At 65.6% G+C, this 115,343-nt stretch carries 98 protein-coding genes and 6 pseudogenes (2 of these 104 only partly in view); 47 read left to right on the forward strand and 57 right to left on the reverse strand.

The window, feature by feature from the left end; genetic code table 11:
- The 8 genes from AB3K92_RS02700 to AB3K92_RS02735 all read left to right on the forward strand — a co-directional run.
- Positions 1-237: the 3' portion of an Hsp20/alpha crystallin family protein gene (locus tag AB3K92_RS02700; protein ID WP_021158087.1), read on the forward strand. 204 nt of this gene lie to the left of the window's left edge; the window shows 237 of its 441 coding nt (coding positions 205-441); its start codon lies beyond the left edge, outside the window; its stop codon occupies positions 235-237.
- 15 nt (positions 238-252) lie between these two features.
- Positions 253-660, forward strand: a complete 408-nt coding sequence (locus tag AB3K92_RS02705; RefSeq protein ID WP_059587521.1) for an Hsp20/alpha crystallin family protein — start codon at positions 253-255, stop codon at positions 658-660.
- Between the two features lie 335 nt (positions 661-995).
- Positions 996-1,559 (forward strand): Hsp20/alpha crystallin family protein, encoded by a 564-nt coding sequence (locus AB3K92_RS02710; RefSeq protein WP_059587523.1) that lies wholly within the window; start codon positions 996-998, stop codon positions 1,557-1,559.
- Between the two features lie 67 nt (positions 1,560-1,626).
- A complete protein-coding gene (locus AB3K92_RS02715; RefSeq protein WP_059485720.1) occupies positions 1,627-1,869 on the forward strand; it encodes a hypothetical protein in 243 nt (80 codons plus the stop codon).
- 285 nt (positions 1,870-2,154) lie between these two features.
- On the forward strand, positions 2,155-2,373 hold the full coding sequence (locus AB3K92_RS02720; protein ID WP_081057244.1) for a hypothetical protein: 219 nt from the start codon (positions 2,155-2,157) through the stop codon (positions 2,371-2,373).
- A gap of 88 nt (positions 2,374-2,461) precedes the next feature.
- Positions 2,462-2,755: a transposase gene (locus tag AB3K92_RS02725; protein WP_196788215.1), complete on the forward strand. Its 294-nt coding sequence runs from the start codon at positions 2,462-2,464 to the stop codon at positions 2,753-2,755.
- A 193-nt stretch (positions 2,756-2,948) separates the two neighbouring features.
- Positions 2,949-3,977: a hypothetical protein gene (locus tag AB3K92_RS02730; protein WP_059587524.1), complete on the forward strand. Its 1,029-nt coding sequence runs from the start codon at positions 2,949-2,951 to the stop codon at positions 3,975-3,977.
- Between the two features lie 121 nt (positions 3,978-4,098).
- The gene (locus AB3K92_RS02735) at positions 4,099-4,284 is read left to right on the forward strand and encodes a hypothetical protein (protein WP_059587734.1); all 186 of its coding nucleotides are present in this window, start codon (positions 4,099-4,101) and stop codon (positions 4,282-4,284) included.
- Between the two features lie 188 nt (positions 4,285-4,472).
- Here the strand turns inward: AB3K92_RS02735 and AB3K92_RS02740 are convergent, their stop codons facing one another.
- Complete coding sequence (locus tag AB3K92_RS02740; protein WP_027792681.1) at positions 4,473-4,787, reverse strand: hypothetical protein; 315 nt, start codon at positions 4,785-4,787, stop codon at positions 4,473-4,475.
- Between the two features lie 235 nt (positions 4,788-5,022).
- On the opposite strand from AB3K92_RS02740, the gene AB3K92_RS02745 reads away from it, so the two are divergent.
- Positions 5,023-5,457, forward strand: coding sequence for a Fic family protein (locus AB3K92_RS02745; protein WP_330770774.1), 435 nt, complete (start codon positions 5,023-5,025; stop codon positions 5,455-5,457).
- Positions 5,458-5,607: 150 nt separating this feature from the next.
- Here the strand turns inward: AB3K92_RS02745 and AB3K92_RS02750 are convergent, their stop codons facing one another.
- Positions 5,608-6,546, reverse strand: a complete 939-nt coding sequence (locus AB3K92_RS02750) for a response regulator (protein ID WP_048027182.1) — start codon at positions 6,544-6,546, stop codon at positions 5,608-5,610.
- Between the two features lie 244 nt (positions 6,547-6,790).
- On the opposite strand from AB3K92_RS02750, the gene AB3K92_RS02755 reads away from it, so the two are divergent.
- The gene (locus AB3K92_RS02755) at positions 6,791-7,264 is read left to right on the forward strand and encodes a thioesterase family protein (RefSeq protein ID WP_059587526.1); all 474 of its coding nucleotides are present in this window, start codon (positions 6,791-6,793) and stop codon (positions 7,262-7,264) included.
- Between the two features lie 13 nt (positions 7,265-7,277).
- Here the strand turns inward: AB3K92_RS02755 and AB3K92_RS02760 are convergent, their stop codons facing one another.
- Entirely contained in the window at positions 7,278-8,720 is a 1,443-nt protein-coding gene (locus AB3K92_RS02760; protein ID WP_042973854.1) for a sensor histidine kinase, read from the reverse strand.
- Positions 8,721-8,904: 184 nt separating this feature from the next.
- Between AB3K92_RS02760 and AB3K92_RS02765 the strand changes: the two genes are divergently transcribed.
- The 3 genes and pseudogenes from AB3K92_RS02765 (at position 8,905) to AB3K92_RS02775 (ending at position 11,137) form a co-directional block, all read left to right on the forward strand.
- Positions 8,905-9,228: a hypothetical protein gene (locus AB3K92_RS02765; protein ID WP_155631441.1), complete on the forward strand. Its 324-nt coding sequence runs from the start codon at positions 8,905-8,907 to the stop codon at positions 9,226-9,228.
- A 502-nt stretch (positions 9,229-9,730) separates the two neighbouring features.
- Positions 9,731-10,511: pseudogene (locus tag AB3K92_RS02770) on the forward strand (RHS repeat-associated core domain-containing protein); the annotation flags it as partial.
- Positions 10,511-11,137: a hypothetical protein gene (locus AB3K92_RS02775; protein ID WP_369464410.1), complete on the forward strand. Its 627-nt coding sequence runs from the start codon at positions 10,511-10,513 to the stop codon at positions 11,135-11,137. The pseudogene AB3K92_RS02770 and the gene AB3K92_RS02775, both read left to right, overlap by 1 nt.
- A gap of 262 nt (positions 11,138-11,399) precedes the next feature.
- Here AB3K92_RS02775 and AB3K92_RS02780 read toward each other — a convergent pair whose 3' ends face one another.
- The 7 genes from AB3K92_RS02780 to AB3K92_RS02810 form a co-directional block, all read right to left on the reverse strand.
- On the reverse strand, positions 11,400-12,269 hold the full coding sequence (locus tag AB3K92_RS02780; protein WP_059492799.1) for a 4Fe-4S dicluster domain-containing protein: 870 nt from the start codon (positions 12,267-12,269) through the stop codon (positions 11,400-11,402).
- Between the two features lie 10 nt (positions 12,270-12,279).
- Positions 12,280-15,258 carry a molybdopterin-dependent oxidoreductase gene (locus AB3K92_RS02785; RefSeq protein ID WP_059587530.1) on the reverse strand — a complete coding sequence of 993 codons (2,979 nt, stop codon included), beginning with the start codon at positions 15,256-15,258 and terminating at the stop codon, positions 12,280-12,282.
- A 55-nt stretch (positions 15,259-15,313) separates the two neighbouring features.
- Entirely contained in the window at positions 15,314-16,051 is a 738-nt protein-coding gene (locus tag AB3K92_RS02790; RefSeq protein WP_059492797.1) for an OmpW family protein, read from the reverse strand.
- 115 nt (positions 16,052-16,166) lie between these two features.
- Positions 16,167-18,161: an acyl-CoA synthetase gene (locus AB3K92_RS02795; protein ID WP_059587532.1), complete on the reverse strand. Its 1,995-nt coding sequence runs from the start codon at positions 18,159-18,161 to the stop codon at positions 16,167-16,169.
- On the reverse strand, positions 18,158-19,114 hold the full coding sequence (locus tag AB3K92_RS02800) for a fumarylacetoacetate hydrolase family protein (protein ID WP_059492795.1): 957 nt from the start codon (positions 19,112-19,114) through the stop codon (positions 18,158-18,160). Before AB3K92_RS02800 ends, AB3K92_RS02795 begins: the two co-directional genes overlap by 4 nt.
- Before the next feature lie 36 nt (positions 19,115-19,150).
- On the reverse strand, positions 19,151-20,221 hold the full coding sequence (locus AB3K92_RS02805; RefSeq protein ID WP_059492794.1) for a VOC family protein: 1,071 nt from the start codon (positions 20,219-20,221) through the stop codon (positions 19,151-19,153).
- A 12-nt stretch (positions 20,222-20,233) separates the two neighbouring features.
- Positions 20,234-20,542 (reverse strand): hypothetical protein, encoded by a 309-nt coding sequence (locus tag AB3K92_RS02810; protein ID WP_059492793.1) that lies wholly within the window; start codon positions 20,540-20,542, stop codon positions 20,234-20,236.
- Positions 20,543-20,690: 148 nt separating this feature from the next.
- On the opposite strand from AB3K92_RS02810, the gene AB3K92_RS02815 reads away from it, so the two are divergent.
- Complete coding sequence (locus tag AB3K92_RS02815; RefSeq protein WP_059492792.1) at positions 20,691-21,440, forward strand: TetR/AcrR family transcriptional regulator; 750 nt, start codon at positions 20,691-20,693, stop codon at positions 21,438-21,440.
- Positions 21,441-21,586: 146 nt separating this feature from the next.
- Here the strand turns inward: AB3K92_RS02815 and AB3K92_RS02820 are convergent, their stop codons facing one another.
- The 7 genes from AB3K92_RS02820 to AB3K92_RS02850 all read right to left on the reverse strand — a co-directional run bounded on the left by AB3K92_RS02820 (position 21,587) and on the right by AB3K92_RS02850 (position 31,657).
- Complete coding sequence (locus AB3K92_RS02820; protein WP_369464411.1) at positions 21,587-22,081, reverse strand: TetR/AcrR family transcriptional regulator; 495 nt, start codon at positions 22,079-22,081, stop codon at positions 21,587-21,589.
- A gap of 81 nt (positions 22,082-22,162) precedes the next feature.
- Complete coding sequence (locus AB3K92_RS02825; RefSeq protein ID WP_059587534.1) at positions 22,163-22,864, reverse strand: membrane integrity-associated transporter subunit PqiC; 702 nt, start codon at positions 22,862-22,864, stop codon at positions 22,163-22,165.
- On the reverse strand, positions 22,861-24,456 hold the full coding sequence (locus tag AB3K92_RS02830) for an intermembrane transport protein PqiB (protein WP_059587535.1): 1,596 nt from the start codon (positions 24,454-24,456) through the stop codon (positions 22,861-22,863). The genes AB3K92_RS02825 and AB3K92_RS02830 overlap by 4 nt, the downstream gene beginning before the upstream one ends.
- A 39-nt stretch (positions 24,457-24,495) precedes the next feature.
- Positions 24,496-25,830 carry a paraquat-inducible protein A gene (locus AB3K92_RS02835; RefSeq protein WP_059587536.1) on the reverse strand — a complete coding sequence of 445 codons (1,335 nt, stop codon included), beginning with the start codon at positions 25,828-25,830 and terminating at the stop codon, positions 24,496-24,498.
- A gap of 129 nt (positions 25,831-25,959) precedes the next feature.
- Positions 25,960-27,426, reverse strand: coding sequence for an efflux transporter outer membrane subunit (locus AB3K92_RS02840; RefSeq protein WP_059587735.1), 1,467 nt, complete (start codon positions 27,424-27,426; stop codon positions 25,960-25,962).
- The gene (locus AB3K92_RS02845; protein ID WP_369464412.1) at positions 27,426-30,596 is read right to left on the reverse strand and encodes an efflux RND transporter permease subunit; all 3,171 of its coding nucleotides are present in this window, start codon (positions 30,594-30,596) and stop codon (positions 27,426-27,428) included. The genes AB3K92_RS02840 and AB3K92_RS02845 overlap by 1 nt, the downstream gene beginning before the upstream one ends.
- Positions 30,593-31,657 (reverse strand): efflux RND transporter periplasmic adaptor subunit, encoded by a 1,065-nt coding sequence (locus tag AB3K92_RS02850; RefSeq protein ID WP_330770807.1) that lies wholly within the window; start codon positions 31,655-31,657, stop codon positions 30,593-30,595. Before AB3K92_RS02850 ends, AB3K92_RS02845 begins: the two co-directional genes overlap by 4 nt.
- A 579-nt stretch (positions 31,658-32,236) precedes the next feature.
- Between AB3K92_RS02850 and AB3K92_RS02855 the strand changes: the two genes are divergently transcribed.
- Positions 32,237-32,866, forward strand: coding sequence for a TetR/AcrR family transcriptional regulator (locus AB3K92_RS02855; RefSeq protein ID WP_060125448.1), 630 nt, complete (start codon positions 32,237-32,239; stop codon positions 32,864-32,866).
- Between the two features lie 383 nt (positions 32,867-33,249).
- Positions 33,250-34,407 (forward strand): annotated as a pseudogene (locus tag AB3K92_RS02860) (DUF4158 domain-containing protein); the annotation flags it as partial.
- A 108-nt stretch (positions 34,408-34,515) separates the two neighbouring features.
- On the opposite strand, the gene AB3K92_RS02865 reads toward AB3K92_RS02860, so the two are convergent.
- From AB3K92_RS02865 to AB3K92_RS02910, 10 genes are all read right to left on the reverse strand, one after another.
- Positions 34,516-35,472, reverse strand: coding sequence for an NAD-dependent epimerase/dehydratase family protein (locus AB3K92_RS02865; RefSeq protein ID WP_059648796.1), 957 nt, complete (start codon positions 35,470-35,472; stop codon positions 34,516-34,518).
- On the reverse strand, positions 35,469-36,476 hold the full coding sequence (locus tag AB3K92_RS02870) for a fumarylacetoacetate hydrolase family protein (RefSeq protein WP_059485730.1): 1,008 nt from the start codon (positions 36,474-36,476) through the stop codon (positions 35,469-35,471). The genes AB3K92_RS02865 and AB3K92_RS02870 overlap by 4 nt, the downstream gene beginning before the upstream one ends.
- A complete protein-coding gene (locus AB3K92_RS02875) occupies positions 36,473-37,069 on the reverse strand; it encodes a cupin domain-containing protein (RefSeq protein WP_059587546.1) in 597 nt (198 codons plus the stop codon). The genes AB3K92_RS02870 and AB3K92_RS02875 overlap by 4 nt, the downstream gene beginning before the upstream one ends.
- On the reverse strand, positions 37,066-37,881 hold the full coding sequence (locus AB3K92_RS02880) for a cyclase family protein (RefSeq protein ID WP_369464413.1): 816 nt from the start codon (positions 37,879-37,881) through the stop codon (positions 37,066-37,068). Before AB3K92_RS02880 ends, AB3K92_RS02875 begins: the two co-directional genes overlap by 4 nt.
- Before the next feature lie 2 nt (positions 37,882-37,883).
- On the reverse strand, positions 37,884-39,086 hold the full coding sequence (locus tag AB3K92_RS02885) for an MFS transporter (RefSeq protein WP_369464414.1): 1,203 nt from the start codon (positions 39,084-39,086) through the stop codon (positions 37,884-37,886).
- Between the two features lie 15 nt (positions 39,087-39,101).
- Complete coding sequence (locus tag AB3K92_RS02890; RefSeq protein ID WP_369464415.1) at positions 39,102-40,232, reverse strand: FAD-dependent oxidoreductase; 1,131 nt, start codon at positions 40,230-40,232, stop codon at positions 39,102-39,104.
- Positions 40,233-40,267: 35 nt separating this feature from the next.
- Positions 40,268-40,627: a Rieske (2Fe-2S) protein gene (locus AB3K92_RS02895; RefSeq protein WP_021158325.1), complete on the reverse strand. Its 360-nt coding sequence runs from the start codon at positions 40,625-40,627 to the stop codon at positions 40,268-40,270.
- 19 nt (positions 40,628-40,646) lie between these two features.
- Positions 40,647-41,603 carry a VOC family protein gene (locus AB3K92_RS02900; RefSeq protein ID WP_021158324.1) on the reverse strand — a complete coding sequence of 319 codons (957 nt, stop codon included), beginning with the start codon at positions 41,601-41,603 and terminating at the stop codon, positions 40,647-40,649.
- 31 nt (positions 41,604-41,634) lie between these two features.
- Positions 41,635-42,795, reverse strand: a complete 1,161-nt coding sequence (locus tag AB3K92_RS02905; RefSeq protein WP_059648616.1) for a S9 family peptidase — start codon at positions 42,793-42,795, stop codon at positions 41,635-41,637.
- Between the two features lie 88 nt (positions 42,796-42,883).
- The gene (locus AB3K92_RS02910; protein WP_059587554.1) at positions 42,884-43,798 is read right to left on the reverse strand and encodes a transporter; all 915 of its coding nucleotides are present in this window, start codon (positions 43,796-43,798) and stop codon (positions 42,884-42,886) included.
- Positions 43,799-44,100: 302 nt separating this feature from the next.
- Between AB3K92_RS02910 and AB3K92_RS02915 the strand changes: the two genes are divergently transcribed.
- Complete coding sequence (locus AB3K92_RS02915) at positions 44,101-45,033, forward strand: LysR family transcriptional regulator (RefSeq protein ID WP_021158321.1); 933 nt, start codon at positions 44,101-44,103, stop codon at positions 45,031-45,033.
- Positions 45,034-45,217: 184 nt separating this feature from the next.
- Here AB3K92_RS02915 and AB3K92_RS02920 read toward each other — a convergent pair.
- A pseudogene (locus AB3K92_RS02920) lies at positions 45,218-45,359 on the reverse strand (IS6 family transposase); the annotation flags it as partial.
- 54 nt (positions 45,360-45,413) lie between these two features.
- Positions 45,414-47,063, reverse strand: coding sequence for a carboxylesterase family protein (locus AB3K92_RS02925; protein ID WP_081068537.1), 1,650 nt, complete (start codon positions 47,061-47,063; stop codon positions 45,414-45,416).
- 113 nt (positions 47,064-47,176) lie between these two features.
- On the opposite strand from AB3K92_RS02925, the gene AB3K92_RS02930 reads away from it, so the two are divergent.
- Complete coding sequence (locus AB3K92_RS02930; RefSeq protein WP_021158318.1) at positions 47,177-48,274, forward strand: porin; 1,098 nt, start codon at positions 47,177-47,179, stop codon at positions 48,272-48,274.
- A gap of 7 nt (positions 48,275-48,281) precedes the next feature.
- Positions 48,282-49,547 (forward strand): MFS transporter, encoded by a 1,266-nt coding sequence (locus AB3K92_RS02935; protein ID WP_301855810.1) that lies wholly within the window; start codon positions 48,282-48,284, stop codon positions 49,545-49,547.
- 21 nt (positions 49,548-49,568) lie between these two features.
- Here the strand turns inward: AB3K92_RS02935 and AB3K92_RS02940 are convergent, their stop codons facing one another.
- Complete coding sequence (locus AB3K92_RS02940; RefSeq protein WP_175925548.1) at positions 49,569-50,546, reverse strand: LysR family transcriptional regulator; 978 nt, start codon at positions 50,544-50,546, stop codon at positions 49,569-49,571.
- Positions 50,547-50,804: 258 nt separating this feature from the next.
- Here AB3K92_RS02940 and AB3K92_RS02945 point away from each other — a divergent pair.
- The 3 genes and pseudogenes from AB3K92_RS02945 to AB3K92_RS02955 form a co-directional block, all read left to right on the forward strand.
- Positions 50,805-51,449: pseudogene (locus tag AB3K92_RS02945) on the forward strand (IS5 family transposase); the annotation flags it as partial.
- A 161-nt stretch (positions 51,450-51,610) separates the two neighbouring features.
- Positions 51,611-52,249, forward strand: coding sequence for a TetR/AcrR family transcriptional regulator (locus AB3K92_RS02950; RefSeq protein ID WP_059463699.1), 639 nt, complete (start codon positions 51,611-51,613; stop codon positions 52,247-52,249).
- Positions 52,250-52,294: 45 nt separating this feature from the next.
- On the forward strand, positions 52,295-53,278 hold the full coding sequence (locus AB3K92_RS02955; RefSeq protein WP_301855813.1) for an MDR family oxidoreductase: 984 nt from the start codon (positions 52,295-52,297) through the stop codon (positions 53,276-53,278).
- Positions 53,279-53,530: 252 nt separating this feature from the next.
- Here the strand turns inward: AB3K92_RS02955 and AB3K92_RS02960 are convergent, their stop codons facing one another.
- From AB3K92_RS02960 to gcvA, 7 genes are all read right to left on the reverse strand, one after another.
- Positions 53,531-55,234 (reverse strand): GMC family oxidoreductase, encoded by a 1,704-nt coding sequence (locus AB3K92_RS02960; protein ID WP_301855815.1) that lies wholly within the window; start codon positions 55,232-55,234, stop codon positions 53,531-53,533.
- A gap of 93 nt (positions 55,235-55,327) precedes the next feature.
- Positions 55,328-56,167 (reverse strand): ABC transporter permease, encoded by an 840-nt coding sequence (locus tag AB3K92_RS02965; RefSeq protein WP_301855816.1) that lies wholly within the window; start codon positions 56,165-56,167, stop codon positions 55,328-55,330.
- Positions 56,168-56,171: 4 nt separating this feature from the next.
- Positions 56,172-57,434 carry an ABC transporter permease gene (locus AB3K92_RS02970; protein ID WP_369464416.1) on the reverse strand — a complete coding sequence of 421 codons (1,263 nt, stop codon included), beginning with the start codon at positions 57,432-57,434 and terminating at the stop codon, positions 56,172-56,174.
- 17 nt (positions 57,435-57,451) lie between these two features.
- Complete coding sequence (locus tag AB3K92_RS02975) at positions 57,452-58,489, reverse strand: polyamine ABC transporter substrate-binding protein (RefSeq protein WP_369464417.1); 1,038 nt, start codon at positions 58,487-58,489, stop codon at positions 57,452-57,454.
- Positions 58,490-58,523: 34 nt separating this feature from the next.
- Positions 58,524-59,618, reverse strand: a complete 1,095-nt coding sequence (locus tag AB3K92_RS02980; protein ID WP_021158305.1) for an ABC transporter ATP-binding protein — start codon at positions 59,616-59,618, stop codon at positions 58,524-58,526.
- Positions 59,619-59,797: 179 nt separating this feature from the next.
- The gene (locus AB3K92_RS02985) at positions 59,798-62,296 is read right to left on the reverse strand and encodes a CoA transferase (protein WP_369464418.1); all 2,499 of its coding nucleotides are present in this window, start codon (positions 62,294-62,296) and stop codon (positions 59,798-59,800) included.
- A gap of 264 nt (positions 62,297-62,560) precedes the next feature.
- Entirely contained in the window at positions 62,561-63,466 is a 906-nt protein-coding gene (gcvA, locus tag AB3K92_RS02990; protein ID WP_059648607.1) for a transcriptional regulator GcvA, read from the reverse strand.
- A gap of 165 nt (positions 63,467-63,631) precedes the next feature.
- Between gcvA and AB3K92_RS02995 the strand changes: the two are divergent.
- Both AB3K92_RS02995 and AB3K92_RS03000 read left to right on the forward strand, forming a co-directional pair.
- A pseudogene (locus tag AB3K92_RS02995) lies at positions 63,632-63,918 on the forward strand (hypothetical protein); the annotation flags it as partial.
- Between the two features lie 226 nt (positions 63,919-64,144).
- Positions 64,145-64,742, forward strand: a pseudogene (locus tag AB3K92_RS03000) (universal stress protein).
- A 12-nt stretch (positions 64,743-64,754) separates the two neighbouring features.
- Here the strand turns inward: AB3K92_RS03000 and AB3K92_RS03005 are convergent.
- On the reverse strand, positions 64,755-67,046 hold the full coding sequence (locus AB3K92_RS03005; RefSeq protein ID WP_369464419.1) for a heavy metal translocating P-type ATPase: 2,292 nt from the start codon (positions 67,044-67,046) through the stop codon (positions 64,755-64,757).
- 228 nt (positions 67,047-67,274) lie between these two features.
- Here AB3K92_RS03005 and AB3K92_RS03010 point away from each other — a divergent pair, with 228 nt between their 5' ends.
- Positions 67,275-67,892 carry a hypothetical protein gene (locus tag AB3K92_RS03010; RefSeq protein ID WP_021158299.1) on the forward strand — a complete coding sequence of 206 codons (618 nt, stop codon included), beginning with the start codon at positions 67,275-67,277 and terminating at the stop codon, positions 67,890-67,892.
- Positions 67,893-68,144: 252 nt separating this feature from the next.
- Here the strand turns inward: AB3K92_RS03010 and hutC are convergent, their stop codons facing one another.
- The 10 genes from hutC to AB3K92_RS03060 form a co-directional block, all read right to left on the reverse strand.
- Positions 68,145-68,900, reverse strand: a complete 756-nt coding sequence (gene hutC / locus AB3K92_RS03015; RefSeq protein WP_060232938.1) for a histidine utilization repressor — start codon at positions 68,898-68,900, stop codon at positions 68,145-68,147.
- Positions 68,901-68,964: 64 nt separating this feature from the next.
- A complete protein-coding gene (gene hutH / locus AB3K92_RS03020) occupies positions 68,965-70,458 on the reverse strand; it encodes a histidine ammonia-lyase (protein ID WP_059492776.1) in 1,494 nt (497 codons plus the stop codon).
- Between the two features lie 7 nt (positions 70,459-70,465).
- Positions 70,466-71,257 carry an ABC transporter ATP-binding protein gene (locus AB3K92_RS03025; protein WP_021158296.1) on the reverse strand — a complete coding sequence of 264 codons (792 nt, stop codon included), beginning with the start codon at positions 71,255-71,257 and terminating at the stop codon, positions 70,466-70,468.
- 27 nt (positions 71,258-71,284) lie between these two features.
- The gene (locus AB3K92_RS03030; RefSeq protein WP_369464420.1) at positions 71,285-72,031 is read right to left on the reverse strand and encodes an ABC transporter permease; all 747 of its coding nucleotides are present in this window, start codon (positions 72,029-72,031) and stop codon (positions 71,285-71,287) included.
- 12 nt (positions 72,032-72,043) lie between these two features.
- Positions 72,044-72,766 carry an ABC transporter permease gene (locus AB3K92_RS03035; protein ID WP_059648604.1) on the reverse strand — a complete coding sequence of 241 codons (723 nt, stop codon included), beginning with the start codon at positions 72,764-72,766 and terminating at the stop codon, positions 72,044-72,046.
- Between the two features lie 92 nt (positions 72,767-72,858).
- Positions 72,859-73,719 carry a transporter substrate-binding domain-containing protein gene (locus AB3K92_RS03040; protein WP_048027668.1) on the reverse strand — a complete coding sequence of 287 codons (861 nt, stop codon included), beginning with the start codon at positions 73,717-73,719 and terminating at the stop codon, positions 72,859-72,861.
- An 892-nt stretch (positions 73,720-74,611) separates the two neighbouring features.
- Positions 74,612-75,058, reverse strand: coding sequence for a DoxX family protein (locus tag AB3K92_RS03045; protein WP_249456166.1), 447 nt, complete (start codon positions 75,056-75,058; stop codon positions 74,612-74,614).
- Position 75,059: 1 nt separating this feature from the next.
- On the reverse strand, positions 75,060-76,952 hold the full coding sequence (locus tag AB3K92_RS03050; RefSeq protein ID WP_048027062.1) for an amidohydrolase: 1,893 nt from the start codon (positions 76,950-76,952) through the stop codon (positions 75,060-75,062).
- A gap of 19 nt (positions 76,953-76,971) precedes the next feature.
- Positions 76,972-77,139 carry a DUF1427 family protein gene (locus AB3K92_RS03055; RefSeq protein ID WP_009692709.1) on the reverse strand — a complete coding sequence of 56 codons (168 nt, stop codon included), beginning with the start codon at positions 77,137-77,139 and terminating at the stop codon, positions 76,972-76,974.
- A gap of 169 nt (positions 77,140-77,308) precedes the next feature.
- A complete protein-coding gene (locus AB3K92_RS03060) occupies positions 77,309-77,995 on the reverse strand; it encodes a hydrolase (protein ID WP_059486129.1) in 687 nt (228 codons plus the stop codon).
- Positions 77,996-78,305: 310 nt separating this feature from the next.
- Between AB3K92_RS03060 and AB3K92_RS03065 the strand changes: the two genes are divergently transcribed.
- Positions 78,306-78,587 carry a XapX domain-containing protein gene (locus tag AB3K92_RS03065; RefSeq protein ID WP_060326045.1) on the forward strand — a complete coding sequence of 94 codons (282 nt, stop codon included), beginning with the start codon at positions 78,306-78,308 and terminating at the stop codon, positions 78,585-78,587.
- A gap of 115 nt (positions 78,588-78,702) precedes the next feature.
- Positions 78,703-79,611, forward strand: coding sequence for a LysR family transcriptional regulator (locus tag AB3K92_RS03070; RefSeq protein ID WP_048027060.1), 909 nt, complete (start codon positions 78,703-78,705; stop codon positions 79,609-79,611).
- Between the two features lie 52 nt (positions 79,612-79,663).
- On the opposite strand, the gene AB3K92_RS03075 is transcribed toward AB3K92_RS03070, so the two are convergent.
- Positions 79,664-81,127: a mechanosensitive ion channel domain-containing protein gene (locus AB3K92_RS03075; protein WP_369464421.1), complete on the reverse strand. Its 1,464-nt coding sequence runs from the start codon at positions 81,125-81,127 to the stop codon at positions 79,664-79,666.
- Between the two features lie 360 nt (positions 81,128-81,487).
- Entirely contained in the window at positions 81,488-83,281 is a 1,794-nt protein-coding gene (locus AB3K92_RS03080; protein ID WP_048027056.1) for a winged helix-turn-helix domain-containing protein, read from the reverse strand.
- Between the two features lie 514 nt (positions 83,282-83,795).
- Here AB3K92_RS03080 and AB3K92_RS03085 point away from each other — a divergent pair.
- Complete coding sequence (locus tag AB3K92_RS03085) at positions 83,796-84,437, forward strand: phosphohydrolase (RefSeq protein WP_369464422.1); 642 nt, start codon at positions 83,796-83,798, stop codon at positions 84,435-84,437.
- A gap of 52 nt (positions 84,438-84,489) precedes the next feature.
- On the opposite strand, the gene AB3K92_RS03090 is transcribed toward AB3K92_RS03085, so the two are convergent.
- Both AB3K92_RS03090 and AB3K92_RS03095 read right to left on the reverse strand, forming a co-directional pair.
- On the reverse strand, positions 84,490-85,311 hold the full coding sequence (locus AB3K92_RS03090) for an alpha/beta fold hydrolase (protein WP_369464423.1): 822 nt from the start codon (positions 85,309-85,311) through the stop codon (positions 84,490-84,492).
- A gap of 70 nt (positions 85,312-85,381) precedes the next feature.
- The gene (locus tag AB3K92_RS03095; protein ID WP_021158281.1) at positions 85,382-85,807 is read right to left on the reverse strand and encodes a DUF3331 domain-containing protein; all 426 of its coding nucleotides are present in this window, start codon (positions 85,805-85,807) and stop codon (positions 85,382-85,384) included.
- A 558-nt stretch (positions 85,808-86,365) separates the two neighbouring features.
- On the opposite strand from AB3K92_RS03095, the gene AB3K92_RS03100 reads away from it, so the two are divergent.
- Positions 86,366-87,187 (forward strand): alpha/beta fold hydrolase, encoded by an 822-nt coding sequence (locus AB3K92_RS03100; protein ID WP_042973930.1) that lies wholly within the window; start codon positions 86,366-86,368, stop codon positions 87,185-87,187.
- A gap of 144 nt (positions 87,188-87,331) precedes the next feature.
- Here AB3K92_RS03100 and AB3K92_RS03105 read toward each other — a convergent pair whose 3' ends face one another.
- Positions 87,332-88,909 (reverse strand): MFS transporter, encoded by a 1,578-nt coding sequence (locus tag AB3K92_RS03105; protein WP_369464424.1) that lies wholly within the window; start codon positions 88,907-88,909, stop codon positions 87,332-87,334.
- 83 nt (positions 88,910-88,992) lie between these two features.
- On the opposite strand from AB3K92_RS03105, the gene AB3K92_RS03110 reads away from it, so the two are divergent.
- Positions 88,993-90,039, forward strand: coding sequence for an HlyD family secretion protein (locus tag AB3K92_RS03110; RefSeq protein WP_021158277.1), 1,047 nt, complete (start codon positions 88,993-88,995; stop codon positions 90,037-90,039).
- Entirely contained in the window at positions 90,036-91,460 is a 1,425-nt protein-coding gene (locus AB3K92_RS03115; RefSeq protein WP_369464425.1) for an efflux transporter outer membrane subunit, read from the forward strand. Before AB3K92_RS03110 ends, AB3K92_RS03115 begins: the two co-directional genes overlap by 4 nt.
- A 193-nt stretch (positions 91,461-91,653) precedes the next feature.
- Here AB3K92_RS03115 and AB3K92_RS03120 read toward each other — a convergent pair whose 3' ends face one another.
- Complete coding sequence (locus AB3K92_RS03120) at positions 91,654-92,925, reverse strand: NAD(P)/FAD-dependent oxidoreductase (protein ID WP_059555619.1); 1,272 nt, start codon at positions 92,923-92,925, stop codon at positions 91,654-91,656.
- Between the two features lie 214 nt (positions 92,926-93,139).
- On the opposite strand from AB3K92_RS03120, the gene AB3K92_RS03125 reads away from it, so the two are divergent.
- The 15 genes from AB3K92_RS03125 to AB3K92_RS03195 all read left to right on the forward strand — a co-directional run bounded on the left by AB3K92_RS03125 (position 93,140) and on the right by AB3K92_RS03195 (position 108,465).
- The gene (locus tag AB3K92_RS03125) at positions 93,140-93,412 is read left to right on the forward strand and encodes a ubiquitin carboxyl-terminal hydrolase 14 (RefSeq protein ID WP_021158273.1); all 273 of its coding nucleotides are present in this window, start codon (positions 93,140-93,142) and stop codon (positions 93,410-93,412) included.
- A 134-nt stretch (positions 93,413-93,546) separates the two neighbouring features.
- Entirely contained in the window at positions 93,547-94,032 is a 486-nt protein-coding gene (locus AB3K92_RS03130) for a VOC family protein (protein ID WP_059587568.1), read from the forward strand.
- 1 nt (position 94,033) lies between these two features.
- Positions 94,034-95,260 carry an FAD binding domain-containing protein gene (locus AB3K92_RS03135; protein WP_059587570.1) on the forward strand — a complete coding sequence of 409 codons (1,227 nt, stop codon included), beginning with the start codon at positions 94,034-94,036 and terminating at the stop codon, positions 95,258-95,260.
- Between the two features lie 86 nt (positions 95,261-95,346).
- Complete coding sequence (locus AB3K92_RS03140; RefSeq protein WP_021158270.1) at positions 95,347-95,706, forward strand: DUF485 domain-containing protein; 360 nt, start codon at positions 95,347-95,349, stop codon at positions 95,704-95,706.
- Positions 95,703-97,361, forward strand: a complete 1,659-nt coding sequence (gene actP / locus AB3K92_RS03145) for a cation/acetate symporter ActP (RefSeq protein ID WP_369464426.1) — start codon at positions 95,703-95,705, stop codon at positions 97,359-97,361. Before AB3K92_RS03140 ends, actP begins: the two co-directional genes overlap by 4 nt.
- Positions 97,362-97,401: 40 nt before the next feature.
- Positions 97,402-98,526 (forward strand): amidohydrolase family protein, encoded by a 1,125-nt coding sequence (locus tag AB3K92_RS03150; RefSeq protein WP_059555627.1) that lies wholly within the window; start codon positions 97,402-97,404, stop codon positions 98,524-98,526.
- Between the two features lie 168 nt (positions 98,527-98,694).
- The gene (locus AB3K92_RS03155) at positions 98,695-99,819 is read left to right on the forward strand and encodes an FAD-dependent monooxygenase (RefSeq protein ID WP_059587574.1); all 1,125 of its coding nucleotides are present in this window, start codon (positions 98,695-98,697) and stop codon (positions 99,817-99,819) included.
- A 169-nt stretch (positions 99,820-99,988) separates the two neighbouring features.
- Complete coding sequence (locus tag AB3K92_RS03160; RefSeq protein WP_021158266.1) at positions 99,989-100,234, forward strand: hypothetical protein; 246 nt, start codon at positions 99,989-99,991, stop codon at positions 100,232-100,234.
- A complete protein-coding gene (locus tag AB3K92_RS03165) occupies positions 100,231-101,511 on the forward strand; it encodes a cytochrome c (RefSeq protein WP_059587575.1) in 1,281 nt (426 codons plus the stop codon). Before AB3K92_RS03160 ends, AB3K92_RS03165 begins: the two co-directional genes overlap by 4 nt.
- Positions 101,508-102,008, forward strand: a complete 501-nt coding sequence (locus AB3K92_RS03170; protein ID WP_021158264.1) for a (2Fe-2S)-binding protein — start codon at positions 101,508-101,510, stop codon at positions 102,006-102,008. The genes AB3K92_RS03165 and AB3K92_RS03170 overlap by 4 nt, the downstream gene beginning before the upstream one ends.
- On the forward strand, positions 102,008-104,269 hold the full coding sequence (locus AB3K92_RS03175; protein WP_059587577.1) for a molybdopterin cofactor-binding domain-containing protein: 2,262 nt from the start codon (positions 102,008-102,010) through the stop codon (positions 104,267-104,269). The genes AB3K92_RS03170 and AB3K92_RS03175 overlap by 1 nt, the downstream gene beginning before the upstream one ends.
- A gap of 75 nt (positions 104,270-104,344) precedes the next feature.
- Positions 104,345-105,262: a LysR family transcriptional regulator gene (locus tag AB3K92_RS03180; protein ID WP_021158262.1), complete on the forward strand. Its 918-nt coding sequence runs from the start codon at positions 104,345-104,347 to the stop codon at positions 105,260-105,262.
- A gap of 175 nt (positions 105,263-105,437) precedes the next feature.
- A complete protein-coding gene (locus tag AB3K92_RS03185) occupies positions 105,438-105,755 on the forward strand; it encodes a hypothetical protein (protein ID WP_059587579.1) in 318 nt (105 codons plus the stop codon).
- Positions 105,756-105,963: 208 nt separating this feature from the next.
- Positions 105,964-107,181 (forward strand): MFS transporter, encoded by a 1,218-nt coding sequence (locus AB3K92_RS03190; RefSeq protein ID WP_059587580.1) that lies wholly within the window; start codon positions 105,964-105,966, stop codon positions 107,179-107,181.
- Between the two features lie 171 nt (positions 107,182-107,352).
- Entirely contained in the window at positions 107,353-108,465 is a 1,113-nt protein-coding gene (locus AB3K92_RS03195) for an alkene reductase (RefSeq protein ID WP_059587582.1), read from the forward strand.
- Between the two features lie 87 nt (positions 108,466-108,552).
- On the opposite strand, the gene AB3K92_RS03200 is transcribed toward AB3K92_RS03195, so the two are convergent.
- From AB3K92_RS03200 to AB3K92_RS03210, 3 genes are all read right to left on the reverse strand, one after another.
- On the reverse strand, positions 108,553-109,224 hold the full coding sequence (locus AB3K92_RS03200) for a hypothetical protein (RefSeq protein ID WP_021158258.1): 672 nt from the start codon (positions 109,222-109,224) through the stop codon (positions 108,553-108,555).
- Between the two features lie 106 nt (positions 109,225-109,330).
- Positions 109,331-111,232, reverse strand: a complete 1,902-nt coding sequence (locus AB3K92_RS03205) for an amidohydrolase (RefSeq protein WP_369464427.1) — start codon at positions 111,230-111,232, stop codon at positions 109,331-109,333.
- A 164-nt stretch (positions 111,233-111,396) separates the two neighbouring features.
- Positions 111,397-114,303 (reverse strand): winged helix-turn-helix domain-containing protein, encoded by a 2,907-nt coding sequence (locus AB3K92_RS03210; protein ID WP_369464428.1) that lies wholly within the window; start codon positions 114,301-114,303, stop codon positions 111,397-111,399.
- Between the two features lie 411 nt (positions 114,304-114,714).
- On the opposite strand from AB3K92_RS03210, the gene AB3K92_RS03215 reads away from it, so the two are divergent.
- On the forward strand, positions 114,715-115,343 hold the 5' portion of the coding sequence (locus AB3K92_RS03215) for an AraC family transcriptional regulator (protein WP_059492759.1). Its footprint extends 286 nt past the window's final position; only the first 629 of its 915 coding nucleotides appear in the window; its start codon is at positions 114,715-114,717; its stop codon lies off the right edge, out of view.

Here is a 115,343-nt window from a genome sequence, read left to right on the forward strand (position 1 = left end):
TCGATCGACAAGGGCTTGCTGACCATCAGCGGTGAACGCAAATCGACACAGCCCGACACGGGAAGCGCGACGCGTACGTATGCGCAGGAGCGCTTTGCCGGCGCCTTCAGGCGCGTCATCGAGCTGCCCGACACCGCCGATCCGGACAAGGTCCAGGCGCGCTACGAAAATGGCTGCCTGTCGATCAGTGTCGGCAGGCGCGAATCGTCCAGGCCGCGCGCCATCACTGTCCAGTAATCCGAGGAGCCGATCATGAATGACACGACCCAACTGGCCGAACGCGGCCCGTCCAACGTCGCACGTCGCGGCACCGAACAACCCAGGCGCCGGATCACGCTCGTCCCGGCCGTCGACATATACGAGGACAGCCAGGTCGTCACGCTATGGGCGGATCTGCCCGGTGTGACGAAGGACAAGCTGGACGTCAAGGTTCACGACAACAACCTCTCGATCGAGGCCGAGGCGGCGGTGCCGACGCCGGCAAATCTGCGGCTGCAGCATGCCGAGGTCCGCGAACCGCACTTCGCCCGGACGTTCACGCTGTCACCGGACTTCGATACGTCAAGGATCGAGGCGAGCCTCCAGGACGGGGTGCTGAAGCTGACAATCCCGCGCCGCGACGAGGCGCGCCCACGGCGCGTTGAAGTCAGGACCAGCTGACCCGTCGGCAACGGCAGGGTCGGCAACCAGGGCGGCAGCGATCGCGCTGCCGCCTGCGCGAACCGGGAGCAGGGCGGCGGCGGGTGTCTGATGTTATGCAGGAGTCCTGTAAAGGACACACGATCGATCTTCACGCGATTCCCGTGTGACGGATCGTGACCCGTCTGTCCGCCTGGACGGCTACGTCGCCGTCGTCCGGATAGTCCGGAACGATGAGGTGTTGACCGACCGGCATCTGCCGGGTTTCAGCGAACGCTGGACAAGCGCGACCGAAGCGCGGTGGGATGCGGTCGAGTACGCGGTGAAATCAGATTGAAGCTGAATCGGAGGACGCCATGAATACCGATTTGAAAAAGTGGAACCCCTTCAAGTTCCTTCGCGGAACTGCCCGCAAGTCCGATGCGGAAGGCACGGAAAGTCCGCCGACAGACGAACAGTGGCGGGCCTCGTGGCCTGACATCCCGCGACTGTTCTCACGCGACCCGTGGCGTGCAATGGAGGCGTTCTTTCACGACCCGTTTGCCGGCCGAGGCGTGCTCGAGCGCTGGTTTGGCGACTTCAGTTCGTCGCGCTTCCAGCCGCGTATCGACGTCGTCGATGAGGGGCTGGTGCTGCGCGTGACCGCCGAACTGCCCGGAATGGACCGCGAAGATCTGAAGCTGAGCGTCGAGGATGGGGCAATCGTGCTGCGCGGAGAGAAAAAGCAGGATGTGCGCGACGAGGAAAACGGCTGCTACCGGCTGGAGCGCGCCCATGGAAGCTTCATGCGCACGATCCCGATGCCTGAAAACGCCGACCCCGACCACACCCTGGCAAAGTTTGACAACGGTGTGCTCACGTTGACCGTGCCGAAATCGGAGCCGGTGCAGTCCGCCAGTCGCACGATCGATATCGGCTAGGGCAAGCACGCAAAGATCCCGCATCGCCGGGCTCGCTTCGGGCGCAACACGCTGCAGGAGGTGTCATATGCAAACGGACAACGTCATCGCGTATCACGGCTGCGAGGTCCGGCCGGTGGTAACCGCCACCGGAAACAGCCGCTACGCAGCGGCGGCCATGGTCACCGACCGGGACGGCGAAACACGCACGCTCGGCGTCGATGGCGATTTCGCCAATGCCCAGGAGGCACGCGATGAAGCGCTGGAGCTTGCCGTCGCATGGATCCAGCAACGCTCGGTCGTTTCGGAGCGGTATGTCCGGCGGATCTAGCGTGCCGGTCGAAAGCCGAGGGCCGGGCGCGAAGCAGGCACCTGCGGAATTGATGGTCGGTTCGTTCCCGGTTCCGATGGCTACGGCCGGTTAGCGACCGTGAATACAAGCAACGAGAAAGGGTAGGGCCCGATGCCGGGCCGATAACAAGAGATTTCCTGACGTCACGGCTTATGATAGGGAATTGCGCTTACCTTGCTCATGCCCCTGACAGGGCGCCTCAATGGATTGCGGGAGCAAAGAAGCGCGATCGTTTTTTGAACAAACAATGAGTCGAGTCGTCGATTGAGCACAAAGCCGCTAACCCTGGAAAACGGGAAATACTGGGCGACGTGTCGCGAGCGAACGGTTTTCGCTGCCACGGCAAATGGATATGGTGACGTCTTTCCCGGTGCAGAGGTGATCGTCAAGGACGGATGGGCTACCTTCACCCGCGACGGCGTCGAGGTGTGGAACTGCAGTGCACGTTATGCAGCTGCACACTTCGACGTTCAGGCTGCTTAGGGGCTGTCGACCAAAAGCAACGAGACGACGTCCGGCGCTGTCACCTTCAACGGCAATCTGTTTACATCCTGTCTTTTGCGAGGCGGGCATGGTGCGGAGGCTGTTGCGAGGTGACCAATACGAACACATTGCGCGGTTGCTGCCCGGCAAGGCGGGAGGCCGAGGCCGACCGGCAATCGACAACCGGGAATTTGTCGAGGCTGTTTCGTGGATTGCCCGCACTGGCAGCCCGTGGCGCGACCTCTCAGAAGAATTCGGGCGCTGGAACAGCATATACAAGCGATTCGCGCGCGGGTCCCAGGCCGGCATGCTCCCGCAATCTGGTCGAACGGTTCCTTGTTCGAATCAAACAGTTCCGTCGCATGGCTACCCGATACGATAAATTGTCCCGGCGCTACGCGTCCTTCTTGCTGCAGCCGCTTCGTTCATATGGCTTGTTTAAATCACTGTCGGATAACGCGCGACGCTGAGTAAGTGCCACCAGCGTTCGGAATATCAAGCGGGCTTCAGGAGGCGCTAAGATGTGGCCCGTTGCCATCTAATGACGTGGCCATTAACGAATAACGGGGGAGTGCATGCTGCAGGTAGACCGTGGCCGGATTACCGACCCGAAAACGCTTTCGCCGATCGAGATCGTGGAGGCGTGCGGGGAGCGCGGGCAGCTGGTTGTCCAGTTCAGCACGCCCGAAGCGTACAACCCGGTGATCCTGCAATCGCTGAACGAAGCTTGCCGGCTAGCCGGGGACCGCCTTCAGGTCCGGTTCTACGGGCACTACCGGGCGCCGTTCGATGCGGCCTCGCTGCGCGATTTGCCCGAAATACGCGACCTTGCAGTCGATTGCCTTTCCGAGATCGTCCATGAAGAAGAAGTCGGCCTGCTTCCAAAGCTGAAACGCCTGAGCTTCGGGGTTTTCAAGCTGAATCGGCCCGACTTCCTCGACACGATCGACGTTGGCCGACTTGAGCGGCTTGTGCTGGCTGAAAACCATAAGCGGAATATCGATCTGTCGCCTCTGGCGCGGTGTGGATCGCTGACCGAACTATTCATCCAAGGCCACTCAAAGGATATCGACGCGATCGCAGGTCTATCCCGCCTGCGCAAGCTGACGCTCAGTTCCTATGCAAAAAAGCATCCGCTCGGCTTCATCTCGGCCATCTCGAACTTGAGGGAAATGACGCTGATCCTGGGCGGTCGCGATGACATCGACGACCTGTCTAGTACAACCATCGAGATGCTGCAAATCCTGCGCGTGCGCGGGCTTTCCACGTTGGGCGACCTATCACGCTTGCCCTCGCTTTCTGCCCTGCGCATCGAGGACCAGTTGCAGCTTTCGAGGCTGGACCTGTGCGGCGCGAAGTTGGAACGGCTGTCGCTGTTCAATTGCCGGAACCTGGCCGAATTACCCGGACTAGACATGCAGGACCGGTTGCGGGAGTTTCGCGCTTCGGGCGTGGCGCTTGACCTGAATGCATTGCGTGACCGGGATTGGTCTCCGGCTACTCGTTCTGTCAGCCTGTTTTCGGGCAGCATGAAATGGAACGACGACGCCGAGGTCCGTCTGGCTGCGCGTGGGTTGGGCGAGAAGGGTAGCCTCTGGCCATGATTTACCGTTAGGGCCTGCCGCAACTCAAGGCGGCAGTAATGGATATCCGTAGCGCGCGTGCTTCCCCGATCCTTGATTTCGTTTGCTTGATATTGTCAACAGGCTCCAGGAGAATCCGCAGATGAGCCAGCTTGTTCAGATTGCGCCCGGCGTTGTGTTCTCATCTGATGTGCTTGGCGTCGATTGGGCGCGGAAATATCGACAGGGCGACGGCGATGCACAGCCCACGGACCGGCAGGACCTGGCGGTAAAGGAAAGCGATCAGACAGGTCGCACAAGCGTGCCGGCTCAGTTGTCGTTGTTGTAGAGAACCGCCGATCGCAGGCACCTTGCGCCTGTCGCGCCTGTCGCGCCTTCACGTTGCCGCCGACGTTCGCTCCTGCGCCGATGCCCGACGCAGGCACCGGTTTCTTCCGCGAGTGAGTGCCGGGCCTGACCAAACGTCAACGGGAAGCGCGCGCGAGCGCGAGGTCGCGCTTCCGTTCCGACCGCTTCTTACGCGTCTTTCAGCCAGGGCATTTCCACGGGTGACACGACCAGTTGCCGGAATTCGCGTTTCAGATCGAAGATGAACCCGACCAGGATCATGGATTCGGCGTAAGGAATCGGAAAGACATGCGGATTTTCCGGAGTTCGCAGGGGGCGCTCGGGCGTGTCAGCGGTCGCTGCGGCGTTCTCGCGAACGCTTTCCAGTTCTTCAGCCATGGCCGGGTCACCGACTTTCAACACACGGTTGCGCAGGTCGCTGAAGGGCTCGATGCGCGCAGCGTCTTCGTGGTATTCGGGTACTTCGTAAACGAACCAGGACATTTTCGTCTCCCATGAGAAGGGGCGCTATTCTAACGCTGCCCGAGGATCCATCGAAAATCGGCCATGTCGTGCGATGGCTGTGGGCGCTGTGAGGAAGAGGGCCTTCGAGGTGTGATCACCGATGCGTCTCCCTGAATCACCCGAAAACCGCGCGGCCCTGAACCGATACGTCGAATGGCGCTGGAAGCGCAGCAAAGCAACGACGCCCGACCGGAGCAGGTGGCGGGGACTATGGTTGAAGGCCATCGATGCTGAAGAAGCAGGCCGGTATCGTCGCGAAAACGTGGTGATCGCGGGTGCGAGTACAACCCCGCCGGATTTCATGCATCTGCCTGCTGAAATGGCCGCGCTGATCGACTGGTATGAAGCGGCTGGAGACGTGCATCCGGTCGAGCGGGCGGCGGAGCTGCACACGCGATTCGCGAAGATCCATCCGTTCATTGATGGTCGACCGCGATGGGCGCCGGATCCGGAAACGTGCCGCCGACCGATAGAGGTCGCGCGGGGATATCAGGGAGCCTTGATTTTGCTGCGTTTTATCGGCGTAGATCGAACCAGATCCGCCAAGGCTTGCCAAACGGCACCTGAAACAATACTCAGCGGTATCAGTCGCTTGCTGAATGGCCCTTTCGCGCCTCTGATACCTGCCCTGAATGAATGTGCCACCTGATTGGAATAGTGGGTGGCCCTCGGAATAGGGCGCTATTGAAACAAAAGTCGGCGCCGCCGATAACTGTCAACATTGACAGGGATTGCTTCAAATCGAGTGCTTGCCGACTCGACGACAGCACGACCTGACTGAAGACAGGCGGATGATCCGTCAAGCGTGACGCCATTTTGCCAACGTGGGCAGTTCGCGTTCGGTGGCCGTATCGTCCAGGCGGGTCCAGCTGTAAAACGTGCCGTTCCATCCCGGAACGGGCAGGGGCGCCGCGCATTTGACGTCGGCGAGGCCCGGTCGATAGGCCTGCGATGGCCAGAACAGCGGCATGATGCTGCGCGCCTCCATGCCTTGACGCAATTCGGCCGGACCGTTCGCGTCGGACACGATATCGCAGTGAAACGACCAGTCCTCCTCGTTCCAGGCGAGAAATACGCTTGGCGCGCCCGCGGCGTCGAACATCAGCACCGCGTCCTGATTGGGGCGCCAGTAGTATTCGACGATGCCTTCCCGCGCGGCCACCTCGTCGATCAGTTTGACGATCCTCGGATCCCGGTAGGTCGACCCTGCTTCATGCAGGCTGATGTGCCCGCGAGCCGCGCAGTGCTTGCGTTTCGCGTTGTCCAGCACGGTTGCCAGCTTGCGCGGCATCTCGACGTCGGTTTTCTTCAGAAAGCAATCGATCAGTCCCGCGTTGAACGCGTCCACCGCCTCGCGCTCGTCGGCAACGCCGGTGAGCAGGATTTTCATGCAATTTGCGTTGCGGATGGAGGAAAGAAGCTGGATGCCGTCGACCTCCGGCATCGAAAAGTCCACGACCACCGCGCCCACCGCCTCGAATCGGGCGGGATCGGTGAGCGCATCCTCGCCGATCGCATTGCCGCCTTTTTTCTCCGCACCGAAATAGTCCGCGGCCGTTGGCGGCATCTCCACGTCACGCGACGACACGAAGTCGAGCGCCACCCGGGGTTGCGTAAAAAAGCGGTTCAGGTGTTCATCCGGAAATGCGCCCCGCAGCGCCTGCAGGAAATCCGGGTTGTCGTCGACAAACACCACGGACACGGGATAAAGCACCGGCTGCCTGACGAAGGTTTGCATACGAGTGTCGATAAATCAGCAGAAAAAGATTCGATAACGGAGACGCGTTTCCAAAAATGACGGCCGCGTTGCATGACCGGGCCAATTATCCGGCGAAAGTGGAATTTGCATCAACCATTTGTCAACCACTAATTTGGCATGTATTGACCAAAGCGCTCAACAGAATTGCACGGCGAGAATCTGGCCATTCCTTCTCGTTGAAGGAATGCGCCGCTACCGCCAGTAGCGATTCAAGGAGTTATCCATGTTGACGCAAGACGCGATTCTTCACGTCCTTTCAAACGAAACGGTACATCAGTCCGAAAAAACCTTCCACCATGTGGTCGACATTTACCTCAAGGATTCCAATGCCTTCATGAATACCTATTTCGCACGCTACTTCGAATGGCAGGGCGTGTGCCGTGAACGCTGGTTTCACGAATGCATCCACAACAACCTGCTGGCGGCCGGCGGTTCGTTCGTGACGAAGCGCGCGCATCAGGAATACGTTCAGGAGACTTTTCCGTTCCAGCGGGTCGACTGCTTCCTCAATACGTTCGAGGTTCGGCAGTGTTCGGCGTATCTGCTGTTTCGCTTCTACGTCGACGGGCGACAGGTGTCGCTGGGGTACCAGCAGATCGTGTTCGCCGGTCCCGACAAGCGGATCAGCCGGTTTCCGGCTGGCATCATCGAGCGCGTCAAGGCGTATGAACTGATCCTGCCGTCCGCCGCGAACTGAAGGTGAGACTGCCTTACCCGATGCGATAGTGCCGGGTGGGCGCCGGCGGATCGCGCAATGCCTGGTCCGCCGGCGAGCCGGGCTCCGGCAGCCGAATCGTGAACGTGGTCCGGACGCCGGGGATGGATTCACACGCGATGGCGCCGCCGAGCGCTTCGCAGGCGCGGCGACAGAAGCTCAAGCCCATGCCCGCGCCGCACCCGTGCGACTTGGTCGAGAAGAAGGCGTCGAAGATCTGAGGGAGCACCTCGGGCGCGATGCCCGGGCCCGTGTCGCTGAAACGCACCACGCAATAACCGTTGCTGCGATGCGCGTCGATCTCGATCTGCCCACGGCCGCTTGCGTCGATCGCATACAGGGCGTTTTTCAGCAGGTTGAAGATGACGAAGATCACGAGCGAGTCGGTTCCGGAGAACCGGAGGTCCGGATCGATCGCGCCGACCGACACGCGGTCGCGTTCTCCCGGACGGAAGGGAAAGCGATCCACCGCGGCGTCGACACAGGCCCGTATCGGATAGGCCGCGAAGCCGTGGCGATCGAGGCGGTCCAGCGTAAAGGACGCCAGGGACATTTCGACAACGGTGCTCGTGGTATCGACCTGGCGCCGGATCGACGATGCGAGCGTCGGCAGCCGGTCCAGCTGCCCCGGATACAAGCTGTCGGCGCATAACCGGTGCTCCACCGCCAGCCGATACCCGCGCAGCAGCGCCGGCAGGACGTTGCGCAGCTCGTCCGCGTGCAGGCCGATCGCCGCCAGCGGCGTGGCCACTTCGTGCGCGACCGTCGCGGCCAGGAGATAGGGGCCCATCAGGCCATAGCGGACGATCGACGTCGCGAGAATCCCGAGACTCATCGCGATGAACAATACGCCCACCGGATAGAACTCGACGCCGTAGTTCACCGCGTAGTCGGTGGCCGCGAGCGAGTAGAGGCCCAGGCTGACGAGACATTGCGTGAGCAGTTGCCGGACATCCCGCGCGCGCGTCTGTCGTCGTGCCTCGATCAGGAGCCAGCCGCTGCGGCCGACCAGGAGGACGGTCTGCACGACGTGCAGCGGATGCAGGGGGCCCGCGTTGGGATACGGGCCGAAGAAATGCAGGCGGAATCCATCGACGACCCCATTGCCCGTGACCAGCAGCACGGCCAGCAGCACGCAAAGGCCGTAGGAGGCGAACATGAACGGCCGCTCGTCCCGACGCGATACGATCTCCGTCACGAAATGATAGAAGGTCGTCGGCAGGAACAGGATGAACAGATAGCCAGCCTTGACCAGCAAGTTGGCGACGTCCGCGTCGGTCGTCTGGAACAGGAAGGCCCACGTTCCCTGCCAGACGAAGGTTGCCGCGCACATCAAGGCGAACGGGACGGAGACCCGCGTGAGGCCCTTGGTGGCCAGCACGTAGAGGCCGAACCCGAGAAACAACGCAGAGACGAACGCGGGCAAGATCGAGTACATGATGCGTGAATCCACAATGTTCACTGGTCGCGCACCACTGTACTGTCCTGGCCGGTGCCGGTTGCGAGAGTAGCACGCAGCGGCAGGCGAGCGAGCGCGGGCGGGTTTGTCCACGAGGGTTTCGCGCATCTCGATTGCGGATCGTGCGCGTGGCGGATCCTGAATAGGATAATCGATCGCCGTCGTGATCAGGAACTGGCCATGGGCTAAAACTTTGCCGCATGCGAACCATGCATTCACGATTGCATTCGTTATTGCGATCGCGCGAACTATCGCCGTGACAAATGCCGGGAACCGCGCAGTAACAGATGCTGCGGCCGATCGGGTGAAGCGGGAATTCGAGCAATGCAACAATTTGCCGCAGTCAATTGCTCGATCAGCGGATGAACTGTTCTCGATTTTCAAGAGATTTTTCGAAGCAATCGCGCTGATCGAACACAAATCCAGAATAATCGACCGACCCGATGCATCTTTCCGGGGACCCGCGTTCCTTGTCACGGAAAAATGACGTCAGCCGGATAGCGGATGCACGCTTGCGGTAAACATCGCGGGCCATGCATTAACACCGATTTTCACGAATATGGTGCTCCGGAGTAAAACTGTGTATACGGATCTAGCTGGGGAGCGGCTTTTCGGGCGATAGGGCACTGGGGCCGCATAGAATTCCGACCGCACGGAATTTCCGTCTTCAGCACGTTTGACTTGGTGGAGGAAGCAAATCTATGCGGTTGGGATATGGCATGATTTTTGCCAAAATATATGTGTGTGGTTTGGATGTAAGTGCGCTTTGACGCAGAAAGTCTATGTGGTTGGAGTTTCGACGTGGCCCACATGGTCGCAGCTGCTACCTCGTGTGGAGCCAGTAAACCATCAGCAAAGCGCTCAACTTGTGATCGGATGCAAGGCAGTAGTAGTTGTCGAGGACGTTCTCTTCGAGTGTGTCGCCGATGGCCCACCCGGCCGCGCATCCTGCGGTACTACCCACGACGCCAGCGATGAATGAGGCGGTGACCGATACCACTTTCGACGTGCGTGGCGTGAAACTGCGCGGCGAGACGAAACGGTTCGTATGGGAAGGCTTGCGCCTCGCGCAGGACGTGCGCGAGACAGGCGTGAGCAGCTATGTGTACAGCCCTGATGATCCGTACTCACCGGCTGCCCGCGTCGATGCGGTGATCGCGGAGGCCCTGGCCGCGGCCGCGATCGATACGGCAAAGCGCGCGTCGCGGATTTATCACTTCCATACGGATCTGGCAGGGGCGCACGTTCCGGTTCTATGATCCGGACGTGGGACGGTTCATCAATCAGGATCCGATTGGGTTGGTGGGCGGCGACAATTTGTACCCGTACGCATCAAACCCATTGACCCGAGTCGATCCGATGGGGTGGTGTTCCACAAAGCTCGGGGAAAATATGGGGGCTCGCCCGCATGATGGTATGGCGAACCAACATCTGATTCCTGAAGAACTCATGAAGCACCCTGACTTTGCGGCTATGTTCAGCCGGTTGCGCGGGATGGGATTCGATGGCGATGGTGCGTCTAATGGCATATTCCTGCCCGGTAGCTCCAAGCTTGCTCAAACGCTGGAGCTCCCAGGGCATTGGTCGAACCACGGGCAATACACTGCGGCCATTGAAACTGAGCTAACGAAACTTAACCAACAATTCCTGGCGAGCCGTCTCAGTGATACGCAACTTGTGCTCGGTGTCGGGCGCATTCAAAATATGGCGAGAGAAGGATTGGAGTCCGGTAAATATTTGGTTGATGCAATAACGGGAAGGTTACTTTGATGAATGCACGTTTCTTTGTTGTTAAATACCGCGCTGGAGACCCAGGCTGCCCTCCATACCTGTCGGGAGAATTGAACCGTGCTGAATGGGAGTGGCCGATGTATGTGGCTGATCCGTTTGGCATCGATGTAAAGCATGAATATATTTTCACACTATCAGATCCATCGATTTCGATTGATTTCGATTTCTACGGAACGCAAACGAATTACGTGTCAAAAGAGTTTTTGGCTGCATGTGAAGAAGTGGGAGTTAGATATAGGGTGGTCCCCATTGGTATCGTTGCGGGTGGAAAGCCAGCGGGTAATAAGGCGTATTCAATTTTCTTGCCGGCAGATCATGAGTCTCTGCTTGATCGACAAAAGTCGGACTATTCCGAGGACCGGGATCTGGAAACAAAAGAGGTCGCCGATAATAAGTTGTTTCCAGGGACTCCAATGTATAGTTGGATCAAAACCTTCATTCCGCGCGACGACTGTGCTAGCAATCTTTTTAGATGTACCGAAACAATGGAGCTGGTATGTAGTCAGGGGTTTAAGTCGGAAGTGGAGCGATGCGCATTGAAAGGTATTGATTTTTCGCCGATCGATGAAAGCTATTCCTATGACCCTTGGGGTGAGGCACCGTAGGCCGCTACTTATCTGGGTGCTATGATTTGGATGTGAGGCAATGTGTGAGTGACGTTTACGGTTTGAGGCAGGATGAAGCATTTCAGCCTCTCGTTCAAGTCGATGATGACGGTGAAATCGCATATGACAAGAGCGTAGCTATACGAGCAACCGCTCACCGGAGACGGTAGCCGCCGGGCTGTGGTCGGCGAAGTTCTCATGAAACGAGAGGGCTGTGCTACGGAGATCGGTGCGATTGCCGCAGCGGCCAGCCTTGCTCGGATCACGAACACTCGATCGCCACGGCGTTTGTCGACTGACTGAGCCTGATCTCGCCCAGGTAGGCGCTGTCGCCCAATTTGCACTCGCGCCAGGCATTGCCGCGGGCATGCCGGATTTGGACTCTGTAGAGGCCGCTGCCCCTGGCCAGGCCGTCGAACCGGAAATCGCCGAAGCCGTCCGAGACGGTTTCGGCTACCTGCCGATTACCTGCATATAAGACGACGACCGCATCCGTGACACACTCGACCACGTCTCCTGCCTGGGCACTGACACTTCCGCCGACGAAGCACGTTTCCCACCGCTCGAGGCCGCTATACCACACGCGGGGTTTCGTGCTCAGGTTGGGTCGCAATACCTTGAGTCCCTCGCGCCTGGCCTTCTCGGCCATCGCCGTGTCGTCGAGCTTGACCGTCTCGAAGACATCGGTGGGGCACGACTGCTGACAACGCGGGCGGGACCAACCCTGGTCGAGCAAATGCGCATCGAAGATCCAGATCTGGGGCAGTTGCAGCTCTTCGTTCCAGACGATCGCCTTGTAAGGGCACGCCTTGACGATGTCCTTTCGGCCTCGCGCCTTGTCCGGATCGATGATGACGATGCCGTCGGCGCGCTTGCGAACGGCGCTGCCGCCCGCGCGCATGCAGGGCGCGTCGTCGCAGTGGTTGCACATGACCGGCAGATAAGTGGTCTCGATCATGTGCGACGCACCCTGTACACGACGCAGGATGCGGATGGGGCTCTCAGCACTGGCCGAGGCGGGCGCCGCGTAGCCGGGGAAGTCATTGCCGACGTGCTCGTCCCGCGCGGCGATCACACAGTTCTGGCAATTCTCGCAACGCCCGACTTTGATAATCAGGTTCCACTTGCTCATTTGAAATTCCTCACGCTGCGCGACCGAGCATGAATGCCTCGGCACCGCGCCATTTCTCGACCTGCACCAGGCAGGAATTCGGGCTCATGCTGCTGGTGCCGGCGGTCTGAGGCCGGTCGGGGGTCAGCATGTTCATGCAACCGCCGATCTCGACTTGCTCGCCATCGATTTCGATCAGCTGAAATTCAGCGCTCGCCTCGTAGGATTTCACCACTCCGGCGTTCACCAGGGGCGAGACATCGGCCGCACAGATCACGGCGCCGCGGTCGTTGTGTACTTTGACGAGATCGCGATGGGCGATGCATCGAACAGCGGCGTCTGCCGGATTGAGCCTCAGCAGCCAGAACCGGTGCCCCGCGATCAGCGCGCGATGATCGTCGATGCCGTTCACGGCGGAATTCTTTCCGTCACCGTGGGTATGAAAGCTGTAGCGGCTGTGGGTAGCGATCAACTGCAGCGGGTAGCGCCGGGCCTTGTCCGAGCGCAACCCCTCCCAGGAGGGGATATATCGGTTGAGCGGTGGTCGCTCCGGATTGTCCGCTGTGTGCCGCTTCAGCAACTCGGGCACGAACTCCAGCTTGCCGCTCGGCGTCTGCAGGCCCTTGCCGAACCGTTCCGAGAACTGCGACGGCAGGGGATGAGGTTCCGGCAGGTCCTTCTTCCTGTCTTCCGCATACCAACGCATGTCCACGGGATGGCGCAGCTCGGGCTTTTCGGGCGGCACGACGAAATAGCCCTTGCGGCAAAATTCGCGCCACGAAATGTGATCGGGCAGATCCGACGAGTCGAAGACGCGCTTGACCCAGTCGAGATCCCCGCAGCCTTCGGTGAAAATGCCACCGAGGCCCAACCGGGTCAGGATGGCAGTGAAAATGTCGTAGTCGGAGCGGGACTCGCCCAGGGGTTCAATGCACTTGTGCTGCAGCGTCAGCATGCGATGGTTGACCGTGCCATACCCGTGGTGGGCGTAGCCGCCCGAATTCGCCCATTCTCCGATGTCCCAACGCTCCAGCGAAGTGCACGCGGGCAGGATGACGTCGGCGAACTGGGCTTCGCCCTCCATCCAGATCGACTGATTGACGACGAATTCGATGCTCGAGTGCCGGTAGGCCTGCGTCCAGCGTCCGGAATTCGTCACGGTACTGAACGCGGATCCGCCGTAGCGATAGATCATGTGGATCGGCGAATAGCCGGGCATCGGGTAGGTGAACGGCGCAAACTGGGCTTCCTGGGACATGCCGTCCCAGAGATAACCGGTGGCGTGACCGTTGAGGATCGCATCGGGCATCTGCTGTCGCGGCACCATTTGCTTGACGGGATTCATGGTCAGGATGTGCGGCATGCGCTGGTAGTTGTCCACCGCATTGGCGGTCCACGCCAGGTCGCCTGAAATGCCGCCGTCCGCGTAGCCAGGGAAGTAGAACTGGAGGTCGTGCGGGACGCCGATTTCGAGGCAGCCGAAATTCACCCCCGGCTTGCCCCAGCCCTGCATGGACATCATCATGATCATGCAGCGCGCCCATTGCGCGCCGGTCGCCCCGCGGCCCGCGCCACCGAATCCCGCGCCGGTCATCCCGACGGCGAGATGCACCTTCTTCTTCCCCCACAGGCGCGCAAGCGCACGGGCGTCCTTGGCCGGCACGCCGGTCTCGCTTTCCTGCCACTCGGGTGTCTTGGGAGTACCGTCGGTTTCGCCCAGCAGGTAGGCTTTCCAATCGTCGAAACCGGTCGTGCGCGTCGCGACGTAATCCTTGTCGTAGAGGCCCTCCACGGTCCAGATGTACATGATGGCGGTCGCCAGCGCGGCATCGGTTTGCGGCCGGATCGGGATCCAGCGGCCGCCCAGCAGCTGTGCGGTGGGATTGCAGTGCGGGTCGATGTGAACGAACTCGATGCCGAGCTCCTTGGCCCACAGGCGGCGCGGGGTTCCCTCGAATCCTGCGTAGGCCCCGTTGGTACTTTCGGGGTCGCAGGACCAGAAGACGATCATTTCGGCCTCCTTGAGACCGTCCTCGAGGCCGCCGTAGCCGGCGGGCACGCCGACGCGCATCGAGTTGCCGAAATGATGCATCGCGCCCCAGTACCAGCCTTCCCAGCTGTCCGGATTCGCGGCCACCCGGGTGAAGCCGATCAGGTTGGCGAAGCGCGTCAGCGCGCTGAGGTAGTAGCCGACGTTGCCCCACTGGTGGTGGGACGACATCGGGAACGTGATGGAACCGGGGCCGTGAACCCGCTTCTGCCGGTTGATCTCCTTGGCGACGATGTCCAGGGCCTCGTCCCAGCTGATGCGCACATAGCCGGACTTGCCCCGGTTCTGCGGATTGCGCTCGCCGTCCGGGTCGAAGTCGACCCGTTTCATCGGGTGAAGGATGCGCTTGTCGGAGTAGACCAGCGACTTGAGGGTCAACGCGTGGGGCGCGACCAGTCCGCGCCGTGGCGGGCTGAAGCGGCGTCCACGTGCCTCGATCACCCAGCTTGACGCATCCGTATCGTCCAGCTCGATGGGCGTCACGCGGACGATGCGGCCATCCTTGACGTAGACGAACAAGGGCCCGCCATTGGTACAGGTGGTGTAGCGTCGGGTGCCGTCGCGCATGGGCGTGCCCATCGTCAGGCCGACCGTGCGCATCATGCTCAGGGTTTGCATGAGCCAAACCAGCAGTTCGTCCTCGCCCTCGGTGACCACCTTGAAGTTCTTGGCGGCGTGGACGATCTCGCCCTGGTCCGGGTTCGGGGAAAGGAACTTCAGGGCGGTGGCGACGTCCTTGAAGGCCATGCGTACATCAGGCCGCGGATGCTTGCCGGCGCGCGACCGAATGCGGCCATTCCTGAACTCGATGGCGCGACCGATGCTTTGATCCATGAGCCCGATCCACGCGACGAGATTGCGCTCCTTGAGGCGATCGCGATAGGCGGGGAAGCGGCGCGCCGTCAGGTCCAGAACCTTGGGCAATGCAAAAAGAATGGTCTTGAGAGCCTGTCGTTTCATCGTTCGATCCAAAGTGTTGCTTCCATGCGGGGGGGCTGGCATCGGGACGCACCCGCTAGAACGTATAAGCGACGTTCAAGAAAACGTTGACGGGGTTGAGTCGGAGCGTCGATGTGGAAACGATCTGCGTGCCGGTCGCGGTCTGTCCGTATAACGTGAGGTGGGTCTTCACCGGCATGTAGCCGACGGAAGCACCGACCGACCAATGTTTGGTCATCGCGTAACTCGCCCCGAGCTCGAACACCGGGTTCCATGATGAACTGAGTGTCGCGCGCGCCGAGCCGCCCGGCCCGAAGCTGTCGGTGACGAACTGGCGATTGGTCGCCCGAACCTGGGTGAACCACGTGTAGTTGACGCCAAGTCCTACGTACGGACGGAATTTCGATTCAGCTGAAAACAGGTGATATCGAAGTTCGATGGCGGGCGGCATCGGCCTTGTCGTGCCGAGGGTTCCGTACTTCTGCAACGTCCCATCACCGACCAGATTGACTGTCAGTGGCAGTCCGAACAGCATGGCGACACCGATGTTGTCGGTGACGTAGTACTCGGTGGTAATGCCCATCGTATCCGTCGAGCTGGCATGCGCCCCGGTACCAGCCATCTGCTGATTCACCGTTGCGCCGCCGACACTTTGCACGGTCAGGGGCGTCGCGTCGCCCTGGGGCGCGACGTGCAGCCATCCAACCGACGTAGTGATGCTTCCGGCCGTCTGCGCATCTGCGTTGTCGGCAAGTGCAGCCGTGCAGATGCAAACCATCGCACCTGCGAAACTCGTCGTCCGCCTCAATTTCATCTTGCGTCTCCTCTGTCTCGGACTGATTAAATAATTACAGTTAATTTGGATGCCTTATTGATCGTGACGAGCCGCTCTCGAAGTTTGTATTGTCGCGGCTAGTCGCGCGCCTCCGTCACCGCAGATCTGTCGCTGCCGGACCGGACGAGCGAATGGGTTCCGCTGCGAACGAGATCGAGAACGCAAACGGGAAACGCCCCAGCACGAAGCGCGCGGCAGTCTCGAGCCCGGGATTGCTCAGCTCGACCGAGACCGACATTCCGCCGGAATCACTGGTCGAGACGTCGACTGATGCGCCTGGCGCTCCGCCCTGGTCCAATGCCGCGCGGAGTGCGTCGCTCGTCTCGCGGCGCTTGAGTTCGGGTTTGAATATCTTGCCGACGCCGGTGAGCGGGATCGCCTCGACGATTCGGACGTGCTTGGGCAGGGCGGCGCGTTCAGCGATCTCCTGCTGCATGAACACTTCCAGATCGTGTTCGCTAGCCGTCATGCCCGGCTTGAGCTGAACATACGCGACCGGCAACTCGCCGGCATAGGCATCGGGGCGCCCGATCGCCGCTGCGATCTGGACTGCCGGGTGTCGATGCAGCGGTTCCTCGATCGTCGCCGGGTCGATATTGTGTCCGCCGCGGATGATCAACTCCTTCTTGCGGCCGGTCAGCCAGAAGTAACCGTCGATGTCGCAGCGGCCGAGGTCGCCCGTGTTGAGCCAGCGCTTGCCGTCGCCGAGATCGAGCCACAGGGCCTCGTTCTGGTCGGCACGCGTGTAGCCGGTGAACACGTTCGGCCCGGAGATCACGAGCAACCCCTCCTCGTTGGCTGCGCAGTCGCGCAGATACCGTCCCGCATCGTCCACGACGACCGCCTTCATCGCCTGGAAGGGGATGCGAAGCCCGATTGATCCCAGCCGACGCTCGCCGTTCGGCGGGTTGACGCTGCTCACGCAGGTTCCTTCGGTCAGGCCGTAACCTTCGAGAATCCGGATGCCCGTTTTTTCCTGGAAGGACCTGAAGACGCCGACCGGCATCGGCGCGGCACCGCACAGGCCGTATTCGAGCGAGTCGATGACATGATCGTCGGCAGGAATGTCGAGCAGCGAAGCATAAAGCGTCGGGACGCCGCTGAAGAAATTGATGCGATGATGTTCGACGATTTCCCAGAAGCGTTTGACGACGCCGTCGCCCCGGTAACCCTGCGACGTGCCGAGCACGACATGGGCACCGCGCGAGAATGGCAGGAGGCCGGTCACCATCGCGGCGTTGACGTGAAAGAGCGGCAAGCCGCAAAAAGTCGTCTTGCCGGGGCCGATACTATCGCCGAAGAACCGGCCGGCGCTCCAGGCATTCGCGACTTCGTTGCCGTGACTGCGCATCGCGATTTTCGGCAACCCGGTGGTTCCACCGGTACAGAAGTAAGAGGACATGTCGCCGGGTCGAATGCGGCGCGCATTGTCGAGCACCGTACCGGATTCGTGCGCGATTGCCGTACCGAAGTCGTGGATCTGGATGTGCGCAGGCACGGCGCTGCGCAAACCGCCATCGCCGTACAGCTGCGCACACGCGTCGTGCTGGAGTGTGCGTGCCGCCGACTGCGCCATGCCCCGCACGCGATCGGCCAGGTTGACCAGCACGAGATGCCGCAGCGGCTCGACCTCATGAAGGATGTCCGCGACTTTTTGCCAGAGATCGGTCCCGGGAAATGGCGCGAGCGTCACGAGCACGCTGGCCCCGGCAGCTTTGAGCAGCTGACCGATCGCTTCGCCTTCAAGCAGCGGATTGATCGCGCATACGATGCCGGTCGCCTGTCCGCCCCAGATCACGAAATGCGTTTCGGGCAGATTGGGCAGCACATAAGCGATCACCGACTGCGAATTCACACCGAGGCGCGCGAACATGTTGGCCGTGCGCGTGATGTCGCGAACCAGCTCGCGATAGGTCCAGCACTCGGCGTCGCGGTGCCCGTCGGCGGTCATGAAAAAGGAGAGGGCGGGGGCGGACGGATCGATGGCCGCACCGGCGCAGATCATCTCGTACGTGCTGGCCGGAAGGTCCGGCGGAAGGCCCGGCGCTTCGATCGCCAGCACGTCGTCTTGGGTCGCGATGCCGTTCATGCTGCTTCGTCCACGATCTCGTTACGTTGCACGCCCAGGTCGATCGTTCCGTCGCGGCTCGCGATCCGGGCTTCGACGATGTCTCCGGCCTTCAGATACTGTGCGCGCGCCGCCTGCACCTTCATGAACATCTTCCATTTGACGGATTCGGGGAAAAGCGCGACGGCTCGCTGCTTGAGCGGCGACGGGATGCTGAGTGCGCAGCCGGCCGGCGTGCCGGTCGCGAGCAGGTCGCCGGCGCGAAGGTCGTGCACGCCCGACAACTCGGTCAACGTTTCCGCCGGACCGTAGACGAGGTTCGATGTCGAGTCGTGCTGGCGCACCGCGCCGTTGACGGTCAACGTCAGGTCGAGCGCCTTCAGCTTCGGGAAGTCATGCCGCTCGAGCAGGCACAGATAGGGACCGACCGGGCCGAATGTCCGGAAGCTCTTGCCCTTGTAGAACTGCATCTGCGGGATCTGGACATCGCGCGCGGAATAGTCGTTGACGATCACGGTGCCGGCGACATAGTCGTGCAGGTTCGCGTCCGTGATCTGCTGATGAGACGTGATGTCGCGTTTGAGGATGAGGCCGAGCTCGATTTCGTAGTCGAGAAACCGGACGTGCCGGGGTTTCACGACTCGTGAGTCGGCGGCGACGATGCAACTCGTCGCCTTCGTGAAGATCATGTTGAACTTTTTCGCGTCCGGATCCATGCCGGATTCGATCATGTGCCGACGGTAATTCGCCCCCTGGCAAACGAACTGCTGGTTGGCGGTCACCGGTGACAGCCACTCCACGTCCGACTCCGGAATCGTCGGTCCGTCGAGCGAGACGAGTCGTTCAACCGGATTTGCCGCGAGAAAGCTCGCGGTTGTCTCGAAGTCGCCGGGAATCGGCGTGACGGCGCCGTTGGCGACCACGCCCCATTGGACGCGGCCATGGTGCCGGAAGTGCAGGACATGCAGTGACATGAATGATCTCTCGTGAGTCGAATGGGCGGTTTTGGATCAGGCGAACAGCTTCGCCAGGGTCAGCAGCTTGCTGACCGTCAGATCGGGACTGCGGCGCAGGTTGCGGAACAGCGCCGCGAGGCTCGACGGCGTGAGCCGGGGCTTCGTGAAGCTGCGCGGCATCGTCGGGCCCCACTGCGCCATCGCTTCGCGGCTGACCGCGTGCACGCCCGTCGGCTCGTCGGCCGTGAACAGGTCGCCGTCGCAATAGTGTTCGTGCTTGTCGCCCCACGGGTCCTGCCAATAGTCGAAGATCTGGCTGCCGAGAATGTGCCGGCCGATGCCCCACGCGTGTGCCCACCCGTTGTCCCGGAGCGTGCGCTGGCCCATGCCGACGGCATCGGCGTCGACCAGTTCATACGCGCTGTGGCTATAAGTCGGCGCGAACCCCTGGGCGAGCGCGAGCGTATGGTGGTCGGCCGGACGGTCGCCGAGATCGAGCCGCATGAAGGCAACCGCGGGTGAGCCGTCCGGCAGCACCTGGACATCGCTGGGGATGAACCCGAAATGCCGCGTGTACCACGCGCAGGTTTCCTGGTAGTCGGCGAGCTCGAGCACGACGTGTCCGAGCCGAATGACCTCGGGCGCGCTCGCCGGCGGCCGCTGCGTTTCGTTGATCCGCAACGGCGTGTCGACCGAGTTGAATGAAAGCGCGGCACGGTGCGGCAACGTGTCGGCCCGGGTCTGGCCGGCAATCGCGTCGACCCGAAAACCCGACGGATCGGCGAGCCGCACCCGGAGGCCGCCGCCTGGCCAATCCGATGCCTCGATTTCCGACGCGCCAGGGATTTTGGCGAGCGCCTCGAGATCGGCACGACTGTCGACCTGCAATCCGAAGCCTACGAAGCGTGCCTTCGGCGCGTGGCGAACGACATAACAGAAGTGTGCGGTGCCGGTTCCGCGCAGCAGCAATTGCGTCTCATCCCGCAGCACCGTTCGGAGACCGAAGTCGTTGAGAAAGTGCTCTGCTTCGTCGAGATCGGGGCGATCGAAGATCAGATAGGCGAGCGCCGATGCCTTCGTTGTGGGGTGCGGGTGGCGAGCCGGTTGTGGGGTGGTCAGTTTCATGGCGGATGACAATCAGGCAGGTCGAATGGCAATCGCGAGGGCAGGCGCCGTCGCATCGAGGGGCTTGCCGCGCAACGGCGGGCATGCAATCTCACCGTCGCAGGACATCACTGGCCGGACCACGAATGTCGCGAGGTCGATCGTCGATTTCGCATGGGAGCGGCGTGCCTCGCCGACGGTGCCGTGACTGGCCGAAAAATGGCCCGATGCGGCGCCGACCGGCGTGAATCCTGCGATCAATACGCCGAGCATCGAAGGCAGCCCGCACTTCTGCGACGCGTGCGAGCTGTTGTGAATGGACGCGCTGGCGCCCGTGTGCATGTGTGTCTCCACCGTATCTCCATTCGTCGTTCGATCGGTCTTGAGGCCGTGTTCTGCCGTCCTTGATGACATTAAAATCATAGATGATGATTTTGTCAATGTAGACGTTTGAATCTATACTTGGGCACGAACAAGGATCGAAAACGTCATGACGAATACACCGAGCCGCCGCACACCAAAGCGCTCCGCTCCGGAAGCATCCAGTCCCGCGGTCGCCGAAGAGCGCGAGCCGCGTGGCGCGCGCCGCAAGCGGGAGACCCGTGCCCGCCTGCTGGATGCCGCGCTCCGACTGATGGCGGAGAAGGGCATGGAAGGCGTCGCCATCAACGAAATCACCGAGGCCGCCGACGTCGGCTTCGGCTCGTTCTACAACCACTTCGAATCGAAGGAGGCGATCTACGCGACCCTCGTGGAATCGGTATTCGAGGAGTTCGCGGATTCGCTCGATCGGCTGGCCAGCGGCTTGTCCGACCCGGCGGAGATCATTTCCGTCGCGGTGCGACATACGCTGATGCGCGCGCGGCGCGAGCCGGTGTGGGGGCACTTCCTGATACGCGAGGGCTTTTCGGCGCGCGTGCTGACGCTTGGCCTGGGTCAACGCCTGCTGCGGGACATGGAGCGCGGTATCGCCGAGAAGCGCTTCGTGGTCGCCGACCCATTCGTCGGCTTCCTTTCGGTCGGCGGTACGGTGCTGACCGCGATTGCCGCCGAACTCAACTTCGTCGCTCCGGGCGCACCGGCAGCGGGTGTCCTGAAGGAACTCGGCTTCAGCGGAGAGCACTTTCCGGAACGCACGGCGGCGACGCTGCTGCATACGCTGGGGCTCAAGCGTGCGGAAGCCGAGAAGATCGCAAGCCGGCCGCTGCCCGTCGTGGATACGGCCGAGACGGCACAGTGACGCAACGGGGTGATGCAGGCGGCGGCCAAGCCACCGCGAGCGCTCGTGCGGTACCCGTCAGCTGACTCGGGCGCCGGGCTTGGCGTGCACCGTTCAGCCGGCGCACGCATCGCGGTGTCCCGGGTCAGCTCTTCGTGCGGTGAGTATTATTCACCGGCACGCAACAGCGCGACGCCGAGCACAGCCGCCCATTTCGCCGCCGATTGCATGCACTCCGACACGTCTGCCGTATCGCTCGCCGCAGCCGGCGGCGCCGGCTCGGCGTGCAGCCGGTCGACGATCTGCCGGATCCCGGCATCGCGCAGCGCGTACAGGTGAACCTCGACCCACAGCGGGAAACATTCCCAGCCGGTGGCGATGTCCGCGGAGCCGGCGGCGCGGGAGCCTTCGCGCTCATGCGCTGCCGGCCGCATTTTCGTCAGTAATTTCGGGCGGTCGCGGCGCAGGATCTCGATCAACAGCTCGCGCTTGTGCCCGAAGTTCGCATAGAACGCGCCGCGCGTATAGCCAGCGAGCTCGACGATGTGCTCGACGGTCGTATCGGCGAAGCCTTTCGCGATGAAGCATTCGCGAGCGGCGGCGATGAGCCGTTCGCGGGTGTCGAGCCGGCGTTGCATGCGGGTCAGGCGGGCGGGTTTCATCCTGAGCTGTCCGTGCGGTGGAAAGGGCTGAAGCGGCGCAATATCGCGCCGCGGGAAATGTCGCGTCGTCATGGCGCCGATTCAATCGTCGAGCGCGTCCGGCGCGCCGCGATCGACAGCGGGGGGCGCGATCGGGCGCCCGGATGCGCCCGCGCGGCAATCGGCCGGCGGCGCGGCGTGCGCGGCCGCCGTGCGAATGCCCGCGGCGATCCCGAGCGCGAGCGCATCGAGCGCGCGACGCTGCGCGTCGACGAGTGCTTCGTAGCCCGTCGACGCACCGGACCGAACGATGCTGCGGCACGTCAGCGCCGGCTGTCCGGACCCGGAACTCACACTCCACGTCGCATCGAGCAGCACGTGCGATGCCGGCCAGGATTCGATTCGCTGGACGTCCACCGCGACCCGGTAGACGGGCGCGCCGTCCGGGTGGGCGACGTGATGAACATCGATCGTGCCGAGCCGGGACGCGACGCGCGTCGACAGTCCGCCGCGCATCTCGTCGCCGAGCGGCGCGGCCCAGCGCTCCTGCTCCAGGATGTCGGTCCGATCGGGGCCGCGTTGCACGACGAGCCGGTTGCCGTCCGCAGGCGCCGCGACGTGCACGGCCTGGATGTCGATCAGCCAGGCGGGATGCGATGCGGCGGCCTCGGCACCCGCATCGTCCGCCACCGCGAGGGTATGGAAATGCACCGGCGGCGACGCGCACGCGCTCAGCACCGCGAGTGCGACGCACGTCGCGATGCGCGCCGGCATACGGAGACGACCAAACGAACGCGCTTTCATTGCCGCTCTCCCTTCTTGCCGAACAGCAGCGATTCGGGATGACGTTCCAGATAGTCCGCAAGCGCATTCAACGACTGCAGCGTTTGCGTGAGCGACTGCATCGCCTCATGAACGTCCGACTGCATCGGCGAATTCTGCCCCAACGTCGACTCTGCCGCGCTGAACGTGCGTTGCGCGGCGGCCAGCGTCTTGCGCGCCTGCGGCACGACCTGCTCATCGAGGTGACCGAACAACTGGTTCGCATGCGCAAGCGCGCCGTTCAGATTGTTGCCGATCCGGTCGAACGGCACCTGATCGAGCTTGCGCGCGATGTCGGCGATCTGCACCTGCAGCTCGTCGAGCGTGTTGGGCACGGTCGGCAGTTCCACCGGCGTGCGGCGCGCGTCGACGCTCGCGTGTGGCGCCTTCGGGAACATGTCGAGCGCCACATAGAGCTGACCGGTCAGCAGGCTGCCGGTACGCAATTGCCCGCGCAGCCCCTGGAGCACCAGGTGCTCGAGCAGTTCGTGGCCGCCGGCCGTATCGGGCGCGGGCAGCGCCGTATCGCTGTGTCGGCTCAGTCGCGACGGATACAGCGCCATCGCGACCTTCATGCTGAAGTTGCGCGTGTGTTCGTTGTACTCGATCCCGATGTTCGTGACCTGACCGAGCACGATGCCCCGCAGATCGACCGGCGCGCCGACCGACAGCCCGCGCAGCGACTGGTCGAAGCGCATGACGACCATCAGCGGCGTGCCGTCGGGGTCGCGCATCGCGTCGGCTTGGTCGGGGGCGAGCCGGAACGGCGTGTTGTCGGCTGCCTGCGGCGCGTCCGCTTGTCCGGGCGGCGACTGAAACGCGAGACCGCCGACGATCACGGTCGCCAGCGACTGCGTGTTGAGTTTCAGGCCGCTCGAATCGAGCCGAAGATCCACGCCGCTCGCGTGCCACCAGCGCGTATTGACGCTGACGTACTTGTCGTAGGGCGCCTTCACGAACGCCTGTACGTCGACGCCAGTACCGTCCTGGTCGAGCGAGAATCCCACGACCTGACCGACCTGCACATGCCGGTAGAACACCGGCGAGCCGATGTCGACCGAGCCCAGCGAGTCGCCGTGCAGCAGAAAGCGTCGGCCCTGCTGGTCTGCGGTGACGGCAGGCGGCGTCTCGAGACCTGTGAAATCGGTCTGTTTCTGCGGCGAGCGGCCGAGATCCGCGCCGATGAATGAGCCGGAGAGCAGCGTGCCGAGGCCGGAAATGCCGGAGGCACCGACGCGCGGTCGAACGACCCAGAAGCGCGTGTCGCGGTTCGCGAAGCGCGCGGCATCGTGCGTCAGCTGAATGCCGACGACCACGCGCTTGAAGTCGGGGGTGAGCGTAATGGTTTGGACCGAGCCGATATCGACGTCCTTGTAGCGGACCTTGGTCTTGCCGGCTTCGAGGCCCTCGGCGTTGGCGAACGTGACCGTGATCGTCGGACCGTTGGCGGTGACGGTCCGGATCACGAGCGACAGCCCGATCAGCGCGCATACGAGCGGCACAATCCAGACGAGAGACGGGATCCAGCGGCTGCGCGGCCGGATCTCGGGCGGGGAAAATTCGAAAGAAGACATCGTTTTGGAATTCGAAATAAAGCGGGCGCTTGCGCCGGTTCAAGGTTGGTGATGGGCGGCGGCGGGGCGGGGCGCGCCGTCCCAGATGAGCCGCGGGTCGAACTGCATCGACGCGCACATGGTCAGCACGACCACGGCGCCGAACGCGAGCGCGCCGGGGCCGGGCGTGATGTCGGCGAGCGAGACGAAATGCACGAGCGCGATCGTGAGCGCGACGACGAATACGTCGAGCATCGACCAGCGGCCCACGCGCTCGACCAGCCGATGCAGCCGGGCTCGTTCGAGCGGCCGCCATTGCACGCCGCGATGGACGGCGATCGCCTGGAATGCGAGGGCCGCAAGCTTGAGCATCGGCACGAGCACACTCGCGATGAACACGATGACGGCGAGTTCCCAGTCGCCGGACGTCCAGAAGTACGCGACACCGCCGAGGATCGTGTCGTCCTCGGCCCGGCCGAGCGAGGTCGCGTGCATGACGGGCAACAGGTTCGCCGGGATATAGAGCAACGCAGCGGCAGCGACGAGCGCGCCCGTGCGCGCGATGCTGTGCGGACGGCGCGCGTGCAGCGGCGATCCGCAGCGCGTGCAGCGCTCGCCGCATGTGTGTGCCGGCTGCAAGCGCGCGCAGAGGTGACAGGCGATCCATCCCGCGGCGCGGGCCGTCATGTCCGCCGATCCGCTGCTTTCCGCGGCCCGGGGCGCCGCATGTCGCTTCGTGTCGGGGCGGGGCGGTTTCGTACGGTCGGCATCGCCTGGCCGCAGTGCGACGAGTTCGTCGTGTGCTTCCCACAGTCGGGCCGGTTCGATCGTCGACAGCACGCAGAGCATCACGGTAAGCCCGGCGAACGCGAATAGCGCGGGCCCGGCGAGCACGTGTGCGAGGCTCGTCAGTTTGATAATCGTGATGAGCACGCCGAGCATCAGCACCTCGACCATGCTCCACGGCCGCAATCGGTGAATGCCGCGCAGCACTTGTGCGAAGTGGCGCGGTACGCGGCCCGCGCGCAACGGCACGAGCAGGTATAGCCATGCGGCCAGCTCCAGTATCGGAAACAGCATCGTCGTGCAGAACACGAGCGCGGCCACCAGCGGCTGACCGTTCGACCATAGCGCGCGAACCGCGTCACCGAGCGTCGCATGCGACGCGATGCCGGCCGCATCGAGCGCGACGATCGGAAAGGCCTGCGCGACGCAACACGTCACCAGCGCGGCGACCGTCAATGCGCACAGCCGGTCGAGCGAGCGGCGGCCGTGCGCCGCGCCGCTCACGCGCGCGCGGCATCTCGGGCAGTGCGCCGTCAGCGCGCGCAGGCGCGGCGGACGCTGAATCAGCAGGTCGCATTCGTGGCAGGCGACCAGGTTGTCGGATTTCATCGGGAATCAACCATGCGGGTAATGAAGGCGCGGCGCCGCGCGACGCACGGTACGCCGGGCATCGGGCTTCGAGATTGCGGACCGGTGCGGCCCGAAGGCGCGCGGCCGGTCCATCGATGCAAGCAGCGGCTATTGCCGAGTCGCGACCGTCGTGCCAGTTGCGGGCGGCAGTTCGCCCATTGCCTGCAGCAGCGCCGCCGTATCGGTCATCCGGCGGCTCGCGGCACGCACCGCATCGAGTTCCGCGTTCAGATAGAGCTGTTCGCTCGACCGTTGCGCGGACATCGGAACGGCACCCAATGTGCGGCGTTGCGCCGTTTCGTGGAAGGCCTCGCCTGCCGCGCGCGCCGCGAGTTCGTTCGCGGCCAGTCCTTGCGCGTCGTTGTCCAGCGCGGCGAGCGAATCGGCGACGTCGCCGAATGCGGACAGCACCGCCGCCTTGTACTGCAGCACCGCGGCGTCGTACGCATCGCGCGACGCCCGCCGTTGAGCCAGCAGCGCACCGCCGTGGAAGATCGGCTGCGACAGCCCGGCGCCGACGGCCCACAGGCCGCCCGCGCCCGACAACAGCGCTGGCCAGCTGAAGCCGCCGCGCCCCATCGTCGCGGTGAGCGACAGGCTCGGGAACAACTGGGCGGTCGCCTCGCCGACGTCCGCCGATGCCGCCTTCACGGCTGCCGCGGCCGCGCGGATGTCCGGCCGTGCCTTCAGCAGGTCGGACGGCACGACCACGGGCACGTGTTCCGGCAGCGACAGTCCAGTGAAGGAGGGGACCGGCGGTGGCGCGTCGGGCGTGCGGCCCAGCAGGATCGCCAGCGCGTGAACCGCGCTCGCACGCTGCTGGCGCAGCGGCGGCAGCGTCGCGGCGAGCGACGCCGCGCCCTGCGTCGACGCCAGCGCTTGCACGTGGGACACCGCGCCGAGCGCGTAGCGCTGCTGGTCTTCGAGTGCGGATGCCTCGGCAACGGCGACCAGGCGCTCCGTCAGCAGGATCTGGCGGTCGAGCGTCGCAGCGCGGATGGCGGTGCCGACGATGTTGGCCGCCAGCGCACGCCTTGCCGCTTCGAGTTCGCAACCGCGCACGTCGACGCGCGCGGCGCTCGCCTCGTTCGCATATCGCGTGGCGCCGAACAGGTCGAAGGTGTAGTGCGCCTGCAGTTGCCCGACGAAGACGTTGTAGCGCAGGCTTTGCGCGCCCGCGCCGGAGATGTCGGGCGTGCGCGTGCGGGCCACCTGCGCGTTCGCGTCGATCGACGGCAGCGTCGTTGCACCGATCTGCGCACGCAGTTCCTGCTGCGCGGCGGCGAGCGTTTTCTCCGCCGCGGCCAGCGTCGGGTTCGCGCGCAGGCCTTCGTCGACCAGCGCGTCGAGCGCGCTGGACCGGTACAGGCGCCACCATTGCGGGACGGGCGCGGCGCCGACGTCGAACTGCTGCGCGACGCCTGCCGCTTCGGCGGTGCGCGGCGCCTGGGGCGTCGCGCCGTAGTGCGCCGGCGACGGCATCGCGGGCGGCGTGCTGCTCGGGGCCATTGCACAGCCGCTCAGGCAGAGCGCCGCGCTCGCGGCGAGCACCGATGTGGTAAGGGGAAATTTCATCAGCATGTCTCCGAGGACGCGACGTCCATCGCGCGCGACTCGCTTTCGTCGCGGCGCACCTTGAAGCACGTCGCATACAGGGCCGGCAGGAAGAAGATGGTCAGGACCGTCGCGACCGTGATGCCGCCCATCAGCGCGGTCGCCATCGGACCGAAGAAGCCGGAACGCAGCAGCGGAATCAGCGCGAGCACGGCGGCGGCAGCGGTCAGCATGATCGGCCGGAAGCGGCGCACGGTCGCGCCGACGATCGCGGTGAAGCGTGGCTGCCCGGCCGCGATGTCCTGGTCGATCTGGTCGACCAGGATCACCGAGTTGCGCATGATGATCCCGAACATCGCGATCACGCCGAGCAGCGCGACGAAGCCGAACGGCTTGCCGAACAGCAGCAGCGCAGCGACCACGCCGATCAGGCCGAGCGGAGCCGTCAGCACGACGATGAAGGTGCGCGAGAAGCGCTTGAGCTGGATCATCAGCAGCGTCAGCACCGCGATGATCATGAGCGGCATCTGCGCGTTGATCGACGTCTGGCCCTTCATGCTCTCCTCGGCTGCACCGCCGATCTCGATCCGGTAACCGGTCGGCAGCGTGGCGCGCAGCGTCGCCAGGGTGCCGTCGATGGCGCGCGTCACGCCGATGCTCGGCGCTTCGCCACGAACGTCGGCCTGCACCGTGACGGTCGGCTGGCGGTCGCGTTCCCAGATCACGCCGTATTCGAGCGTGTCGCGCACGTGGCCGATCGTGCCGAGCGGCACCGGGCCGTGCGGCGTCGGGATCGCCAGGCCGGCGAGCTGCGACGGGTCGATCCGTTCGCGCTTCGGCGCGCGCAGGTCGACGTCGATCAGCTTGTCGCGTTCGCGATACTGCGTGACCGTATAGCCGGACAGCGTCATCGCGAGGAAACTCGACACGTCTTCCGACGTCACGCCGAGCTGGCGTGCCTTCAGTTGATCGATTTCGAACGACACCGATCGCTCCGCCGGCTCGTCCCAGTCGAACTGCACGTTGCGCGTGCGGGCATCGGCGCGCATCTTGTCCGCGACTTTTTCGGCAATGCCGCGAACGGTCGCGATGTCGTCGCCGCTCACGCGGAACTTGATCGGAAAGCCGACGGGCGGCCCGTTCTCGAGGCGCGCGACGCGCGTGCGCACGGTCGGGAAGCGGCTTGCCAGCGTCGACTCGAGCCAATGCGACAAGCGGTCGCGCGATTCGACGTCCTTGGCCGTGATCACGAACTGCGCGAAGTTCGGCTGCTGGAGCTGCTGGTCGAGCGGCAGGTAGAAGCGCGGCGCACCGGTGCCGACGAAATCGACCACGTGATCGATTTCAGGCCGACCGTCGAGCACCTTCTCGAGCCGCGTGGCCTCACGCAGTGTCGCGTCGAACGAAGCGCCTTCGGGCAAACGCATGTCGACCAGCAGTTCGGGGCGCTCCGAGTTCGGGAAAAATTGCTGTGGCACGCGCGTGAATGCCGCCATCGCGATCGCGAACAGCACGGCCGTGACGCCCAGCACCACCCAGCGGCGCTCGATGCACGCCGAGATCCATCCGGACAGCCGCCGGTAAAAGCCCGTTTCATAAACGTCCTGCCCATGTGCATGAGCGTCGTGATGCTGCTGCTCGGGAAGCATGTGGTAGCCGAGCAGCGGCACCAGCACGACGGCCGCGAACCACGACACGATCAGCGAGATCGCGGACACCTCGAAGATCGACCGCGTGTATTCGCCGGTGCTCGATTTCGCGAGCGCGATCGGCAGGAAGCCGGATACCGTGACGAGCGTGCCGGTCAGCATCGGGAACGCCGTGCTCGTGTAGGCGAAGGCCGCCGCGCGCGCGCGGCTCCAACCCTGATCGAGCTTCACCGCCATCATTTCGACGGCGATGATCGCGTCGTCCACCAGCAGCCCCAGCGCGAGCACGAGCGTGCCGAGCGATACCTTGTCGAGGCCGATGCCGAACACGTGCATGCACAGTGCCGTCACGGCGAGCACGATCGGAATCGTGATGACGACGACCATGCCGGTGCGCAGGCCCAGCGACACGAGGCTGACGACGAGCACGATCGCGACGGCTTCGCCGACCGCTTCGACGAAATCGTCCACCGAGTGCTTGACGGCATGCGGCATGCTCGACACCGCGGCCAGCTTCAGTCCGGCCGGCAAGCCGGCCCGGAGCTCGGCTGCCTTCGCGTCGAGCGCCTTGCCGAGGTCGATCACGTCTCCGCCTTTTTGCATCGTGACGCCGATGCCGAGCACCGCGTGACCGTTCGTACGCATCTGCGTGACGGGCGGATCGTCGTACCCGCGCGTGACCTTCGCGACGTCGCCGAGCCGGAACGTCCGGCCGTTCACTGTGATCAGCGTGTCGGCGAGCGCCTGCGTGTCCTTGAACGCGCCGCTCGGCCGCACGAACACGCGATCGTCCGCTGTCGTGATCGTGCCGACCGGTGCGACGGCGTTTTGCGCATCGATGGCCTGCGCGAGCTGCTGCGGCGTGATCGCGAGCCGCGTCAGTTGCGCGTTCGAGATCTCGACGAATACGTGCTGGGCGGGGTCGCCGAAGTAGTCGACCTTCGCGACACCCGGCACGCGCAACAGCACGGTGCGCAGCTTGTCCGCGTAATCGTGCAGTTGCGCGGGCGAGTAGCCGTCGCCTTCGAGCGCATAGATGTTGGTGTAGACGTCGCCGAATTCGTCGTTGAAGAACGGGCCGACAGTGCCCTTCGGCAGCGTCGCCCGGATATCGCCGACCTTCTTGCGCACTTGATACCAGGTTTCCGGCACCTGGTCGACCGGCGCCGAATCCTTCATCGCAAAGAAGATCATCGACTCGCCGGGGCGCGAATAGCTCTTGATGTTGTCCACGTAAGGCGCGGCCTGGAGCTGGCGGCCGATCCGGTCCGTGACCTGTTCCTGCACTTCGCGCGCCGTGGCGCCCGGCCAATAGGTCTGGATCACCATGGTGCGGAACGTGAACGGCGGATCCTCCGATTGCGCGAGGCGCGTATAGCCGATCATGCCGAAGATCGTCGCGAGGCCGATCAGGAAGATCACCAGTTGCTGATGCTTCAGCGCCCATGCCGACAGATTGAAACCGCCGTCGTCGCGCGACGCGGCACCGCTTTGTGCGCCGAGCGCACCGTCCATCGAGGACCGGTGTTCTGGAGCGTTCATGATGCGAAGTCCTCCGCATGCAGCGGCGGCACGACGCGCACGTGCTGGCCGGTACTCACCGTATGGACGCCTTGCATCACGACACGCTCGTTTTCCGCGAGGCCGGACGTGACCGTGACCGTACGCTCGTCGTAGCGTCCGACCGTCACCGGGCGCAGTTCCAGCGTGTCGCTGCCATTGCGAATGACCCAGACCGCCGGCGCTTCGCCGCGATGGAAGAGTGCGGTGGCCGGCAGCGTGATCGCGTGGTCCGCGGTGGTGTCGGCGGCGCCGTCGAACGAGATGCTGGCGGTCATCCCGGAGCGGACGTCCGGCCCCGGCGCGACCAGCGTCAGCTTCACGCGCCAGGTGCGGCTTTGCGGATCAGCGGCCGCCGCGACTTCGCGCACGCGTGCGTCGAGCACCTTGCCCGGCAGTGCCGTCAGGCTGACGTGCGCGGTGCGGCCGACCGCGAGATCGCGCAGGTCGCGCTCCGCGACGTCGCAGACGATGTCGAGGTCGCCGCTCCAGTCCAGATGAAACACCGCCTGACCGGGCTCGACGTTCTGCCCGGTATCGGCATCCTCCGACGTGATGACGCCGTCGTGATCCGCGACCAGCGTCGCGTAGCGCAGGTGATCGCCCGCGAGCGCCATTTGCGCGAGCGCGGAATCGCGTTGCGCGACCGCCGATTCATACGCGTCCTGCGTTGTCTCGAGCTGCGCGGGCGCGATCAGGTTGGCCTGAGCCTGCGCGCGGTCGCGATCCAGTTGCTGCTTCGCATAGGCGACGCGATGCTCGGCGGCATCGAGCTGTGCGCGCGCGTTCAGCAACGTGTTGTGCAGATCGGCGGGATCGAGCATCGCGAGGGTCTGGCCGGCCTTGACGGTGTCGCCGATTCGCACGCGCCGCTCGACGATCTTGCCGCCGACCCGGAACGACAGCGGCGTCGAATATCGCGCCTGAACCTGCGCGGGCAGCACGCGCTGCACTGCGCCAGTGTCCGCATGAACCGGCAGCGCGACCACCGGTTGCAGTTCGGGCGCCGGGGCCTCGTGCGAGTGGCAAGCCGCGAGAAGAATCGCACAGCAGGCGAATGCGATCGGGGCGCGCCGAAGCGGTGGCGCGATGCGTGTCAGAAACGGGCGCGTTGAAGTCCGCGCGTCAAGTCCGGGTGATTTCACGATGTTTCCAAGACAAGTGAGGGTCAAACTGAAAATGGTTCGGCGACCACGGCGGGTCACCCCGGTTTATGCAGGCGCGCGCGGGCGTCTCCGCCGACGGTGCGCATGACGATCAATCAGTACTCCGATGTTTAAGGCGCAGATCGTTCCGATTGCCGACATGACACGGCTTGCGCACGACGATGGCCGCCGAGTGTGCCGACGGGGCCGCCTGCGCGTCACCGACGCTCGCTGACGTGGGTCCGGAACAGTGTCCGGACAGGAACCGGTTCTGCTGTTTTCGAGATTAGACTCATAACTGATAATATTGTCAAGTATGAGTGATTTATCTAGAATTGCGTCATGCAGAAAATTCTTATGGAAAGGGAAGGTGCGCTCGTGGACGACAAACCGGTCCGGCCGCGTCGCCCGAATGCGTCAGTGACCGAAGCGGAACAGCGTCAACCGCGCGGTGCCCGGCGCAAGGAGGCGACACGTATGCGCTTGCTGCGGGCGGCGTTCGGCCTGATGGCGGAAAAGGGCAGGGACAACGTCGCGATCAGCGAGATCACTGAGGCGGCGGATGTGGGGTTCGGCTCGTTTTACTACCACTTCGAATCGAAGGACGGCATCTTCGCCGCGCTGACCGAGTGGGTGTTCGACGATTTCGCGGACGGGCTCGAGCGTCTTGCGAGCGGTCTGTCGGATCCGGCCGAGGTCGTGTCGGTTTGCGTGCGTCACACGCTGATGCGCGCGCGCCGCGAGCGGCTCTGGGGACGGTTCCTGATGCGGGAGGGCTTTTCCGCGCGTGCGCTCGACCACGGGCTGGGCCGGCGTTTGCGGCGGGACAGCGAGCGCGGAATCGCGGTACGCCGCTTCGTCGTCGGCGATCCGTTCATGAGCGTGCTCGCAATGACGGGGACGATCCTGGCGGCGATCGCGGCGGAGTGCTACGCGCCCGACACGGCTGCGGGCGATGCGAGGAAGCCGGGGGGAGACGAAGGCCGGCTCCCCGAGCGGGCTGCGGCAATGGTATTGCAGACGCTCGGCCTGACGCACGCCGAAGCAAAGGACGTGGCGAACCGACCATTGCCGCCCGGCGACTTCAGCGCCGCTGAGAGCAGTTGACGGTTGGGTGCCGCCGGCGCATGTCCGGCTGATCCAGTTGAGTAACCACTATCATGTCCGGCGGCGAGCACACCGCCGGACTTAATTTGATCCGCGGTTGAGGGATATCGCAGCAAGAGTGTTGGGCGACTCGGCGAACGGTATGAAAAAGGGGGTTTGATCGTCGAGCGTGTCGATACTCTTTACTTTATTTGACATAAGCTAAACTAGCGATCTTTTGGGGTCGCAAGGAAATATCGCAACTTGAGCGCCGCGGCTCGTTTTCGTTCCGACACCATTCTTAGGCGACCGACACCTGCAGCCGCCATCCCGACTTTCCCCGTAGCACCTCATTTTTTGCCTCGCTACACTTGGCCGCTCTCGTCATTGATGCGGAGTCGCTGATGGACCACTGGCGATTGGCTTATCTCGGGATGAGCGAGTTCGAGCTCGCCACATTCTTCACGTTCTCCAAGCGGGAGCGTGTTGCCATTGATTCAAGACGAACCGATCTCTTTCGACTCGCGGTCGCATTGCACATCGGTTTTCTTCGCATGACCGGTCGGCCGCTCGGCTCATACAAGCAGATTCCCACGGTTCTCTGGCGACATCTTGGACGGCAGCTGAATGTGAAGCCGCCAGACCTTGGCACGTTACGTTCACTTTACGATGGCAACCTCAAGACCTTATCCGACCACCAGCGCTTTGCTCGGGATGCCATCAATTTTCGAGCCGTCGCGGAACATCAACGTCGGCATGTCATCCGTTGGCTCAAAGAACAACTCACCGGCCGCCCCGAACGCGGCCAGTTGACGAACGATCTCAAACGTTGGTTCTACGACCATCGCAACGTGATACCACCGGAGCGCATGCTCAGGCAGTTTGTCGTCCAGGCCGTACGCGACATTGAGGGACAACTGCATGGCGCACTCGAGCATGCCGTCGGTATGGAAAAACTCGAGAGTTGGGCGCGAGTACTGGCTCAGCCCCATGGAGAACATTCAAGTCTCCAGCGATGGCTGTGGGTCGTCCCGCTGCGCAACTCGACCCATCAGATGAGCGAGATCCTCGACAAAGTCAATTTGCTCACGATGCACGAGGTGGCAACGCGTTGGCCGGTTGAATGCAACGATGCCATGGTGCGCCACTACGCCCGCCGTTGTGCGAGTCGCCCGCCATCGATCAGCAAGCGAATCGAACCCCAAAGCCGACGAATCGAAGCCGCCTGCTTCATGCGGTATTCCCTCTGTATTGCGACTGATCAGGTACTCGAGATGCTCCGGCGATGGGTACTGAAGGTTGTCAACGACACGTCACGTGAAGTGGATGCGATGCGGATGAAGGCCGCGGATCAACTCCGCGAGTTCGCGCTTGCCGTCAAAGCACTTGCCAATGATGAAACCCTCTCGCGCGAACAGCTCGGGGAGAAGCTTTGTCTGCTTGCAGACGATGTTTTGCAACCGCATCCCACCAGCCGTCGGAGCCAGATACGGCAGTGCTTGGTCCGAAAGCGGTACTACGCCCGTAACCTTTTGAATCGGATCGTGCAGCTGCCGTTCGACGTGCGAAGCAGCGTGGCATTGGCAGCACGCAGATTGAACAGTTCGGCTTCGAAGCGTAAGCGTGTTCGCACGACGATTCCCGATGTGACCGCGCTGCGCCCGCTCAACTCAACTGGGCTCTAACTCAAGCGCGCGCGTGACAAGCGCATCGATCGTACCGTCGTGCTGAAATCCCGCCTCGATGGCACGGCGGTCAGTCAGTGGCGGTTGTCGTCCGAAAAGCCGCTCGATCCGTTCCACCGGAGCGTAATCGATGTCGAACGAGCCGAAGCGCCGGACCAACGCATCGACGATCTCTTGAACCGACAGATGCAGCACCGGGGGCGTCCAGACTCGGCCCGCGTGCAAACCCTCTGCGGATAGGCGTGCGGCGTGCAGCAGGTTATCGACGCAGCATCTGCGCGACATCCACCATACGGTGGCCGAAGGCGAAACGGGACACGTATAGGACTGGCCGCGCTGCGCCGCGCGGAAGATCTGACTCATGAACGCGGATCCATGTCCGGCGGACAGCGCCGGACGAGCCACGATGCCCGGCAGGCGTAATGCACGACCATCCAGCTTGCCGCGGCGCGTCCAGTCGGCAAGGATCAGCTCGCCCACCAGCTTGTGCACGCCGTAGCTCATGGTCGGGCGCGGCACGGTGTGCTCGTCCACGGCAGGGGGTAACGACTCGCCCAGCGCCGCAACGCTGCTGGCATAGACGACGCGCGCCGCACTCCCCTGCTCCGTCGCCTGCTTCGCCAGGCGGTCGAACAGCGCCAGCATGCCCGACAGATTCACCCGGTCACCCTCGGCCGGTTCGGCCTCCGCCTGCGAGCCGGGCATGCTCGCCAGATGAAAGACGACGTCGACGGGTTTCGACAACTGCGGATCGAGAATCTCCAGGCTGCTGAAATCGCCGACCAGCGCCGTGATTCGGGCATCGTCGTACGGCCATCCCGCTTGCCGGTCGACCAACAGCAATTCCGACACGTCGCCAGGCTCCACGATGCCGTCGTGCAGCAGCCGTTCGACCAATGCCGTTCCGACAAATCCGCCCGCCCCGGTCACCAGCACTCTCATGGCCGGGCCTCCCCGTCGTCGGCGCATGACGCACGCACAACCCGCTGGTCGATCGTGCCGAATGGGGCGTTGCCGGCGTCATCGCGCGCCGTCATCCTGATCCGGTCGCCAAAGCGCATGAACCGCGTGCGTGCGCCCCCTTTGTCGATCATTTCGATCACGCGGCGCTCGGCGAGGCACGCCGAGCCCGCGCCGCGATCGGCATTCGACACCGTCCCTGACCCGACGATCGTCCCCGCCGACAGGCGGCGCGTCCGGGCCGCATGCGCGATCAGTTCACCAAAGCCGAAGTTCATCTCGCGTCCATGCGGATGACCGAACCAGTGGTCGTTCCATTCGACGTGCAGGCTCAGATGCACACGGCCGTCGCGCCAGTGCTCGCCGAGTTCGTCGGGTGTGACGGCGACCGGAGCAAAGCTCGTAGAGGGCTTGGCCTGCAGGAAACCAAAGCCCGTTTTCATTTCGCGCGGACCGAACGCACGCAGGCTCCAGTCGTTGAGCTGTACGATCAGACGGATGCAGTGCAGCGCGCCGGCGGCCGATACGCCCATCGGCACGTGCCCCACCACCACACCGAATTCGCCTTCGAAATCGATGCAGTCGGCCTCGTCAGGAAAAGGCACGTCGCTGGCCGGGCCGAGGAAGTCGTCGCTGGCGCCCTGATACATGACCGGCACCGTATCGAACTCGGGAATCGGCGGAGTATTGAACGCCTGCTCCATCAGGCGGCCGTGATTCAGAAACGCCGAGCCATCGCACCACTGCGGACTGCGCGGCAAGGGCGCGGCGCAGGCGGCCGGATGGAACGGACGCGCCTCCGGCACGCTGCCGGCGTTCAATGCGTCGTAACGCGCCTGCAAGCCGGGCGCGAGCGCGTCCCAGCGCTCAAGCACATCAAGCAGCGTCGTGGCGATCGGCGCGGCCTCGACGGCATGGCGCAGGTCGCGCGACACGAGCAGCAAGCGGCCATCGGCGCCACCGTCGGGCAAGGTGGCGAATTTCATCGCGCGCCTCCGTGTGCCGGCGTATCGAGCACGGCGGCAATCGCCGGATCGTAGGCGCCGTCGATCAGAACGAACAGCATCCGGCATGGACGGCCCGAGCGATTCGCCCAGGCATGATTGGTTCCGCGCTGAATCACCACGCTGCCCGGCGCCAGGGCGACTTCTGCATCGTCGAGGATCAAGGTCATTTCGCCTTCGATCACCACGCCGTAGTCGATCGACTCGGTGCGATGCATCAGCGGATGCGGCGCCCCGGCTTTCACCGTCGACGCTGCGGCGTCGCCGATCTGGCTGAATGCGTGGTGCATTTTCTCCGCCCCGTGCGCGAGAAACTCCGGCGTGTCGGGCGGAATGTCGACGAAGCGCATACGGGTGCCGTGCTTCGGCGGCGGCAGCATGAGCGCGTCAAGCGTGGGATCGGCACCGTTGTCCACCCTGGCGGGGCTCGATGATGTGCTCCACACTTCGTGGAATACGGTGCCGGGAATCGCGGCGATTTCCACCACGGTAGGCAGAGGACCGTCGGATGCGACGACGGCGCGGCCGTCGGCATCGTGTCCGGTCACCACGCGCCGAATCACTGGAAAGTTCATGCTGCCGCCTCCATGTCGGTGTCGTCGAAAATCGCGACGGCACGCGTCCACCCTGCCGACGCACCGCGAATCTTGTGCGGGAAGCAACTGATCGTGAAGCCGGTCGGCGGCAAGGCCGTGAGGTTGTGCAGCTTCTCCAGATGGCAATAGCCGATATCGCGCCCCGCCTTGTGCCCTTCCCAGATCAGCGACGTATCGCCCGTCTCCGCGATCTTCTTCGCGGTATGGGAGAACGGGGCATCCCAGCTCCATGCATCGGTGCCGGTCAAGCGCACGCCACGCTCCAACAGGTACATGGTCGCTTCGTAGCCCATGCCGCAGCCCGCGTTGACGTAGTCGTCGTGCCCGTAGCGCGATCCGGCCCGCGTGTTCACGACGACGATATCGAGCGGCTGCAGTGCATGGCCGATGCGCGCGAGTTCGGCCTCGACGTCGGCGGCCGTCACGACGTAGCCGTCCGGAAAGTGCCGGAAATCGAGCTTCACGCCCGGCTGGAAGCACCATTCCAGCGGCACCTGATCGATCGTGATAGACGGCCGGGCTTCGCCCAGGCTCGCATCCATCGTCGAATGGAAATGCCAGGGCGCGTCGAGATGGGTGCCACTGTGGGTCGTCAACGTGACCCACTCCGCGGCGGCGGCTTCACCGTCGGGATAGTCCTCGGGTTTGGTCCCCGGCAGCATCGCCATGAATTCGGGCAGCGTGTCGCCGTGCTTCTGGTAGCTGATCCTCGGCGCGAGCGGCGGCGGATCGGAGAGAACGTCGTTCTCGAGATAGATGGACAGATCGACAAACCGTCGAACGGGTTTCATGTTCAGACTCCTGGGGATGGGGGACGGCGATCGAGCCGCGAGAAGCAGATCGCCGCAGCGGCAGCGATCAGCACTGCGGCGATCCCGAGGCTGCCGTAGCCGGACACCTTGACGAGCGTGCCGCCGAGCACCGGCCCGATGGCGGCGCCCGTCATCAGCATGGCCGGCGTCGCGGCAACGGCGCGGCCGGTGCGGTCGATGCGCGCGAGCATGCCGAACGCGAAGGTGTGGGTGAAGATCATCACGGCGGCAAAGACCGAGGTGGCCGCCGCGTACGGCGCGAACGCCGCGCTTTGCGTGATGACCAGCGCGAGCACGGCCTGTACGACGGGGCCGGCCTGCACGACCTTGCGGCCCGGCACGCGCGTTTCGAGCAGCCCCGCGACGGGAGCGGGAAACAGGTTGACGAAGCCGAGCGCGATCAGCGTCGCGATCACGGCACTCAAACCGAATCCGCGATCGAGGCCGATGCGCTGAACAAAGCTGAACAGCATCGACTGCGTCAGCGCCATGCAGCCGACGCCCGCCATGCCGAACCAGACGACACGCTCGAAACGAGGCTCGTCGCCGGTCGCCGCGTTGCGGCGCGCCTGAATCGACGGAAACGCGAGCGCGCATGCGAGCGTGGCGACGCCCATCACGCCCGCAAAAACGCGAAACAGCGTCGGACCGCCGTGCGTTGCGACCAGTCCCGGCACGGCACCGAGAAACGCGATCGCGAAAACACCGAGCGCGAGGCCGGCGATCGCGAACAGACGATGCGGATTGCGGCTGCGCCCGACGGTGCCGTGCGTGAAGCTCAGGCCGCATCCGACGGCGACGCCCGCGACGGCATGCAGGGCCGCCATCATCAGATAACGATCAACCGGCACGGATGTGATGCCGAGAAACGCGCCCGCCGCGATGCCGAAGCCGACGGGCGACATCACGCGCGCCGGTAGCCGATTCAAGCGCGGAGAGAAATAGACGCTGCTCAGCACGGCACCGGCCAGAAACAGCGTGGGGAGCAGACCCGCCCGCTGTGGATCGAGCCGATACGCACCGATCAACGTGCCGACCCAGACCGGCAAGGCCACCAGATCGACCATGCCGGCGCAATGCGCGATCATCAACGCAACGGTGCCGAACGTGCCAAGCCGCACCGTGTCGGTCGATGCCGACAGGTCGACACGCGCCGGCGTCGGGGGGGAAAGGTTCGTTTCCATCGTGCCTCCCCTGCGTCAGATCGGCCGCGCGAGATTCATGTGCGTCTCGTGCATGATGCGTCGGTGTTCGTCTCGGTCGCCGCCGACGATTTCGATTTCGCCAAGGCGCCCCGAGTTTTCCACCACCATGCGGCAGCGCTCCCAGCGGCGCGCCTGAAATGCGTGCAACGCAGCGTCCACCGTCACGCCGCGCCCCAGCTCTTCGGCCAGCACGATCGCATCCTCGATGCCGATACCCGCGCCCGCCGCCATATGGGGCGTGGTGGCGTGCACCGCGTCGCCGACGAGCACCACCCGCCCGCTGAACCAGGGCGTCGGCAGCAGCAGGCTTTCCAGCGGACGATAGTTGACGCGTGATTCGGTGCCGATCTGGGCGCGGATGGACTGGATCAGCGGCACGTCGAACGATGCGAGCAACTCGGACAGCATGCGCGGCCATTCGGCAGGATCGAGGTAGTCGTTGGTCGGCCGGTCCTCGGTGACGAAGACGTACATTTCGTCCCGGGAAACCGGATTGACGCCCGCCTTGATCCGGGGCCCCAGCCACATCGTCGCGCAAGCGATCTCCGCCGGTCGCGGCACCACGGCGCGCCATACGCCCTGGCCCGTATAGCGAGGCTTCGGCGCATCGGGAAATGCAACGCCGCGCACTTTCGAGTAGAGTCCGTCCGCTCCGACCACGAGGTCGTAGGTACCGTGCGTGCCGTTCGTGAACATCACGTCCACCTGTTCGCCGCGCGGCTCGATCCGCGAGAAGGTACAGCCGAGCTGCACGCGCACGCCCGCGGCACGTGTAGCCTTGGCGAGAATATCGGCCAGCACCGGGCGCATGATTGCGCCGCCGCCAGGAACGTCCTCGCCGGCCACTCGCGGAGTCGGCAGCGTGCCGATGGGCTGGCCGCCGGCGGTAAACAGATTCACGCCGTCGCCGCCGTGGCCGCGATCGAAGAAGGCATCGAGCACGCCGATCGTGCGCAGCGCGCGCAGCGTGGGGCCGCCGATGCTGATGCCGGCACCGTACGAGCGCCAGCCCGGGTCGATCTCGACGAGGTCGACGGTGAGGCCGAGCTTCGCGCACTGGATTGCCGTCGCCATGCCGGAAAAACCGCCGCCGATGACGAGGACGTGTTGAAGAGGGGCTGCCATCTGGATGTCTCCTTGTTATGTCTGATGTGGGTGTGTCATGTCGCAATCAGCACGATGGTGCCGTCGTCCGTCACGTCGATCTCGACGGGCGTGAGCCGCTGGCCGAGGCACGGGCCGAGTACGCACTCGCCGCTTGCGATGTCGAACTGCGCGCCGTGCGCGTGGCAGACGATGCGGGTGCCGTCGCCGTTCAGGTAAGCGTCCTTGCGCCAGGCCATCTGCGTTTCACCGAAAAAGTGCGGGCACGCGTCGCGATACGCACAAACCTGCGTGCCGTGCCGCACGACGAAAAGCGTGTCGTGCCCCTGCCCGCCGGGATCGAAACCACGCGCACCGGGATCGGGCAGATCGTCGACGCTTGCGAGAGGAATACGGTCGGGGTATGTCTCGGACATGGCAGAACGATTCTCGCCGTCAATCCGACTTCGCCACCGCTGCCCCCGCAGGAGGACCGCCCGGCGCCCACTTCTCGCGATGCTGGAACAGGAACAGTTGCGATGCGTCGGCGCCCATCGGCGCCTCGCGCGCGTTCCACGCATCGTCGTGCAGATCCATGTCGGCGTCGTACTCGACGTGACAGCCGAGCGGGCTGTTGAAATACCAGAACCAGTTCGAGCCGAAGCGATGGCGCCCCGGCCCCCAGAACGACTGGTAGCCCTTCGCGACGAAACGCGTACCCGCCTGCAGAACCTCGGTCGGTCCGCCCATGTGGAACGTGAAATGCTCGCACCCCTTCATGAACGGCGGCGTCTGAATCATGAACAGCGTGTGATGGTCGAGCGTGCCGGCCGGCTGCAGGAACGGCCCGACGCCCGTGAATCGGTCGGTACAGCGAAAGCCCAGACGCTCCACATAGAACGCTTCGGCCTTCGCGGCATCCGGCACGAAGTAGACGACGTGCGATAGCGTGCGCGGAGTCAGCAAGGCATCTTCGCTCACCGCCACGACGTTCGGCGCGCGCTGTGCAGGCGCGCCCGGCGCATTCACGGGCTCGGCGGGCAACACGAGCGAACGGCGCGTGGTGACCTGGAAGCCGATCGCGAAGCCCATGTCGTCGAGCGATTCGATCGATCCATCGGCGAGTGTGTTCACTTCGCGGTCGCGGCGCAGCTCCGCCGCGATGGCATCGAGCGTCGCGGCATCGGCGACGCCGTAAATCGTCTTGCGCAGCATGCTTGCCGTGCCGAGCGCAGGCGGCAACGCCGGATCGTCGCGGCGCGCGATGTCGATGCCCGTTCCGTCGAGTGCCTCGAAACGGCCGCCGGTGTCGTCGCTGCGCACCGGCAGCAGCCCGTAGTCAAGCAGATATTGGCTGCAGGCGGCGACGTCGTCCACGCCGAAAACCAGCGTATCGGGTCCGATGATGTTCATGAGATGTGCGTGCTTGAGATGGGTGAATGAGTCAGAGCGAGGTGCGTCCGCCGAGCGTTTCGGCGATCCAGTCGGCGATGAAGTGCCCCGCGTTGATCGAGTTGTCGAAGCTCGAATGCTGAACGCCGCCTTCACGCTCGGTGAAGATCTTGAGTTCTCGCTTGGGGCTGTTCACGAGTTGCTCGTAGGTGCGGTGCGCCCAGGCGACCGGAATCTGCGAATCCTGCGAGCCATGCGTGACGAGGAACGGCACCTTGATGCGATCGAGCACGCCGTCGAGATGCACGTCTTCGGCGATGCGCATGAAGTCGTCGATATCCTTCGCGCCCCAGACCCAGCAGACGTGCTTCCAGTAGTGCGGCACCGGGAAGTTGCCTTCGCGCTGCAGGCGCTTTTTCTGGACGTCGCGCCAGTCGTGGTTGGCGCCCCACACCACACCGCAAGCGAAGCGCGGCTCGAAAGCGACTGCGCGCGGGCAGTAGTAGCCGCCGAGCGACACGCCTTCCATGCCGATCCGCTTCGGATCGACGTCGCCTCGGCTTTCGAGCCAGTCGACGATCTTGCTCGCCCAGACCTCCGAGTTGTACACGGCATTCAGGCCGTGCAGCCGCAACGCTTCGCCGGTACCGGGCTGGTCGACAATCAACGACGATACGCCGCGCGCGGCCAGCCATGCCGGCAAGCCCACGAAGTACTTCATTTCCTTGGTCGAATCGAGCCCGTTGACCTGCACGAGCAGTGGACTGCGCGCATCGGCGCTCTTCGCTTTCACAAGGAGTCCGGAAAGATGAGTGTCGCCGTACGGAATCGCGACGCGCTCGCAGTTGTCGCCGGCGAGCACGATGCCCTTGTCGAACGTATCGAGCGAGCGGTGGTACAGCTCGAGGCGCCCCGGGGCATCGTGCGCGAGCATGCGCTCGGCCGTGATCAGGTAGATCGCGGCACGCTTGTATTTCTCGCCCGCCGACAGCAGCCGCCCCAGGGCCTCGTCGTCCCGCGCGAGATCGCAAAGACGATCGGCCTTGTCGACCCACGCTTCGCGAAACGCACGTGTGCCGTCCGCGTCCGGCTGCCTGGCCGCTTCCTGGAGCGGACCGCACATGTCCTCGATTTCGCCGATGCGCGCACCCATTTCGATGGCGAGATTGACGGACAGATTCCAGACATAGTTGGTAGGAAAGTATCGGAACATGCTGATTGCCTCGATTGAAATTGCGTATTGCTCGATGACGGTGCTGACGACCGGGTTCTCGCGCGCTGTCCGGCACGCGAGACGATGCTCAGCCCTTGCGCCCGAAGCCTGCCCACAACGGGATGGCGATGTTCAGCCAGACACTGCTGCTCTTGGCCGTGTTGGCGGCATAAATGCCTTGCTGATAATTGAGGTTGACGTTCCAGCTTCTGGCGTCGTACACGACCGACGGGCCGATGCCGAAAGTGCGCATGCGATTGCCCACGCGCACGCCGCCGGCCTTGTCGTCGCTGAACTGGTTCAGGTACGCGCCGACGACGCCGAGCTTCCATGGGCCGAAGTTCCAGCCGGCGTTGAACTCGGCGACGTAACCGTCGCCCGAGCTGTAGTCCGTCGCGCCGTTCTTCAGGTTGAGTAGGAAGCGGTTCGCGAGTGCGACGTCGATTCCGTTGGGAACGTTGTAGCGAATCGAGATCACCGGCTGCACCGAGGTGTACCCCACCGCGACGCTCGACTTGACTGGGCTATAGGAACCCGTCTCGAACGCAACGTCGATGCCCGACGCGATCGCCAGGTTCGGCGAGAGATTCCATTGCAGCAGCACAGGCGTCAGCGTGATGTTGGAGAGGCCGTTCTGTGTGCCTGACTGCCCGAACACCGTGCTGTGCAAGGACACAACGGGAATGACCAACTGCGTATAGACGTTTGCGCCGAGCAGGTGGAACGGATACGCCGCCAGCAGGCGCGTGGTTTCCGAGAACACCGACGTATGGAACGGAATCGGCAGTTTCTTGCCGTCGTTGCCGTAGAGGCCGTTCGCAAAGCTGTAGTTGAACTGTTCGAGTGCGAACAAGCCCGGGATCGGTGGCAGGTTGGCGATGTTCGTCCCCACCGCTCCGGCCGGATACGGTGAAATCCCGCCTTCGAATGCCTGCGCTTCCTTCATCGAACCGGTCGCCAACACGGCGCAACCGACAACGGCTGCGATCAGTTTCGTGGACATGCTGTCTCCTCCTGCTCGGGGCGCGTTTGCACCTCCGGTCATCTCTTTTAATAGTGGAAAGCGCGGTGCACACGGCCGAGGTACAGCGGTACGTTCGACCTGAAATGCCCTGACGCTGGCCTCCCGATGCGATGCGTCGGCAGCCGTCGCGTCGAGATAGCGCTAGGTTAAGATAGGCCGATGTATCCCAAAAATGGATTCGATCCATTGCCGATATCGACGGCGTCAATACTTTCAGGTTAAACCCTGATAGTGCACCCGGCGGTCACGCGGCAGCGAAGAGGACAACGGAGACAGCACACATGCGGTTCAACAAGCTCGACCTCAATTTGCTCGTTGCGCTCGACGCGCTCCTGAGCGAACAGAACATCAGCCGGGCGGCCGAAAAGATCCATCTGAGCCAGTCGGCGATGAGCAACGCGCTTTCGCGGTTGCGCGACTACTTCAACGACGAACTGCTGGTGCAGGTCGGCCGCAAGATGGAACCGACGCCCCGCGCCGAGGCGCTCAAAGACGCCGTGCGCGACATTCTCGTGCGCGTCGACGCGACGGTGGCTGCCCATCCCGAATTCGTGCCAGCGCAAGCGAATCGGTTGTTCCGCCTGTTCGTCTCGGACTACACGATGACGACGCTCATGCCGCACCTGTTCGCGCTCGCTTACAAGGAAGCACCCGGCATCCGATTCGAGCTACGTCCGCAAGTCGCTTATCCCCACCGCGTGCTTGAACGCGGCGAAGCGGATCTGCTGATCATCCCCAAGGAGTATTGCTCGACCGAGCATCCGGCCGAGGTGCTGCTGGAGGAAACCTACTGCTGTGTGGTGTGGAACCACAGCCCCCTCTCGCAGGGCGAGATGACGAACGAGCGCTACATGGCGGCCGGGCACGTCATCGTGCAGGTCGGCGACGCACAGACGACGCTCGAAGACTGGTTCATGCAGCGGCTCGGCGTCGTGAGGCGCGTCGAGGCGAGCACGTACAGCTTCGTGTCGCCGGCCCATCTGCTGGTCGGCACGAACCGGATCGCCACCATGCACCGACGGCTCGCCGAAGAGGCCGCACGCAGCCTGCCCATCGTGCTGCGCGAGGCGCCGGTGCCGGTTCCGACGCTGGAGCAGGCGATGCAATGGCACAAGCATCGGACCTCGGACCCCGGACTCACCTGGTTGCGCGGGCTGCTGAAAGAGGCGGTCGCGAAGATGGACGAAGGGCGCCATGATGCTCGCAAGACATAAGGCCGCAAGAGGTATTTTCTCGGCACCACTACGCGCGCATGGCGCTATGAGGCCGATGCCCGTTCCGTGAAGTCGCCCACTCGCTGCGACTTCGTTCCAATGGGTCAAAACCAGGGATGTCCACACAAAGACGACTTGCGTATTGCCGAGCGAGTCAACCATTTTCTCCGTGGGTACGATACGAGTAGCTGACCACGACGCCGCGCTCGAACAGCAGTTCTTCGATGTCGCGCAGGCTAAGCGGGAAGCAAAAATGCCAGCGGCACGGCCAGGCTGATGATGGCCGCCGGAAATCGATGTCCACGATAGAGCGATGTCGTCTTCATTCCGTCATACCTTGCTAACGTGACAGTGCCTGTGCCCCTCGTGAACCTACTCCGCTAACGTGATAGCGTCTCCGGTGCTGAGAACCCCGGACGTTCCGTATAGCACGATACCCATTCGGCAAAGTGCATCGCATCGATACGATCGGGTCCGCAACGGGTCCATGCGGGCAGATCGTCACCATTCGGGTCTCCCGTCTCGATGAAATTCATCAGATAGGACCGCATCATGCCGGAGAGATCGTTCGCGAATGCACGGCTTGTCCCGGCCAGCATGGGTGCGTCGGTCCAGTCGTCGAAATTGCCGAAAGCGAAGGGCAACTCGAAACAATGGCCAGCGCCCACATGCGGCTGGCGAGACGCGATGTCGAATTGGTAGCCGTAGACATCGCTGCCGGCTTTCGCCAGCGAACCTGCTGCCTCGATTGCGGGTCGCTTGAAGATTGCATACGACGTCAGTTCGACCAATGCCGCGTAGGGCGTGCTTCCCGGACGCTGCTGCATGACACGCTCGTAATGGCGCGTCCCAGCCTCGCCCAGTTCAGCGTGGAATACGCGCTCGACCATGCTTCGCGTCGCATCCACGGCTGCCGGGTTGCTCGCGAAGAAGCTGCCGGTTTCGTGGCGCGTCCAACCGATCATCACGGGCTTTGGCGCAAACCGCAACGACTGCGTCACGGGATCCGCCGCGACGCGATCGACCGCGACGGGCATGAAGCCCACCGGTACTGTGCCGAAGCCCGCGCGCGACGCGAGCAGCCTCGCTTGCAAATCCAGCAGCACCTGTACCGGCGCATTTCGCAGATCGACAGCGGGGTCGTGAAATTCGGCGAGTGCGCAAAAGTCCGATGCGATCCGATGCGCCTCCTCGGGCAGGAGAGGCGGGAGGCCGGGCAAGCTGAGTACGGCAGCGGAGCGCGCGAGACCGGCCGTTTCCTTCATCCCCATGAGCATCCTCGTGTACCACGCACCGGCCGATTGGCCCGCAAATGTAATAGCTTCGGGATTACCGCCGAATCGCTCGATATTGCTGCGAACCCAGTCGAGCGCACGCAGGATGTCCGTTACCGAAAAGTTGCCGGCCGCCACGCCGGGCATACACAGATTGCCGAGAATCCCGAGCCGGTAGTTGAAGGTAACGACAACCGCGCGCCCGGACCGGGCGAGTTCGGTTCCGCTGTAGCACGGTAAGGCGCCGCCGGTCACGAACCCGCCGCCATGTATCCAGAACAGCACCGGCAAGTTGCCTGCAAGCGACGGTGTGTAGACGTTCAGGCGATATGCGTCTTCGGACATCTGCACACCTTGCGCGGTCGGGCCCATCACGAAGTCGAGCCGGCTCGGCAACTGCGGAAAGACCGGCGCGGGACCGGTGCAATCGCGAACGCCCTGCCAGCTCGCGGGAGGAAGGCAGTCGCGATAGCGACCGCCGTCGTTCGCATAGGGAATGTCCTGGAAGACCAGCGCACCGTCCACGCTGCGACCGAGCAATTCGCCTTGCTCGCAGCTCGCCAATATCGTTTGCATCAAACGCCCCTTGATCGGGAACCACACGGCCGTGCGTCGCACACAGACGCGCCCCGCACGATCCCCAGTGTTGTCCGAGCGTAAATCGTCGGCGATTTTTTCCGGGAACACGATGGAAATATCGTCACGTCCACGTGAATAACGCTCAACCCCGCACGATGCGCGAGGCCGCAGCGACATGACTGTTTTTCAAGGGGGAGCGCAATTTATTTCCGTTTTGTTTCGGAAGGTGGCGTCGCAGCATGGGCCGTCCACATGCAACGTCCCGATTCCCAACTACAAAAGGAGGCCCCATGTTTCGAAGCGTTCACTTCCGCTATGCAGCATTTGCGTTGAGTATCGGATGGATACCGCCCGCCGTTGCGCAAAGCAGCGTGTCGATCTCCGGTGTGCTCGGCGAGGGCGTTGCGTACACCAGCAACGTGGGCGGCCATTCGAGCGTCTACGCACTGCCGGCCGGGGTGCTACGCCCGAACTCGCTGATATTCAGCGGCCAGGAAGACCTGGGCGGCGGATACAAATCGCTGTTCATGCTCGGCACGCTATTCGGCATGAACAACGGCGCCGTACTGGGCGCGTCGGGCAGCCTGTTCTCGCGCGAATCGTATGTCGGCCTCGTAACTCCATACGGCACGCTGACCTTCGGACAACAGCGGGACTTCATGTTCGATACGCTCACGCTCCAGCAGTACTCCGGTGCGTTCTATCAGGGCATCTGGGGCGCGCACATGGGGCCGTTCGCCTCCTTCGGCGTGCCTTACGTCGTCCGGCAGGCGTACGACTTCGACCGACTCAACGGAGAAGCCCTCAACAACGCGGTGAAATTCAAGAGCATGCCCTTCGACGGATGGACGTTCGGCGCGATGTACAGCTTCGGCGGCGTGCCAGGGCAATTCGCGAATTCGAGCGGTTCGAGCTTCAGCGTGGCTTATCAGTTTGCGAACGGCAGCATCGGCGCAGCGTATACGTACGCCCGCTCGCCGCTCATCGAGCACGGCAACGCGGGCATCCGAAATACCGGCATCGGCGGACGCTACCGGTTCGGGCGCACCCAGGTCGCGCTGCTCGGCACCGTTTCGCGCAACACGAGCACCGGGGCGCAGATCGACAGCGTGGACACGAGCATCAGCTACGCAATTTCGCCGTTCTGGAACATCGCCGGCACCTACACGTACATGGGCGGCAATGCACCGCTCGACAACAACCACGCGAACCAGCTGGCCGGAACGCTGACATACAACCTGTCGAAGCGCACGTCCGTCTACGCGACACTCGCATGGCAGCGCGCCTCCGGGCGCAGTGCGTTGGCTCGCATCAACTCCACACTGGCCGAGCCGTCCGGTTCCGCCGTGCAAACGTCCGCTGCGCTAAGCATTCAACACGCCTTCTGAGCCTGACATGACCCACCCTCTTTCCGCATCGCCAGGCGCCACGGATAACATCCGCGGTCCGCGCAGAACGTGGCTCGCCGGCATCACGGCCTTTTCGATCATGGCTGTCGACGGTTTCGATACCGCCGCGATCTCGTACGTGGCCCCGACGGTCGCCGCAAGATGGAGCCTTCCGCCTGCTGCACTGACTCCCGCGTTCATGATGACGAGCCTCGGCGCGGTGATCGGCTATCTGCTGAGCGGGCGAGCGGTCACCCGGTTCGGCCGCCATCGGCTCGTGACCGCATCGATGATCGGCTTCGCGCTGCTTTCGCTGGCGAGTGCCGCTGCGGGATCGATCGTGGAAATGTCCGTGCTGCGGCTCCTGACGGCGCTGTTTCTCGGTCTCGCGGTGCCCGCCACCATTGCGGGCGCCACCGGGCACGCGAGCGCGGGCCGCCGCTCCGCGGTGGCGGCCGCCGTGGCGACGGGGATTTCGGCGGGAGGCGCCATCGGTGGCGGCATGGCAGCGCTCCTGATTGCGCATTTCGGCTGGCAGGCCATCTTCATCGTCGGGGGTATCCTGCCGTTGCTGCTCTTGCGCGCTGCGCACGTGCTGCTGCGGGATCCGCCGAATGCGATGCCCGCCACGCGCGCTGCGACCGTCGTCTGCAACGGCCGCGCAGATGGGCAACCGTTTCTGCGAGCGATGGTGCGTGCGCCGTACACGCTATCGAGCTATCTCCTCTTCGCTCTTGCATGCCTGGGCTTTCTCCTTGCCTATGCGTTACTGTTCTGGATTCCGACCTTCCTCGTATCTTTCGGATTCGCGCCCGCCACGGCAGCGCTTGGCGCGATGGCAGCGTCGGCGGGCGGCATGGTTGGCAGTGTCGCGCTGGTTGCGTCGGCCGGGCGCATAGCCGAGGAAACGCTGCTTATGTCGCTGACGGCTCTCGGCATTGCGTGCGTGGCGGGGCTGACATTGGGCGGACTCCACGGCGAAGTGGCCGCGCTGCTGTTCGTCGCCGGCATCGGCGCCGCGACGGGAGCCATCTGCGTTGGACAAGCCGCGCTTGCCGTGCGCATCTATCCCACCGAATTGCGTACGGCCGGCATCGGATATGCCGCCGCATGCGGGCGAGCCGGCTCCGTGATTGGGCCAGCCGTCGTAGGTGCGTTGCTTGCCCGCGGTTGCAATGCGCTGACCATCTTCGGATGGGCGACGATGCCGATGATTGCGCTATTCGTCTTGCTCGCGATGCTCAAAAGGCGGGGCGCGCCCTTTCCGCGCTAACGAACTCCGTTGGCCGCGCCGTCAGTCACGGATGTGCCGGGCGGCATCCTGGTCCGCATCGCTTTGCGATGCCGATTCGCGGTCCAGGCCGAGCTTGGCCAGAACCACCTTCATGAACTGGGCGAGCGCGGGCGTCGGCGGCTTGTCGGCCCTCGTGACGGCAACGAGCGGCCCCAGGTGAAAAGGCAATCGGCAGTCGACGGGACGCAGACCGTAGGAGTCGGCCAGATCGGTCGATACGCATCCCGGCACAAGCAGCAGCGCATCGCTTTCCCCAACGGTCCTGAGCATGAGGTGGGAGATGTGCGATGAAACGATGTCGGCTTTCACGCGCATCCCCATTTCCCGTACCGCGAACTCCAACTGTTGGCGAACGATGTTGGGCTGCGCGGGCAATATCAGCGGAAAATCCAGCAGATTTTCAAGCGTGGCGGGCCCGTCCAGAAGACGATGCTCCTTGCGGGCAACGAAGCAGGGATGGTCGTCGCGCAGTTTCGCAGCCTGATAGTTGTCGCTGAAGTGTCCGCTTGCAAGTCGCCCGATGACGACGTCCAGCGTGTCCTGATCGAGGCGTTCGATCATACTTTCCATCGCATCCTCGCGTAACGACACGCGTACACGAGGGAACGCCGCGCGAAACGCATTGACGCAATCGGCAAGCGCGCCCCACCAGCCGAGCGGCAGGAATACACCGACAGAGATCGCACCGGTATCGCCGTTGCGAAGCGCTTCCAGTTCTTCCTGCGCGCGCTGAACGTCTCCCAGAATCAGATGGCCGTGACGGACCAGCACCTGGCCGAATGACGTCGCACGCATGCCGGACGGCGTGCGCTCGAACAACTGCGCACCGATGATGGATTCCGTTTCCGCCAGCGATTTCGACACCGCCGACTGGCTAACCGAAAGCACATCCGCCGCTTTGAGCAGGCTGCCTTGGCGGGCGACCTCGATAATAATCGCGACGTGTCGCAGCTTCAGTCGATGATGTAACGGTGTCATGGAAGAAGGATGGCGTGCCCGAAACGATGTGATTAGCCAGACCGATGGCCGCGCTACGGAGTCTCGCAGCGGACCGAAGTAAGCCGCAGTCTAATAGGGCCATTAAAATGGCGGCATCGGTAAAAGCCCGTCATGGTAAAACGCGTCGATAGAGTGATCTAGCAAATCCGAACAGCGAGACCACCTCTAGCAGGCTGTTGGAATACCCCGGTCGGTCCTGCACGATGTAGGTTCCCGAGATCACGGAAGAGCAGGCCGATGCGAGGTGCGGACGGTTACAACAAGTCGTTGTTCAGCATGGTGAGGCTAGAAGAATTTGTTCCGCAGGCGCATCCGCTGCGCCAGGTTCGGATATGGCTGAACGAAGCGCTGTCGAAGATGGATGCGAAGTTCTCGGCAATGTACGAAGTCGAAGCGAAGGGAGGCCGACCGAGCATCGCGCCTGAGAAGCTGGTGCGGGCGATGTTGCTGCAAGTGCTGTACAGCATCCGTAGCGAGCGGCAACTGGTTGAGCAGATCTCGTACAACCTGCTGTTCCGTTGGTTCGTCGGCCTGCCGATCGAGGAAACGGTATGGAATCACTCAGTGTTCATCAAGAACCGGGATCGGCTACTGGAATTCGACGCGGTGACGGAGCTGTTCAACGCGACGGTGGAAACGGCGCAGAAACGGGGCCTGCTGTCTGGCGAACATTTCAGCGTCGATGGCACGCTGATTCAGGCCTGGGCTAGCCACAAGAGCATCCGTCGCAAAGATGGTAGCGACGACGACCGGCCGCCGGGCAACTGGCACGGCCAGCCGCGCAGCAACCAAACGCATGAATCGAAAAGCGACGGTGACAGCCGCCTGTACCGAAAGAGCAATGCGGCGCCGGCGCTGCCGAGCTATCTCGGTCATGTGCTGTACCGTGCCGTCGAGCCCGTGCGTCGTTATTACGAGGTCCGCTCCGGGTCGCTCATGATCGATTGCGTTTTCCAGCAGGTTTGTTAGCAATTGGCTACACGAAACGTCAGGTCAGACATACGAACGGTTGATTTTTGAGACGAATGGTCTATTATTCGAACATGGACGTTCGAACTGATCCGCCTCGCCGCCGCGGCAGGCCCCCGAAGCAGCACGAAGACCTCGTCGCCACGCGCGACATGCTGTTGCGCACCGGGCTCGAGATCCTCACCGAAAAAGGCTTTTCCGCCACCGGGCTCGACGAGATCCTTGGGCGCGCCGGCGTGCCGAAGGGCTCCTTCTATCACTACTTCGACAGCAAGGAAGCGTTCGGTCTCGAACTGATCGACCACTACGCCGAGTTCTTCGCCCGCAAGCTCGACCGCCATTTCAGCCAGCTGGACCGCTCGCCACTAGCGCGCGTGCGCGCGTTCGTCGACGACGCCCGCGACGGTATGGCCCGCCATGCGTACAACCGCGGCTGCCTGATCGGCAACCTCGGCCAGGAAATGGGCACGCTGCCGGAAAGCTTCCGCGCCCGTCTGCGCGCGACGTTCGAAGACTGGCAGCGCCGTCTGACCGAATGCCTGGACGCCGCGCAGCAGGCGGGCGAACTGGCGGAGTCCGCCGACCCCGCCGCGCTGGCCGCGTTCTTCTGGATCGGCTGGGAAGGTGCGGTGCTGCGCGCGAAGCTCGAACGCAGCGACGGGCCGCTCGCGCTGTTCGCGCAGTTTTTCTTCAATGGATTGCCTCGCCGCTGAATTTTTTTACGATTAATTAGACGATCAGTCTAGAAAGGAGGACGCATGTTCCAGGGCATCGTGATCGACAAGGACGAAACCGGCCAGCACGCACGGCTGCACACGCTGGACGACGCGCAGTTGCCCGCCGGCAACGTGACGATCCGCGTGGGCTATTCGACGCTGAACTACAAGGACGGGCTGGCGATCACCGGCAAGAGCCCGGTCGTGCGCAAGTTCCCGATGGTGCCGGGCATCGACCTCGTGGGCGAAGTCGAAGCGAGCACGCACCCGGATTACCGCGCCGGCGATCAGGTCGTGCTCAACGGCTGGGGCGTCGGCGAAACGCACTGGGGCGGCCTCGCGCAGAAGGCACGGGTCGACGGCGACTGGCTGGTGCCGCTGCCGTCCGCGTTTTCGCCGCAACAGGCCATGGCCATCGGCACGGCCGGCTACACCGCGATGCTGTGCGTGATGGCGCTGGAACGGCACGGGGTGCGCCCTGGCGACGGCGAGATCGTGGTGACGGGCGCGGCCGGCGGCGTGGGCAGCGTCGCGACGGCCCTCCTCGCGCGGCTCGGGTATCGCGTCGTCGCCGTGACGGGCCGCCCGGCCGATGCCGACTACCTGCGGCAACTCGGTGCGGCGGAGATCCTGGATCGCGGTCAATTCAGCGCACCCGGCAAGCCGCTCGGCAAGGAACGCTGGGCCGGCGCCGTCGACGTGGCCGGCAGCCACGTCCTCGCCAACGTGTGCGCGACCACGCGCTATCGCGGCGTAGTGACGGCCTGCGGCTTGGCCGCCGGCATGGACTTCCCGGCCACCGTCGCGCCGTTCATCCTTCGTGGCGTGACGCTCGTCGGCATCGACAGTGTGATGTGCCCGCGCGCCGACCGGCTGGAAGCATGGCGCCGGCTCGCATCCGACCTCGATGTGGAGAAGCTCGGCACGATCAGCCACCAGGTCGGCCTCGGGGATGTCATCTCGCTCGCCGAAGAACTGATCGGCGGCAAGGTGCGCGGGCGCATCGTCGTGGATGTCGGCGCATGAATCCAGCAACAGTACTCGGTCGCCCCACGTCGTTCATCGATGCCGACGAGGTGAAACCAGTTCTTGCCGAGATCAAGCCGATGACGCGGACGCGGTGATCGGTCGCGGCAGTCCGCAGGACATCTCCGCAACAGCCGCCGACGATCTGCGCACCGAGCGCAAGCCACTGCTCCGCCCATTTCGCATAACCAGGCGGATCGACCGGGATTCCGCAGTGACGAAATTAATCTTCTCTACGCCAGTGTCTATGCGTCATGTCGACAATACTCCGCCACGAATTGTCTCCGCCGACCTGCCTTCCCGCTTTCGATCTGCACGAATCATCTCGCTAGCGCGCTCCGCGATCATCAGCGTCGGCGAATTAGTATTGCCGGACGTGATCGTCGGCATGACCGACGCATCGACGACCCGCAAGCCGCTCACGCCGCGCACGCGAAGCCGGGAATCGACGACCGAGCCTGGATCGTCCGCCCTTCCCATCCGGCAGGTTCCAACCGGATGAAAGATGGTTGTTCCGACGTTGCCGGCTGCATACTGCAACTCCTCCTCAGTCTGGAATTGAATGCCGGGCAGAATTTCCTGCGGGCGAAACCGCTCGAGCGCGGGTGCCGCAACAATGCGCCGGGTCAGTCGCAGCGCGTTGGCCGCGACGTGGCGGTCTTCCTCCGTCGACAGATAGTTGGGCGCAATACTCGGTGCCATCAGCGGATCATTCGACGTGATGTGCACGCTACCCCGCGACGATGGCCGCAATTGACACACGGACGCCGTAAATGCGTCGAACGGATGCAGCGGTTCGCCGAACCGTTCGAGCGACAGCGGCTGCACGTGGTACTGGACGTCGGGGCGCGACAGCGTTTTATCGTTCGGGTCCGACTTCGCAAACACGCCGAGCTGCGACGGCGCCATCGCCATCGGCCCGCTTCTGAACAGTCCGTACTCGAGACCGATCATCAGCTTGCCCCACCAGTGAGCACTGAGCGTGTTCAAGGTCCGCACACCTTCAACCTTGAATGCCATGCGCAATTGCAGATGATCCTGCAGATTCTCGCCGACGCCGCGCAGATCCTCCACCACCTCGATTCCAAGCTTCGCCAGACGATCGGTATTTCCGATTCCCGACAATTCCAGCAATTGCGGAGAATTGACCGCGCCGGCACACAGGATCACTTCACGCTTTCCCTTGGCAATGCGCGATTCGCCGCCGTGACGAAACTCGATTCCGGTGCAGCGCTTGTTCTCGAACAGGAGTCGTCGGGTCGGCGCGTTCGTCAGAATCGTCAGGTTCCCCCGCTTCGCCACGGGTCGAAGATAACCTTTCGATGCGTTCCAGCGAATGCCGTGCTTCTGATTGACGTCGAAATATCCGACGCCGGTGTTGTCGCCGCGATTGAAATCGTCCGTTGCGGGTATGCCGGTCTGCTCGGCGGCTTGCGCGAACGTTTCGAGAATGTCCCATTTCAGTCGCTGCTTTTCTACGCGCCACGGGCCGCCGGCGCCATGAGCATCGCTTGCACCGCCGTGATAGTCCTCGCTCTTCTTGAACGTTTCGAGCACCGAGTCCCATCGCCAGGACGAATCGCCCGTCATTCGCGCCCACCCGTCGTAATCCTCTCGCTGACCGCGCATGTAGATCATGCCGTTGATCGACGAGCACCCACCCAGAACCCGGCCTCTTGGATAGGACAGCGCCCTGCCGTTCAATCCCGCCTCGTCACGGGTCTTGTAACGCCAGTCGGTCCGTGCGTTTCCGATGCAATAGAGATACCCCACCGGAATATGAATCCAGTGGTAGTTGTCCTTCCCGCCCGCCTCGATCAGCAGCACGGATACGTCATCGTCCTCGCTCAAGCGATTCGCGACCGCGCAGCCAGCCGTACCTGCTCCGACCACGATATAGTCGAACTCGCCAACCGATTGCGTCAAGCGGGCTTCGTTGATCTCTCCTGCCGACATCTTGCCTCCTGGATTATTTGCATGACATCTGCGCGTCGTTCCGGACACTTGCCTCCACCAGGGCAAATCCGATCATCGCCGGCGCAGGCAACGTCAGGTCAACATCTGCCTCGCGACGGATCGGGAACGCAACCATTCCATGGTGATCAGCAGCAGACTTGAGAAGACGATGAAAATGGACGCGAGCGCGGCGACCGTGGGCGTGATGTTTTCGCGAATCCCGATGAACATCTGAAGCGGAAGCGTTCCCTGAGTCGGACCGGCGATGAACATCGTGATCACGACGTCGTCCAGCGACGTAGCGAACGCAAACAGCGCGCCGGAAATCACCCCTGGCGCAATGATCGGCAACGTAACGGCAAAAAATGTTCGTACCGGCGATGCCCCCAGGCTCAGGCTGGCTCGCACATAGTTCTGGTTGAAGCCGGCAAGCGTCGCATTGACCGTGACCACGACGAACGGCGCGGCGATCACCGTATGCCCGAATATCAGTCCGGCATACGTTCCGGCCAGTCCCCATCGGGCAAACAGCAGGTAAATCCCGACGCCGGTGACGATGACCGGGACGATCATCGGCGAGATCAGGACGGCGACCAGCAAACCCTTGCCCCTGAACGATGCCTTGTTCAATCCCAATGCCGCCAGCGTTCCGAGGATGGTTGCAACGACCGTCGCGATCGGCGTCACGATGAAGCTGTTTGCGCCGGCGCGCGCCCAGTCCGTGGACGTGAACAGATTGTGATACCACCTGAACGAGAATCCGTGTATCGGATAGACGAGAAATGAGTTCTCGTTGAACGAAAGCGGAATGATCGCCAGGATCGGCAAAATCAAAAACAGTAGCACCACGACGTTTGCCGATCGCAGTGCGTAATGCCATACGATTTCCGGCGTCGACATGTAGGGCGCGAAACGCGGCACGTGAGTTTTCATGATGCTAAGCCACCTTGATTTCCGAACCGACGATCCTTCGATAGAGCGCGAAGAGCACCAGCGTCACCAGGAGAAGGACCGCACCGAGCGCACAGGCCATCCCCCAATTCAGGGCCACGTTGGTGAAATACGCGATGTAGTAACTGACCATCTGGTCGCCGGCGCCACCGAGCAGCGCCGGGGTGATGTAATAGCCCAGCGAGGTAATGAATACCAGCAACCCGCCCGCGCCGACACCGGGAAGCGTCTGCGGCACGTAGACTTTCCAGAATGCCCCGAAGGGATGACTGCCAAGAGAAATGGCCGCTTTGGTGTAGCTAGAAGGAATCGACTTCATCACGCTGTAGAGCGGCAGGATCATGAATGGCAGCAAGATGTGCGTCATCGCGATCAACACCCCCGTCCGGTTGAACAGGAGCGACAGGGGCGTCGAAATCACCTGCAGCGCCATCAACGCCTTGTTGACGAGGCCCGCCCCCTGGAGAATGACGATCCACGCCGAGATCCGCACGAGAATCGACGTCCAGAACGGCAGAAGCACCAGGATCATGACGAGATTCGCCTTTCGAGCCGGCAGAATCGAGATCCAGTAAGCGAGCGGATAACCCAGCACCAGCGCCGCAAGCGTCACAAGCCCGCTGATCACGAAGGTCCGCATGAACACCGCACGGTATGCGGACGCGCCGTTCTCGACCGGCACGATGCGGCCGCCCGAGTCCTGACGATAGTCGATCGTGGCAAGGAGATACTGGCTCGTGTAACGGGACGATACGCTTGCGATCGCCTGCCAGTAGCTTGTATCGGCCCAGCGCGGGTCGACTTCGATCAGGCGCCTTTGCATATCCTGCGCGGAAATCGCCGCATCGTCATCGGTGAAAGGAAGCGCGCTGGTCGTCTTGTAAAACAACGACCGGAACCCATCCTTCAGGCCGTTCAGCCGACCGGCGGCGGTGCCGGTATCGTTGTCGCCACCGTTGCGCTCCACGTCGAGCACCAGCGCACGGTAAGCCTCGGCAGGAACGGGTGACTTGCCATCCCAGTGGCGCAATGCCGAGGTCGTCTTCGGCAATGCATCGACCACCTCGGGACTTTGAACCGATCGAGAAATCATCGATGCGACCGGCATCACGAACACAAGCAGGATGAACAGAACGAGGGGCGCCACCAGTCCAAACGCCACGACCTCCTTTCGAAACTGAACGGCTCGCAGCGACCGCTTGAGCTGGCGTGTATCCCAGCTCTGTTGCCGAGAAGTTATGGTGCTCATGCTTCTTCCCCCGGTCGTTACTTCGCGGCCCAAGCCGTAAAGCGCTGCTCCAGTGCGTCGCCGTGGTCCGTCCAGAACTCGACACTGTTGGGAATGGCGGTTTTGCCATTCTTCGCTGAATTGGGAAGCGCTGCCTGTGTTGCCGCATCGAGCATTTTCAGCGCTGCCTTGTTGGTCGGACCATACGGAATCTTCTGCGCGAACGCGACTTGTGCCTGGGGCTTGAGCACATACGAGATGTATTTTTCGGCCGCTTCCTTGTTCTTCGAGCCCTTCGGAATGACGAAGAAATCGAGTTCATAAATACTCTGATCCCACGCAATACCGAGATTCTTGTTTCCTTCACGCACTGCCGCGTCGATGCGACCGTTATATGCGGTCGACATCGCGACGTCACCCGCAATCAGGAATTGCGGAGGCTGCGCGCCAGCCTCCCACCACTGGATGTAGGGCTTGAGTTCGTCCATCTTCTTGAACGCGCGTTCGACACCCGCGGACGTGCCGAGCACCGTGTAGACGTCCTTCGGCGCCACCCCGTCAGCCATCAGCGCGAACTCCAGGTTATAACGAGCCTCCTTCTTCAATCCCCGCTTTCCCGGAAATTTCTTGACGTCCCAGAAATCCTTCCAGCCTTGCGGCGCGCTCTTGGTCACCGTGGGGTTGTATGCGAGCACGGTCGACCACACGAAAGTGCCGGCTGCGCAAGGCGTGGCAGCTCCGGCAATCAGGTCGCTCTTGTTGGCGACCCTGGACCAGTCGAGTTTCTCGAAGAGACCATCCTGGCATCCGCGACCGACGTCCGCCGCTTCCACCTCCAAGACATCCCAGGTGACATTTCTGGCCTCGACCATCGCTTTGACCTTGGCCATGTCACCCGTGTACTGGATGGCATTCGTCGCTATGCCGCTTTCCTTCGCGAACGGGTCCACCCACGCCGCCTTTTGAGCATTGCCGGCCGCGCCACCATAGTTGACGGTCGTGAGACCATCGGCGAAAGCTGCCACCGACAGAGACGCGAGCAGCGCGGCGCAAATCATTTTCGAATTCGATTTCATTGTCTCCTCCTACTGAGTGATAAAAACTAGACAGTCAGCTCAAGATCTTCAGGTGGTCCTCCCGGAACGACAGCGCAATCCGGTTTCCCTGACGAACGTGCGACCGCCAATCGTGTTCGAGGGGAACCTTGACGAAACACTCGGCTTGCCCCGGGCCACGGCAACGCAGTCGGACGTGGTCGCCGAAATAAATTGCGTCGAGCGTTTCGGTTTCGATGACATTGCCCTCGTTGGCCGAGAACGTCGATTCGACAGAGAGCCGTTCCGGTCGGATAACCGCCGTCGCCTGGTTGCCGACGTCAACGGACGCCACATTCAGTGCGCGCACCGTCGTCCCGTCCGCGAGCCGAAGCTGGCAACGGTCGCCGTTCCTTGCAACGACCGTGCCGCTCATCCGGTTGTTGTCGCCGATGAAATTCGCGACGAATAGATTCGTCGGTGATTCGTACAGGCGATCCACGGTATCGAGCTGCTGAATCACGCCCTGGTCGAACACGGCAACACGATCGGACATCGTGAGTGCTTCACTCTGGTCATGCGTGACGTAGACGAAAGTCAGTCCGAGCTCTTCGTGAAGCGCCTTCAACTCGAGCTGCATGTGTTCGCGCAATTGTTTGTCGAGCGCGCCGAGGGGTTCGTCCATCAGCACGAGCCGAGGGTTGAATACGAGTGCTCGTGCCAGCGCAACGCGCTGCTGCTGACCGCCGGACAGCTGGCTGGGCATCCGTTTGCTCAGCTTATGCATGCCGACCATGTCGAGCGCTCGCTTGACCCTTGCCTCCCGTTCAGCGGGCGGCATTTTCCGAACCTTGAGCGGGTATTCCAGATTCTGTGCGACCGTAAGATGAGGAAAGAGCGCGTAGTTCTGGAAAACCATCCCGATATTGCGTTTATGTGGCGGGATCCGATTCAGCAACTGGCCATCGAGCCAGATCTCGCCATCGGTTGGATACTCGAATCCTGCGAGCATCATCAGACAGGTCGTCTTTCCTGAGCCGGATGGGCCGAGCAAAGTCAGGAATTCGCCCTTTTGGATTTCAAGGTTGAGATCCTTGACGACTAGCGTCTCGCCGTCGTAAGTTTTTTTGACGTGACGAAAGCTCACAAGAGCCTGGGTCGGATCGTGCATGGCTGTCTCCAATGTAAGAATATTCACATCCCGCCGTAGCCTTGCGCACGTCGGCTGTGTGTCGCGTTGATTCATCCGGCGAACCACCGGCGCGACTGTCTCGTCATCGCGACGTTCGTTTTGCACCGCGCTTCATGCGGGAATGCTCGACTCGTCGCGCGACTCGACAAGACCCGCAACTAGCTGGGCAAATACTCTTCGGACCAGCTATCTCCGATCGCATGTCGGGCAATCAGTATCTCGATCTCGGCATCGCTGTATCCGAACTCGCGCAGGACGGATTGCGTCGATGCGCCGAATTTTTCAGCTGGTGCCAAGGCGCGAATCCGGGCATGGCGCGGACGAATCGCGAAGGGATCGAGCTGCGTGACACATCGACCGCTAGGATGATTCGCATAGACGCTGAACGAGTAGCTGCCGTTGTCGATACCGGGGCGATCGTCGCTAGGCCGGCTGTTGTGCCGACGCAGATTGACGATGTTGTCCGGCACCGCCGCCGCGATATTGGCGGCCTGCAACCTGATCTGCCAAGACGCGGCGGACGCGGTACCCAGCGCGGACGCGAGGAATGCAGCCGGATCCTTGGCTGCCGCAATTCCGGCCAGACCTTCTACTCGATCCAATTCGTTTAACTCACTTTCGCTGGTGTCCACATAGATCCAGTCGTCCGCGGCCCGGAAGAATCGAGACATCGCGCCGTAGCCGCTCGCCTCGCGACCGGACGGCTCGTCGAATGGTGGGCGATTCGCATAGTCATACGCGAACGGAATCTGTACCAGATTGCCGAGTGCCGACAAGGAGGTTCTCGCGCGCCCGACCTCGCCTGTTTTCGCCTTGCGGTAAAGCGCGGCAGCCACACCTAGCGCAGCCGCGAATCCGCACATGACGTCGATCGTTCCGACATGCGCATGCTCCTCCGGCGTCTCCATGCCGCCGCCGAATCGCACCATGATCCCGGTGCACGCCTGGATCAGATCGTCGTAGCCAAGGTAGTCGGTCCGCGGCCCGCGTCGAGGACCGCCGAAGCAGTCGAGCTGGCAGAAGATCACGCCGGGATTGATGGAACGGAGGCTCGCCTCGTCCAGCCCCAGCGGCTCAAGCTGACGATCCGGGGCATTCATGACGATCACGTCGACAGACCGGGCGAGTCGAGTGAACACCTCGCGTCCATCCGGATGGTTCAGATCGACGAGCACGCTCCGCTTCCCACGCGCCGACGACATCCCGAAGACCACGGTGTTCCACGGATCATAATTCGGCACGACGGGGTCGAGTTTGATGACATCGGCGCCAAAACGGCCGAGAAACGACGCCGAATGGGGGCCGGCAATCACGTTCGTCAGGTCGAGCACACGCACCCCGTCGAGCCACCCCTGTGTTGGTACCCCCGACGGAGCCGGCAATTCAGTACGCTCCTGCTCATCCAGAATGGCTAACGCATCCCGGAAGGTCACCGGATGGCGGGACGCCGGCGAGAGCATGGATTCGGCACAGTCTTCGAGCCACGCGACCGGCCCGGGCTGTTTCATCACACCGTATTCGAAATCGTCGACATTCACGACCAGGCCGGCAGTATTCGCGTGGCCGTCATGCAGCCACTCCCGCGTCGTCCGGTGTGCCGCTCCAGGGAAACCTCCTTCACCGAAAATCTTTTCCCACTCGGCAGCGGTTTTCGTACGAAAAACTTCCTTCATACGCGCGGAAATGCGCTTCGCCCACGCTTCAGGTAACGGATAAACCCCTAGCGACGCGTTCCCTTCCCATTCGGAAATCGGCAGGTACGGATCATCGACCCGTGGCAAACCGGCCTCCAGCATTTCCTCGTACAGTCCCATCGCCTGCAGACAGCGGCGCGCGTGCGAGCGATGTGACGGGCATACCGTATAAAACTTGCGGCCGTCGGCACACTCGTAGGTCCGGTAGAACGGATCCAGATATTCCTGCAGCGCTTCGTACGACAGATCCATCGGTAGATTGTTGGAGCGCCGCCGCTCGATTTCCTTTTCGCGCAGGGTCTTGTATCGCTCGGGGTAGTTCTCGATATGGATCGAGTTGTAGGAGAGCCCCTCCATCACAGCCGACGCCAGCGGGACCTCGATTTCATCTCCCATGCCGGTGCGCTGCCGTGCCTGCAACGCAAGCCCGACAGCCGAGACGGCCAGCATGGTGCCGTAGGCAGACGCCAGCGGCAACGGCGAGAAACTCGGGTTGATGCCCATCAGCACGCGGTTCTGCCCCATGTCCGTAAAAACGCCCGAAGCCGCCGCGATGATCGGCTCGAACGCGCGCCATTCGCGACGTAACTGGTCGTTGCTGGCAAAGCCGGGCATCGAGAGCGTGATGAGCTCCGGGCGTGCTTCACGCAACTTCGCGAAATCGAGACCCAGCCGCGCCATCACGCCCGGCCGGAAGTTCTCGATGACAACATCCGCGCGGCGGATCAGATCCTTGGCTTCTTCCAGGCCTTTGTCGGTCTTCAGATCGATCTGCAGGCAATGCTTGCCGCGGTTGAGCACCGCATTGGCCGGGCTATCCCAAAGCGGCCCGGCTGGAGGATCCACGTGAATGACGGTCGCACCAAGATCCGCGAGGATCATCGCGACGGCTGGCCCCGCAATGTACTGGCCGAAATCGATGACTTTCACACCGCTGAACGGCAATTGATTGTTCTTTCCCATAATCCGCCGAGTCGCCTCCAGACTGGCCGCATCGCGCGACCGTCGATCATCATGTTGTGGACAATCCCCGTCACCGCCGGCCGGCCGCGTCGAGTCGCGGTTGGATGCCGGTCAAGCGGGATGGAAGCAACTTTCGATGAGAAGCCGTGGCGGGTAAAGCAATAAAAAAAACGAGGATGGGTACGTTTTTTTTATGACTCGAACAGATGATGGGCAGATCGGAGATCGCGTCCCAGCAACCGGACTCGCATGCCGCATGCGAGATCAGAATCTCGCGTGTGCCCCTTGAACCTGTGCAGTGAGCCATTCGACGAACGCAGCCGCATGAGGATTGACGATGCTGTGCGGGGAATAGACGAGGTAGAACGCCTCACTGGTTGGAAGGCGTGGTTTCAGTGGCGCGATCAACTGGCCGGAGATCAGCATGTGCTCGACGAGGGACGACCTTGCGAGTGCAACGCCCTGACCGAGTTCAGCCGCCTTCAAGGCCGAAATCAGCGTGTCGAATTGCATTCCCTTCGAAGAATCGACCTTCGATGCGCCCGCTTTTTTGAGCCAGTATCCCCAACCTTCCTCGTAGCCGAGCACATGGAGAAGTTCGAAACGCGCGAGGTCCTTCGGCACCGAAAGCGGTGCTTTGGGAGACAGCAACCCGGGAGCACAGACCGGCAGCAGCGTGTCCCAGGTCAGTCGCTCAGCACGCAGCCCCGTCCATTTCCCGTGCCCGTAGCGGATCTCCAGATCGGCTTCGACATCGGTGACGCTGCTATCGCCTCCCCAGATATTGCTCGTAATGCGTAGATTGACGTCCGGATACCGCTTGCGAAAGTCCGGTATGCGCCATGCGAGCCAATGCGTGAAAAATACCAGACTCACTCGCACCGTCAGCACCTTCAGATGGCCTTGCCCGAAAATCTCGTCGGTGGCGGCAGCAAGCCGCTCTATCGCTTCATGCACGACTGGCAGGTAGGCGAGCCCGGCCTCGGTCAACTCGATGCCTCGCGGCAGGCGCTTGAATAACGCCGTACCGAGCTGGGATTCAAGTCCTTTCACCTGCTGGCTGATCGCGGCCTGGGTCAGATTCAACTCGGTCGCCGCGTGCGTGAAACTGAGGTGCCGGGCTGACGATTCGAATGCGCGTAGCCAATTGAGCGGTGGAAGTCGTTTCATCGTGCGAATCGTTGCAATAGATCTGTTGGGCAAAAGAGGGTACCGGCATTCTATTGCACCGATGCGATCGGAATCGGTCGCTGGGCGCCGCGGCGGATGGTGAGAGGCAACGACAAGTTACTCGCCAGCGCGACATCATATGAGGGATCGGCAATCGATTTCGACCGCATTCGGGTGGACCTTCCGCAGGAATTGCTCGCCGTAGTGTCATCAGCATTGAGCCCGCTCTCGATCATCTTGATCGCGTAGAACGCCACCGACGTGCAACGCGATATCGACGCTCATCTGGAACAACCGGTTGAAGCGGACCGGTTGCGGCGAATTGCTCCCCTCATATCGAAGGTATCAACTTGCGTAGCACCTTCAATTTCCCAGTGCCGCTCTATCCGAAGCGGATCCTGCCAAGTACCGCGGCCGACAACGCAATCCCATCAACAAGCCACCGAGCTTAACAAGGTGTCCGTTCGGGCCAAGTTGCACAGCTAAACGATGGTGGAATTTCGAGCCGACACTACCAACTGACAACGGCCAGCGACCTCCAAGCGAGGGGGGAGACAGTATCGCTTTGATTTATATAGGAATTTATTTGGGGTCGCAAGGCAAGGCCTTGCTGGGTTTAAAGGCGATTGACAGGAAAAATGGGTGGAAATCAAGGGCACCCCCCATAGGGAGACATTCATGAACATCGGCACTTCACCCGTCCAGGCCGTCCGCGCTCCTCAGCGAGTGCTGATAGCCGTCGACGGTTCGACCGCATCCGCCCATGCACTCGCGTATGCCAAAGCGCTCCTCCCATCGAATGCAGCGGTGCACATCGTCCGCGTTGCGGAAAATCCGAGAACGCTCGTCCCGCTCGGATCGAAAACCATGGCGTTCCTCGAATCCGCGCGCGTCGAATTGCTCAGGGATGCTTCTGATGCGCTGTCGCGCGCGAAAGCAGCACTGGATCGCGACGACCTCGTCATCGACACGGAAGTCGTCGACCTGGCCGCCCATGGCGGGGATGTCGTGAATGCACTGGCCGACAGCGTGCAAACCTGGCAGGCCGAGCTCCTGATCGTCGGTGCACGTCAGCATCATGGCTTGCTCGGATCGAACCGGCGCGGACGTTTCCCATCTGATCGTGCGCGACGCACTCGAATGGAATGCGGACATGATCGTCATGGGCACGCACGGGCGGCGAGGCGTGACGGGCTGGCTCGTCGGCAGCGTGGCCGGGCGCGTGGCGCGCATCACGAAGACGCCGGTCCTGCTCGTCCATGCGTCGCGTGCGTGACGCGCTTCGTCGTCACGCATCCGCACCCACGGCGTGGAACAGCTCCTCCTCCTGGGCGCAATGCAGGCGCACGATCGCTTCGAGCCCGTACAGCAAGCGCTGTATCGCCTGCACCTGCGTGGCGTTCGTTCCGTCGCGCGGCAGGTCGGCGACCGTCTGCCGGAGCGATCGGATCATCCTGAAGATCTCCCGGTGTGCGCCGCTCATTGCCGCCAGTGGATCCTCGCCGCCGAGCAGCGGTGCAAGACGCGCGTAGACCTCCAGATCGTCGGCGCGTTCGTGCGGCAGCAGCCGTTGGTCGAGCGCATCGATGATGCCAGCCAGTTCGCCAGCGATGGCGCCCCCGGACAGTGTCGGCAAGCGATCCGCGAAATCCCTGATCTGGTCCAGCAACGGCAACAATGCCGTGTGCTCGCGCTTGAGTTGCTCGACGTCGATATCGGCCAGCCCGGCTCCCGTGGGCCTCGTGCGCACCAGCAACACGCGTAGCGCATTGACGATGACGACGACGTCGACGACTTCCTGAATCACCGCACCGGCAATCGGCGGCAGGAATCCCGCCGCCGCGATCGTCATCGCGACGACCGACAACGACATGCCGATCACCACGCTCTCGAGCGCGATCCGGCGCGATCGACGTGCGATACGCATCGCATCCACGAGTCGATCCAGCCGATCGACCAGCAAGACCACGTCGGCTGCTTCGGATGACGCGGCCGCTCCCCGCGCACCCATCGCGATGCCGACGTCGGCCGCGGCCAGCGCCGGTGCGTCGTTCACACCGTCGCCGACCATGATCGTCACGCCCTCCTGCCGGGCAGCCTGGATGGCGGCAAGCTTGTCCGCCGGCGTCTGCTCCGCGCGTACATCGGTGACGCCCAGCAGTTCGCCGACGGCCTCGGCAATGTCGTGCCGATCGCCGGTCAGCATGACGAGACGCTCGACGCCTTCACGTTTGAGCAACCGCAATGCCCGTGGTGTTTCCAGCCGCACCTGGTCGGCCATTTGAATCGCGCCGATCATGACGCCATCCACGCCGACGAATACGGCAGCCCCGCCCTCGCTGACGACTCGCGCCAGGAACGCGTCGCTCCACGGCGCAATCGTCGCGCACGCAGACACGTATTCGAACTTGCCGATTGCAACGGTCCGGTTGTCGACCCGGCCCGTCACGCCTTCGCCGGCTGTTTCGATGACGGCCGACGGCAGCGACAGATCGATGCGACGTTCACGCGCCGCGACCGTCAGCGCGTCCGAGATGATATGGCCCGATGCTTGGGCCAATGACGCTGCAAAACGCAGCACATCGCCCGCTGCGACGTCCGCGCCGCATTCGATCGCAACGATGCGCGCCCGTCCTCCCGTCAGCGTCCCGGTCTTGTCGAAGAACAGAATTGTCGCTTGCGCAAGACGCTCCAGCGCACCTCCGCCCTTGACCAGAATGCCGCGTTTCGAACAACGCGACGTGCCGGATACGATGGCGACCGGCACGGCGAGGATCAACGGACACGGTGAGGCCACGACGAGCACGGCGAGCGCACGTGCGACGTCGCCGGTCAACAGCCACGCGATACCCGCGACGAGCAGCGATGCGAGCACGAAGAACGCTGCGTAGCGATCCGCGAGACGCACGGACGGACTGCGCTCGCGTTGCGCACGCTCGACCATGCGAACGATGCCGGCAAACGTGCTGTCGCCCGCCGTCGCGCGGGCAACCATTTCGAACGGCGCGCCGGCGTTGACCACGCCGCTGCATGCGTTTTCCCCGGAACGGCGCCGCAGGGTGGACGATTCGCCCGTCAGCATGGACTCGTCCAGTTCCGCGTCGCCGGTCAATGTGCCGTCGACGGGCACGAACTCGCCGCTCCGCACCAGCAGCCTGTCGCCGGGGACAAGGGTGTCCGGCGCAACCGAGCGCCATTCCCCGTTCTCGAAACGGGTCGCCTGCCGGGGAGCGCGGCCGAGCAGTGCGCTCATCTCGCGTTGCGCGCGGTCCTGCGCATACCGCTCCAGCGTCCGCCCGCTCGCCAGCATCAACGCAATCACGGCCGCCGCAAGCGTTTCGTCGAGCACGACCGCCAGCGCGATCGCGAGCCACGCGAGCACGTCGATGCCGGCCTGCCGCCTCATCACGGCCTTGACCAGCGAGACCGTCAATGCGAGCAGGACCGGCAGCGTCCCCACCAGCCAGGCGAATCGCGCGAGCGACGGCTGGCCGAACGCCACGCATACGCCGCCGCCGGCGAGCGTGGCGGCCGCCACAATCAGCAACACGAGATCGATCGACCAGGGGACTCGGGACATGACCATCGCTCCGATCGTCGTGCATGGTGGTGTTCGCCGCATCCGGCTCCGGTTGCGGACGGCGTGGCATCAGTCTAGGAAGCGCCGTGCTTCGAACATTGACATGGGTCAGGACGGCGTGCGTCCCGTGAACGACCGGCACGCCGCGTTGCTTGACGTGAGTCAAGCCATCGGCCCCTTTCCTCAGCAAAATCGAGCCGTAACACCGGATGGCCTGGAGTCGATATCGTGCTGACGCTGGCTGTACTTTTCGTGCTGATTCTTCTGCTGAATCTCATGCCGGCGTTCGCCCCGCCCACGTGGATGGCGATGTCGTGGGTCGGGTTCAACCTGCCCGACGGCAATCCGTTCGTCTTTGCCGTCGTGGCGGCCGGCGCGGCGACGACGGGCCGTGTCATCCTGGCGACCTTCGCGAGATCGCTCGTCCGCTCCCGCTGGGTGCGGGAATCCGACCGCGAGAATATCGACGTCGCCACGCGCTGGCTGCGACAGCACCGGACGCTCACCGCCGGCGCGTTCTTCTTTTACGCCTTGAGCCCGCTGCCGTCGAACTACCTCTTCATTGCATACGGGCTTTCCGGGTTGCCGCTCAGAATCATCGCGACGGCGTTTTTCATCGGCCGCGCAACGACCTATGCGATCTGGGCGCATCTCGGCCGCTTTGCGTCGACCCGGCTGGACGTGGAATCGGAACTCGAAGGCACGTATCTCGGCGGCTACTTCGTCGTCACGCAACTGGTCCTGCTCGGCCTCGTGTTCGCATTGATGAAGCTCGATTGGCGTGCGCTCGTCAACGAACGCCGGCTGACGTTCAGACGCGGCCATCATCCGCGCGGCTCCGATTGACACACGGCGCACGCGATCTTGCGATCGGGCGCATCGGCCAGCCGCTCCAAGAGCGCTACCCAGAGCGCCGTGACGTGGACGCGCGCGATCGCTGCCGGATGGCGGACCACGGCATCCCGCCTCTCACCAGCAGCAGGATCGCCGCGAGTGCAGTGCGAGCGGCGCACCAGTTTCCAAGCGCTGATCACCCTCTTTGGTACCGGCCGTGCCCAACGCGCCGAAGGCGAACAGGCGCTCTGGCTGCGACTGCCCCTACACCCTCCCCGCCAAATGAAACCGTGAAGCCGGATGCCACAACCGCACCGACGTCGCGATCTGGTCACCGACCCAGGTCCGCCGCCGGAGCAACAAGCACGGCTCGCCGATTTCCATCACCAGATGCCGGCGCACCTGCGCATCGGGCTTCTGCGCATAGATCCGGAACTCCGCGCGCTGGATCGGCGCGAGCCGCACCATATAGTGATTCGGCGTCTCGACCGTGAAGTCCTGTTCCAGATACGCGGGAAACAGCGCCGGGTTCACGTAGCGATCCTCGAACTGGATCGGCTCGTCGTCCTCGTAATGCACGATACGCGAATGAAACACCGGCCCCGAGCGCAGCCCGAGCGCTTCGATCGCCTCCGTATCGTCGCTGCTTTCGAGCAGCAGCACGCGCCCGCTGTGCCGATGGCCGCGCTCCGCGATCTCGTCCGCGATGTTGCGGATTTCCAGCACCGTCGATTCGTAATGCCGCCGTTCGACGAACGTGCCCGCGCCCTGGATACGGGTCAGCACGCGCTCGGCGGTCAGCTCGCGCAGCGCGCGCGACACCGTCATCCGCGCGACGCCGAACTCCTTGACCAGTTCGGCTTCGGTCGGAATCGCCCCGCCGGGTTTCCAGTCGCCTTTCGCGATCCGCTCGACGACGTAACGCTTGATCTGCTGGTAGGCCGGCAGCGCGCGCGCCGGCACGTCGTCGCCCGACGCGACCGCCAGCCCGGCGGAAAGGTGTCGTCCCGTATGGTTCATGCGCCCTCGCCCGAATGATTGTTAGATATCCAGACAACCTGCCACCGCACGCCGTCACCCGACGTCACAGCACCGGCGGCGGCATCCCCGCGACGATGCCGGTCGCGATCGCGATGTCGTCCGCGAGCGGCCGGTCGTCCTGGTACGCGGGCACGCGTTCGCGCACGTGCCGCCATAACGTATCGGTGGGTGCGGCCCGCGCCGCGCCGTTCGGCTGCAGATCGTATGCCTGCGCGGCCGCCAGCATCTCGATCGCGAGCACGCGCGTCGTGTTCTCGATGATGTCGAGCGCCTTCAGCGCCGCCGGTGTCGCATGGCACAGGTGATCTTCCTGCAGCCCCGACGTGATGCCGCCGTCGAGGCTCGCGGGCGCCGCGAGCCGCTGGTTCTGCGCGACGAGGGCGACCGCCGTGTACTGCGCGATCATGAAGCCGGAGCACGTGCCGCCCGGCGTCGCGAGAAACGCCGGCAGCCCGCTGACGAGCGGATTGACGAGACGGTCGAGACGCCGTTCGGCGATCGCCGCGACCTGGGCCATCGCGGCCGCGAGGCTGTCCATCGCGAGCGCAATGCCGGCGCCGACCGCATGCGCCTGCGAATGGACGGCCGGTTCGTCGCGCGTGCCGGCGACGATCGGGTTGTCGGTGACGGACGCGAGTTCGCGATCCACCACTTCCGCCGTCACGGCGAACACGTCGCGTGCCGCGCCGTGCACATGCGGAATCGTGCGCAGGCTGAGCGGATCCTGCGTATGCCGGCCGCTCGCCGCGCCGAGCATCCCGCTGTCGGCGAGCAGCGCGCGCAGCCGTGCGCCGACCTGCCCGATGCCGGGCGAAACGCGTAGCGCGAGCGATGCCGGATCGAAGGAGGCCAGCTGTCCGCCGAGGTTCTCGAAGCTCATCGCCGCGACCCAGTCGGCCCAGTCGAGCAGCCGCTCCGCGCGGGCGAGCGCGAGCGCGGCCAGCCCCGTCACGCACGGCGTGCCGTTGACGAGGCTCAGCCCCTCCTTCGCACCGAGCACCAGCGGCTCGCGGCCGATGCGGCGCAACGCTTCGTCGCCGCGCATCCGCTCGCCGCGATGGCGCGCATGGCCGTGACCGATGCAGACGAGCGCGACGTGCGCCATATGCGTCAGATAGCCGACCGACCCGTGCGCCGGCACCTCCGGCAGGCAATCGTGTTCGAGCAGCGCGACGAGCTGGTCGACGACATCGGCGCGCACGCCGGAATGGCCGTGCGCGTAATTGTTGATCGCCGCCGCGATGATCGCGCGCGTTTCCGCCGCGCCGAGCGGCGCGCCGACGCCGACCGCGTGGCTCATCAGGATGTTGCGCGACAGCGTGCTCTGCTGCGCCGGCGACACGATCACATTGCACAGCGCGCCGACGCCGGTGTTGACGCCGTATGCGCGGATGCCGCGCGCGACGATTTCATCGACGAGCTCGCGTGCCGCGGCGACGCGCACGCGCGCTTCGTCCGTGAGCGCCAGCGGTTCGCCGGCGGCCACCTCCGCGATCTGCCGCCAGTCGAGCGGCCTTGCCGAACGGAATACGGTCATGACGGCCTCAGTTCGCGGCGCGGTCGTGATGGCTCGACACGAACTGCCGGAAGCGCTCCGAGCACTGGCCGCCGAACAGGTCGCCGGGCGTGCCGTCCGAGTCGACCTCGCCCTGATGCAGGAACATCACGCGATTCGACACGTGGCGTGCGAAACCCATTTCATGCGTGACGACCAGCATCGTGCGCCCTTCCTCGGCGAGCGAACGCATCACGCGCAGCACCTCGCCGACCAGTTCCGGATCGAGCGCCGACGTCGGTTCGTCGAACAGCATCACCTTCGGATGCATCGCGAGCGCACGGGCGATCGCGACACGCTGCTGCTGGCCGCCCGACAGGTGTGCCGGATAGTAGCCGCGCTTGTCCGCGAGGCCGACGCGCGCGAGGAGCGCCTCGGCTTCCTCGACCGCTTCGGCGCGACTGCGCTTCTGCACGCGCAGCGGACCTTCGACGAGGTTGTCGAGCACCGTCATGTGCGACCACAGGTTGAAGTTCTGGAACACCATCCCGAGCTGGGAGCGGATCCGGTCGACCTGGCGCCGGTCGCCCGGCTGCAGCTTGCCGTCGCGCGCGCGCTTCATCTTCAGTTCCTCGCCGGCAAGCGCGACAGTGCCGTCGTCGGGCGTTTCGAGCAGGTTCAGGCAGCGCAGGAACGTGCTCTTGCCCGAGCCGCTCGCGCCGAGGATCGAGATCACGTCGCCTTCGTGCGCGTCGAGCGAAATGCCCTTCAGCACGTGGTGATCGCCGAACGACTTGTGGATGTTCCTGACCGACAGGGCAACGGGAGCAGCGGTGTTCATCGGATTCTCCTGGAAGGATGGATGCGCTCAGGACGCGACGCGCCGGGCGTCGCGCGCGGCCGCGGCCGGCGTGCCGGTCTGCTTCGGCGCGCGCAGGTGGCCCGACAGCCGCCATTCGAGCGCGCCGAGCACGCGCACGACAATGAAGTTCAGGCCCAGGTAGATGAGGGCCGCGCACACGAACACCTCGGTCGTCCGGTAGGTCTGTTGAATGATCTGCTGCGCGACGCCCGTCACTTCCCACACGGTGACGAGGCTCGCCAGCGCGGTCGACTTGACGAGCAGCACGGCTTCGGTCGAATACGCGGGCAGGCACTGGCGCAGCGCGATCGGGCCGATCACGCGACGCAGCAGCGCGAAGCCCGACAGGCCGATCGAATAACCGGCCTCGATCTGCCCGACCGGCACGGCCATCAAGCCGCCGCGCAGGATTTCGGCCGTATAACCGGCCGTGCACAGCGCGAGGGACAGCACCGCGCACACATACGGTTCGCGCAGCAGCGGCCACATGAAGCTCTCGCGGATCACGCCGAACTGGCCGAGCCCGTAGTACACGAGGAACATCTGGATTAGCAGCGGCGAGCCGCGAAACACGAGGATGTACGCACGCGCGAAGCGGTTCGGCAGCCAGTGCGGCGACACGCGCATCGTGACGATCACGAGCGACAGCAGGCCGCCGAGCACGAGCGACGCGAAGAACAGGCCGAGCGTGGTCGGCACGGCCGCGAGCAACTGGCGCAGCGTGTCGAAGAGAAAGTCGAAATCGATGGACATGCGATCGCTCCGTCAGTTGCGTGCGAAATTGCGGCGGAACGAGCGGCCGACGATCGCTTCCGCGCGGTTGAACACGCGGTTCGACAGGCCCGTCATCACGAGATAGAGCGCCCCGCCCGCGACGAAGAACACGAAATACTGGTGCGTCGAGTTCGCGGCGATCTGGCTGGTGCGCAGCAGCTCGGCGAGCCCGGTGACCGAGATCAGCGCGGAGTCCTTGAGGCTCAGTTGCCACACGTTGCCGATGCCGGGCAGCGCGAAGCGCAGCACCTGCGGAATCAGGATGCGGCGCAGCACCATGCTTCGCGGCATGCCGATCGAGCGCGCCGCTTCGAGCTCGCCCTTCGACACGGCCAGCACGGCCGCGCGATACACCTCGGCCTGGTACGCGCCCGAGATCATCCCGACCGCCAGCGCGCCGATCACGAACGGCGGCACGCCGATGAAGCCTTCCGCGCCGAACCACTGGCCGACGGTCGTGACGAGCGTCGAGCCTCCGAAATAGAACAGGTAGATCACGAGCAGTTCGGGCACGCCGCGAAACACGGTCGTGTAGAGGTCGCCGAGCACGCGCGCGCTCCGGTGGCGTGACAGTTTCGCGGCTGCGACGCCGGCGCCGATCACGGCACCGACCGCGAGCGCGGCGAGCGTCAGCGCGATCGTCATCAGCGCCGCGAGCAGCAGGACGCCGCCCCAGCCTTCGGTTCCGAAGCCCAGCATTTCAAGGATGGCCATGCGTGCCTCCCGGCAAGCGTTGAGTGGATCGGCGGGATGCGCGCCGCTGCGCGACCGTCGGGTCGCTCATGCAGCGGCGGCCGCGCGCGTGCTTACGGCGTGACGTCGGTCTTGAACCACTTGTCGGCGAGTTTCTTCACGGTGCCGTCCGCGAGTGCCGCGCCGATCGCCGCGTCGAACTTCGTCTTCAGGTCGGCATCCTGCTTGCGGAACGCGAGGCCCTCGCCCGGCCCCCAGATCGGGCCGCCGAGCTTCGGGCCCGCGAGCACGATCGACGCGTTCTCCTTCTTCCCGGTGTTCGCCGCGTAATACGTGACGTCGTCGAACGATGCGTCGATGCGGCCGGCGACGAGGTCGAGATCGCGCTCGGGCGACGTCTTGTATACGCGGATCGACGCGATGTCCTTGAAGCCGTCGTTGATGAACTTCGTATAGACGGTGCCCGACTGGATGCCGATCGTCTTGCCCTTCAACTGCTTGCGCAGCGCATCGACGGTTGCCTTGTCCGCATTCGCGTCACCGGTCAGCTTGACGATCGGCGCGCCGGGCGCGGCCTTCGGCAGGATCTTCGTATCGGTGACGGCGAACGTCGCGGGGGTGGCCGCATACGGACGCGAGAACAGCAGGATCTTCTCGCGCTCCGGCGTGATCGAGATCGCATCCATCAGGATGTCGAACTTACCGGCCTGCAGGCCCGGAATCATCCCGTCCCAGTCCTGCGCGACCATGTTGCACTGGACCTTGATCCGCTCGCACACGTTGGCGAGCAGCTCCGGTTCGAAGCCGCCGAGCTTGCCGCCCGGCAGCGTGAGGTTCCACGGCGCGTAGCCGCCTTCGAGCGCCACCGTCACCGTCTTCCATTCCTTTGCCTGCACAGGCGCGGAGAGAGTTGCCGCCGCCGCCGCGATCGCGCCGATCGTCCTGATTGCCCACTTGATGCGCTTGCCGTTCACGAGATTTCTCCTTGCGTTGAAGTTCGTCATCCCTTCGGTCTGCAAGACGCCTCAGGAATTTGTCTATACAAGCATGCAAGAAGAAAAACGGCCGGACAAGCGTTGATCAAAAAAAACCGCGTAAACGCGGGAAATCCCCTAAATACGGGGCTCTGGCGCGCCTCTTCGCGGGGAATTCAGGCACGGATTTGGTGCAGGATGGATGGACAAATCGCAAGGATGACTAGACAAATTTTGAATTCGATCACTCGACGCGTGCCGCGCGACATGCGGCGGCGGGCAACTCGACGTCGCTCAAATCGGGGCGCTGACCGGAACGCCGGTTCATGCTCGATCGATTGTTTCGGGCGCGGGTTTGGCCGGGATCGATGGGCCGTGGCGCCGCTTGCGCTGCCGGTCATCAGGAAGGCAGGCCTGGATCGTCGCCGCGTGCGCAGCCTGCAACGGGATCGGTGCGGCCGATGGGCCGGTGTTTGGATGGGGGGCGTGCCCGGTTGCTGACGTCAGTGCCGGATGCACGACGTTTCCCACATATTGGCAAGGACCGAAATCGCGCGGCACGGCGTGAAGACGAGCCGGGAAATAGTCTGACCATACGTCGGGCGTCACCGGGAACACGCCCCTGCTTCGACTTGCTGCCACGGTACGCGGCGACGAAGCTGTCGGTGAAACGGTCGAATTCCTCGGGCGGGTGGGCGACACGTACACATGCGCCGCGTCGTCGTGCGGCCCGACCGCTAGCGGCGGCGCCGGCATGGCGACGGGTTTCGGCCATGCCGCGAACGCCGTGCGTGCGGCGCAGAGGCCCGCCACCGTCCGCGCCGGGCATGTCGCGCGAACGTGCTTCGTGACCGCCGCTCCTTCCCGTTGCAATCGCCTGGAGAACAGACGATCAGCCTCGACCGGCCCCTTCCCCGCTTCGCACGTCGCCGAGCATCGTGACGAGGACGAGTGCCGCGATCAGCCCGAGATGCTCGAAGAAGCTGTTGAGCGCCATGAAATGCGCGGCGCCCGTCTGGTTCCAGAAGTCGTTCGCCACCGCCATCGCGACGAGCGTCAGCATGCCGAGGCCGCCGGCGCCGAGCCACGTGAAGCGGCGAAACACGATGCACAGCGAACCGCCGATCTCGACGACGACCGCCAGTGCAGCCCACAACGCGGGCGGGTGCAAACCGAAATGCGCCTGCTCCGCGATTGCTGCATCGAAGTGCATCGCCTTGTTGACCCCGCCGATCAGAAAGGCGGACACGAGTGCAAGTCGAACCAGCGCGCCGATCCACGGCTGCGCGAGCAGCGCACGGATCCACGCGGGGCTGTACCGGCCGGTTGTCGTCGACATGTCAGACCGCCCAGCAGGAACAGCCGAACGCGCCCCAGAAGCCCTTCGCGTCCGACGTCGGCAATGCGCTGCCCCACGCGCTCGCGTGCGCATGCTGGTGCACGTTGCACGCATTCGCGCAGCCGCACATCGCGGCGGCCGCCGCCGCGCGTTGCAGCGGTGCGCCGCTGCGCTGCGTCGCGCCCCAGCCGCCGTAACCGCCGTACTCGCGCACCGGCGACCAGTCCGGCATCGCGGGCGGAATCGGCGCGTCATGCGACGCGAACGGGCCCGCGCCCCATACGATCCGGCCGCCGACCACCGTCAGCAATGCGGTCGTGCCCGCGATGTCGTCCTCCGCGCACGCGAAGAAGTCGCGATCCGGCACGACCACGTCGGCCAGCTGCCCGACCGCAATCCGCCCTTTCTTGCCGACTTCGTTCGAGAACCACGTCACGTATTCGGTCCACATGCGCAGCGCGGTCTCGCGATCGAGCAGGTTGCGCTGCGGATACATGCGCAGCCCGCCGATCGTCTTGCCCGTCACGAGCCACGACAGCGACACCCACGGGTTGTACGACGCCACGCGCGTCGCGTCGGTGCCGGCCGACACCTTGAGGCCCTTCGACAGCATCTTCGCGACCGGCGGCGTCGCTTCGGCCGCCTGCGCGCCGTAGCGCTCGACGAAGTATTCGCCCTGGTACGCCATCCGGTGCTGCACCGCGATGCCGCCGCCCAGCGCCGCGATACGATCCATCGATTTTTCGGTGATGGTTTCCGCGTGATCGAAGAACCAGTTCAGCCCTTCGAGCGGGATGTCCTTGTTCACCTTCTCGAACACGTCGAGCGCGCGGCTGATCGTTTCGTCGTACGTCGCATGCATGCGCCACGGCCAGCGGTTCTGCGCGAGCACGCGCACGACGCCCTCGAGATCGTCTTCCATCTGCGCCGGCAGGTCCGGCCGCGCGACGCGGAAGTCCTCGAAGTCGGCCGCCGAAAACACCAGCATTTCGCCCGCGCCGTTGTTGCGGAAGTAGTCGGTGCCGTCGTGATACTTCGTGCTCTTGGTCCAGTTCACGAAGTCTTCCTTCTCGGCGTTCGGCTTCTGCGTGAACAGGTTGTACGCGATCCGGATCGTCATCTCGCCCGCGTCGTGCAGCTTGCGGATCACCTCGTAATCGTCCGGATAGTTCTGCGAACCGCCGCCCGCGTCGATCACGCCGGTCACGCCGAGACGGTTCAGTTCGCGCATGAAGTGGCGCGTCGAGTTGTACTGGTATTCGAACGGCAGCTTCGGCCCCTTCGCGAGCGTCGCGTACAGGATCGTCGCGTTCGGGTTCGCGAGCAGCAGCCCGGTCGGGTTGCCCGCGGCATCGCGCAGGATCGTGCCGCCCGGCGGCTCCGGCGTGTCCTTCGTGTAGCCGACCACGCGCAGCGCGGCCGCGTTCAGCAGCGCGCGATCGTACAGGTGCAGGATGAACACCGGCGTATCGGGCGCGGCCGCGTTGAGTTCGTCGATCGTCGGCAGGCGCTTCTCGGCGAACTGGTGCTCGGTGAAGCCGCCGACCACGCGCACCCATTGCGGCGCGGGCGTGATCGCCACCTGCCGCTTGAGCATGTCCATTGCAAGCGCGAGCGACGGCACGCCGTCCCAGCGCAGTTCCATGTTGTAGTTCAGGCCGCCGCGAATCACGTGGCAGTGGTTGTCGATCAGGCCCGGCAGCGCGGCGCGGCCCCCGAGATCGACGACCTTCGTCGCGCGGCCCGCGAGCGGCATCACGTCCGCGTCGTGGCCGACCGCGGCGAAGCGGCCGTCCTTGATTGCGACGGCGGTCGCGACGGGGTTCGCGCGGTCGAGGGTCGTGAACCTTCCGTTGTGAAGGATCAGATCCGGTTGGGACTCGGTTGCGGTCATGTGCGTCACCTCGTATCGATCAGAAGCCAAAAAGCTGTTTGACGGCGGGAATGGCCTGCACGCCGATCACCATGCCGAGCAACCCGACAAGGGCAATCAGCGGCGGCGCCGGAGAACGGACCTTGATCGCGCTGTAGATCACGCCGATCAGCAAACCCGCGCCAAGGGAAACCAGATAAGGTTCCATACGATCAATGTCCCGGTCAGGTTGAAATGCAGGTTCTACGTCCTGGAAAACAGGCGCGGGCGACGTCCGTGAAGCAGTCACGGCAGCCGCCCGCGTTTTTCATGGAGCCGATGGCGCGTATTCGTGCAGGACACGCGGCATCGGCACGGGCAGTCGCAACTGCCCGCGATTACTTCGCCGGAACCGGCGGAATCGACTCGTGCGGCGTCGCCGTGCGCGGTGCGGCCTTGTGGACCATCGTGTACGCGTAGTCGACACCCATCCCGTACGCGCCCGAGTGTTCCTTCGCGATCGCCATCACCGCGTCATAGGTCTCGCGGTGCGCCCAGTCGCGCTGCCATTCGAGCAGCACCTGCTGCCAGGTCACCGGCACGACGCCGGCCTGCACCATCCGCTGCATCGCGAAGTCGTGCGCGTCCTTCGACGTGCCGCCCGACGCATCGGCGACCATGTAGATCTCGTAGTCGCCTTCGAGCATTGCGCAGAGCGCGAACGTCGTATTGCAGACTTCCGTCCACAGGCCCGACACGACCACCTTCTTGCGGCCGTTCGCGGCCAGCGCGTCGCGCACCTTCTGGTCGTCCCACGAGTTCATCGACGTACGTTCGAGCGTCTTCTGGTTCGGGAACACGTCGAGCAGTTCGGGATAGGTATGGCCCGAGAAGCTTTCGCTCTCGACCGTCGTGATCGTGGTCGGGATGTTGAACACCTTCGCGGCCTTCGCGAGCCCGACGACGTTGTTCTTCAGTACCTGGCGATCGATCGATTGCACGCCGAACGCCATCTGCGGCTGCTGGTCGATGAAGATGATCTGGCTGTTGTGGGGAGTGAGTACTTCAAGCTTCGGATTGCTCATGGCGGTCATATCCTTTGACGCGGGAAAAGAGAGAGCCAGCCTCACCGGCCAACCGGGAGGCGCCCACTGCGCTGTGACGGGAGGTTCGCGTACCAGCCGGTGTCATTCAACACGCGAATTCATCGTAGCGCCAATTAATCGACTTGATTAATAAAAACCCTAAATTCAGGCCTTAAAAGATCTTAAAAGCCCCGAATTAAATACGCGCCTCCGGAGCAGACCTGCTACGCTCCGAATTGATTTTCCGATCATCGATCGGTCGGTATTTATCCGTATTTTTCACACGGTTGTCATTTCCCTTATCCGAATCATGACGTCCTATATCGCATCGTTATTGGCCGGCATTCTCGCGGGTGCCGTCTACGCGTTGATCGGTGTTGCATCGCCGGCGCCGCCCACCGTCGCATTGGCCGGCCTGCTGGGCATCCTCGCCGGCGAACAGATCCTGCCGGTCGCCCGCCGCATGCTGTCCGGGATCCAGCTGAAAACCGCGTGGAGCGACGCGAAGTGCGGCCAGCACATGTTCGGCACGCTGCCCGGTGCGCAGGCCACCCGGGCCGCCGAGAAGAAAGGGCCGTCGACACCGGCCTGACGCGCGCCGATCGAGGGCGCCTGGATCGCGTACGCGGCGGAGTTGTCGTGAACCGTGTTGGAGCCGGGCGTGCTTGGCGATAACATGACAGCCCGATGCCCCCGTGGAATTCATCATGAAGCTGTCATTCGAAGCGCTCGAGGCGCTGGACGCGATCGACCGCACCGGCACGTTCGCCGAAGCCGCCGAGCTGCTGCACCGCGTACCGTCCGCGCTGACCTATCTCGTGCAGAAGCTCGAAAGCGATCTCGGCGTCGCGCTGTTCGACCGCAGCGGACGCCGCGCAAAGCTCACGCACGCAGGACGCGTGGTCGTCGAGGAAGGCCGCCGGCTCCTGCATGCGGCCGAGCAGCTCGAACTGAAAGCGCAGCGCGCGCAGCAAGGCTGGGAAACCGAGGTGCGCATCTGCATCGACGAGATCCTGCCCTTCGAGGCATTGTGGCCGTACGTGCATGCGTTCTACGGGCTCGAGATGGACACGCGGCTGCGCCTGTCCACCGAAGTCCTCGGCGGCACGTGGGATGCGCTGATTTCGCGGCGCGCGGATCTCGTCGTCGGCGCGGCGGGCGAGCCGCCTGAACTGCCGGACATCGTCGCGCGACCGATCGGCTCGCTCCGGCACGTGTTCGCCATCGCACCCACCCATCCGCTCGCGGCATTGCCCGAGCCGCTGTCGATGGCGTCCGTCGTCGAGTATCGCGGCGCCGTGATCAGCGATACGTCGCGCGAGCTGCAGCCGCGCTCGGTCGCGATCGATGCCGGGCAACCGTATCTCGCGGTCCCCACCCTCGCCGCGAAACTGGCCGCGCAGTGCGAAGGGCTCGCGGTGGGCACGCTCCCGGATTGCATCGCGGCACGCGCGATCGCGCAGGGCAAGCTCGTCGCGCGCGAGGTGACCGGCATGCGCGACACGACGCAGTGCTATATCGCATGGCGCGGCGACGAAGCCGGACGCGCGCTGCACTGGTGGGTCGACCAGCTCGCTCAACCCGATCTCGTCGACCGGTTTACCGCGCTCGTGTAATTCCGCCGCCCGCGGCTTGCGTTGGCCCCCCGCCGCAGGCAACCGCCCCGCATCAGCTGAACGAATCGTGCAGGCGCTTCATCTCTTTCTCGAGCCACTCGATCAGGTTGAACGACGCGTGCGCACTCGCGGCCGGCGGGATCATCATCTTCTCCTCGGTCGCGATGTGTTCGGACAGCGATTCGCACATCAGCCGCCCGAGTTCGGGCTTGCGCGCGATCAGCGGCGACAGGTCGCCGCTGCTCAGTTGAAACGCCGTCACCGTCGTCACCGCATGGACGCTCGCGTGCAGTTGCGTGCCGGCCAGCACGACGGACTGGCCGATCGCGTCGCCCGGCGCCATCCGCCTGACCTCGATGTCCCCCGCCGCGCCCGGCACGAACACCGACGCGACACCGGCCCCGACGATCGTCAGCAGGCGCGTATCGGCATTCGATGCATAGATCACGTCCCCTTTGTGGAACACGCGTGACGCGAGCGCATCGGCGAGCACCGCCAGATCGTCGTCGCCGAGCTGCCGGAAGAGTTCGACCGCGCGCAGCAGCCGTTGCCCGCGCGACACCGGCCGGTGCGCAGCGGCCGTCCCGCCCAGCGGGCGCAACGCGATGTCCGCGGCGGCCAGATGCCGGTGGGCCAGGTCGTAGAGCTGGTTGCGCACGGCGATCTTCTTCTGCAGCGCGTCGACGTAGCAGACGAGTTCGTATTCGACGGAATTGGTACGGAACGCCTTGACCACCGCAACCGGTGCGGGACGGGGCAGCACGTCCAGCGAGCTGGCGGCGGCGCGGTCGAGCGCATCGACGACGATGGCCGGCCGCACTTCCGGATCGATCTCGATCGTCAATGTCACGCCGTGCACGTTCTCGGGTTCGCTCAGGTTGACGATCGTCGTCTTCGCCGCCGTGCTGTTCGGCACGACGACCAGGTTGCCGAGGCCGTCGATCAGCTTGGTCGCGCGCCAGTTGCTTTCGACGATCCGCCCTTCGAGCTCGCCGATGGCCACCGTGTCGCCGAGCCGGAACGGCTGGGTGGTATTCAGCACGAGGCCGGAGAACACGTCGTTCAGCGTGTTCTGGACGGCCAGCCCGAGGATCACGGCCACCGCGCCCGACGTCGCGACCAGCCCGCTCAGCGGCAGGCCCAGCACGTAGCCGAGCGCGGCCACCGCGGCCGCACCGAACACGGCGCCGGCGGCGATGTCGTGAAACAGCCGCTGGGTGCGCCATGCGCGCGGCAGCAGCAGATGGTCGAGCATCAGGCTGAACACGAGCGAGCACTGCAGCCACCACGCGACCCCGATCACCTGGATCGCCAGCCGGTCGAGCCGGTCGGGCGACGGCGGCACCGCGAGCGGGCTCACGCCGGTCGCGAACAGCACATAGGTCAGCGCGGCGAACGACGCGCAGCGCCCTATCGCCTTCGCCGTCGAACGGCCGGGCCCGAGCAACCGCCATGCGACGAGATCGACAATGACGATCGGTGCGCCGTAAGCGACCGTGGCGGAAAGGTTCAGCATGAGGGAGCGGGCGGCAAGCGTGACACACGACGCGCGCGGAAGCCGCGCACGCACATCGCCCACGGCCCGATCCGGCGTGTAGCCGCGGGCGGCGAATCGTGGCGCGAAAGGTCGGGCTGGACAGGTTTCATGCGGTAGTCGTTCGATGACGCGCGAAGCCGCCGCGGCGGCACGTGTGGCGGCCGCTGCGCCACACCGGCATGCAGCGGCGCCGTGACCGCGCGACGCTGCAGCGCGAGCCGGTGGCCTGCCCGCCTGCCCGCGCATCGTCGACGGTCCGTGCGTCCAATGTAGACGCACCGGCCGGCCCGGTCATGTGTTCAACCTGAAACGTTCTGAAGCCGCGACGGCCGCGCGCCGCTACGATTCGCGCGGCGGCAGCTCGGTCTCGCCCGTGTCGAGCCCGAGCGCGTGCACGACCGACCACGCGTCGTCCGCGACCTGCGTCGACCCGGCGGTATGGGCAAGCGCGGCCGCATACGCGGCCAGCAGACGCACGCGCGCGTCGTCGCGCGTGCGCGTCTCGTCCATGTCGCGCATCGAATCGAGCGCCGCGCGCGCGCGTTCGCGACATTCGTCGACCAGCGACAGGTCGAACAGGCACGGCACCGCCACGGCCGCCAGCGCGATGCCGATCTCCGCATCGCCGTTCGGCGAAAACGCCCAGTCGAGCGCCGCGCGCAGGTTGCCGAGCTCGCGCCGGATCACGTCGAGCCGCGATTCGCCGAGCGTCCCGCCGTCGTCTACCGGCGCGAGCCGGAACAGCGCATGGAAGTAGTTCGCGTGGGCGCGGGCGGCGGCCGCACACTCGCCGTTGTTCTCGAGCTGCTGCAGCGCGTACGCACGCGTCGTCGTCAGCAGACGGTAACGCGGTGCGCCGTGCGCGCTTTCGAGACTCAGCAGCGACTTCGACACGAGGCCGGCGATCGTGTCGAGCAGGTCCGCATCGGCCAGCCGCGTGGCGCCGACGATCTCCCGCACCGCGTCGATCGAGAAGGTGCCGCGGAATACGCCGAGCCATCGCAACAGCAGGCGCTCCGCATCGCCGAGCAGGCGGTAGCTCCAGTCGTACATCGCCTGCAGCGTCTGATGACGCGGCAACGCCGTGCGAAACCCGCCGGTCAGCAACCGGAAATGGTCGTCGAGATGCGCGGCCAGCACGTCGATGCCGAGCACGGCCGCGCGGGCCGCGGCCAGTTCGATCGCGAGCGGCAGGCCGTCGAGGCGCCGGCACACCGATGCCATCAGCGACACGCTGCGTTCGTCGAGCGGGAAACGCGGATCGGCGGCCTGCACACGCGCCGAGAACAGCTGCACCGCGCTCGCACCCAGCGTTTCCGCATCGTCGGCACCTTCGCGCGGCACCTCGAGCGGCGGGATCGGACACAGCCGCTCGCCCTGGATACGCAACGCCTCGCGGCTGGTCGCGAGGACGCGCAAGCCGGCGTCGGATTCGGTCAGCGCGCTCGCGATCCGCGCGGCCGCGTCGAGCAGATGCTCGCAATTGTCCAGCACCAGCAACATCCGGCGGTTCGCGACGCTGGCCAGCACCGCCTCGAGCGTCAGCGATCCGGCGGGCTGCGCGATGCCGAACGCCGCCGCCAGCGCGTCGGGCACGAATTGCGGAGCGGCGACCGTGGCCAGCGACACGAACGCGGCGCCGTCCGGAAAACGGGCTTCGGCGCGCATGGCCGCTTCGAGCGCAAGCCGCGTCTTGCCGATGCCGCCCGCCCCGACCAGCGTCACGACGCGCGCGGTGTCGAGCGCCGCCAGCACCTCGGCGACGGTCTGCTCGCGGCCGACGAGCGCGGTCGGCGCGGCCGTCAGCCGCGACGTCACGGCGCGCACGGGGGGCGCGACGTCGGTCCGGCCGCCGACCAGCCGATAACCGCGCCCCGGCACCGTCACGATCAGGTTGCGATCGTCGGCGAGCGCCTTGCGCAACGCGGCAATGTGCACCTGCAGGTTGTTTTCCTCCACGACGGTGTGCGGCCACACGCGCTGCATGATCTCGTCTTTCGAGACCAGGGCGCCGTTCGCCCGAATCAGGAGTTCGAGAATTTCGAATGCGCGACTGCCGATACGCAGCAGTTTGCCGTTCGAGCGAATTTCACGCCTGTCAAGAAATACGTGTAGCGTTCCAATTCGGATCATGAGAATTTTCAATCGATAGCGTGCATCGATGCCCTGTCAAAAATGACATCGACTGGATGCTCATGCTACGGCATTTACCCCTTGCAATGATTCAAATTATCAGAAGCTACTGAGCAAATTTTTTGAATCGATGAAAGCCGCGATTTTCCCGGCGCCTCCGCGTGGGGGCGACGCTGCCCCTGTGCGGCGCGGCATTTCGCGCTCACTGCATGCGAAACAGTGATTCACCCATGAACCTGTTTCGTAGGATAAAAGCTGCGATTTGCCGGAGTTAATTTCTTCGACTCATCAATTAAAAATAGCCGCGCGCCGGATTGGCGGACAGGACCGGGTAAAAAAGACATGCTGGACGTGGCGTAACCGTGGTGTAACCGATTTCCCGGGCACCGGTCGGTCGGATTTTCCGTTCATAACGATTCAGGCGCCGCTCAGGACATTCAGCGGCGCGGCGCGCAACGATGGATCGATGGCACCAGCGTCGAGCGACTTTCACCACGCCGCGAGGAACACGACCATGGGCAACCGTATCGCCGGCATCAGGATTCCCGACGCCCCGCTCGCACGGGACGCCGCCGACACCGTACGCGCGTGCGAACCGGAACTGCTGTTCCGGCACGCGATGCGCGTGTTCGCGTTTGCATCGATCATCGGGCTGCGTCGCGGCATCGTGTTCAACGCCGAGCTGCTGTATGTCGCCGCGCTGTTCCATCACTTCGGCTTGACGGAGCGCTACCGGCATTCGCGCCGGCGCTTCGAGATCGACGGCGCGAATGCGGCGCACGCATTCCTCGGAGGATACGGCGTCGCCGCCGACGACGCAGCGGAGGTCTGGCGCGCGATCGCGCTGCATGCGGCGTTCGGGATCCACCCGTACATGACGCCGTTGACGGCGCTGCTCGGCGCCGGCGTCGAGACCGACCTCTTCGCGCATCACTTCGACGAGGTGAGCCGGTCCGAACGCGACGCGATCGTGCATGCATGGCCGCGCGGCCCTTGCTTCAAGGATTTGTTTCTCGAGGCGCTCGCCGCAGGCACCGCGCACCGCCCCGCTACCGCGTTCGGCAACGTGTCCGCCGACGTGCTCGAGCGTTGCGACCCGGACTATCGCCGGACGAATTTCTGCGGGCTGGTGCTCGGGTCGAAATGGGCGGAGTGAGCCGGCCGTCCGGCCGGGCCCGTGCGGCCGCGTCACCGCCGCCACCGCCGGATCATGCGCGCGCGAACGCCAGCAGTTCGTGGTTCAGGCGTTGCGCATGCGTCAGGTACAACGCGTGCGGGCCGCCCTCGTAGATGCTCAGCGTCGCGTGCGGCACGCGCCGTGCCGTGACGGCGCCCGTGAGCGCGAGCGGTGCCGTCTGGTCGTCGTCGCCGTGAATCACGAGCGTCGGCACGTCGAACTTGTCGAGATCCGCACGGAAATCGGTTTCGGAAAACGCGCCGACGCAGTCGAGCGTCCCCTTCAACCCGGCCTGCAGCGCCATGAACGACGTCCAGTCGAGCGCGGCGCGCGAGATCGTCGAAGCGGCCCGGTTCGACCCGGTGAACAGCGGCCAGAATTGCTCGAGGAACGCCGCGCGATCGGCCACGATACCCGCGCGAATCCCGTCGAACACGGCGACGTCGACACCGTCCGGATGATCGTCGCGCCGCGCGACCAGCGGCGTCACCGAGCCGACCAGTACGGCTTTCGCGATGTGCCGCGTGCCGTGCCGGCCGATGTAGCGGGCCACCTCGCCGCCGCCCATCGAGAAGCCGACGAGCGTCACGTCGCGCAGCCCGAGCGTATCGATCAGCGTCGCGAGATCGTCCGCCAGCGTGTCGTAGTCGTATCCGGTCCACGGCTGGCCGGAGCGGCCGAAGCCGCGCCGGTCGTACGCGATGCAGCGCAGGCCGTTCGACGCAAGGTGATGCATCTGGACGTCCCACATATCCGCGTTCAGCGGCCAGCCGTGAATGAACACAACCGGGCGCCCGGCGCCCCAGTCCTTGTAGTGAATCGACACGCCGTCACGGGTCGTGAACGTGCTCATACGGATTCCTCAGTGGTGAAAAAGCGGCGCGCACCAGCGCCAGCCGGCGGACGGGGTGCCGCGTCAGTCGTCACGACCGGGACAGCCGGCCGATGAACCGGTCCATCTCGGTCGCGAGGATCACTTCCCGGTAGTTCGCGGGACGCTTGGCCCCGCGCCATTGCGGCTTGTAGATCGCGTCGCCCGGACGAATCGTCGTGCCGGTCAGCGCGCAGCGCGCGAGTGCGCGCGACTTCGCGCTGATCCAGCGCTGCTCGTCGTAGCGGCAGCGCGTCGGGTCGCTCCACGACACCAGGACCGACGAATCGGTCTGTCGCTCGGCGGCGATGATCGCGCAACGACGGCGCACGCCGCCGCTCGATGCGGCCGATGCATCGTTGCAATGACGGCGGCGCGCGGTGTCCGGGTCGCGCACAAGCGACGGCGCGCAATGGCGTGCGGCCGGCGACGGGTCGAGCAGCGTCATCACGTGCTCCCAGCGATCGAATGCGTCCATGGCAGATCCAGGCAGGTGAAGCGGGCCGGATGCCTCGCACCCGCCCGCTACGCGATCGTCATCCGCCGCGCGAGCCGGCACCGGCCCGCGACGGGATGACCTGACGCTGACGATAGCGGGCCGCCGCTGAAGAGTCTTGATGCGAGACTTAATTTTTCTGGCCGGCGCGCGCGCAGGCGTCGCGCGGCGTGCACCACATACGGGCTTCACGAAAATTCAGCGCGATTTCAGTACAGCCCGCATGGCCGCGGGATAGGCTCCTGTCGGCTTTCGTTCACGGCGTTCGCGCGCCGGCCTGCGCGCGACTTCTCGAACACATGCCGGCTGCCCGCGGGATTGCCGCCTGCGGGCAGATCCGAACCCACCATCCAACGCGGCATCGATGTACCGCACGTTCAAGGAGACTTCATGCGTCCCGCAGATACCGACGCCCTTCCCTCGGCACGCCGCCGAGACATGCTGCTCGCCGGCGCGACCGCCGTTGCAGCCGCCGCGCTGCCGGCAGCCGCCGCGGCTGCCCCCAAACACGCCGCTTCCACCCATCCAGGAACCCACACGATGAACACGATCACCACGAAAGACGGTACGCAGATTTACTTCAAGGACTGGGGCAGCGGCCGCCCGGTCGTGTTCTCGCACGGCTGGCCGCTGTGCGCCGACGCGTGGGATTCGCAGATGCTGTTCCTGGTGCAGCACGGCTTCCGTGTGATCGCGCACGACCGCCGCGGTCACGGCCGCTCGAGCCAGCCGTCGCAGGGCAACGACATGGACACGTATGCCGACGATCTCGCCGCGCTGATGAACGCGCTCGACCTGCACGAAGCCACGCTCGTCGGCCACTCCACCGGCGGCGGTGAAGTCGCGCACTACATCGGCCGGCACGGCACGAAGCGCGTCGCGAAGGCCGTGCTGATCGGCGCCGTACCGCCGCAGATGGTGAAGTCGGCGACCAATCCCGGCGGCCTGCCGATGGACGTGTTCGACGGGATCCGCAAGAACGTCGCGGAAAACCGCTCGCAGTTCTACAAGGATCTCGCGGTGCCGTTCTTCGGCTTCAACCGGCCGCAGGCAAAGGTGTCGCAAGGCACGATCGATGCGTTCTGGGCCCAGGGCATGATGGGTGGCGTGCACGGCCAGTACCTGTGCGTGAAGGAATTCTCCGAGGTCGACTACACGGAAGACCTGAAGAAGATCGACGTGCCGACGCTGATCCTGCACGGCGACGACGACCAGATCGTGCCGATCGACGATTCGGCCCGGCTGTCCGCGAAGATCGTGAAGCACGCGGAACTCAAGGTGATCCCGGGCGGCTCGCACGGCATGTGCGTCGTCGATGCCGCACGGATCAATGCCGAACTGCTCGCATTCCTGAAGGCGTAAGCCGCGCGACACGGCGCGCCGGACGTCATACTGTCATGCCGTCACGCCGGCGCGCCCTTCAGCATTTTTCAGGAATTTTCAGGCCGTCGCGATTCCGCATGCCGCATGCGCCATCGCCGGGATCGCCGCTGCTGCGGCGGGCGCTCACGGCGTACGCGCCGGCCTGAGCAGCAAGCCGATCAGCGCGCCCGCGATCGCGAACGCCATCGCCACCCGGAAGTTGTCGGCCAGCGCGAGCGTGGTCGCCTGGACGCGAACCGCGCGGTCGAGCAGCGCGTAAGTCGCCTGGTCACCGGCCGCGAAGGTCGCGCCGTGCGCGACCAGCGACGCCGCGCCGGCTCGCAGCCGCTCAAGCGTTTGCGGATCCGACAGCGTGACATGCAGACCGACGAGATTCGAATGGGTAGCCTCCATGATGCGCTGGATCACCGCGATCGACGTCGTGCCGAGCTGCCCGCTCAGCAGGCGCGTCGTCTGCACGACCGCGCCGAACGTCAGCGCGTGCTCGGCCGTCACGTGCTTGCCGAAAAAGAAGATCACCGACGTGAGCGCCATCGTCTGGCCCAGTGCCTGCAGCAGCTGCGACGGGATGAAATCGGGTTCGGCCCATACGGGCGTGAGGCGCGCGCCGAGTGCGAACGCGAACGCCACCATCACGAAGCCGGTGACGATCAGCCGGCGCGGATCGACGCGTTGCAGCAGCCATGCGACGCATGGCGCGAACAGCAGCTGCGGGATCGCGATCCAGCGCAGCGTGTCGCCGATCTGCAGCGGGCGCAGCCCGTAGGTGCTCGCGAGAAACGCCGATGGAATGAAGCTCGTGTTGAGCACGGTGAAGCGCACGAGGCCGACCAGCACGATCAGCCATGCGACGTTGGGCAGCGCGAGGTAGCCGAGATCGAGCCCGGCGCTGCGCGACGCCAGCTCGTGGATCAGGAACGCGGCCACCATCACGATGCCGACACACAGCAACGTGACGATCAGCGGCGACTGGAACCAGAACAGCCGTTCGCCCTGGTCGAGCGCGACGCACAGGCACGCGAACCCGCCGGCGCCGAGCACCATGCCGCGCGTGTCGATCCCGGACGTGAAGCGCTTGATTGGTTCGTTGGACAGCGACAGCATCAGGCACACGATGAACGGCACGGTCAGCAGCGCGTTCTGCCAGAACAGCCAGCGCCAGCTCAGGTGTTCGCTGTACCACCCTTCGAGCGTCGCCGACAGGTTCAGCGACATCTCGAGGTTCATCGCATACGCGGCGATGCCGAACGGAATGAGCCGCGGCGGCAGCGTGCGGACGACGAACCCGACGGTCAACGGCACGAACACGCCGGATGCGAAACCGGCTACGCTCTGGAGTGCGATGAACGTGCCGAAGTCCGTGCACAGCGGCAGCATGCTTTCGACGGCCAGGAATACCGCGGCGCCCGCCAGCAGCACGCGGCGCGTGCCGAACACGAAGGCCGCCGCGATCGCGAGCGGCCCGACGAACATCTGCGACGCGGTGAACGCGGTGTTGATCCATGCGCCCTCGTCGAAGCCGACGCCGAGCGCGCCGCGTACGTCGGCGAGCCCGAGCGACGTGATGCGCGAGGTCAGCGTCGAGATGATCGCGCCGAGCAGCACGGCCGCGATCGCGGCGATGGAACGAAACGTCGGTATGTCGGTGGCCGGCGCGGCCGGCCCCGGTGTCGCGCCACCGGGGGCGAACGTGGTATTCATCGTCGTGCGGCTCCCGTATTTGAGGCTCGCGCAAGCATAGCGCGATGTGAAGAAACCTGTCCGTTCGATGGAGTTACCCGATCGTGAGCACGAACCCGACGAACCCGACCGACGCGTCGAGCCCGCCGCCCGCCTCCCCCGCGCGCTCGCGCAGATGGCCGATAGTGCTGATCGCCGGCGCCGCGCTGTTGCTCGTCGCGCTGCTGGTCTACGAATACGACGCGCATGAACGCGGCACCGACGACGCATACGTGACGGGCCACCTGCACGTGATCTCGCCGCGCGTGGCCGGCACCGTCGAGCGCGTGCTGGTGGACGACAACCAGTTCGTGCATGCGGGCGACCCGCTCGTGCGGCTCGATCCGCGCGATTTCGACGTGCGCGTCGCGCTGCAGCGTGCGCGCGTTGCGCAGGCGCGTGCCGATGCGATGCGCGCGAAGGCGCTGGTCGAGCAGGCCGACGCGACGCTCGTGTCCGCGCACGCCGACGCCGAGAAGGCCGAACTCGACTACGCACGGGCGCGCGAGCTGACCCGCGAAACACCGCGCGGGTTGTCGCAACAGGAATTCGATGCGGCCAACGCGGCGCGCAAGTCCGCGCGTGCCCGCATCGACGCGGCGCAAGCGCAGCAGCGCAGCGCGCAGGCCGCATGGCAGGCGGCCGACGCGGTGTCGCACCAGGGCGACGCCGACTTGCGCGATGCGGAGTTGCAACTGCAGTACACGACCGTCGTCGCGCCGTCGGACGGCCGCGTCGGGAAGAAGACCGTCGAGACCGGCGAGCACGTCGCGCCGGGCCAGGCGCTGCTCACGCTGGTCGAACCGCACCCGTGGGTCGTCGCGAACTTCCGCGAAACGCAGCTCAAGCACGTGCGCGCCGGCGATGCCGTGCGGCTGCGTTTCGACGCGCTGCCGGACCTGACCTTCAACGGGCACGTCGACAGCCTGTCGCCCGCGACCGGCGGGCAGTTCGCGCTGCTGCCGCCCGACAACGCGACCGGCAACTTCACGAAGGTCACGCAGCGGGTGCCGGTCAAGATCCTGCTCGACGGGCAGGCGTCGACCGAGCCGCGCATCCGGCCCGGCCTGTCGGTCGTCGTCACGCTGCAAGCCGGCCGGGAACAGCCATGAGCCGCCTCGCCGCGCTGCTCGCCGCCGGCCTGCTGGGCGCCTGCACGATCGCGCCGCAGCCGCTCGCGCCCGTCCCGGTCGGCACCGACCGGTTCCGTCATGCGGATGCGCCCGGCGAACCGGCCCCGTCGCTCGCCGGATGGCCCGCGTCGTTCGGCGATGCGCCGCTCGTCGCGCTCGTCGACGCGGCGCTCGCCGGCAACTTCGACATCCGTGCGGCCGCCGCGCGCGTCGACCAGGCGCAGGCGCTGCTCGGCGTGCGCGAAGCCGCGCTTTCACCCACCGTCGGCGTCGATCCGTCATTCAACCGTTCGCGTGTGTCCGGCACGGTCGACAATGCGTTGCCGAAGCGGCTGATGCACAACTGGTCGGTGCCGTTCAACGCGAGCTATGAAGTCGATCTGTGGGGCCGCCTGCGCGGCGACGCGGAGATCGGCAGGCAGAACGTGCTGCAGGCCGACGCCGATCGCGCGGCCGTGCGGCTGCGCGTCGCGACCGAGGTCGCGAGCGACTACCTGACGCTGCATTTCGTCGAGGAGGATCTGGCGACGCTCGCCCGCGCGATCGAGCTGCGCCGCACCGCGCTCGACGTGATCGCCGCGCGCGTGCGGGCCGGCGCGGCGAGCGATCTCGACGCGCTGCGTGCTGCGGCCGATCTCGATACCGCGCGCGCCGATCTCGCGGACAGCCGGCGGCTGCGCGAGAACCTCGTCGATGCACTCGCGGTGCTGACCGGCGTGTCGCCGACCAGCTTCACGGTCGCGCCGACCGCCGCCGCGATTCGCGTGCCGGCGGTGCCGCCCGGCCTGCCGTCCGTGCTGCTCGCGCAACGGCCGGACGTCTATGCGGCGGCACGCCGTGTCGATGCGGCATCGCTCGAAACCGGCGTTGCCCGCACCGCATGGCTGCCGACGCTGACGCTGACGGCCCAGGGCGGGTTCGCGAGCCGCGACCTCGGCTCGTTTCTCGAGCGCAACAGCTCGCTGTGGGGCCTCGGGGCGAGCGTGGCCGAAACGCTGTTCGACGGCGGCAAGCGCGACGCCGCGGTAGCCGCCGCGAAGGCCGGCACGGCGCTCGCCGACGCGAACTATCGAGCGACCGCGCTGGGCGCGCTGCGCGAGGTGCAGGACGCGCTCAACGACATCGCCGCGCAGAACGAGCGGATCGTGCGCTACGACAGCGCGGCGCGCTCGACCGAAGCGGCCGCGCGGCTATCGCTGAGCCGCTATGCACATGGCTACGTCAGCTATCTCGAGGTCATCGACGCGGACCGCGACGCATTGAACGCGCAACTCCAGCTGATCCACAGCCGCCAGGCGCTCGCGATTGCGACGGTCGATCTGGTGCGCGCGCTGGGCGGCGGGTGGACGCCGCCCTCCGTCGCACCGCAAAACGTCGCGCAACGCGACGACCGGCTCTGAAAGATACCCGCCGCGCGGCCGGCGATGCAACACGACGTGCGTGCGGTCACGCAAGCCACGGGCGCTGGCAACACGGTGGCCGCATGAGCACCGTTGTCGTCGCCGTCGCCGTCGCCGTCGCCGTCGTCATCGTCGCGGCGCGGCCCGCCATGTCGAAGCCCGCACCGCTGCGCCGCCCGGCCTGCCGCGCGCTTCAGGTTCCGCTCGTCCGGTGTGCGTCCTCGCCGAGGAACCGGTGCACGAACGTCACGGCCATCGCCCCTTCGCCGACCGCCGACGCCACCCGCTTGACCGACCCCGAACGGACGTCGCCCGCCGCGAACGAGCCGGGCACGCTGGTTTCCAGGTAGTACGGCCGGCGCTCGAGCGGCCACACGCGCGCGAAGTCCGGGCAGTCGTACAGGTCGCTGCCCGTCACCAGGTAACCGCCCGGATTGCGGATGATGTTGGTATCGCGCGCCCATTCGGTGTTCGGCGCGCCGCCGATGCAGACGAACAGGTGCGTGGCCGGCAGCACGTCGCGCGCGCCGTCTTCCGTGCGCAGCACGATCGCCTCGAGCCGGCCGTCGCCCTGCAGCGCGTCGACGGTCGTGCCGTAGCGCACCGTCACGTTCGGCATGCGCTCGATCCGGTCGATCAGGTAGCGCGACAGCGTCGCCGCGAGCGACGCGCCCCGGACGATCATCGTGACTTCGCGCGCGTGCCGCGCGAAGTTCATCACGGCCTGCCCGGCCGAATTGCCGCCGCCGACGATGAACACGTGCTTGCCCTCGCACATCGGCGCTTCGCTCGATCCCGCGCCGTAATACAGGCCCGCGTTGAGAAACTTCGGTTCGTCGGGCAGGCCGAGACTGCGGTATTCGATCCCCGTCGCGCAGATGTTCGAGCGCGCGGTCAGGATCGAGCCGTCGGCCATGTCGACGCGGATCTTGCCGTCGACGAACGTCGCATGCACGCCCTCGCGCATCATCAGCAACTCGACGCCGAACTTCACCGCCTGCTGGCGCGCGCGTTCCGCCAGCTCGGCGCCCGGGATGCCGTCCGGAAAGCCCATGTAGTTCTCGATCAGCGAACTCGTGCCCGCCTGCCCGCCGATCGCGTCGCGTTCGATCACGACGGCCCGCAGCCCCTCGGACGCCGCGTAGACGGCCGCCGACAGGCCGGCCGGGCCGGCGCCGTAAATCGAGACGTCGTACTCGATGAAGCGTGGCCGGGAGACCCAGCCGAGCTTCGCGGCGATCTCCGGCAGCGTCGGCTGGTAGATGCACGTGCCGTCCGGAAACACGACCACCGGCAGCCGGACGTCGCGCAGCGGCGCGATGCCCAGCTCGCGCACGCAATCGGTGTCGGACGTCAGCTCGCACCATTCGTACTCGACCACGCCGCGCTTCAGGAAGTCGCGGATCGCGTAGGCCTCCTTGCTGTGAGGCAGGCCGATGACCTTGACATGCTGCGACTGCGCCATGAGCGTCTCCCGTTGACCGCGTGTCGAATCCCGGCCGGTTCCCGCGCCGGCCGCACGTGTGACTGTAGTCGTCATCGTCGCCACGGCCGCCGTGTTTCATTAGAATTAAGGTCCGCACGCGATGCGCGCCGTCCAAAATACATCGTGTTCCCCCGCTCGCAGCTTCGCGCCGGCCGCGCTGCGAGCGCCCCCTGCGCCGGCATCGGAGCGGCAGATGGCCACGACCTGCACCCACCTCGGCGAAGCGCGCATCCTGAACACCGACAAGGACTACTGCGAGGAATGCGTGAAGTCCGGCAGCCAATGGGTGCATTTGCGCCTGTGCCTGAGCTGCGGGCATGTCGGCTGTTGCGACTCGTCGCCGAACCGTCACGCCAGCCGGCATTTTCATGAAACGACGCACCCGCTCGCCCGTTCGATCGAGCCCGGCGAGCGCTGGGTCTGGTGCTACGCGGACGACGTGATGGCCGGCGAAATCACGCCGTAACCCGCCGAGCACCGGCATCCGGCACCGTTTTCGACCGAGGGTATACACGGTTCGATCGCGGCTTCTTCTCGCCGCATTTTTCTACTAGTATTTATCGAACGATAACTTATCTATCGATAAACAAGAGGTTCGTCATGACGGTATCCAGACTCGCGCACTACTCGATCCGCACGCTCGATCTCGAGCGATCGTGCCGGTTCTACGAACGTGTGCTCGGCTTCAAGCGCGGCTACCGGCCGCCGTTCGACTTTCCCGGCGCATGGCTCTACAAGGGCGGCGACGAAAGCGATTACGGCACGGTCCACATCATCGGCATCGACCCGGCCAACCCGGACGGGCTCGCGGCCTACCTCGGCGACAAGACACTGCCGGCGTCGGGCACCGGCACCGTCGACCACATCGCCTTCCTCGCGACCGGCGTCGAGGCGATGTGGGACACGCTGCGCGCCGAACACGTCGCGTGGCGCGATCGCACCGTGCCGAGCCTCGGGCTGCACCAGGTGTTCATCGAGGACCCGTCCGGCGTGACGATCGAACTCAACTTCCCCGCCGCCGAAGTCGCGGGGCTGACACTGCCCGCCGCCGTCCCGGCCGGCGACTCGCAAGCACACGGAGACTGACATGAACCACCGCACTTCGACCAAACGCAAGGCCGCGATCGTCGGCGGCTCGCTGGGCGGCCTGTTTGCCGCGAACCTCCTGCTGCGCAACGGCTGGGACGTGGACGTGTTCGAACGGGTGCCCGACGCGCTGTCGGGCCGCGGCGCCGGGATCGTCACGCATCCCGAACTGTTCGACGTGATGCGCGCAGCGGGCGTGCGCATCGACGAATCGATCGGCGTGGAGGTCGAGTCGCGGATCACGCTGGGCCGCGACGGCACCGTCGTATCGGAACGCCGGATGCCGCAGACGCTCACCGCATGGAGCAAGATGTACCACGTGCTGCGCGCGGCGCTGCCCGACCAGCATTACCGCGCGGGCGCGGTCGTCACCGACGTCGCGGACGGCCCCGGGCACGCGTCGGTCACGCTCGCCGACGGCTCGGTCGTGCATGCCGACCTGGTCATCGCGGCCGACGGCTTCCGCTCGGCGATCCGCGAGAAATTCCTGCCGGACGCGCGGCTGCAATATGCGGGCTACGTCGCGTGGCGCGGGCTGGTCGACGAACCCGGGCTGTCGGAGGCGACCCACGCGACGCTGTTCGGGAATTTCGCGTTCGGCCTGCCGCCGCACGAACAGATCCTCGGTTATCCGGTCGCCGGCCAGGGCAACAGCACGAAGCCGGGCGAGCGCCGCTACAACTTCGTGTGGTATCGCGCGACCCGCGAGGACACCGACCTGCCGGACCTGCTGACCGACGCGACCGGCAAGCTGTGGGCGGGCGGCATTCCGCCGACGCTGATCCGGCGCGAGGTGCTCGACGACATGGAAGACGCCGCCCACGCGCTGCTGGCGCCGCAGTTCGCCGAGGTCGTCGCACGCGCGACGCAGCCGCTGTTCCAGCCGATCTACGACCTCGAAGTGCCGAACATGGCGTTCGGCCGGATCGCGCTGCTCGGCGACGCCGCGTTCGTCGCACGGCCGCATTGCGGGATGGGTGTCACGAAGGCCGCCGGCGATGCGCTCGCGCTCGTCACCGCACTCGCCACGCGCGCCGACACGCTCGACGCGCTGGGCGAATACAGCGAGACGCGCACGGCGTTCGGCGCGGCGATCGTGGAGCACGCGCGCCACCTCGGCGCCTACATGCAGGCGCAACTGAGGAACGACACCGAGCGCGAAATGGCCGAGCGCTATCGCACGCCGGAAGTCGTGATGCGGGAAACCGCCGTCCCGCCGCATTTCTGAGCATGCACGGGCGCCGTGCGCGACACGCGCGGCGCGCGGCGCCAAGCCAAGCCCTGCCAGGCCATTCCAGACGAGAAGGAGACACCGTGAACCACCCGCTTCCGGCCACCGCCGGCACCGCGCCCGAACCGGCCGCACCGTCATACGCCACGCATCCGCTGCTGCGCGATGCCCGCTTTCGCGAACACGTCCGGCGCAGAAGGCTGTTCGCCTGGTCGCTGACGTTCGTCATGCTCGCCCTCTATTTCGCGTTCATCCTGACGCTGGCGTTTTCGCCGACGCTGCTCGGCACGCCGATCGTGCCGGGCCGGCCGACTCCGTGGGGCATCCCGGTCGGGTTCGGCATGTTCGTCGCAACCTTCGCGCTGGTCGCGCTTTACGTGTTCCGCGCCAATGCGGTGCACGACACGGTCGTCGCGGCCCTTCGCCACGGAGACGCATCATGAAACGCCTGCTCCCAGCACTGCTCGCCGCCTGCGGCTGTGCACCGGCGTTCGCGGCCGGCCCGGCCGCGCTCGCGCACGGGCACAATCCCGTCGCGATCGGCATGTTCGTCGTGTTCGTCGCGTCGACGCTGTTCATCACGCGCTGGGCCGCGCGCAAGAACCACAGCGTGGCCGACCACTACGCGGCGGGCGGCAAGATCACCGCGTTCCAGAACGGCTGGGCGATCACCGGCGACTACATGTCGGCCGCGTCGCTGCTCGGCATCTCCGCGCTGGTGTTCACGAGCGGCTACGACGGGCTGATCTATTCGGTCGGGTTTCTCGCGAGCTGGCCGATCATCCTGTTCCTAATCGCCGAGCCGCTGCGCAACCTCGGCAAGTACACGCTCGCCGACGTCGTGTCGTATCGCCTGCGGCAACGGCCGATCCGCGCGTTCGCGGCGTCGAGCTCGATCGTCATCGTGCTGCTGTATCTCGTGTCGCAGATGGTCGGCGCGGGCAAGCTGGTCGAGCTGCTGTTCGGCCTGAACTACACGGTCGCGGTGCTGGTCGTCGGCGTGCTGATGGTCGTCTACGTGTTCTTCGGCGGGATGCTGGCCACCACCTGGATCCAGATCATCAAGGCCGTGCTGCTGCTCGCCGGCGCGGCGTTCATGGCGATCATGGTGCTGAGCCGTTTCGGCTTCAGCCTCGACGCGCTGTTCGCGCAGGCGATTCTCGTCCACCCGAAACACGCGGCGATCATGCGCCCCGGCGGGCTGGTGTCCGATCCGGTCTCGGCCGTGTCGCTCGGCCTCGCGCTGATCTTCGGCACCGCGGGCCTGCCGCACATCCTGATGCGCTTCTTCACGGTCGGCGACGTCAAGGCGGCCCGCAAGAGCATCCTCTACGCAACCGGCATCGTCGGCATCGGGTATGCGCTGATCATCGTCATCGGCTTCGGCACCATCGCACTGGTCGCGTCGGACCCGCAGTACCACGACGCGTCCGGCGCGATCGCCGGCGGCGCGAACATGGTGGCGATCCACCTCGCGCATGCGGTCGGCGGCAACGTGTTCCTCGGCTTCATCTGCGCGGTCGCGTTCTCGACCATCCTGGCCGTGGTCGCCGGGCTCACGCTCGCGGGTTCGTCGGCGATCTCGCACGACCTCTACGCAAACGTGCTGCGGCGCGGGCAGGCGTCCGACCGGGACGAAATGCGCGTGGCGCGCGCCACGACCGTCGTGCTCGGCGTGCTCGCGATCCTGCTCGGCATCGCGTTCGAGAAGCAGAACATCGCGTTCATCGTCAGCCTCACGTTTTCGATCGCGGCCAGCTCGAATTTCCCGGTGCTGCTGCTCTCGATCTACTGGCGCGGGCTGACGACGCGCGGCGCGGTGCTGGGCGGCCTGCTCGGGCTCGCCACGGCCGTCACGCTCACCGTGCTGAGCCCGACCGTGTGGGTCCAGGTACTGGGCCATGCGCACGCGGTCTATCCGTACGAATACCCGGCGCTGTTCTCGATGGCGGCGGCCTTCGCCGGCGTCGTCCTGTTCTCCGTCACCGATCGTTCGGCACGCGCGCAACGCGAGCGCGCGCAGTTCGACACGCAGCTCGTCGCGTGCGAGATGGGCCTCACGGCGGGCATCTCGACGACCATCACGCAACGCGGCTGAACCGCACGTCACGCACCCTCGATAGACCATGAGAGACACCATGCTGAATTGCACCTGCTGCCCGTCGCCGGGACGCCGCCGCCTGCTCGGCGCGCTTGCCGCGTTCGCGGGCACCGCCGTCGCCGGACAGTCCGCGTCGGCCGCCGGCAGCGCCGGCACCCCGGCCGCACTGCCGCCGCACCGGCCGCGCTCGATCGACATCCACGCGCATTACTACCCCGAGAGCTTCTGCGACCTGGTCGGCGGCGAAGGCAAGCGCTTCGGCGGCTCGTTCGTGTGCGACGACACGTCGTTCACGTTCCGCACGCCCGCCGGCGGCCTCGGCCCGCTGCCGATGAAGTTCATCGACGTCGATGCGCGGCTCAAGGACATGGATGCGTCCGGCGTCGACGTCCAGGCGCTGTCGCTCAGCGTGCCGATGGCGTACTGGGGCGACCGGCCGTTCAACGCGAAGCTCGCGCGCGACTGGAATGCGTCGGCGTCGCGCGTCTACCAGCGGCACCCGACGCGTTTCGTCGTGCTCGCGACGCTGCCGATGCTGAACGCGGCCGACGCGATCGACGAACTCGAGCGCGCCGCGCAATTGCCGGGCGTGCGCGGCGTGTACATGGGCACCAACATCGACAACCGCGATCTCGACGATCCGCTGTTCGCGCCCGTGTTCGCCCGCATCGAGCAACTGGGCCTGCCGGTGTTCCTGCATCCGCAGCAGACGGTCGGCGGCGCACGGCTCGGCGATTTCTACCTCAGCAACCTGCTCGGCAACCCGTTCGATACCGCGATCGCGGGCTCGCACCTGATCCTCGGCGGCGTGCTCGACCGCTACCCGACGCTGGAGATCACGTTGCCGCACGCGGGCGGCGCGCTGCCGATCCTCGTCGGGCGCCTCGACGCGGGCTGGACCGTGCGGCCCGAAACGCGCCGGCTCGCGCAGAAGCCCAGCAGCTACCTGCGGCGCTTCAGCTACGACACGGTGTCGCATTCGGGCCCCGTGCTGAACTTCCTGATCGAGAACGTCGGCGTCGACCGGCTCGTGCTCGGCAGCGACTACTGTTTCGACATGGGCTACGAGCAGCCGGTGCGCTTTCTCGACCGTGTCGACCTGAGCGCGCAGCAGCGCGCGATGATCCTCGGCGGCAATGCGGGCAAGCTGCTGCGGATCTAGCAGTCGGGCCGGCGCACGGCGGCCTGCCCGCCGCGCTTGCACCGTCGGCGCAGCCCGCGGCCGGACATGGCAAGATCCGCAGCAGCCGTGGCCGCAGGCGCGCGGCGCCGTGCATCACGGCGCCTGGCCGGGACGCACGCCACCGGCCGCACACCGGAGTTACCCACGATGAAGATAGTCATTGCAGGCGGATCGATCGCTGGTCTCGCAGCCGCACTGACGCTCGACTGCGTCGGACACGACGTGACGGTCTGCGAACGCTCGCCGTCGCCGCTGCGCGGCCAGGGCGGCGGCGTGGCCGTATTGCGCCGGATGATGGCGTTTCTCGAACGGCATGGCCGGCATTGCCGCCACGCGATCAGCGTGCCCACGCACCGGCGGCGCTGGATCGATCGCGGCGGCATCGTCACGCGCGACGAGCCCGAGATGTTGCCGTTTTCGTCGTGGGACGCCGTCTACCGTTCGCTGTGCGAAACGCTGCCGCACGGGCGCATCCGGTACGGCCGCACGGTCACCGGCTTCGACCAGGACGCGGACGGCGTCGACGTCCACCTCGGCGACGAGCGCCTGCGCGCCGACGTGCTGATCGCCGCCGACGGGGCCGGCTCGACCCTGCGCGCGCAGCTCTTTCCCGGTTATGCGCCGTCGTTCGCCGGTTACCTCGCGTGGCGCGGGATCGTCGACGAAGCGGATTTCGATGCCGCGTCGATCGCGCCGCTGGTCGAGAACATGACGCTGCACAAGGCGCCGGGCGAGCTGTTCATGGCGTTCCTGATTCCCGCGCTCGACGGCTCGCTCGTGCCCGGCACGCGCCGCTTCAACTGGCTCTGGTATCGCAACGAAGCCGATCGCGACGCGCTGCGCCACCACCTGACCGATCGGGCCGGCCACGTCCATCACGCGTCCGTGCATCCGGGGCAGCTCGCCGACGACGTCGTCGCGACACTGCGGCAACTCGCCGGCGAACGCCTGCCGGCCCTGCTCGCGCAACTGGTGCACGCGACGCGCATGCCGTTCAACCAGGCGATCTTCGATGCGTTGAGCCCCGCATTCGTCGATGGTCGAATCGCGCTGATCGGCGATGCGGCGTGCACCGTGCGCCCGCATACCGCATCGGGCACGTCGAAGGCCGCGAGCGATGCGGTGTCGCTCGCCGAAGCGTTGCCGGCGGACGCGACCGACGTCGTCGCGCGCCTCGCGCAATGGTCGGCGAGACGGCGCGACGAAGTGACGTCGCTGCTCGAGAAGGGCCCGCAGCTGGCCGCGGCGTTCGGTCTCGGCACGCCGTGCTGACGCAGCGGCGCCCGCGCCAGGCCGGGCCGCAGCGGGGTTCAGAACGTTTCAGCGCAGTTTCAGGAAATGCCGCCGACGCCCGCGTAGACTGCCCTCCATCATCCGCCTCGCACACGATGACGCGATTGCGTCATTGCCCGCGCGGCCTCCCCACACCTGGAGCAACGACATGATCTCCGCCGCGAACCGCTGCCACCTGGCCGCCTCGCCATGGCCGGATCGCCCGGCGATGCGCCGCCGTCATCCGGCCGCACCGACCGGAACGACCGCCGCCGGCACGCGCGAGCCCGACCTTCCATCCAGCCCCGCGTGCCGCGGCAGCCGAACCCGCGCCGTCGCGCGCGGCCGGCATCCGCGCCATTGCCCCGCCGCTCGAACGATCGCGGGCGAACCGGTTCGCGTGGAGCGCGCATGAAGCACAAACGACTCTGGTTCGGCGCGGCCGCCATCGCGGCCGTCGGCCTGGCGATCGCGATCGGCATCATGTTCAAGCCGTCGATCGCGCCGATCGATCCGCCCGCCCGCGCGTCGTTCGATCCGCAACTCGTTCGCGCCGGCGCGCGTGTGGTCGCGCTCGGCGATTGCGTCGTGTGCCACACCGCGAACGACGGCAAGCCGTTCGCCGGGGGGCTGCCGCTCGCGACGCCGTTCGGCACGATCTACGCGACCAACATCACGCCGGATGCCGACACCGGCATCGGCCGCTGGTCGCGCGACGCGTTCGCACGCGCGCTGCGCAGCGGGATCGCCCGCGACGGCCATCCGCTCTACCCGGCATTTCCGTACATCCACTTCACGCGGATGTCCGACGACGACATCACGGCCGCCTACGCGTACCTGATGACCCGCGAGCCGGTGCGAACGAAAACCCCGCCGAACGACCTGATTTTTCCGCTGAACTTCCGGCCGCTGGTCGCGTTCTGGAACGTGCTGTTCCTGCGCGAGGGCGCGTACCGGCCCGACCCGTCGCAATCCGCGCAATGGAATCGCGGCAAGCTGCTCGTCGACGGCCTCGGGCACTGCGCGTCGTGCCATTCGCCGCTCAATGCGATCGGCGGCGAACAGGCCGGCAAGGCGTTCGACGGCGGTATCGTCGACGGCTGGGAGGCACCGCCGCTCAATGCGCTCGGCAGCGCGGTCAAGCCATGGACGCAGGCGCAGCTCGTCACCTACCTGCGCACCGGCCGCGCGAGCGAGCACGGCGCGGCGGCCGGCCCGATGCTGCCCGTCACGCGCGATCTCGCGACCGTGCCGCAGGAAGACGTCGAGGCGATCGCCGCATACATCCTGTCGATCCAGAAGCCGGCGGCCGCCCGGCCCGCGACGGCCGGTGCCGGACACGGCCCGACGACGCCCGCCGGCCAGCGCGGCGCGGTGCTGTTCCAGGCGTCGTGCGCGCAGTGCCACGGGCCGGCAGCGCCGATGCAGTCGATCGGCGAGCGGCCGACGCTCGCGTTCAGCACGGCCGTCGCCGCCGATACGCCGCGCAACGCGATCCAGATGATGTTCAACGGGATCGGCTGGCACGGCGAAGACACGCTGAACTACATGCCGTCGTTCATCGACCAGTACGACGACGCGCAGATCGCGGATCTCGCCGCGTACCTGCGGGAAGCATATTCCGATCGTCCCGCGTGGAGCGGCGTCGACACCCTGGCCGCGAAGCTCAGAAAGGAGGACAGCGCGCGATGATCACCCTCACCGTCAACGGCGTGCGGCACACGCTCGACATCGATCCGTCCACGCCGCTGCTGTACGCGCTGCGCAACGACCTGCACCTGCACGGCGCGAAATTCGGCTGCGGCCTCGGGCAATGCGGCGCATGCACCGTGATCGTCGACGACAAGCCGATGTTCTCGTGCCTGATTCCGGTGTCCGCGCTCGGCGAGCGCCGCGTGCGGACCGTCGAAAGCCTCGGCAGCGCCGCGCATCCGGGCAAGCTTCAGCAGGCGTTCATCGATCACCAGGCCGCGCAGTGCGGGTATTGCATCGCGGGCATGATCATGCGCGCGCAGGCGCTGCTCGAGCGCAACCCGAAACCCACCGAACGCGAACTGCGCACCCAGATGGAACCGAACCTGTGCCGCTGCGGCACGCACATGCGGATCCTGGCGGCGATCCGCCAGGTCGCCGGCCTGCCGGACCCGGAACCGGCCGCCGCGCCCGTCATGATCAGCAAGGGACTCTGATGAACCCAACCGACGACATCGACGAAGGCCGCCGGCACTTCATGGTTTCCGGCGCGCTCTTCGTCGCGTTCAGCCTCGCGCCGGTCACGCGTGCCACCGCGCAGCTCGTGATCGCGGACGAAGGCGCCGCCGTCCACGTCGCCAAGGCGACCGAAACGCTGGCCGGCAGCCTGAAGACCAACCCGCTGCTGGACGCGTGGATCAAGATCACGCCCGACGGCAAGGTCACCGTGTTCACCGGCAAGGTCGAGCTCGGCACCGGCGTGCGGACCGCGCTGCTGCAGGTGGCGGCCGAGGAGCTGAACATGAAGCCCTCGCTGATCACGTTCCTGACCGCCGACACCGGCGCGTCGCCGGACGAGGGCCTGACGGCCGGCAGCCACACGATGGCCGACAGCGGCTCCGCGTTGCTGAACGCGGCCGCGCAGGTGCGCGGGCTGCTGGTCGACGGCGCGGCGAAGCAGTTCGGCGTCGACCCGCGCACGCTCACCGTCGCCGACGCGGTGATCAAGGCGCCGGACGGCCGCACGATGCGCTACTGCGACGCGGTGCGCACGGTCGACCTGCACCGCAGCGCGACACCGACGTCGCCGCTGAAGCCGCCGGCCACGTTCTCGGTGATCGGCACGTCGCTGCCGCGCGTGGACATTCCGAACAAGGTCACGGGCGGCGTCAGCTACGTGCAGGACATGGAACTGCCCGGCATGCTGCACGCGCGTGTCGTGATGCCGCCCGTGTACGACGCGAAGCTGCTGTCGTTCGACGAAGCCGCGATCCTGAAGATGCCGGGCGTGGTGCGGATCGTGCGCAACGGCAGCATGCTCGCCGTCGTCGCGCAGGGCGAATGGCAGGCGGTCGTCGCGCAGCGCGCGCTGGCCGCCGGCAGCCGCTGGTCGCCCGGCCGCGCGCTGCCCGAGCGCGGCACCGTGCATCAGGACCTGAAGCGAATCGCGACGCAGCGCATCGAGATCGCGAACACGAAGGGCGCCACAGCGCCGGCCACGAAAACACTGTCCGCGACGTTCCTGAAGAACTACCTGCTGCACGGCTCGATCGGGCCGTCGTGCTCGGTCGCGCATCTCGAGAACGGCATGCTGACCGTGTGGACCCACTCGCAGGGCGTGTATCCGCTGCGCGACGCGCTCGCCGAGATGCTGTCGATGCCGAAGGCGAGCGTGCGCTGCATCCACACCGAGGGTTCAGGCTGCTACGGGCACAACGGCGCGGACGACGTGGCCGCGCACGCGGCACTGATCGCGGCGGCGCTGCCCGGCAAGCCGATCCGCGTGCAATGGATGCGCGAGCAGGAACACACGTGGGACCACTTCACGCCCGCGATGGTCACCGAGCTCAGCGCGTCGCTCGACGCGAGCGGCCATATCGTCGACTGGAACTACGCGCTGTGGAGCAGCTCGCACAACGAACGGATCGTCAATGCCGGCCGGCTGCTGCCCGCGCGGATGCTCGAGCCGCCGTTCGTGCCCGCGCCGTCGACGCCGATGCTGCAGCCCGAGGGCGGCGGCGATCGCAACGCGATCCCGCTGTACGCACTGCCGACCATGCACATCGTCAACAACTTCTCGCCGACGATGCCGCTGCAGACCTCCGCAATGCGCTCGCTCGGCGCGCACACCAACGTGTGGGCGATCGAGAGCTTCATGGACGAGCTCGCGCACGCCGCGGGCGTCGATCCGGTCGAATTCCGGCTGCGGCACATGCAGGATCACCGCGCGAGCCAGGTGATCAAGCTCGCCGCGACGAAGTTCGGCTGGCCCCGGCCGCCGCGCGAACGCAACCGCGGCGTCGGTTTCTCGTTCGGCAAATACAAGAACCTGATGGCCTACGTCGCGATGGCGGTCGAGATCACGGTCGTGCCGGAAACGGGCCAGGTGACGCTCGACCGCGCGGAAGTGGCCGTCGACGCGGGCCAGGTCGTGTCGCCGGACGGCATCCGCAACCAGATCGAAGGCGGCATCGTGCAGGCCGCAAGCTGGACACTGTACGAGGCGCTGCAATACGATACGCAGCGCATCCGCAGCTTCGACTGGAGCAGCTACCCGATCCTGCGTTTCCGCGCGGCACCGCAAAGCATCAAGGTGCACCTGATCAACCGCCCGGGCGCGCCGTTCCTCGGCGCGGCCGAGGCGTCGATGGGGCCGACCGCGGGCGTGCTGGCCAACGCGATTTTCGATGCGACCGGCCAGCGGATGCGCGAAATGCCGTTCGCGGGCGAAGGGCTCAGGAAGCGCATCGACGCGTAGCGGCGGCACCCCGACATACAAGCCGCGCCGGCATGCACCGGCGCAGGCAACGAACAGGCTGGAGATTTCCGAACGATGGATACCTTGCTTTCGATGCGCGTGTTCACGCGCATCGTCGAGACGGGCAGCTTCACGCGCGCGTCCGACACGACCGGGCTGACGACGCCGCGCGTCTCCGCGCTGCTGAGCACGCTCGAACAGCATCTCGGCTGCCGGCTGCTGAACCGCACCACCCGCCGGATCTCGCTGACCGAGGACGGGCAGGCCTACTACGAGCGCTGCGTCGGCGTGCTGCGCGAGATCGACGACATGGAGGCCGCCGTCTCGCAGGCGCGCAACGTGCCGCGCGGCCGCCTGAAGGTGAACCTGCCGCCGGCGATGGCCAAGCAGATCATGGTGCCCGCGCTGCCCGAGTTTCTCGCCGCGCATCCCGGCATCTCGGTCGAACTCGGCGTGACCGACCGGCAGATCGACCTCGTCGGTGAAGGCGTCGATTGCGTCGTGCGCATCGGCGCGCTCGACGACTCGGGGCTGGTCGCGAAACGGATCGGCAGCCTGACCACCTGCACGTGCGCGGCGCCCGCGTATCTCGAACGCTGCGGCGCGCCCGAAACCGTCGACGATCTCGCGCAGCACATCGCGGTCAGCCACATGTCGGCCGATACGGGGCGGCCGCGGCCGTGGGACTACGTCGTCGACGGCGAAACGCGCATCGTGCAGATGTGCGGCACCGTCGCGGTCAACGATGCCGACACCTATATCGCATGCGGCGTCGCCGGCATCGGCCTGATCAAGACCTCGCTGTACCTGGTCGAGCCGTACCTGCAATCGGGGCGCCTGCGCGAGGTGCTGACCGATTTCAACACGCCGCCGCGGCCGATCTCGATCCTGTATCCGCCCAACCGGCATACGCCCGTCAAGCTCAAGGTGTTCGTCGACTGGCTCGCCGGGCTGTTCGCGCAGATTCCGACGCTGCAGGGGCAGCGCCGCTGACGCCCGCCGTCGATGCCCGTCGCTGAAACCGCGCGGCCGCGCCCGCGCGCACACCGCATCGATCAAGTGAATTAAGACGCGGTTTAGGACTATTCAGTCCACCCGATCCAGACTGCTCTCAGGGGCCTTGCGATCCGCGATATCCGCGCCGGAGGCCCGTTTCGAGAGGCCCAACATGACGATCGCGAACGCCGGCCCGTCCGTCCAGGACGTCCACGCCGTCTTCGATGTCCTCGGCCCCGCGTTCGCGCACGGGCGCATCGCGCGCGTCGGCGACGCGGCCCGCACGCCGCGCCCGCATCCGGCATCCGGCAAGTCGAAGGCGCTCGCCGCCCCGGCCACGCTCGCGCAGGCGTTGCCGGCCGACGCGCGCGACGTCGCGCCGCGTACCGCGTCGTGGGCGGCCACGCGCCGCGTCGCAGCGGTCACCCTCGCCCTCCCCGGCATGCGGCTCGCAACCGATCTCGGCCTCGGCCTCGTCCCCCTCACATGAACCCGCACGCGCTCCGACCCCTTTGCGTCGCACGCAAAGCTCGATTGCGCGCCGGCCGTATTCTCTTGTTATCGATCGATCAATAACCTTGTCGGCAATGCGGCGGCTTGCGTTTCGCCGCGGCGAACACCGGAACAACCGAACACCCGTATCCCATCACGCCCGCCCGACAGCCGGGCCCCCGACATCTCTTTCGAAGGAGTCGACCATGTCAGCAGAATCCACCCCGCTCGCGGCCCACGGGCACGCGGCCAAGCTCACGCAGGGCCTCATCCTGCTGTTCGCGTTCAGTTGCGGCGCGATCGTCGCGAACCTGTACTACGCGCAGCCGATCACCGAACTCATCGCGCCCAGCCTGCACATGTCCGGCGCAACCGCGAGCCTGATCGTGTCGCTGACGCAGATCGGCTATGCGTTCGGCCTGTTCTTCATCGTGCCGCTCGGCGACCTGCTCGAGAACCGCAAGCTGATGATCGTCACGGCCGTCGTGTCGATCGCGAGCCTCGCGGCGGCGGCCGTCGTGCAGACGCCCGGACTGTTCCTCGCGGTTTCGCTGCTGATCGGCTTCAGCTCGGTCGCGGTGCAGATCCTGGTGCCGCTCGCCGCGCACCTCGCGCCCGATCATTCGCGCGGCCGCGTGGTCGGCACGATCATGGGCGGCCTGCTGCTCGGCATCCTGCTCGCGCGCCCGCTGTCGAGCGTGGTGGCCGACGCGTTCGGCTGGCGCTTCGTGTTCGCGGCCGCCGCGGTGCTGATGACGCTCGTGACCGCCGTGCTCGCGCTGACGATCCCGTCGCGCCAGCCCGATCACCGCGCGACCTATTTCGAGCTGATCGGCTCGCTGCTGCACCTGGTCCGCACGATGCCGGTGCTGCGCCATCGCGCGTTCTACCAGGGCCTGATGTTCGCGTCGTTCAGCCTGTTCTGGACCGCCGTGCCGGTCGAACTCACGCGCCACTACGGCCTGTCGCAATCGGCCATCGGCCTGTTCGCGCTGGTCGGGGCCATCGGCGCGACGTCGGCCCCGGTCGCCGGCCGCCTCGCCGATGCCGGCCACGGCGTGCGGGCGACGCTGATCGCGCTGGTCGCCGGCGCGCTGTCGTACGCGGTCGCGCTGATCCACGGCGCCGGCCTGTATGGCCTCGTCGTCACCGGCATCGTGCTCGACTTCGCGGTGCAGATGAACATGGTGCTCGGCCAGCGCGAGATCTATGCGCTGCACGCGGCAAGCCGCAACCGGCTGAACGCGCTGTACATGACGAGCATCTTCGTCGGCGGCGCGATCGGCTCCGCGCTCGCGAGCCCGCTGTACGAACACGGCGGCTGGCCGCTCGTCGCTGCAGTCGCCGGCGCGTTCCCGGTCATCGCGCTCGCCCACTACCTCGCGATCGGGCGTCCGCACGCACAACGCCACGCACAGTCCTGAACCGGCGCCGGCACCGGTTCACGCGCGACGCCCTCCGGGCCGCTCGCGCGCCGGAACGCTGCCGGCACGTCACTTCCGTCTGTTTCGAACTTTCCGCAGGGCCCGCCGCCTGACCGGTCGCCACCACGCGACACGCGGCGCGGCCCTGCCTCACGCAAAAAGGAATCCATCATGTCTTCCCTGCTCAGCCACTACGACCTGCGCGGCCTGCCGCTTCCCAACCGTGTCGTGATGGGGCCGATGACGCGTTCGCGCGCGCCGTCGCGCGGCCAGCCGACCGAGCTGATGGCCGAGTACTACGCGCAGCGCGCGTCCGCCGGCCTGATCGTGACCGAGGCGACCAACGTCAGCCCGGCGTCCGCCTCGTTCGAACTGACGCCGGGGCTCGTCACCGACGAGCAGGCGGCCGGCTGGAAGCAGGTCACGGACGCCGTGCATGCGAACGGCGGCCGGATCTTCGCGCAGCTGTGGCACGGCGGCCGCGTGAGCTCGCTGACGCTGCTCGGCGGCGCCGCGCCGCTGTCGCCGTCCGGCGTGAACGACGATCTCGAGCAGTTGCAGGTGTGGGCGCAGTTGCAGAACGGCTATTACACGAAGATCCACGCGACGCCGTCGCGCGCGATGACGACGGACGAGGTGGCCGACACCGTCGACGAATTCCGCGACGCGGCCGTTCGCGCGATGGCGGCCGGCTTCGACGGCGTCGAGATCCACGCGGCCAACGGCTACCTGCCGCACCAGTTCCTGTCGTCGACGCTGAACCGCCGCGACGACCGATACGGCGGCTCGGTCGCGAACCGCGCGCGCTTCCTCGAGGAGATCGTCGACGCGGTCGGCGCCGTGATGCCGCTCAGCCGCGTGGGCGTGCGTATCTCGCCGTACGCGAAATACAACAATGTGCGTGACGCGGATCCGGATGCGACGTACGCGTACGTCGGCCGCATGCTCGACGAAGCCGGTGTCGCCTATGTGCACGCGGCGGACACCAACGGCTGGAGCGGCGAGCCCGACCTGCCGCGCATCGTCGCGAACGCGCGCAAGCATTTCGGCGGCACGCTGATCGTCAACGGCGGCATCGCGCCGGATGCCGCGAATGCGCTGATCGACGCGGGCGACGCCGATCTCGTCGCGTTCGCGCGGGCGTACATCGCGAACCCCGATCTGGTCGAACGCCTTGCGGCGAACGCACCGCTCGCCGCGCCGAAGGCGGTCGGCTGGTACGGCGGCGACCGCGCGGGCTATGTCGACTATGCGCGTCACGATGCGGCGGGCGTGAGTGCGTAAGCGCCCAGGTGCGCAGGCGCGCGAGCACCTGTGCACCTGTGCACCCGGCTCACGCCGGCGGTACCAGCCGGAACCCGCGGGACCCCGTCAGGCGTCCTGCCAGCGTGCGCCGAGCACGCGCCCGCAGAAATTCAGCCGGTGGAAATCCGGATCGGCGCGTTCGAGCACGTCGGCGCTCCACGTGCCGAACGTCGACGCCGGCCGGTGCGCGACGCCGCGTGCGACCGCATCGAGGAACGCGTCGCCGAAGCCTTCGCCGCGCGGGTAGGCGGCGAGCAGCGCGCGCCGCTCGTCGGCCGAATACGCGTCGAAATCGGTGGCCATCAGGTCGGTCGAGACGGCGGCCGCCAGCACGCGCGCGAGCGGCGACACGCGCGCGGCGACGCCGGGCGTCGTATGCAGCGCGATCGCGTGCCACACGTCGTCGCGCAGGCGCTGCGACGTCTGGTGGCGCAGCAGGAACGTATCGGCGGCATCGGCGCTGTCGAGCTCGTAGCGCGCGGCCGAGCGGCCATACGCGGTGCTCAGTCCCATGTTCGCGTACATCGCGGCCACATACAGCGCATCGGCATCGCAGGTCTCGCCGGCACGCTGCGCGGCCAGCGACGCGAGCACGAACACCCGGCTCGCATGCCCGGTGATCGCCCGCGGCAGCGACGCGCGGGCTGCTTCGGCCGCTTCGATCGCCATCGGCGTCCGCGGAATGCGGACACCGGCGACTTCATCGTCGGCCGACGCGCACGTGTGCGCAGAACTCATCTCGTCTCCTTCTGCCCCTCGCCGGGGGCGGAAAATTGTCCATGCCTCGCGCGGCACGCGCCGACGCAGCCGGCGCGGGCACACTGGCGGCCGGTACGGCGTCGGCCTAGTACGCGAAACCGGGGTAACCCGATGCTTCGCACTGCTCGGCGGTTTCCATCGCGGCCGCATGCAGGCGCTGCACGAACGCGCGCCCGAACCCCCGCGCGGCACTGGCCGCCAGCGGGCCCGCACCGGCTGCACCGGCTGCACCGGCCGCGGCACGCAGCGAAGCCGACTCGGCCGAACGACGCCGGCCGGCACCGCCGAATTCGGCGACCGGCGACCACGCGGGGCTGACCGCCGGCGGCGGCGGTGCGAGCGACGCGAACTCGTCGTCCGCATGCACGATCCTGCCGCCGACGACCGTCAGCACCGACGACAGCGACGTGATCCGCGCCTCGTCGATCGTGAAGTAGTCGTCCGTCAGCACCGCGAAATCGGCGTAGTGGCCGGGCACCAGCGCGCCCTTGCAGTCGTCCTCGCCGGAAAACCATGCGCTGCCGACCGTATAGCAGCGCAGCGCTTCCATGCGGCCGAGCCGGTTGCGTTCCGGATACAGCGCCGTGCCGCCGACCGTGCGCCCCGACACCATCCAGTAGAGCGACACGAACGGGTTGTAGCTTGCGATGCGCGTTGCATCGGTGCCCGCGCCGACCGGCAGCCCGGCCGCCAGCATCGCGCGGATCGGCGGCGTGCGCATCGCGGCTTGCGCGCCGTAACGCGCGATGAAGTACTCGCCCTGGAACGCCATCCGGTGCTGGACCGTCACGCCGCCGCCGAGCGCGGCGATGCGCGCGATGTTCGCATCCGTGATCGTCTCGCAGTGATCGAAGAACCAGCGCAGGCCGTCGAACGGCGTCTCGCGGTTCACGGCTTCGAGCACGTTCAGGAAGCGGCCGATCGATTCGTCGTAGGTCGCATGCAGCCGGAACGGCCAGCGGTGCCGCACCAGCAGCCGCACCACCGCGGCCAGTTCGGCCTCCAGCGCCGCCGGCAGATCGGGGCGCGGTTCGAGAAAATTGCCGAAATCGGCGGCCGAATACACCAGCAGCTCGCCGGCGCCGTTCATCCGCAGGAACGCGTCGCCGTCGCCGGGTTTCGCGAGCGTCACCCAGCGCGCGTAGTCGTCGAGCTCCCGCCCCGCATGCTGCACGAACAGGCTGTACGCGACGCGCACGGTCATTTCGCCGCGCCGCGCGAGTGCCAGGATCGCGCCGTAGTCGTCCGGGAAGGCCTGGAAATCGCCGCCCGCGTCGATCGCGCTCGTCACGCCGAGCCGGTTCAGCTCGCGCATGAAATGCCGCATCGAATTCATCTGGTCGTCGTGGCCGAGCTTCGGGGCCCGTTCGAGCGCCTCGTGCAGCACGGCCATGTCCGGGCGCGCGATCAGCAGGCCGGTCGGCCGGCCGAGGCGATCGCGCTGGATCTCGCCGCCGGGCGGGTTCGACGTGTCGCGGCCGTAGCCGATCGCGCGCAGCGCGGCCGCGTTCAGCAGCGCGCTGTCGCCCAGGTGCATGATGAAGACCGGCGTGTCGGGCGCGATCGCGTTCAGTTCGGCCGCCGTCGGCCCGCGCTTTTCGGCGAACTGGAATTCGGTCCAGCCGCCGACCACGCGCACCCAGTGCGGCGCGGGCGTGCGCAGCACCTGGCGACGCAGCATCGCGAGCGCGTCGGCCAGCGTCGGCACGCCGTCCCAGCGCAGTTCCAGGTTGAAGTTCAGGCCGCCGCGGATCATGTGCAGGTGCGAATCGTTCAGCCCCGGGATCACGGTGCGGCCGTTCAGGTCGATGCACTGCGTGCCGGCATGCGCATGGCACATCACGTCGTGCCCGCTGCCCGTTGCGAGAATCCGGCCGTCCTTCACGGCGAGCGCGGTCACGAACGACTGCCGGTCGTCCTGCGTCGCGATCTTGCCATTGCATACGATGAGGTCCGCCGCCGCGGCGGATGCCGTCGCCCTAAGCACCGTCAGGCCCTCCGCTTGCGCCGTGAGCCGGCACGCGGCCGCATGCCGCCTGCCTCCGGTTCGACGATACACGGACCATCCACTCCCCCTTGAACATTGAACGATCGGACCGACGGGCCGCGGCGCGATGGCGCGGTGTCGTCCTGCGCGAACCGGGCATGCCGTTACGCCACCTGCTGCATCGCATCCGCCGCCTCGTGCCGCATGCGCGGCCGGCCCGCCGGCAGTGCCGGCTCCGGGCGCACGAAGTTCTGCAGGCGCGCGAGCCGGCGCACGTCGAACGCGCGCGATTGCGGATCGAAATGCCCCGACAGGTTCGCCACCAGCGACGACGCCTGGCCGGTCCGCCCGCGCTCGATCAGGTGATCGGCGAGATCGAGCGTGCCGCGCAGCGCCCACATCGCGGCGCCTTGCCCGTTCGCGGTATGGATCCCGGTCAGCAGATGCCGGTGCCCTTCGACTTCGTACGCGAGCGCGGCATCCGGCTCCGCGGTACGGGCCTGCTCGAGCATCGCGAGCCCCCGGACGCGCAGCAGTTCCGGCACGAACAGATGCTCGCCGTGCGCGCGGCAGCGCGCGAGCGTCGCGTCGAGTTTCGCGCATGCCTCGGCCGCGCGGCCGGTGCGCGTCAGCCCTTCCGCATACGCGACGACCAGCGGCGCGAGCAGGCGCCGGAACCCGCTCGCCTCGATGCGCCGCAGCGCGGGTTCCAGGCGCGCGAGACCGGCGCCGGGATGCCCGGCCTGCATGTCGAACTGCCCGGCGAGGCCTTCCGCATGGCTGAGCCAGATGTCGAACCCGTTCGCCTCCGCGGTCGAGCGCAGCGTGCCGAGATAGTCGGAAATCACGTCGTGATCGCCGTAGCGCAGCGCGATCGGCACGGCCGCGGCGCCGAGCACGACGCACAGCGCCAGCCCCGACCCGGTGCGGCGCGCGGATTCGACCGCCTGCGCGGCCAGCCGCATCGCGTATTCCGGATCGCCCTGCATCCAGACGAGCCGCATCAGCATCGTGCGGCCGAGCGTCGCGACGTCGACCCCGAGCGCGGCTTCCGCGCAGGACGGCTCACCGGCCACGTCCAGCCCGGCGGTCGCGGCCTCCAGCCGCTCGCGGGCCTGCGCGTGTTCGCCGAAGTAATGCAGCGACGTTGCGACCATCGCGTTCGCCAGCAGCCGCTGCGGCCGGTCGCCGCGCCGTTCGGCCGCGCGCTCGAAACGCGTCGCGTAGCGCAGCGATTCGTGGATGTCGGAGCGCGTCAGCATCGTGTTCCACAGCCCGACCAGCGCGCACGCGTCGAACGCCTCGTCGCCGATCCGGCCCGCGAGCACGAGCGTCCGGTCCCACATCGCGGCCGCCGCGTGCGTATCGCCGTCGGTATGCAGCAGCGCCGTCGCGTAGGCCGCGCGCAAGCGCAGCTCGCGTGCCGCGTCGATGCTGCCGGCATCACCGGTTCCGCCGGCCTCGATCGCGTCGAGCGCCCGCCGCGCCGGTTGCGCGCATTCGCGCATCCGCGCCGGTTCCAGCAACGCGAGCGCCAGTGCGTCCGCTTCGTGCCCGCGCGGCTCGACCGCGACGGGCTCGTGCGGCGCCGGCGCCGGCGCGTCCGCGGCGACACGCGGGCTCGCGAGATCCGCGGCCGGCGCCAGCGCCTGCATCCGCGCCTCCCCGTGCTCGCGTTCGTAGCACGCATGACGCTCGGCGACGAGGTCGAATTCGCCTTCGTTGCGCAGTTTTTCGAGCGCGTACGCGCGCGTCGATTCCGTCAACCGGTAACGCGCGTGCGCGCCGTGGAACTCGACGGTCACCAGCGACTTCGCGACCAGTTCGCCGAGCACAGCGATCGTCTCGGCGGCCGACATCCCGGGATCCATCGCGACCTCGCGCGCGGCATCGAACGTGAACGGCCCGATGAAGCACGCCATGCGGCGAAACAGCGCGCGCGCGGCCGCATCCAGCAGCACGTAGCTCCAGTCGAACGTCGCCCGCAACGTCTGGTGGCGCGGCAGCGCCGAGCGCAGCCCGCCGGTCAGCAGGTTCAGCCGGTCGTCCAGACGCGCGGCGACGGCCTCGAGCCCGAGCGTCGCGACGCGCGCGGCAGCCAGCTCGATCGCGAGCGGCAGCCCGTCCAGGCGCCGGCAGATGTCGCCGATCAGCCGGATGCCGGCCGCATCGACCGCGCAGTCGGGCGTGGCGGCACGGATCCGCGCGAGGAACAGCTCGACGGCCGAATGACGCACGATCTCGTCGAGCGGCGCGTCGCTGTCCGGCACCGCCAGCGGGCTCACGCGAAACACGGCTTCGGCCGAGATATGCAGGGGTTCGCGGCTCGTCGCGAGCACGCGCAGCGACGGCGCGCGCGACGTCAGCGTATCGACGAGATCGGCCACCAGATCGACGACGTGTTCCGCGTTGTCGAGCACGAGCAGGGCCGGCGACGCGGCGAACGCGCCGGCGATCGGGGCGATGCCCGGCACGCCGACGGTCTCGAGGCCGAGTTCCGCGGCGATCGCGAGCAGCACGTCGTCGCGCGTCGCGGCGCTCGCGAGCGCGACGAACAGCACGCGTTCGCCGGAGCGCTCGCGCAGCTCGTGGGCGACGCGGCCGGCCAGGCTCGTCTTGCCGATGCCGCCCGCCCCGACGAGCGTGACGACCGGTGCGCGCTCGATCATGTCGACGATCTGCCCGATCTCCGCCTGACGCCCGACGAGCGAAACCGGGCGGGCCGCCGCGACGGGGTCGGCCGGCAACGCGGCTGCGCGCGGCGCGGGCTCGGGCGCGACGGCGGGCGGCGCGATCAGCAGGTAACCGCGGCCCGGCACCGTCTTGATCAGGTCGCGGTCCGCGCCCAGCGCCTTGCGCAGCGACGCGACGTGAACCTGCAGCCGGTTTTCCTCGACGATCAGGCCCGGCCACACGGCATCCATGATGTCGTCCTTCGACACGACGGAACCGTTGGCACGATGCAGCACTTCAAGTATGTCAAGCGCGCGTGCGCCGATACGCAGCGACGCGCCGTGGTGGCGAATGTCCCGCTGCTCGAAATCCACCGACAACGTCCCGATCTGGATCATGGCCGCCTCCAGGTTCCCCACGATGACCGCCGTGTGAACACGGCCGTTCACCAGGGCGGGAATGCACACCCGTGCAGCGCTGCCGGCCGGGCGCAAAGTCTCAAAATGTGGACTGAGTGTAAACACCGAATTAACAAAAATCTTGAAGGAAAATGCGCTGGCCTCCCGCCCACCGGCGCGCCCGCGGGCGGGTGCCGCGCCGAATGAAAATGGGGTGACATCGGCCCCGCGTTGGCCATGGCGGCGCGCTCGCGTGCCCGTCGAGGCCCGCGCGGTGCGGGTCGGGCCGCTGGCAAGCATTTCGTCAGCAAGTGGACATTTATTCAAGTTAACTTGGGCCGGGTGAGTGCACCGTTTAAACTTCGCGTAAATATGTTCGCGCGCCGCCCCCCAACGAAGGATTGTTCCGCCATGCCAGATTCCCTCGCCGCGCCCCCGGCCGCACGGCCGAAAGACACGCTCGGCTGCCTGTCGAGCCTGCTGTCCAAGGACATCGAACGCTCGGTCGGCGGGCTCACGCTCCATCGCAAATGCATGCGCGACGAGCACTTCGAGCGCATCGAGATGTCGGCCAGCGATCGCGGCTTCCTGATCGGCGTGTCGCTCAACGACGGGCATCGGCGCACGATCTACGGCGGCACCGGCCAATCCCGCTCCGAGCGGCGGTTCCAGCACAACTCGATCTACATTCGCGACTTCTCCCGGAATTTTCGGGCCGACCTGTACGGCAAGTTCGACTTCCTGCTGGTCGAGCTGTCGCACGCGTATCTCGACGGCCTCGGCCGCGAGCACGACGGCACCGAAATCGGCGGCCTGACCTGCGCGCCGGACGTACAGGACGAGGTGCTGGGCCATCTCGCGCACGCGGTGGCCGACAGCCTCGACGAGCCCGGCGTGCTGAACGCGCTGTTCGTCGAGCAGATGGGGCTCGCGATCGGCGCGCATCTCGCGCGCCAGTACGGCAACGCGGACGCGCGCGACCTGCGGCACAAGGGCCTGCTGTCGCCGGCGAAGACGGCGCTCGCGAAAGAGCTGCTGAT

This window comes from Burkholderia sp. Bmkn7 (genome assembly GCF_041103175.1).
Taxonomy (GTDB): Bacteria; Pseudomonadota; Gammaproteobacteria; order Burkholderiales; family Burkholderiaceae; genus Burkholderia; species Burkholderia cepacia.

Bases quoted from the DNA above. Each gene is read 5' to 3' on its own strand.
- AB3K92_RS02890 (WP_369464415.1), bottom strand. From the start codon at position 40,232: ATGGCAGCCCCTCTTCAACACGTCCTCGTCATCGGCGGCGGTTTTTCC.
- AB3K92_RS02895 (WP_021158325.1), bottom strand. From the start codon at position 40,627: ATGTCCGAGACATACCCCGACCGTATTCCTCTCGCAAGCGTCGACGAT.
- AB3K92_RS02810 (WP_059492793.1), bottom strand. From the start codon at position 20,542: ATGCACACGGGCGCCAGCGCGTCCATTCACAACAGCTCGCACGCGTCG.
- AB3K92_RS03170 (WP_021158264.1), top strand. From the start codon at position 101,508: ATGATCACCCTCACCGTCAACGGCGTGCGGCACACGCTCGACATCGAT.
- AB3K92_RS02950 (WP_059463699.1), top strand. From the start codon at position 51,611: ATGGACGTTCGAACTGATCCGCCTCGCCGCCGCGGCAGGCCCCCGAAG.
- AB3K92_RS03080 (WP_048027056.1), bottom strand. From the start codon at position 83,281: ATGATCCGAATTGGAACGCTACACGTATTTCTTGACAGGCGTGAAATT.
- AB3K92_RS02940 (WP_175925548.1), bottom strand. From the start codon at position 50,546: ATGACACCGTTACATCATCGACTGAAGCTGCGACACGTCGCGATTATT.
- AB3K92_RS03175 (WP_059587577.1), top strand. From the start codon at position 102,008: ATGAACCCAACCGACGACATCGACGAAGGCCGCCGGCACTTCATGGTT.
- AB3K92_RS03035 (WP_059648604.1), bottom strand. From the start codon at position 72,766: ATGGCCATCCTTGAAATGCTGGGCTTCGGAACCGAAGGCTGGGGCGGC.
- AB3K92_RS03085 (WP_369464422.1), top strand. From the start codon at position 83,796: ATGGGCAACCGTATCGCCGGCATCAGGATTCCCGACGCCCCGCTCGCA.
- AB3K92_RS02705 (WP_059587521.1), top strand. From the start codon at position 253: ATGAATGACACGACCCAACTGGCCGAACGCGGCCCGTCCAACGTCGCA.
- AB3K92_RS02870 (WP_059485730.1), bottom strand. From the start codon at position 36,476: ATGAAATTCGCCACCTTGCCCGACGGTGGCGCCGATGGCCGCTTGCTG.
- AB3K92_RS03100 (WP_042973930.1), top strand. From the start codon at position 86,366: ATGAACACGATCACCACGAAAGACGGTACGCAGATTTACTTCAAGGAC.
- AB3K92_RS02710 (WP_059587523.1), top strand. From the start codon at position 996: ATGAATACCGATTTGAAAAAGTGGAACCCCTTCAAGTTCCTTCGCGGA.
- AB3K92_RS03120 (WP_059555619.1), bottom strand. From the start codon at position 92,925: ATGGCGCAGTCGCAGCATGTCAAGGTCATCGGCCTGCCTCACAGCAAG.
- AB3K92_RS03185 (WP_059587579.1), top strand. From the start codon at position 105,438: ATGACGATCGCGAACGCCGGCCCGTCCGTCCAGGACGTCCACGCCGTC.
- AB3K92_RS03210 (WP_369464428.1), bottom strand. From the start codon at position 114,303: ATGATCCAGATCGGGACGTTGTCGGTGGATTTCGAGCAGCGGGACATT.
- AB3K92_RS02755 (WP_059587526.1), top strand. From the start codon at position 6,791: ATGTTGACGCAAGACGCGATTCTTCACGTCCTTTCAAACGAAACGGTA.
- AB3K92_RS02830 (WP_059587535.1), bottom strand. From the start codon at position 24,456: ATGTCTTCTTTCGAATTTTCCCCGCCCGAGATCCGGCCGCGCAGCCGC.
- AB3K92_RS02750 (WP_048027182.1), bottom strand. From the start codon at position 6,546: ATGCAAACCTTCGTCAGGCAGCCGGTGCTTTATCCCGTGTCCGTGGTG.
- AB3K92_RS03200 (WP_021158258.1), bottom strand. From the start codon at position 109,224: ATGAGTTCTGCGCACACGTGCGCGTCGGCCGACGATGAAGTCGCCGGT.
- AB3K92_RS02825 (WP_059587534.1), bottom strand. From the start codon at position 22,864: ATGAAAGCGCGTTCGTTTGGTCGTCTCCGTATGCCGGCGCGCATCGCG.
- AB3K92_RS03115 (WP_369464425.1), top strand. From the start codon at position 90,036: ATGAGCCGCCTCGCCGCGCTGCTCGCCGCCGGCCTGCTGGGCGCCTGC.
- AB3K92_RS02910 (WP_059587554.1), bottom strand. From the start codon at position 43,798: ATGTCCACGAAACTGATCGCAGCCGTTGTCGGTTGCGCCGTGTTGGCG.
- AB3K92_RS03130 (WP_059587568.1), top strand. From the start codon at position 93,547: ATGACGGTATCCAGACTCGCGCACTACTCGATCCGCACGCTCGATCTC.
- AB3K92_RS02775 (WP_369464410.1), top strand. From the start codon at position 10,511: ATGAATGCACGTTTCTTTGTTGTTAAATACCGCGCTGGAGACCCAGGC.
- hutC (WP_060232938.1), bottom strand. From the start codon at position 68,900: ATGAACCATACGGGACGACACCTTTCCGCCGGGCTGGCGGTCGCGTCG.
- AB3K92_RS02760 (WP_042973854.1), bottom strand. From the start codon at position 8,720: ATGTACTCGATCTTGCCCGCGTTCGTCTCTGCGTTGTTTCTCGGGTTC.
- AB3K92_RS03125 (WP_021158273.1), top strand. From the start codon at position 93,140: ATGGCCACGACCTGCACCCACCTCGGCGAAGCGCGCATCCTGAACACC.
- actP (WP_369464426.1), top strand. From the start codon at position 95,703: ATGAAACGCCTGCTCCCAGCACTGCTCGCCGCCTGCGGCTGTGCACCG.
- AB3K92_RS03065 (WP_060326045.1), top strand. From the start codon at position 78,306: ATGACGTCCTATATCGCATCGTTATTGGCCGGCATTCTCGCGGGTGCC.
- AB3K92_RS02725 (WP_196788215.1), top strand. From the start codon at position 2,462: ATGGTGCGGAGGCTGTTGCGAGGTGACCAATACGAACACATTGCGCGG.
- AB3K92_RS03195 (WP_059587582.1), top strand. From the start codon at position 107,353: ATGTCTTCCCTGCTCAGCCACTACGACCTGCGCGGCCTGCCGCTTCCC.
- AB3K92_RS02925 (WP_081068537.1), bottom strand. From the start codon at position 47,063: ATGTCGCTGCGGCCTCGCGCATCGTGCGGGGTTGAGCGTTATTCACGT.
- AB3K92_RS02805 (WP_059492794.1), bottom strand. From the start codon at position 20,221: ATGAAACTGACCACCCCACAACCGGCTCGCCACCCGCACCCCACAACG.
- AB3K92_RS03025 (WP_021158296.1), bottom strand. From the start codon at position 71,257: ATGAACACCGCTGCTCCCGTTGCCCTGTCGGTCAGGAACATCCACAAG.
- AB3K92_RS02905 (WP_059648616.1), bottom strand. From the start codon at position 42,795: ATGTTCCGATACTTTCCTACCAACTATGTCTGGAATCTGTCCGTCAAT.
- AB3K92_RS02820 (WP_369464411.1), bottom strand. From the start codon at position 22,081: ATGAAACCCGCCCGCCTGACCCGCATGCAACGCCGGCTCGACACCCGC.
- AB3K92_RS02780 (WP_059492799.1), bottom strand. From the start codon at position 12,269: ATGAGCAAGTGGAACCTGATTATCAAAGTCGGGCGTTGCGAGAATTGC.
- AB3K92_RS02970 (WP_369464416.1), bottom strand. From the start codon at position 57,434: ATGAGCACCATAACTTCTCGGCAACAGAGCTGGGATACACGCCAGCTC.
- AB3K92_RS02885 (WP_369464414.1), bottom strand. From the start codon at position 39,086: ATGGAAACGAACCTTTCCCCCCCGACGCCGGCGCGTGTCGACCTGTCG.
- AB3K92_RS02965 (WP_301855816.1), bottom strand. From the start codon at position 56,167: ATGAAAACTCACGTGCCGCGTTTCGCGCCCTACATGTCGACGCCGGAA.
- hutH (WP_059492776.1), bottom strand. From the start codon at position 70,458: ATGACCGTATTCCGTTCGGCAAGGCCGCTCGACTGGCGGCAGATCGCG.
- AB3K92_RS02840 (WP_059587735.1), bottom strand. From the start codon at position 27,426: ATGAAATTTCCCCTTACCACATCGGTGCTCGCCGCGAGCGCGGCGCTC.
- AB3K92_RS02735 (WP_059587734.1), top strand. From the start codon at position 4,099: ATGAGCCAGCTTGTTCAGATTGCGCCCGGCGTTGTGTTCTCATCTGAT.
- AB3K92_RS03090 (WP_369464423.1), bottom strand. From the start codon at position 85,311: ATGAGCACGTTCACGACCCGTGACGGCGTGTCGATTCACTACAAGGAC.
- AB3K92_RS02855 (WP_060125448.1), top strand. From the start codon at position 32,237: ATGCGCTTGCTGCGGGCGGCGTTCGGCCTGATGGCGGAAAAGGGCAGG.
- AB3K92_RS03165 (WP_059587575.1), top strand. From the start codon at position 100,231: ATGAAGCACAAACGACTCTGGTTCGGCGCGGCCGCCATCGCGGCCGTC.
- AB3K92_RS02865 (WP_059648796.1), bottom strand. From the start codon at position 35,472: ATGAGAGTGCTGGTGACCGGGGCGGGCGGATTTGTCGGAACGGCATTG.
- AB3K92_RS03190 (WP_059587580.1), top strand. From the start codon at position 105,964: ATGTCAGCAGAATCCACCCCGCTCGCGGCCCACGGGCACGCGGCCAAG.
- AB3K92_RS03045 (WP_249456166.1), bottom strand. From the start codon at position 75,058: ATGTCGACGACAACCGGCCGGTACAGCCCCGCGTGGATCCGTGCGCTG.
- AB3K92_RS02835 (WP_059587536.1), bottom strand. From the start codon at position 25,830: ATGAAATCCGACAACCTGGTCGCCTGCCACGAATGCGACCTGCTGATT.
- AB3K92_RS03005 (WP_369464419.1), bottom strand. From the start codon at position 67,046: ATGTCCCGAGTCCCCTGGTCGATCGATCTCGTGTTGCTGATTGTGGCG.
- AB3K92_RS03050 (WP_048027062.1), bottom strand. From the start codon at position 76,952: ATGACCGCAACCGAGTCCCAACCGGATCTGATCCTTCACAACGGAAGG.
- AB3K92_RS02935 (WP_301855810.1), top strand. From the start codon at position 48,282: ATGACCCACCCTCTTTCCGCATCGCCAGGCGCCACGGATAACATCCGC.
- AB3K92_RS02900 (WP_021158324.1), bottom strand. From the start codon at position 41,603: ATGAACATCATCGGACCCGATACGCTGGTTTTCGGCGTGGACGACGTC.
- AB3K92_RS02915 (WP_021158321.1), top strand. From the start codon at position 44,101: ATGCGGTTCAACAAGCTCGACCTCAATTTGCTCGTTGCGCTCGACGCG.
- AB3K92_RS03070 (WP_048027060.1), top strand. From the start codon at position 78,703: ATGAAGCTGTCATTCGAAGCGCTCGAGGCGCTGGACGCGATCGACCGC.
- AB3K92_RS02815 (WP_059492792.1), top strand. From the start codon at position 20,691: ATGACGAATACACCGAGCCGCCGCACACCAAAGCGCTCCGCTCCGGAA.
- AB3K92_RS03030 (WP_369464420.1), bottom strand. From the start codon at position 72,031: ATGTCCATCGATTTCGACTTTCTCTTCGACACGCTGCGCCAGTTGCTC.
- AB3K92_RS02845 (WP_369464412.1), bottom strand. From the start codon at position 30,596: ATGAACGCTCCAGAACACCGGTCCTCGATGGACGGTGCGCTCGGCGCA.
- AB3K92_RS02795 (WP_059587532.1), bottom strand. From the start codon at position 18,161: ATGAACGGCATCGCGACCCAAGACGACGTGCTGGCGATCGAAGCGCCG.
- AB3K92_RS02985 (WP_369464418.1), bottom strand. From the start codon at position 62,296: ATGGGAAAGAACAATCAATTGCCGTTCAGCGGTGTGAAAGTCATCGAT.
- AB3K92_RS03150 (WP_059555627.1), top strand. From the start codon at position 97,402: ATGCTGAATTGCACCTGCTGCCCGTCGCCGGGACGCCGCCGCCTGCTC.
- AB3K92_RS02715 (WP_059485720.1), top strand. From the start codon at position 1,627: ATGCAAACGGACAACGTCATCGCGTATCACGGCTGCGAGGTCCGGCCG.
- AB3K92_RS03180 (WP_021158262.1), top strand. From the start codon at position 104,345: ATGGATACCTTGCTTTCGATGCGCGTGTTCACGCGCATCGTCGAGACG.
- AB3K92_RS03155 (WP_059587574.1), top strand. From the start codon at position 98,695: ATGAAGATAGTCATTGCAGGCGGATCGATCGCTGGTCTCGCAGCCGCA.
- AB3K92_RS03095 (WP_021158281.1), bottom strand. From the start codon at position 85,807: ATGGACGCATTCGATCGCTGGGAGCACGTGATGACGCTGCTCGACCCG.
- AB3K92_RS02960 (WP_301855815.1), bottom strand. From the start codon at position 55,234: ATGTCGGCAGGAGAGATCAACGAAGCCCGCTTGACGCAATCGGTTGGC.
- AB3K92_RS03060 (WP_059486129.1), bottom strand. From the start codon at position 77,995: ATGAGCAATCCGAAGCTTGAAGTACTCACTCCCCACAACAGCCAGATC.
- AB3K92_RS02875 (WP_059587546.1), bottom strand. From the start codon at position 37,069: ATGAACTTTCCAGTGATTCGGCGCGTGGTGACCGGACACGATGCCGAC.
- AB3K92_RS02980 (WP_021158305.1), bottom strand. From the start codon at position 59,618: ATGCACGATCCGACCCAGGCTCTTGTGAGCTTTCGTCACGTCAAAAAA.
- AB3K92_RS02740 (WP_027792681.1), bottom strand. From the start codon at position 4,787: ATGTCCTGGTTCGTTTACGAAGTACCCGAATACCACGAAGACGCTGCG.
- AB3K92_RS02880 (WP_369464413.1), bottom strand. From the start codon at position 37,881: ATGAAACCCGTTCGACGGTTTGTCGATCTGTCCATCTATCTCGAGAAC.
- AB3K92_RS03105 (WP_369464424.1), bottom strand. From the start codon at position 88,909: ATGAATACCACGTTCGCCCCCGGTGGCGCGACACCGGGGCCGGCCGCG.
- AB3K92_RS03135 (WP_059587570.1), top strand. From the start codon at position 94,034: ATGAACCACCGCACTTCGACCAAACGCAAGGCCGCGATCGTCGGCGGC.
- AB3K92_RS02785 (WP_059587530.1), bottom strand. From the start codon at position 15,258: ATGAAACGACAGGCTCTCAAGACCATTCTTTTTGCATTGCCCAAGGTT.
- AB3K92_RS02975 (WP_369464417.1), bottom strand. From the start codon at position 58,489: ATGAAATCGAATTCGAAAATGATTTGCGCCGCGCTGCTCGCGTCTCTG.
- AB3K92_RS03055 (WP_009692709.1), bottom strand. From the start codon at position 77,139: ATGGAACCTTATCTGGTTTCCCTTGGCGCGGGTTTGCTGATCGGCGTG.
- AB3K92_RS03160 (WP_021158266.1), top strand. From the start codon at position 99,989: ATGATCTCCGCCGCGAACCGCTGCCACCTGGCCGCCTCGCCATGGCCG.
- AB3K92_RS02955 (WP_301855813.1), top strand. From the start codon at position 52,295: ATGTTCCAGGGCATCGTGATCGACAAGGACGAAACCGGCCAGCACGCA.
- AB3K92_RS02730 (WP_059587524.1), top strand. From the start codon at position 2,949: ATGCTGCAGGTAGACCGTGGCCGGATTACCGACCCGAAAACGCTTTCG.
- AB3K92_RS02790 (WP_059492797.1), bottom strand. From the start codon at position 16,051: ATGAAATTGAGGCGGACGACGAGTTTCGCAGGTGCGATGGTTTGCATC.
- gcvA (WP_059648607.1), bottom strand. From the start codon at position 63,466: ATGAAACGACTTCCACCGCTCAATTGGCTACGCGCATTCGAATCGTCA.
- AB3K92_RS02800 (WP_059492795.1), bottom strand. From the start codon at position 19,114: ATGTCACTGCATGTCCTGCACTTCCGGCACCATGGCCGCGTCCAATGG.
- AB3K92_RS03075 (WP_369464421.1), bottom strand. From the start codon at position 81,127: ATGCTGAACCTTTCCGCCACGGTCGCTTACGGCGCACCGATCGTCATT.
- AB3K92_RS02930 (WP_021158318.1), top strand. From the start codon at position 47,177: ATGTTTCGAAGCGTTCACTTCCGCTATGCAGCATTTGCGTTGAGTATC.